The following is a 115,343-nucleotide window of genomic DNA, read 5'->3' as shown; positions in this document are numbered from 1 at the left end:
ATATCAGGAGCTGATAAGTCGCCGGCTTGAATTGGTAACTCTATGCCTTTGTGTAAAAACTTTAAGTATTTAACAGGCACGTACAAACGCACTTCTAAGTTATTAATATCGAGCAGGGTGACCAGTTCATCTGCGCGATTTATTTCGCGACCAGCGCGTTTAAAACGCTCGCTGATCACGCCATCAAATGGGGCGCGAATGGTTGCACGCGAAAGCTGATCGTCTATTACTTTTAATTCAACCTTAGCCAGTGCGATATCAGATAACGCAAGGTCATGCTTATTTTGCATATCATCGACTTGGCTTGCTGCAGCACTGCTGGCTTTGGCGAGTTTTTGTAAACGAGCGAGCTCTTGTTGATATAAGCGTAGGTTTATTTTGGCGCGATTGAGCATTTCTTGCTGGCGTGCTTTTTCAAGTTCAAGCGGTAAGGTGTCCATACGAACTAGGGTGTCGCCACTTTTAACCAGAGTACCTGGCTCAACAACATATAATAAACGCCCGCTAACGCCTGCTGTTAAGGTTACATCATCTTTGCCATACAAAGTGCCACTAACTTCAATTTCGCTTGTCAGCGGAGCTTGTGTGACGGTTTCTACCGTAACAGGTACGACTGCAAAGGCGTTAAATGCGATAAGACTGAATAGCGCACAAAAGCGAGCGGTTAATTTACGAAAAGGTGTGTTCATTGTTTTAATACTCATTGATTCGATACCAAGCTTAAAGGCGTTTTTTCTGGTTGCTGCTTGTTATTAACGGGCGGCAGCTGTCTGCCAAGTTGTAATAAACTTGGCATTAATATCAGGGTGAATAGGGCGCTAATGGCCATGCCGCCGACAATCACAGTGGCAAGGCCACGGTAAATTTCTGATCCTACCCCCGGCATTAGCATCAAAGGCAGCATGCCAAATAAGCTGGTTAAGGTACTTAAGTAAACGGGTCTTGCGCGCAGTAGCACAGCTTGACGAACGGCGTCTTCTCGACTGAGTCCTGCGGCCATTGCGACACGGGTTTGGTCAACCAATAAAATGGCATTATTTACCACCAGACCCAGCAAGATAATAAAGCCAATCATGGTCAGTAAGTCGAGCGATTGGAAGGTAAATAAGTTAAGTACGAATAGGGCCAGTACACCGCCTGCAATTGCCAATGGCATGACCAGTAAAACTAACGTGCTGTCTTTGGCTGACTTAAACAATGCGGTCATTAGCAAGAATAAAATAAACAGAGCCAAGATAAAGTTGATTGTCATTTCTTGCATGGCCGAATTCATCTTTTGTGCGTTACCCGCCAAAATCGCGCCAGAGCTGTCAGGCAAGCTTGCACGAACTTTTGGCATAACTTGCTCTGAGAGAATAGTTTGCGCTTGTTGCAAGCTCATGTCTGCTGGTGGCGTGACAACAATACTCACGGTACGGCGGCCATTAACACGCCTAAGCTGGGTTGGCCCTACGGTGCGCTCAATATTGGCAAGTTCGCCTAAAGTTTGAATACCTGATTGCGGGGTTACAATGGGTAGTGCTTTTAGCTCCTCAGGGGTTTGCCATGGAATACCGCGCAAAATCACGTTCATGCGTTCGTTGCCATCAAAGTATTCATTAACAAATAACCCACCTGTATAGGCTTGCACTGCTTGAGATACATCACGACGAGTCAGCCCTGCTTGGGTTATACGACGGTCATTGGGTGTGAGCCTAAGCTCTGGCTCTGCCATATCGAGTCGAGGTTGTGGCCTTGCAGTGGCATTCGGCATTGCTTCGGTGACAGCTTGCAGCGCCACATTAGCACCGGCTATTAGCTCGTCCATATTCGGGCCCGTTAAATCGATATTGATATTGCGACCATCACCGCCATTAGCAACTTGGATCATCGACCCTCTAAAGAAGAATACTTGGGTGTCGGGCAAATCAATGAAGATCTCTTCTCTGGCTACCTTCATTAGTTCTCCAACACGTTGTGGATCAGCAGAATAAATAAAGCCGCCAGCATTCGAACCAAAAGCATAAAAGTTAAAGTCTTTTATCCCTGGCTCTTTTTCACCTGTGTAATAAGGCATTAAGCGCTTTTTAATACGCATCAGCAGCTCTTCTTCCATAAACTGCACATTGCCGCCAGGCGGGGTATTCAAGTTAAAGAAAAAGCCATCGGTTGGTGCGCGCGGCATAAAATCAGTTTTCGGGAGCATGGTCATTGTCGCGACGAGTGAGCCACCTAATAACGACACTATCCATACTATTTGTTTTACGCGGGTATTGGTTAGCGCCATGATGAAGTTAGTCAGCTTCTGCCAATATTCACGATAAGGATCCGCTTTGAGCTCTTTGTCTGGCCAAAAGTGGTTAGCTAACGGGATTAGTGTAATTGCGCAAATCATAGAGGCAATAACTGCAATGGATAAGGTGAGCGCCAAGTCAGAGAATAACTGCCCTTCAATACCTGCCATAAATAAAATAGGCAAGAAGATAGCAACGCTGGTGGTGGTTGAGGCAAATAAAGCGCCAGTTACTTGGGCTGCGCCTTTTAGCGCGGCTTTTTTAGTATCAAAGCCTTCGCTTCTGAGCCTTGCGATGTTTTCTTGCACTATGATGGCGGCATCAAGTACTAAGCCAACAGCAAAGGCAAGGCCCGCCAATGAAATAACATTTAAGCTACGGTCAAAAATATTCAACGTTAAAAACGCGACTAACAAAGAGACAGGAATCGTCGCTGCAATCACAAACGTGGCCTTTAAGCCTCTAAAGAACAGCCACAAGATTAAACACGACAGCAGAACACCTAGGCCTAAGTTACTTTTAACCAACGACAAAGCATTACGAATATGCACTGAGGCATCAAAACTTAATTCAATCGATAAGCCATTTTCAGCCAGCGGCCCTTCGTTTAGTTCTTTTATGGCAAGGTTAATTTCGTCGAGTAGGGCAACGGTATTGGCTTCGTTAGCGCGCGAAATACGAATGTAATACGCGGGTTTACCATTTCGACCACTCATCCCTAAACGGTCAGAAAAAGTGCGCTCTACACTTGCGATATCGCCAAGGTAAATGGGTCTATCGCCTGAATAACCAACGCGCATTTGTGCCATGCTCGATAAATCATATTGCCCAGTAAAGCGTACGGTATATTGACGGCGGCCAACATTGGCAAGGCCACCAGAGGTATCGCGTGAGCTGGCTAATACGTTACTGATTTGGTCAAGGCTGACGCCAAGTGCGGCGGCTTTGTGAGGGTCAAAGGTAATACGTAATTCTTTTGGTCGTTCACTGGCTAAGTCAACGCGGGCAACACCAGGAATACGTGCCAAACGGGGCTCAACAAATTCATCGATTTGTTTTTGGAACTGCGCCATGTCTAAATCAAGGCTGTCGCTATTAAAATCTTTCGGGGTGACCAGTAACGTTGCTGCGGCTTCCCCATTATTACCGCCAGCAAATACCACAGGATCAAATGCATCTAACGGCAGAGGCGGCGCTTGGTTAAGGCTAGTTAAAACATCAAGCATGGCCTGTTGCATGTTTTGCCCAACAGCAAAAGTCAACGTGATAGAGCCATTGCCACGGTTAATGTAAGTATTAACCTCTAAGGCACCCGGGGTGTTTTTTACTGCGTTCTCGAGCGGCTCAATGATCACCGATTCAATCTCTTCAGGTGCAGCTTGGCGCCAGCCTGAGAAAATAGTGATCTGCGGTTGCTCAATATCTGGTGTGAGCTGAATCGGCAGCTTAAAAATACTCAGCATGCCAAACAACATAATCAACACCAAGATGACAATAACACTCGCAGGGTTTTTCAGCGAACTACGTGTCAGATTCATTGTGTGTGTTCCAAAATCAGTTTGTGTGCATTGTAGTGCGATGTAAAAAAAGTGCCAGTGAGGTAAATGAAATGTGTTTCAGAAGTAACGCTGAATAGCCGTAATTAAGCGATAAAGTGTGTATTTGAAATAAGATGTAACAATTTAGCTGAGGAGCTTTAAGTTTTAAGCATTAAGTAATAGCGCCTGAAACTAGTGAGTCGTATCTTTTCGGCTAAGGGAAGCCACATTTTGCTCAAACACACGTTTTACTTCTGCACTGTAGTGATTGTGGTCGTTAATGGTGATAAATGGGTTCGTAAAACTAACATCACAGAAAACCGTATAACACTGGATTTTAACTGCAACTCGATCTGGGGTTGCAAGGCCATCTAAGGTTGTTTGCAATGCTTCAAAAACATAATCTTTATTAACGTGCGATGTTAAAGCAACTTCAAGTGCTTTAACTTCTATGCGATGTGAATTCATATCAGTTACAAAAAATTCGTATAGGTAACTACGTGATACAAACAGCAAGATTGCCACAAGGTAGAATAACCCTGTGTAATAAAATAACTCCGTGTGGGTAAAACTCCGAAACGACTTAAACATTTTTACTATTATTTTTGTTTGTTTTTTATACTAAAACATATTTGCGGGTATATCTCAACAAACTAGCTAAAAATCACTGCATTACAGATAATAAAAAAGCGCGAAACTAGTTAGCATCGCGCTTCTTATCTCTAAAACTTAAAGCTCAGTTTTATTATTCATCAATGGAGCGAAGTAGGGCATTAATACCTACTTTTTCGCGAGTTTGCTGATCTACTTTTTTCACGATGATGGCAGCATATAGGCTGTGCGAACCATCTTTTGACGGTAAAGAACCTGGAACAACAACCGCACCGGCTGGTACTCGGCCGTAATGGATTTCGCCAGTTTCACGGTCATAGATACGTGTGCTTTGGCTGATGTAAACACCCATTGAGATAACAGCGCCTTCTTCAACTACAACGCCTTCAACAATTTCAGAACGTGCGCCAATAAAGCAGTTGTCTTCGATAATTGTTGGGTTAGCTTGTAGTGGCTCAAGCACACCACCAATGCCTACACCGCCCGACAAGTGAACATTTTTACCAATTTGTGCACATGAGCCAACCGTTGCCCATGTATCAACCATCGTACCTTCATCAACGTAGGCGCCAATGTTGACATAAGATGGCATTAACACCACGTTTTTACCTACGAAGCTGCCTTTACGTGCCACAGCATTAGGCACAACACGCATGCCGCCTTGTTGGAATTGCTCTGGTGTATAGTCGCTAAATTTAAGTGGTACTTTGTCGTAAAACTGATTAACACCATCGCTCATTGGTTGGTTATCACGAATACGGAAAGACAGTAGCACCGCTTTTTTTAACCATTGATGTACAACCCACTCACCACTGATTTTTTCAGCAACACGTGCAGCGCCGCTATCAAGTAATTCAAGCGCGTCGATAATAGCTTGTTTTACTTCACTTGATACCGTGCTTGGGCTGATGCTATCGCGGTTGTCCCAGGCGTTTTCGATCATGGTTTTTAAATCTGACATAAGATCCTCTTATTCGGTTTCTGCGTTGAGTTTTTTACGCAATGCTTGATGAATTTTAGCCTGTTCTTCGTCTGTTAATGCTTGGTATTCGTTATTTGATACCACGAAGAAATCTTCTGCACGTTCACCAACTGTGGTGATCCGTGCGGCATGAATATGTAATAAGTGCGCTTGAAATACTTCCGCAATTTTTGTTAATAGACCCGGAATATCCACCGCTTGGATTTCAATTAGGCTGCGGTCTTTACGGGCATGCGGTCTAAGCACAATTTTTGGTTTGATATTAAAGTCTTTGAAGCGCTGTGAGCGATTCTTTTTGAGGCGAATCTTCTTTTTCGGGTCGCTAATTGCAAGATCTAAAGCACGTTTAATGCCTTGCGAACGGTTACTGGCAATCGGGTCACCATTAACCTCTAAAATAACAAAGCTAAATAGCACGTAGCCATCTTTTGTGGTCAGTACCTGCGCATGTTGAATTTGTGCTTTTTTCGAACCAATCACACTAACTAAACGTGAGAATAAACTGCCTGAGTAAGGACTATAAGCAAATACTTGTGTACCACCATGCATTGCGGTGTTAGACACGGCAACGCTAGGCTGGCTTAAATCGTCACAGCTTAGTAGATGCTCTGTGTGCCACGAAATCTGTTGCTCGCTAAAAGCGGTAAAGTAATTGGCTTTAAAGCGACTCCAAATTAAGTCGATTTGATCTTCGTTACAACCGTGGTTCAGTAAGCGCTGTTTGGCTTGCTGTTTTTTATCACGTATTTGGTCACGTTGGTCCATTGGGTTTTCAAGCCCTAAACGAAGCGCGCGCTGGGTGTGTAAATACAGCTCACGTAGTAGGGTATTTTTCCAATCGTTCCATAGGTTATCGTTAGTTGCGCGAATATCGGCCAAGGTTAAGCAGTACAAGTAATCAAGCTGGCGCTCATTTTTCACTTTACTTGCAAAGTCTTTAATCACATCAGGGTCATTAATATCTTTGCGCTGCGCTGTAACCGACATAAGTAAGTGATTAGCCACTAACCACGAAATAAGCTTGCCATCTGAGGCTGGGAAGCGGTGTAGCTTAGCAAACGCGATTGCATCAACTGAGCCAAGTTCAGAGTGATCGCCACCTCGACCTTTAGCAATATCGTGGAAAATACCGGCTAAATAAAGTAACTCAGGCTTGTCCATACGAGTGACAATTTCACTACATAACGGAAATTCGCTGACTTTTGATTTATCAAAGTACTTATAAATATTGTTGATGAGTTTATGGGTATGTTCATCCACGGTGTAGGCATGGAATAAATCAAACTGCATTTGCCCAAAAATATTACGCCACTGTGGTAAGTAGGCAGCAATAATGCCGTGTTTGTGCATTAGCGTAAATGCGCGGCCCATACCGTTAGGATGTTTGATTAAACGCAAAAATGCTTCGCGACAGGCGGCGTAATCTTGTAAATCACCCAATAAACGACGGCGAACTTGGCGCATTGTACGTATGGTACTTGGGTAAATATGGGTGATCTCTGGGTTATCAGCAATATGCTCGAACAACACAAATAGCTGATCACGGCGGAAGAACACCGATGGATTCTTAACACGAATTTGATGGCCAATGCGCTCAAAGTTACGGTCAAGCTCTATCACAGGTAACTCACCGGCACCCGGTAAAATGCTTTGCTCAAAGTATGAAAGCAGCATTTGGTTAAGCTCACGTACGCGGCTCATGATCCTAAATAAGCGTTTCATCATGCGCTCGACTGAGGCTTTACCGTCACTACCAAAGCCAAGAATTTCAGCAGCGTTAGGCTGATGATCGAACAATAAGCGGTTTTCAGAGCGACCCGCAGCGATGTGCAGCGCAAAACGAATGTTCCATAGGTTTTCTAAACACTCAGAAAGTTCTTGGTATTCTTCGTGAGTAAGATAGCCGTGATTTATGAGTTCTTGTAATGTTTCGGCTCTAAAGTGTTTTTTAGCAACCCAAATAATGGTCTGTAAGTCGCGCAGGCCACCTGGGTTCTCTTTGATGTTAGGCTCAAGGTTATAAGCCGTACCATGGCATTTTTTATGGCGTAAACTTTGTTCTTGTACTTTTGCCAAAAAGAATTCGTCTGAGCGCCAAATAGGCGTATCAATTAAATGATTTTTTAATTTTTCGAATTCGATATGGTTACCGAAAATTAATCGGCTTTCGAGTAAGCTGGTGGCAAATGTCACATCTTCGCGTTTTTGTTCTAATGCTTGTTCTATAGTGCGAACGCTGTGACCAATTTCTAAATTAAGATCCCAAAGCATGGTAACGAACTGGCCAATTTTCTCGCACACGGCTTCACTTGGCTGCTCGCTTACTAGCAACATAAAGTCGATATCGGAATAGGGGTGTAGTTCGCCACGACCATAACCACCCACAGCAATTAGGGCTAAGTCACTTTCGTGAGCAAGGTCGTAATCGTGAAACAATTTAATTAATAGGCGGTCAATAAACTCAGCGCGGGCATTAATTAAGTTGCTAACGGGTTGTTTTGAGAATTCGTTCTGTAGCCATTTATAAAAATAACTAGAACAGTCGCGATAATCGCTAAGTTGCTCAGCTTGGCTGAGCAACTTTTTTACTTTATTGGGTAATGCCACTGGGGCTGGCTCCTAGTGTTCGATGATCCTGTCAATAGTATCATCTGATCGGAGCGTTAAAATTTCAACACCATTTTCAGTCACTAACAGTGTATGTTCCCACTGTGCAGACAGTGAACGGTCTTTTGTTACGACAGTCCAGTTGTCTTTAAGTAGCTTACATTGGCGTTTACCAGCATTAACCATAGGCTCGATTGTTAAGCACATACCTGCTTTTAATACTTCGCCAGTACCTGGTTTACCGTAGTGCATTACTTGAGGTTCTTCGTGGAACTCAGCACCAATACCGTGGCCACAGTATTCACGAACGATTGAATAGCTAAAGCCTTCTGCGTATTTTTGAATTGCAGCACCGATATCACCTAAACGTACGCCTGGTTTTACCATTTTAATTGCAAGGTAAAGGCTTTCTTGCGTGATATCAGCAAGACGCTTGCCTTGAATGTTAGGTGTACCAACGTGGAACATCTTCGATGTATCACCGTGATAGCCATCTTTGATCACAGTCACGTCGATATTTACGCTATCACCTTCTTTAAGCGGTTTGTCATTTGGAATACCGTGACAAATTACATGGTTCACTGAGGTGCAAATTGATTTTGGGAAACCGTGATAATTAAGCGGTGCTGGAACAGCATCTTGAACATTAACAATATAATCATGACAAATTGTATTTAGTTCATCTGTGGTTACACCTGGCACCACATGCGGTTCTATCATTTCTAGTACCTCGGCGGCTAAGCGCCCGGCAACACGCATTTTTTCGATTTCTTCAGGGGTCTTGATCACAGCACTCATTGAGGCTCCAAAGTTGTTTTTCAGGTCAGTTTTTAGTGCACAAATTTTGCACTAGACGTTGAGTTTTCAATTTTAATATGGTATAAAGCGCGCCGTCTTTTTACAAATAAATTCTTAACTGATTTTTTGTATTTAAGACAAACACAATTTTATTTTAACACACACACGTATCGTCACATACACTTGGGTGCACTTAAGTTACAAATTAACTGCGGTGTTGGTGCTATGGGATATGTGGAGGCCTAACCCTAAATTATAGAGGATTATACAAATGGCAAACGTTTCAATGCGCGATATGCTTCAAGCTGGTGTTCACTTTGGTCACCAGGCACGTTACTGGAACCCTAAGATGAAGCCTTTCATCTTCGGCGCTCGTAACCGTGTTCATATCATCAACCTAGAGCAAACTGTACCAATGTTCAACGAAGCACTTAAGTTCTTATCGAACGCAGCTTCTAACAAAGGTAAAGTACTTTTCGTTGGTACTAAGCGCGCAGCAAGCGAAGCAGTTAAAGAAGCAGCGATCCAAAGCGAGCAGTTCTACGTAAACCACCGTTGGTTAGGTGGTATGTTGACTAACTGGAAAACAGTTCGTCAATCAATCAAGCGTCTTAAAGACCTTGAAGCGCAAAGCCAAGACGGTACTTTCGAGAAATTAACTAAGAAAGAAGCGTTAATGCTTACTCGTGAAATGGAAAAGCTTGAAAAGAGCCTTGGTGGTATCAAAGACATGGGCGGTCTTCCTGACGCGCTTTTCGTTATCGATGCAGACCACGAGCACATCGCTATCCGTGAAGCTAACAACCTAGGTATTCCAGTTGTTGCTATCGTTGATACTAACTCTAACCCAGACGGTGTTGATTACATCGTACCTGGTAACGACGATGCGATCCGTGCTATCCAACTTTACACAGGCGCTGTATCAGCTGCGATCACTGAAGGTCGTGAGAACAACATCGTTGCTCAAGCTGAGAAAGACGACTTCGTAGAAGCTGAGTAATTAGCTGTCATCAAGTCTTCATCTAATTAAGATGAAGACTTGTTATTCTTGTTAAGCGGCCTATACCGCTTCCCTATAACAGAATTCAATTGAGGATATTCTAATGGCTGTAACTGCTGCCCTAGTTAAAGAATTACGCGAGCGTACTGGCGCTGGCATGATGGATTGTAAAAAAGCGTTAACTGAAACTAACGGTGACATCGAGTTAGCGATCGAAAACATGCGTAAGAGCGGTGCTGCAAAGGCTGCTAAAAAAGCTGGTAACATCGCTGCTGAAGGTACAATCTTAATCAAAGAAGGTAACGGTTTCGCTGCACTTCTTGAAGTTAACTGTCAAACTGACTTCGTTGCTAAAGACGCTAACTTCCTTGGTTTCGCTAACCAAGTTCTTGACGTTGCTGCAGAAACTAAAGCAGACATCGAAGCACTTAAAGCACAGTTCGAAGAAACTCGTGTTGCTCTAGTTGCTAAAATCGGTGAAAACATTAACGTTCGTCGCGTTGAGTACATCGACGGTGACAAGCTTTCTTCTTACCGCCACGGCGACCGTATCGGTGTTGTTGTAGTTGGTGACGCTGACGAAGAAACACTTAAGCAAGTTGCTATGCACGTAGCTGCGTCTAAGCCTGAGTACGTAAACCCAGAAGACGTACCAGCTGAGATCGTTGAAAAAGAAAAAGCAGTTCAAATCGATATCGCGATGAACGAAGGCAAGCCTGCTGAAATCGCTGAGAAAATGGTTATCGGTCGTATGAAGAAATTCACTGGTGAGATCTCTCTTACTGGTCAAGCTTTCATCATTGAACCTAAAAAATCAGTTGGCGAAATTCTTAAAGAGAAAGGCGCAACTGTTACTAACTTCATCCGTTTAGAAGTTGGTGAAGGTATCGAGCGTAAAGAAGAAGACTTCGCTGCTGAAGTAGCTGCTCAAATCGCTGCTGCAAAAGGCGAGTAATTTTCTAACTTAGTGACGTAGGGCAATAAGATGAAATTATTCTGCTATTAGCTTTTGCGTCACTGATGAAAATTCTTTAAAATAACCGCGTTTTATGTGTAACCATAGCGCGGTTATTTTTTATCTCATTACTAAGGCTGGCCCAAATATTATGACTATCAATCGTAAACCTATTTTTAGACGTGTTCTTCTTAAACTTAGCGGTGAAGCATTAATGGGAGACGAAGGCTTCGGCATCGACCCAAAAGTACTTGACCGTATGGCTCAAGAAATTAAAGAACTTGTAGAGCTCGACGTAGAAGTAGGTTTAGTTATCGGTGGCGGTAACTTCTTGCGTGGTGGTTCATTAGCAGAAGCGGGTATGAACCGCGTAGTTGGCGACCACATGGGTATGCTTGCGACTGTAATGAATGGTTTAGCAATGCGTGATGCACTGCACCGTGCATTTGTAAATTGTCGTTTAATGTCTGCAATCCCACTGAACGGTGTGTGTGATGCTTACAATTGGGCAGAAGCTATCAGCCTATTAAAATCTGGCCGCGTTGTAATTTTCTCAGCGGGTACAGGTAACCCATTCTTCACGACTGACTCAGCAGCGTGTTTACGTGGTATTGAAATTGAAGCAGATACTGTAATCAAAGCGACTAAAGTGGATGGTGTTTACTCTGATGACCCAGTGAAAAACCCAGACGCTACACTATATCGCCACTTAAGCTACAATGAAATCATTGATAAAGAGCTTAAGGTTATGGATTTAGCTGCATTTACGCTGGCGCGTGACCACAACATGCCATTAAGCGTATTTAACATGAATAAATCAGGCGCGCTTAAGCGTGTTATTATGGGCGAAGATGAAGGAACGCTTATCTCTTCACAAGCCTCAGATGAAACTAGCAAATAGATTAGGATTGAACCGTGATTAACGATATCAAAAAAGATGCGTCAGAACGTATGCAAAAAAGTGTTGCGGCACTAGGCAGTCAATTATCTAAAATTCGCACAGGCCGTGCGCACCCAGCATTACTTGACGGTATTCAAGTGTCTTACTACGGTGCTGACACGCCATTAAACCAAGTTGCTAACGTAACAATTGAAGATTCTCGTACACTTGCAATTAGCGTGTTTGATAAGTCACTAGCGCAAGCAGTAGAAAAAGCGATCATGGCTTCAGATTTAGGTTTAAACCCAATGTCTGCAGGTACTGTTATTCGTGTTCCACTTCCTCCGCTTACAGAAGAGCGTCGCAAAGACCTTATCAAAATCGTACGTGGCGAAGTTGAAAGCGGTCGTGTTGCTGTACGTAACATCCGTCGTGATGCAAATGGCGACATTAAGAGCTTATTGAAAGAAAAAGATATTTCTGAAGATGAAGCACGTCAAGCAGAAGACGAGATCCAAAAGCTTACTGATAAGTTCATCAAAGAGATGGACGCACAACTAGCTGCAAAAGAAGCTGAGTTAATGGAAATCTAATCGCTGCTGTTTATCTTTCAGACACTGATTCTGTAAGTAAACAGGCGTAACTAAATTTATTAGTTTTGAAACGCCGTCTAGGGTATACTAGACGGCGTTTTTTTATGGAATACTCGATATTTATGGTTCTTAACGCTGATAAAATTTCCCAGCAAAGTTTGCCTAAGCATGTCGCTATAATCATGGATGGCAACGGACGTTGGGCACAAGCGAAAAATCGTCCACGTGTTTATGGGCACAAAAAGGGCGTTGATGCGGTTCGTCAATCAGTGCAATTTTGTACTCGCTTAGGTATACAGTCGTTAACACTATTCGCATTTAGTAGCGAAAATTGGCGACGTCCAGAAGACGAAGTAAATACGCTCATGGAGCTATTTTTATTCGTACTGGGCAAAGAAGTTAAAAAACTTCATAAAAATAATGTAAAGCTAAACATAATTGGTGATTTATCACGCTTTTCAGAAGGTTTGCGCAATAAAGTTGATGCAGCCCATGAATTAACTCGTAATAATACGGGTCTACAGTTAAACGTGGCAGCTAATTATGGTGGACGTTGGGATATTACTAACGCCGCAACAACGCTTGCGAAAAAGGTCGCAGCCGGTGAAATGGCCGCAGAAGATATTACTGAAGAGCTAATGGCTGAACAAATGAGTATGGCCGACCAAGGTGAGCTTGATTTAATGATCCGCACCGGTGGAGATTTACGCATCAGTAACTTCCTTTTATGGCAAGCGGCTTATGCTGAGCTTTACTTTACCGATACGCTTTGGCCAGACTTCAATGAAGCTGCATTTGCTGACGCTATCGCATGTTACGTTGCCAGAGAGCGACGATTTGGTTGTACAGGCGAACAAATAAAACAATTACTCGCCGAGACCTAATTACTAGTTGAAGGTACACACATTGCTAAAACAACGAATTTTAACCTCGCTCGTGTTGGCACCACTTGCACTTATTTTGGTTTTTTATACCCCATTAACACTATTTAGTTATATCGCCGCCGGTATTGTTTTACTCGGTGCATGGGAGTGGTCTGCATTTATGGGCCTATGCGATAAAGTTAAACGTTTTGGATTTGTTGCAGCAACGGCTGCATTTTTGGCATTACTTAACTGGCATTGGCCCATTGAATCACTTTGGCAAAATGGTCAATTAGTGGGTGATGCAAACTACCTATTTACCTTGTCATTTGCATGGTGGATTGTGGCAACTTATTTAGTTTGGCGCTACCCAGCTATGGCAAAGGCTTGGAATGAAGGCATTGTAATGCGTGCCATTGCTGGCTTTTTAACGTTAGTGCCACTTTGGCTTGCACTAAATACACTACGTAGCGCAGGGTATGGAGAATCTACTCACTTTGGTTCAATGTTAATTTTAGTTGTACTTGGTATTGTGTGGAGCGCAGATATTGGTGCTTACTTTACTGGTAAAAACTTAGGTAAACGTAAACTAATGCCAAAGGTAAGTCCTAATAAAACGATTGAAGGTTTATTAGGTGGTGTAGTGGCTTCGGTTGTTTTTGTTTTAGCATTTTGCCACTTCACTAATGTTGATATGAGTGTTTGGCCAATCTATGCCGTGATGACTGCATTTATCGCGTTATTCTCAGCGGTAGGCGATTTACTCGAAAGTATGTTTAAACGTGAAGTTGGCTTGAAAGACAGCGGTTCATGTTTACCAGGCCACGGCGGTATTTTAGACCGTATCGATAGCTTAACTGCGGCTGCGCCAATCTTTGTACTATGCTACGCATGGACACTGAGTTTATGAGCAAAGTAGAGCAACTTGTCGTACTGGGCGCAACTGGTTCAATCGGTTTAAGCACCTTAGATGTTGTTTCTAGAAACCCGGAGCGCTTTGCGGTTTTTGCTTTAGCGGCGGGTAAAAATGCCGAGCAAATGGCTGAACTGTGTATCGCACATCAGCCTAAATTTGCTGTTATGGCTGATCAACAAGCCGCTAGTGCGCTATCGAATTTACTTGCAAATAGCTCGTGTAACACACAGGTGCTAGCAGGTGTTGAGGCGATGTGTGAGCTTGCTGCACACACAGATGTTGATGCAGTGATGTCGGCGATAGTAGGTGCAGCGGGTCTACTGCCGACTTTAAGTGCAGTTGAAGCTGGCAAAAAAGTGTTGCTAGCGAATAAAGAATCCTTGGTTATGTCGGGTCAGTTGTTTATTGATAAAGTAAAACAACATGGCGCCACTTTACTGCCTATCGATAGCGAACATAATGCGATTTTCCAATGTATGCCAGCATCATTACAAAGTGCATCTGGTCTACTTGCCGACAATGGCGTGAGCAAAATCTTGCTTACTGGTTCTGGCGGTCCTTTCTTAAAACGTGATTTAGCGACATTACCATCAGTGACTGTTGCAGAAGCAGTGGCACATCCAAACTGGTCAATGGGACAAAAGATTTCTGTTGATTCAGCAACAATGATGAATAAAGGCCTAGAGTTTATAGAAGCTAAGTGGCTGTTTAACTGCTGTGCCAGTGATATTGAAGTGGTGATCCACCCACAAAGTATTATTCACTCTATGGTGCAATATCAAGATGGCTCAGTGCTTGCGCAAATGGGTAATCCAGATATGCGCACACCAATTGCTCATGCTTTAGCTTTTCCTGAGCGTGTCGATGCGGGTGTAAAACCGCTCGATTTTTCACAAATGGCTGACTTTACCTTCACTAAGCCAGATTATGCTCGTTACCCTAATTTAAAACTTGCCATTGATGCGTGTGAAATGGGGCAAGGTGCAACCACCACAGTAAATGCGGCGAATGAAATAGCGGTTGCAGCATTTCTAAATGGTCAAATCGGCTTTACAGATATTTATCGAATTAACGCTGAAACGCTCAATGCAACACAAAATATCAACGTGCAGACCCTCGATGAGATTTTAGCTTGCGACCAAGCTGCACGTATAAAAGCGACTGAGTTTGTAAAAAGAGGCATCAACTAGCATGTTTGATTTTTTCTGGAATCTTGGCTCATTTATTCTTGCTCTGGGTATTTTAGTGACTGTGCATGAATATGGTCATTTTTGGGTTGCGCGAAAAGCCGGCGTGAAAGTGCTGCGTTTTTCAATTGGCTTTGGTAAGCCATTGATCAAGTGGTACGACAAACAGCAAACCGAATATGTGATTGCAGCAATCCCACTAGGTGGTTATGTCAAAATGCTTGATGAGCGTGTTGACGAAGTGCCGCCAGAGCAGCGACATTTATCATTTAATGCTAAATCAGTAAAAGCACGCATTGCGATTGTGGCAGCAGGCCCGATGGCAAACTTTTTATTCGCTATTTTTGCCCTTGCTGTGATGTATATGGTTGGTGTTCAGTCATTAAAACCTGTGGTGGGTGAGGTGACTCAAGGCAGTCGTGCCGCAGCTGCTAATATTCAGCCAAACCAGCAAATTATTAAAATTGGTGAAGACGATATCAATACTTGGCAAGATGCAACGTTTTCGCTAATGAGCCGCTTAGGTGAGCAAAGTGTTGTGGTAACGCTTCGCGATCAGAATTATCAAAAGCATGTACGTACTCTTAACTTAGATGGTTGGAAATTAGACCAACAAGACGTACCACCATTAACCTCGATTGGCATTATACCGTTTCGTCCTAAAGCACTTTTAGAAGTGGCCATGATCAGTAAAGGCTCGGCGGCAGAAGCTGCAGGCTTACAGGTTAACGACAAAATTCTTGCTGTAAATGGTGAAAATATCAGCAGTTGGACTCAGTTAGTTTCACTAATTCAGCAATCACCTAACAAATCCTTACAATTTAGTGTACAAAGGCAAGATAGTATAAAAGAGCTGTCAGTAACGCCACAAAGCAGAACTAATGATGCGGGGGTTGCTCAGGGCTTTTTAGGTGTGTCTCCGGTGGTTGAGCCATGGCCAGAAAACTATATTGAAACTAGACATTATGGCCCTGTCGATAGTATTGTGCTGGGCATACAAGAAACATGGCGTTTAATTACCCTTAGTTTTGACATGATTGGTAATTTAATTACCGGTCAGGTGTCGGTTAAAAATTTAAGTGGCCCGGTGGGCATTGCAGTTGGCGCGGGAACTAGCGTAAGCTATGGCTTGGTTGCATTTTTAAGCTTTTTAGCATTGATTAGTGTAAACCTTGGCGTATTTAACTTATTACCGCTGCCAGTGCTAGATGGTGGGCACTTAATGTATTACATAATTGAACTTTTTCGCAAAAAGCCGGTCTCTGAAAAGACGCAAGAATTTGGTTTTAAAGTGGGGGCCTTGCTGCTTCTGTTTTTAACATGTTTCGCTTTGTTCAATGATGTATCGCGTTTATAACAAGTAAGCGAAAAATTCCAATTTGAACACGATTGTAAAACACCGCAAAAGTTAAATTTATAAGGTGTTGAGCGGTAATACAGTTGTAAAGGATAAAGATAACAAAATGGCTATAAAAAAACATTTGGCAGTTTCAAGTTTATTAGGTGCTAGCTTTGCAGCCCTAGGCCAAAACTCCTTTATTGTAGATGATTTAAAAGTTGAAGGTTTACAGCGTGTTGCACTGGGTGCAGCGTTAACGCATATTCCGATCAACGTGGGCGATAATATTGATGAGTACACAATTTCTAGAACCATAAAGGCTCTCTATCGTTCAGGTCACTTTGACAATATTAAAGCATTACGTGATGGCAACAGTGTTATCTTCCGAGTGACTGAGCGCCCAACGATCAGCATGATCGAATTTGATGGCAATAAAGACATCAAAGATGAGCAACTTAATGAGTCGCTAGACCAGCAAGATATCCGTACTGGTGAGCCGCTTGATAAAACAGTCCTTGATAACATTGAAAAAGGCTTAGTTGAATTCTTCCACAGTATTGGTAAGTACAATGCAAAAGTGGATGTAAGCATTACTAAGTTACCGCGTAACCGTGTAAAACTTTTATTCACATTTGATGAAGGTGACGCAGCGTCAATTCGTCAAATCAACTTGGTTGGTAACGAGCTTTTCTCAGATGAAGAGCTACTTAAATTAGCTGAGTCTCAGCAAGATTTGCCTTGGTGGCAGTTCATGTCGAGCGACCGTTATCAAAAGCAAACTATCGAAGGCGATTTAGAGAAAATTCGTAGTTACTACTTAGACCGTGGTTACCTACGTTTTAATATCGATTCGACACAAGTATCAGTTAGCCCAGAGCGTGATTCTGTTTATGTAACAGCGAATATCACTGAAGGCGTTAAGTATAAAGTTAAAGGCTTTGACTTTATTGGTGACTTGTTAGGCCGTGAAGAGCTTATTAAGAGCGTTATCCCGCTAAAAACTGGCGAGCTTTATAACGGCTCTGTGGTGACATCATCAGAAGAGTTTATTAAAAGCTACTTAGCACGTTTTGGCTATGCCAATGCTGAAGTACGCACCATCCCTGAGATTGATGACGAAAACAAAGAAGTTCAATTAACGCTTTCTGTTAATCCGGGCAAACGTGTTTATGTTCGTCGTATCATTGTGGGCGGTAACCAAAATACTTCTGATGAAGTGGTTCGTCGTGAAATGACACAGCTTGAAGGTGCATGGTTATCAAACCAAAGCCTTGAGCGCTCTAAACTGCAAATCCAGCGTTTACCTTACATGGAAAGCGTTGATTTTAATGTTGTGCCAGTACCAGGTGTAGATGACCAAGTTGATGTAGACTTTACTGTTAAAGAACAATCTGCAGGTAGCTTTAACGCAGGCCTTGCTTATGGTTCTTACTTGGGTCTGCAATTTAACATTGGTGTGAGTGAATCAAACTTCTTAGGTACCGGTAACCAAATTGGTTTCAACATTAATACCTCACGTGGTTCTGAGCGTATTAGTGTGTCTTACACTGACCCTTACTTTACGCCAGATGGTGTATCGCAAGGTAGTAGCATCTTCTACAGTAACTATGATGCAAGTAAATTCAGCCTCATCGACTATAAATCGAAGAGTTACGGTATTGGTACTAACATTGGTTTCCCAATCGATGCAGTAAACCGTATTAACTTTGGTGTTCGTTGGGTGCAAGAAGAGCTGTCTGATATTGCAGAATATGAGCAAACACGTGTTATTCGTGAAACATTCTTAGACCCTGAAAATCCAGATGCAGGCTTTGACTTTACTAAGTACGAGTTAAGTGCGGGTTGGTCACGTGTTACTGTTAACCGTGGTCTATTCCCAACAGCAGGTTCGCGCCAATCTCTTAACTTAACTGCGACAACGCCAAACTCTGATTTACAGTACTTTAAACTAAATTATGACTCGCGTTTCTACTGGCCAATCAGTAATGACCACCGCTGGGTGTTCTCAACGCGTGCGGCACTTGGTTACGGTAATGGTTACGGTACAACCAATGGTTATGACCAAACACTGCCGTTCCAAGAGTTCTTCAGAATTACTGAAATGGAACTACGTGGCTTTGACCGTAATACGATCTTACCACGTGCTGTATCACGTGTTCCGCAAAGCATTCCTGGTACACCATTACCTGATGGTACAACAACAGGTAGCATTGGTGGTGCATCAGAGTTTGACCAACTTTACACAGCAGGCCGAATTGGTGGTAACGCCAAAGCGGTAGCAGGGATGGAGCTTATTGTTCCAACACCTTTCTTAGATGAAGAAAACACCAGCTCTGTACGTACTAGCTTCTTCGTAGATGCTGCAAACGTATGGGATACAGAGTTTAATATCGACCGTTATCAAAACCTTTCAACAGACGAGCGTGCAAAATTGGATGACTATGCAGATCCGATGCGCTTTAGGGTTTCAACTGGTCTTTCTCTACAATGGATCTCTCCGATGGGTCCAATGCTGATCAGTTTTGCGTATCCATTGCAAAAAGAAGAAGATGACGATACGAAGACCATCAGCTTTAACATTAGTAATACATTCTAAAGGAGTTTTTTCGTGAATAAATCAATCAAATCAACAGCTTTTGCACTACTTGCTACTTTATCTATGGGTCTATCTACTAACGCATTCGCGCACAAAGTAGGTATCGTTGATATGCAAGAAATCTACAAGCAAATCCCACAAATGGCGAAAGTAGAGCAAACTTTAGAAGCTGAATTCTCAGAGCGTCGTCAAGAACTAGAAAAACTTCAAGGTGATATCCGTTTTGAAGCTGAAAAGTTCAAGCGTGAAGCAACAACGATGAGCGACAAGCAAAAAGAAGAATTACGTACTAAGATCCAAGGTATGCAACAGCAACTTGCTGAAAAAGGTCGTCCTTTAGAGCAAGAAATCAAAATGCGTCAAAACCAAGAACTAGCTAAAGTTCAAAAGCTAATCTTAGATGCAATCGAAGAAGTAGCGAAAGCTGGCAAATTCGATGAAGTTAAAGTTAAAGAAACAACGATTTATGTTAACCCTAAAACTGTCGATGACTTATCAAGCAAAGTTGTTGAAAAAGTAAGTAAGCAATAGAAATCATATATGCAAAACTACACGCTTTCGCAGATAGCGGATCTTCTGGGCGCTGACCTTCAAGGTGACGGCGCCACAGAGATTAAAAAAATATCTACACTTGCAAATGCCCAACATGGGCATATTGCATTTTTAGCGAACAAGAAATATCGCTCGCAATTAGAAGATACTCAAGCAAGTGCGGTGATTTTATCACCAGCAGATGCTGAGTACTTTTCGGGTAATAAGCTCATTGTTGCTAATCCTTATGTTTGTTACGCCAAGCTTGCTCAGCTAATGGATACCACACCGCGCTCAGCAGTGACGGGTATTCACCCAAGTGCAGTCATTCACGATTCAGCCTCTATTGGCGATAATGTCGCGATCGCTGCCAATGTGGTGATCGAAGCGGGCGCTGTAATTGCAAACGATGTGCAGATTGGCCCAGGCTGTTTTATTGGTGAGCACGCAAAAATTGGCCAAGGCACTAAGCTTTGGGCAAATGTAAGCGTTTACCATGAAGTAGAGATTGGCAGCGACTGTTTATTCCAAGCGAATACGGTAGTGGGCAGTGATGGTTTTGGTTACGCTAACGAGCGTGGCGAATGGGTGAAAATACCGCAACTTGGCCGAGTAATCATCGGTGATAAGGTTGAGGTAGGCGCGTCTACTACGATTGACCGTGGTGCGCTAGACGATACTATCATCCATAGTAATGTAATTATCGATAATCAATGTCAAATAGCGCATAATGTCGAGATCGGTTCGGGTACAGCGGTTGCTGGTTGTACGGTATTTGCTGGCAGCACAGTGATCGGTAGGAATTGTCAGATTGGCGGTATGGTTGCAATTAATGGTCACATTAGCGTATGCGATGGTGCTATAATCACCGGCATGAGCATGGTGACTAAGGCAATCACAGAACCTGGAATTTACTCTTCAGGCTTGCCACATCTAACCAACAAAGAATGGCGACGTAGTATTGCCCATATCCGTAACCTTGGCGATATGAAAGACCGCATTAAAGCACTTGAGTCACTGACTAAGTCACTCAATATTGAAGACAAATAAGGATGCTATTTTGGCAAATGAATTAAATAGTCTTGATATCCAGGATATCTTGAGTTTACTTCCGCATCGTTACCCGATGCTACTTGTTGACCGTGTACTTGATTACACGCCAGGCGAGTCGTTACATGCTATTAAAAATGTAACAGTGAACGAACCTATTTTTACGGGTCATTTTCCTAATCAACCTATCTTTCCAGGTGTGTTGATTTTAGAAGCAATGGCTCAAGCAACTGGCTTACTTGGTTTTAAGACAGTTGAAAATCGTAGCGATAACGAACTATATTTATTCGCAGCGATCGACAATGCGCGATTCAAACAGCCGGTGTTACCTGGCGATACTATGCATTTGCATGTAGAGTTTGTAAAAGAGCGCCGCAATATATGGAAATTTGCAGCAGAAGCAAAAGTTGACGGCAAAGTAGTGTGTACTGCCGAAATCATGTGTGCGAGAAGAGAGTTTTAATAGTGATCCATCCTACGGCGATAATCGAACCAGGTGCAAAACTTGGAAATAACGTATCAGTTGGCCCTTACAGCTATATCGGTAACGATGTAACTATTGGTGATAACTGTATCATCGAATCTCATGTGGTTGTAAAAGGCCCATCGACGATTGGTTCTGGTAACCATATTTTCCAATTTGCTTCGGTCGGTGAAGCTTGCCAAGACAAAAAGTATGCGAATGAGCCAACGACTTTGATCATTGGTGACAACAACGTGATCCGTGAGTGTGCGACAATTCACCGTGGTACGATTCAAGACCAAGGTGTAACAAAAATTGGTAGCAACAACTTATTTATGGCTTACACACACGTTGCACATGATGCAGTTGTGGGCGATAACGTTATTTTTGCTAACAATGCCTCTGTTGCTGGCCACGTACACGTAGGTGACTGGGTGATCCTTGCAGGTAACTCAGGTGTTCACCAGTTCTGTAAAATTGGTTCACATGCCTTTGTTGGTATGTACTCAGGCGTTAATAAAGATGTACCGCCATTTGTAACTACAATTGGTACGCCGGCTGGCCCTGTAGCAATCAATACTGAAGGCATGAAACGTCGTGGCTTTGAAAGCGATGAAATCATGGCAACACGCCGTGCATATAAAACGCTTTATCGTAAGAGCTTAGGTGTTGAAGAAGCAATCGCTGAGCTAAGTGAAGATGCTGCGAAGTACCCAGCTGTTCAGCTGATGATAGACTTCGTGAAAAGCTCTGAGCGCGGAATTATTCGCTAATCATAAGCGAACTCCTGTAAAAGCCACCTTAAGGTGGCTTTTTTGTTTTTACAGTTCAGGTTTTGCTAAGTCAGTGCTTGCTATCTTCACGGCAAAAAAGGATCTACTAATATGAACAAACTCATCGTTTTTGCATTATTAAGCTTAATTATAAGTGGTTGTAGTAGTGTGCCTTCGGTATCTAAAGGAACAATAGAAAAAGGCAAAGCCAGTTATTACGCTGATAAATATCATGGCCGAACGACAGCAAGTGGTGAGGTGTTTAATCAACAGGCATTGAGCGCGGCTCATCAAACGCTTGGTTTTGGCAGCAGAGTAAAAGTTACTAATATTGCTAACAATAAAAGCGTGATTGTTACCATTAATGACCGCGGCCCATTTATCCGCGGTCGTATTATCGATTTATCAAAAAAGGCGTTTTCACAAATTGCCTCAGTCAAGCAAGGTGTGATTGACGTCACTGTTGAGCAGCTCGATTAAAAACGGGTAATAAGCTCTACGTAGTCGGCTTCATTAGCTATTAATTCAGCATGACTTGAAAGGGCTCTTACTTGTCCTTGCTCTAACCAAATAACCTTATCAACACGACTTAGCATTGCTGGGTCGTGGGTAATGGTCAACATGGTTTTCTCTGCCCATACTTTCTCAAGTGTAGTCAGCAAGTTTTGCTTTGTATTGTTATCTAGGCTCTCTGTTGGTTCATCAAGAATGATTAAATTACCTTGCCTTAATAGAGCTTGGGCAATGGCAATACGACGTGACTGACCATGAGAAAGCTTTCTGCCTGCGGTTCCTAAGCGGGTATTAAGGCCGGTTTTTAAGTTCTTAAGCCAAGAGCCAAGTTCAGCTTGTTCACAGGCCTCAATAAGCATCTTATCTGTTGCATCAGGAGCTGCATAGCGAAGATTTTCACGTAGCGTGCCATCAAAAATATGATGCTGCTGGGCAACTATCGTTAGCTGCTTAAAGCGTGTTGCAGTGCTCAAGCTTTCAAGTTCAAAGTTATCTTGCTTGGTGGTGAGCTTTAATGAGCCTGATTGCAGCGGCCAAAGGCCCGTCAGTAAGTTAACTAGAGTGGTTTTGCCACTGCCACTAGCACCGACTAGGGCAACTTTACTGCCGGGTGTAATCGCAAAATTGATATTGCTAAGGGCTTTACTTTTTGCCCCCAAGTATTGGTAATTGACCTCGCTTAGCTCAAGACCAAGCCCTGATTTGTCAGCTAATTGGTTTGCTAGCTGATCATCTAAGTTGTTTGGCTTTTCGGCTAAGCTGCTGTGTTTATCTTCAAGATCAAACAGTCGCTTTGCGGCACTTAAAGTAAGCGGCAACTCAATAAATGCCGTAGGCAGGGTGAGCACGGTTTCAAAGCTTGCTAATACAAATAACGCGAGCATCGCCAGTTCAACGTTTTTCATAGTCCCCATTGCAACCAGTGGAATTATCATAAATACACTGGCCAGCATGGTAAGTTGGATCACCAAAGTGCTTAAACCATTACTATTTGCCACGGCTTTGTGGCGATTATAGAGCTGGTTGTTGTATTGTTTACTGAGTGAGTCACAATGCGCTAATTGCGCCGCCTGTGCTTGATAGACAGCAAGCTCTCTGGCACCTGATAGTGTATCGGCAAGTTCAGCTCTTAACTCGGCTGAAAGTTGGGTTTCAGTATCCGCTTGTTGGTGAAGCTTATGGCTTAACAATGCGGGAAGCAGCACGCCAATAATCATCAGTGAAGTAAAGCAAACTAATGCAACCTCAGCGTTATACATGGCCATGAAGGCCATTACGATAGGAATGCTGATCAAGGCGACAATAATCGGCAGCAGCACATTGAGGTAGAATTTATCCAGCGCATCGACATCATTCTGTAGCCGGTTGAATAAATCGCTACTACGACTCATTGCTAAGTCAACGTTGTTCAGTTGGCTCAGAGTCTTGAACATGTTTACGCGTATTTCGCTCAGCAATAAAAAGGTAGCATTATGAGTTATCATCCGCTCACCGTAACGAGACGCTGTGCGCACGATAGCTAAAAAGCGGATCACTCCAGCTGGGGTAAAGTAATTCATCTGCACACCCGCAATGCCCGCCGCTGCCATGGCTGCTAAAAACCACCCAGATATAGCGAGCAAGCCCACATTAGCGAGTACAGTTAAGCTTGCTAAAAAAGCCCCTAAAAGCAGCATGCCAGCATGAGGTTTGCACAGTTTTAAAAGACGTATAAAGTTATGCATGGGCGTCACCTTGGCTCACCAGTTTAGCAAATAGGCCAGCTTGCTCAGTCAGTTGCTGGTACTGACCAGATTCAACAATGTGACCTTGTTGCATAACGTAAATATTATCGGCGTGTTTAACTGTATTCAGTCGGTGAGCAATAACCAGTACTAAATGGTCTTTTGCATAATCGCGGATCGCTTGGTTGATTAAATGCTCTGTTTGGCTGTCTAAGTGAGCGGTAGGCTCATCTAACATCAGCACTGGGGCATTCTTCAAAAATGCACGGGCAAGGGCTATGCGCTGCTTTTGCCCACCAGAGAGGCCTTCGCCTTGTTCACCTAGCAAGGTATCAAAGCCATCAGGTAATGCAGTAATAAACTCAAGTGCTCCAGCTTTACTTGCTGCTTCATCGAGCTCTGTTTGACTTGCATCGGGTTTAGCTAAACGCAGGTTCTCTGCAACGGTCCGATAAAATAACGTGGCTTGCTGTGGGATCCACGCCAGATTTGCTTGCCAATCAGCTAATGCAGTATCACTAAGTGGTTGCCCGTTAATGCTAATGGCACTATTGGCCCGATGATGAAAACCCAATAGGCAATCAAATAAGGTACTTTTACCCGAGCCACTTTCACCCACAAAGGCAATTAAGCCTGTGCTTGGCAGGGTTAAGTTGATATCAGTTACCCCTTCGTTTGTTTCAGGGTAGTGAAAGGTAAGCGCACTCAGCTGTATATCTTTTATCGGTAACTCAAGCTTAGATGACCCGACATGTTCATCAGCGTCGCTTTGATTGATTATGTCGACCATATCAGCAGCGGCACTGATCCCTTCGAGCTTCGCATGATAGTGAGTGCCCATTTGTCGAAGTGGTAAGTAAAACTCAGGAGCCAGTAGTAACACCACAAATCCAGTGGCAAAATCGAGCGTACCAAAAAACAATCTAAAGCCAATGATTACAGCAACAAGGGCAACACTAATGGTGGCTAAAAACTCAAGGGCGAAAGACGATAAAAAGGCGACTTTCAATACACCCATGGTTGCTCCACGGTAATCATCAGAAATCTGACTGATGCTATTTAGCTCACGCTTGGTTGCATTAAAGAGCTTGAGTTGAGTCAGGCCTTGTAAACGGTCAAAAAAGTAATTACCAAGTACTGCCAGTTGTTGCCAACGTTCTTGGTTTAATTGCTCAGCTTTATGGCCCACTAATATCATGAAAAAGGGGATAAGTGGCGCTGTTAAAAGGAAGATGAGGCCTGCTTTGTAATCGGTTGGAAAAATCACCACCAATATCGCTAATGGAATAAGCGCGCTGTAAGCCACACTCGGAATATAGTTGGCGTAATATTGATGCAGTGCTTCCACCCCATTATGTAAGGTGTTAAGTGTTGCGCCGTGACCTTTTTGTTCACTGTAGGCTGGCCCAAGTTTGCTGAGCCTTTCTAGCAGTGTATTACGCATCACGTTTTTTATCTTTAACGCGGCGAGGTTACTCACGCGTTCACTTAGCGCAACCAACAAAGCACGAACTAAAATTAGCCCAGCCAGCGGCCATAATAATGGGCTTACGGCTTGCAAGTTTGCTTGTGCAAACATGACTTGATGAGCCACGTTTGCAAGAAGATAACAAGAGGCAATCATTAATAGGGCGTTGAGTGTGCCCAGACTAATGCTTAATTTAAGAAGCCCTGAAGCGGACTGACTATACTGCTTTAAAAAAGCGCGCAGCGTTTGCTGCTGCGCGCGATTTGGTCGGGGTTTAGTTGTCATCGGTGTTTTTGAGTCTCGCGTACAGCTCTAGCTCATCATCAGCAATCGAATCTTTATGTTGGTGAAATTCGTACCACATTACGTTGATCACCCCAAGTGTACAGGCTAATAGAACACCTAAAATCCAGGCAAAATACCACATATTTAAATCTCCTTAATAGCTACCGTGAGTGTTGTTTTCAATTTCACTAATCGTTACTTTGCGCCACATCTTCACATAACACCATGTTGTGTAGATAAGAATAAGTGGTACAAAAATAACCGCAGCGATAAACATCACGTTAAGTGTCATATGGCTCGAAACCGCATCCCACATAGTTAAACTAATATTTGGGTTGTTGCTCGAAGGCATCACAAACGGGAACATTGACATACCTGCAGTTAAGATCACGCCTGCAAGCATTAAGCTTGACGCAGCCAATGCCATTGCTGGTTTTTGTAATTTAGATAACACAATCGCCAGTGCTGCCATCACGAATGCTAGGGCAGGGAACAGCATGGTTAATGGCATTTTTGTATAGTTATCAAGCCATGCACCCGGTGCCTGCGTGACTGTTTTAGCCAACGGGTTTGCAAAACCTTGAGTATCGCCCATGCTAACGATTTTATAACCGTCAATTTGCGATACCCACACACCTGCTAAAGCAAACAGTACAATAAACGCCATCAGTGCATATTGACCATATTGTGCTGAGCGTTTAGCAACCTCTGCATCAGTACGAAGTTGTAACCACATACCTGCGTGACCAACTAGCATTAGTACACTCACTAAGCCAACAACAATGGCAAATGGGTTTAATAACGCAAAGAATGAACCTTGATAACTTACGCGCAGTAGGTCGTCGATATGATAAGGCACGCCCAGTAATAAGTTACCAAATGCCACACCAAATACTAAAGCGGGAATAAAGCTGCCAGCAAATAGGCCCCAATCCCAGTTGTTTCGCCAGCGCGGTGAATCTATTTTTGAGCGATAATCAAAACCAAGCGGTCTGAAAAATAACGCAAATAACACCAGCATCATAGCAAAGTAGAAGCCTGAGAAAGCGGCCGCGTATACCATAGGCCAAGCCGCAAACAGCGCGCCCCCAGCGGTGATGAACCAAACTTGGTTACCATCCCAGTGAGCGCCAATGGTGTTAATTACAGTACGGCGTTCAACATCTGTTTTACCAACTAGGCGAAGCAAAATTGCCACACCCATATCCATACCATCGGTTACTGCAAAGCCAATTAGTAAGACACCAATTAACAGCCACCAGATTAGTTTTAGTGTTTCGTAATCAAAAATCATGACTGAGCTCCTTGGCTTGCAAGTGAATCCGCTTTAGCAAGTTCATGGTGATATTTACCGGTATGAAGTGAGCTTGGGCCTTGTTTAATAAAGCGCAGCATCAGCCAGCCTTCTACAGCAGCTAGACCTGTATAGAAAACTAAGAAACCAGTAATACTAATCAATAAGTCATTCACCGTGAGTGACGAGGTTGCCAAGAAGGTCGGTAAGATTTCCGAAATTGCCCACGGTTGGCGGCCGTATTCCGCAACAATCCAACCAAATTCAATGGCAATCCAAGGCAGAGGAATACTCCATACCGCAGCCCATAATAACCAGCGCTTTTGCTCAATAATGCGGTGTGCGTTGTAATAAAATGCGAGGACGAATACACCAAGCATGATCACGCCACAGCCAACCATGATTCTAAATGACCAGAACATAGGGCCGACTTGAGGGATTGAGTCTTTCACTGCTTTTTGAATGTGCTCTTCTGTTGCATCTACCACATTAGGGGTGTAGCGCTTAAGTAGCAAACCATAGCCAAGGTCGTCTTTTAAGGTATCGAACTTTGCAATGTTTTCTGGGGTGTCTTCACCGCCACGAAGCTTTTCTAAGTATTCGTATGCAATCATACCGTTACGAATACGTTCTTCGTGCTGCTTTTCAAGATCTTTAATACCCGTTACTTGCTCGTCAATAGAGCGAGTAGCAATGATGCCAAGTGCATAAGGGATTTTTACAGCGGCATGGGTGACTTGTTCTTCTGAGTCAGGAATACCAACCAAAGTAAATGCGGCAGGGGCTTCTTCGGTATGCCACTCAGCTTCAATAGTTGCGAGTTTGACTTTTTGCACTTCGCCAACTTCGTAGCCAGATTCATCACCAAGTAAAATAACACAAAGAATAGACGCTAAACCAAACCCTGAAGCAACCGAGAACGAACGCTTAGCAAAAGCAAGGTCGCGACCTTTTAAGATGTACCAGCTACTAATACCAAGTACAAACATAGATGCTGCAACATAACCTGCTGATACGGTATGAATAAACTTAACTTGTGCGACTGGGTTAAATACCAATTCAGCAAAGCTAGTCATTTCCATGCGCATGGTTTGGTAGTTAAATTCAGCACCTACTGGATTTTGCATCCAACCATTTGCTACTAAAATCCATAGCGCAGATAAGTTAGTCCCTAATGCCATTAAGAAGGTAGCACCTAGATGCTGACGTTTACTCAAACGCTCCCAGCCTAAAAAGAACATACCGACAAAGGTTGATTCTAAGAAGAAAGCCATTAAGCCTTCAATCGCTAGCGGTGCGCCAAATATATCGCCCACATAGTGAGAGTAATAAGACCAGTTGGTACCAAACTCAAACTCCATGGTTAGACCTGTCGCCACACCAATCGCAAAGTTAATACCAAACAACTTACCCCAGAACTTAGTCATATCACGATAAATTTCGCGACCTGTCATCACGTAAACGGATTCCATGATCACTAAAATCCACGTCATACCTAAGGTAAGGGGAACAAATAGGAAGTGAAATAGGGCAGTGATTGCAAATTGCAATCGCGATAGATCCACAAATGTTTCATCTATCATTATTTAGCTCCTTGTTAGCGGGTGCGGTAGACACGACAAATATTGATTATGAAGTTTCAGTAATTATTGAAACTTTGTGAATATTAAACCTGTATTCATTTTAGTCAATAGGAAAATACGAAATAAAGATGAATTAATCCTGCTCACCTTTTCTACAGATTAGAGATAAAGCTCTAAAGTTTCAAATATTTAATCGTTATAAAAAGCCGTTTTGCTATGGCTTATTTTATTCTTTTTTAAGCTCTTTTTAGATAGTAGCTAGTAAACCTGCAGGCTACACACGCAAATAAATGCTCAACCAATGAGCAAGTAGGCAGGCTAATTTCGATTTCTAGTATTTATTAACTCTGTGACATTTATCCGACTGCTAAAACACGGTAAACTCGTTTTTATTAGTGCCAAAAGTTGCGAATTATCAACGAATGAAAGAACAAACAAAGCCGTTACGTATTGCCTTGGTGGCAGGTGAGTTATCAGGTGATATTTTAGGTGAAGGGCTAGTAAAAGCACTTAAACGCCGTTTTCCGGATGCCATATTTGAAGGGATTGCAGGCCCGCGTATGCAAGCGGCTGGCTGTAAAACATTATTCGATATGGACGAATTATCTGTAATGGGCCTAGTTGAAGTACTTGGCCGATTACCGCGCCTACTAAAAATACGCAAACAATTGGTGCAGCATTTTATCGACAACCCACCAGATGTATTTATTGGTATTGATGCCCCTGACTTTAACTTACGTGTCGAAAAGCCGCTAAAAGAGGCGGGCATCAAAACAGTACAATATGTTAGCCCATCAGTGTGGGCGTGGCGCGAAAAACGTATTCATAAAATCAGTGCCGCCACTAATTTAGTGCTGGCACTTTTACCGTTCGAAAAAGCCTTTTACGATAAGCACGATGTACCTTGTACGTTTGTGGGTCATACTTTGGCTGATGATATTGCCCTTGAGCACGACCAAACCGAGGCTCGTAACCAACTAGGTTTAGCACAAACTGATAAAGTGCTTGCATTACTACCAGGTAGCCGAGGTTCTGAAGTAGGGCTTTTAAGCGAAACATACATTGAAACAGCGGCTAAACTGCAAGCGCAAAACCCTGAACTCAAAATTGTGGTGCCTTTAGTCAATGAAAAACGAAAAGCTCAGTTTTGTGAAATTTTAGAAAAAACAGCCCCTGAACTAAAACTGCAATTATTAGATGGTCAGTCAAATCTTGCAATGCAAGCCGCTGATGCCATTTTACTTGCCTCAGGAACCGCAACGCTTGAAGGTATGCTGTATAAAAAGCCGATGGTTGTGGGCTACAAAATTAAGCCGCTGAGTTACTGGATTTTCAAAACCTTATTCACTTTTAACATTAAGTATTTCTCGTTGCCTAATTTATTAGCCGATGAAGAACTCGTTCCAGAATACTTACAAACTGAATGTAATGTTGAAAACCTATCGGCTGCGCTAACACCAATGCTTAATACTGATAACAGCGAACTAAAAGCGCGCTTTTTAGCCATACATAAAGACATTAGATTAAATGCCAATGAACAAGCTGCAGCAGCAGTCGCGGAGTTACTAAATGCAAATTGAACGACCGAATGTTAATTATATTGCTGGTGTAGATGAAGTTGGCCGTGGTCCATTAGTGGGTGATGTTGTTACCGCTGCGGTAATATTGGACCCAAATAAGCCTATTGCAGGGTTAGCAGATTCTAAAAAGTTATCAGACAAAAAACGTCAATTATTAGCTGCAGAAATAAAAGAAAAAGCCCTGTGCTATGCTATTGGTCGTTGTAGTCCAAGCGAGATTGACGAGTTAAATATTTTGCACGCCACTATGCTCGCGATGAGCCGCGCGGTTGAAGGCTTAAGCGTAAAGCCTGAGTTTGTCTTTATTGATGGTAACCGTGTGCCTAGCCAATTAACTGTGCCAGCACAGGCGGTAGTAAAAGGCGATAGCCTAGTTGAAGAGATTTCAGCGGCATCTATTTTAGCGAAAGTTGCTCGTGATGATGAAATGATTGAGCTTGATAAGCGTTATCCTGACTATGGTTTTGCAGGCCATAAAGGTTACCCAACTAAGGCACACTTTGCTGCACTTGAACAATACGGTGCTATTGCAGAGCATCGTAAAAGCTTTAAACCTGTTCAGCGCATTTTGGCCTTAAAAGGAGAGCAACTGTAATGCCTGCGCCACAATTTGTTCACTTACGTGTTCACTCAGATTTCTCAATGGTGGATGGCCTAGCTAAAACTAAGCCAATTGTCGCTAAAGCAGAAGAGTTGCAAATGCCTGCGTTGGCTATCACCGATCAGATGAACTTATGTGGTTTGGTGCGTTTTTATGGCGCTGCCCATGGCGCTGGTATTAAGCCTATTGTTGGCGCAGACTTTTGGTTAAGAAGCCCTGAATTTGAAGATGAACCTAGCCGAATTACCATCTTAGCGAAAGATAACGAGGGTTATAAGAACCTCACCTTGTTGATCTCTAAAGCGTACCAGCGTGGACATCTATTTCACCGCCCTGTGGTTGACCGTGAATGGCTGGTGGAGCACAAAAATGGCCTAATTTTATTATCTGGCGCTAAAGATGGCGACTTAGGTAAAGCCCTATTAAAAGGTAACCCTGGGCTTATTGAATCGGTCGTTAGCTTTTATAAGCAACATTTTAGCGATCATTATTACATTGAGCTTATTCGTACGGAACGTGCTTTAGAAGAAGACTATTTACACCTAGCTGTTGAGCTTGCTACAAAAGAGCAGTTACCTGTAGTGGCAACTAACGAAGTGGTGTTTTTAAAACCAGAAAACTTTGAAGCCCATGAAATCCGCGTGGCAATCCATGACGGTTACACCTTAGAAGATAAACGTAGACCAAAACGTTTTTCTGAGCAGCAATATCTTAAAACAGCAGAGCAAATGGCTGAGCTATTTAGCGATATTCCTGAAGCGTTAGAAAACACCGTTGAAATTGCTAAGCGCTGTAATGTGACCGTGCAGCTAGGAACTTACTTCTTACCAGATTACCCAACCGGTTCACTGAAAATTGAAGACTTCTTGGTTAAGGTTTCTGAAGATGGCCTTGAAGAGCGTTTACAGTTTTTATTCCCAGATGAGCAAGAGCGTAAAGAGAAACGTGGCGAGTATGATGAGCGTCTGAAAATAGAGCTCGACGTAATCAACCAAATGGGTTTCCCAGGTTACTTCTTGATCGTAATGGAGTTCATTCAGTGGAGTAAAGATAACAATATTCCGGTAGGTCCAGGGCGTGGTTCGGGTGCCGGTTCATTGGTTGCGTATGCACTGAAGATCACCGACCTCGACCCACTCGAATTTGACTTATTATTCGAACGTTTCTTGAACCCAGAACGTATCTCAATGCCCGATTTCGACGTCGATTTCTGTATGGATAGGCGTGATGAGGTAATTGATCACGTAGCGGCGCTTTATGGCCGTGACGCGGTATCTCAGATCATTACCTTTGGTACCATGGCTGCAAAAGCGGTTATTCGTGACGTAGGCCGTGTACTTGGTCACCCTTACGGCTTTGTTGATCGTATTTCTAAACTAGTACCGGGCGATCCGGGTATGACCTTGGCTAAAGCGTTTGATGTTGAGCCTCGTTTACAAGAAGCCTACGACGGTGATGAAGAGGTCAAAGAGCTTATTGATATGTGTCGCATCCTCGAAGGCTGTACACGTAACGCCGGTAAACACGCTGGTGGTGTTGTAATATCACCAACCACTATCACTGACTTTGCTGCTCTTTATTGTGATGATGAGGGTAAATTCCCGGTAACGCAATTTGATAAAAACGACGTTGAGACGGCGGGTTTAGTTAAGTTTGACTTCTTAGGTCTAAGAACACTAACCATCTTGCAGTGGGCAATTGATATGACTAACGAGCGCTTAGCTCGTGAGGGTAAAAAGCCGGTTGATATCAACGCCATCCCACTTGATGATAAGCCAAGTATTGAGTTATTGCTACGCGCCGAAACCACCGCGGTATTCCAGTTAGAATCGCGTGGTATGAAAGACCTTATTCGTCGTCTAAAACCCGACTGCTTCGAAGATATGATCGCACTGGTAGCACTATTCCGCCCTGGTCCATTGCAATCAGGCATGGTAGATAACTTTATCGACCGTAAGCATGGCCGCGAAGAGTTATCTTATCCTGATGTGCAGTGGCAACACGATAGCTTGATACCCATTCTAGAACCGACTTACGGTATCATTCTTTATCAAGAACAGGTAATGCAGATTGCCCAGGTACTGGCTGGTTATACGCTAGGTGGCGCTGACATGCTGCGTCGTGCGATGGGTAAGAAAAAGCCAGAGGAGATGGCAAAGCAACGTTCAACCTTCGAAGAAGGAGCTGTTAATAACGGAGTTGATGGCGAACTTGCAATGAAAATCTTCGACTTGGTAGAGAAGTTCGCAGGTTATGGTTTTAACAAATCTCACTCAGCTGCTTATGCCTTAGTATCGTACCAAACGTTGTGGATGAAAACCCACTACCCAGCAGAGTTTATGGCTGCGGTAATGTCGGCGGATATGGATAACACCGATAAAATTGTTACCTTGGTAGATGAATGTGAAAACATGAAACTGACCTTGTTACCGCCGGATGTAAATGCCGGTGAGTACAAGTTTACGGTTAATCTACAAGGTGAAATTGTTTACGGTATCGGTGCCATTAAAGGGGTTGGTGAGGCGCCTGTTGAAGCTATTCTAGAAGCCCGTAGCGAAGGTGGCCCGTTTAAAGACTTATTTGATTTTTGTGCCCGTGTTGACTTAAAGCGCTTAAACAAGCGTGTTGTTGAAAAGCTTATTTATGCCGGAGCGCTCGATCAACTTGGCCCAGATAAAACCCAACCAGGCCGTGCAACCTTATTAGCAAGCTTAAAAGATGCTATGCGAGCGGCCGATCAGCATCATAAGGCTGAGTCATTAGGGCAGGCAGATTTATTTGGATTACTTGCCACAGAGCCAGATGAAGTTGAACAAGCATTTATCAAAGCCACAGATTTAACCGACAATGAGTGGCTAGATGGTGAGAAAGAAACTTTAGGTCTGTATTTAACTGGCCACCCAATTAATCAGTATCGTAAAGAGTTAAAGCATTATACATCAGGAAGGCTAGTCGATTTACAACCTACTAACCGCGATGTGCAGTCTACCGCCGCAGGCTTAGTGATTTCTGCCCGTACCTTGATAAACAAAAAGGGAAATCGATGGGGTCTTGTAACTTTAGATGACAAGAGTGCCCGTATTGATGTACGCTTGTTCCCTGAACAGTTTGAAATGTACCAAGATTTGCTGCAAGTAAACAATATCTTGGTAATATCTGGACAGGTCAGCTTTGATAACTTCTCTGGTGGCATTACAATGACCGCTAGAGACATATGCACCATCGCACAGGCGCGAGAAAAACGTATAAAAGCGATTAAAATGACCTTGAATATGGTGCAGATCGAGGCGAACTTCTTCGATAATTTACAAAAAGTACTGGAACCTTATAAGTTTGGTACTTGTCCTATTAAAGTATTCTATCAACGTCCGGATGCGTTGGCTGAGATTACCTTAGGAACCGAATGGTGTGTTACGCCGAGTGATGACTTGCTTCATAAGTTATCGCTGATGGCGGCGCAAGATGTAGAACTAGAATTTAATTAATTAGGTAGTTTAGAGCATGAGCCTCAATTATCTTGATTTTGAGCTTCCAATCGCAGAATTAGAAGCAAAAATTGAAGAATTACAAAATGTAAGCCGCGCTGGCGAATTAGACCTTGGATTAGAAGAGGAAGTCAGTCGATTAAAAGAGAAAAGTGCTGAAATGAAAGAGAAAATTTTCTCTGAATTAGGTGCTTGGCAGGTTTCTCAGTTAGCCCGTCATCCGTTGCGTCCTTATACTCGTGATTACATCGAGCGCATTTTCACGGAATTTGACGAACTAGCAGGCGACCGTACTTTTGCTAACGACCCAGCTATTTTAGGTGGTGTTGCACGTTTTGAAGGTCAACCAGTGATGGTTATCGGCCAACAAAAAGGGCGTGACACGGCTGAAAAAATTAAACGCAACTTTGGTATGCCAAAGCCAGAAGGTTACCGTAAAGCATTACGCCTAATGGAAATGGCTGAGCGTTTCAAAATGCCAATTATGACATTTATCGACACCCCAGGTGCATACCCAGGTGTTGGCGCTGAAGAGCGTGGTCAAAGTGAAGCAATTGCGCGTAACCTTAAAGTTATGGCCGCGTTAAAAGTACCAACTATCTGTACTGTTATCGGTGAAGGTGGTTCTGGTGGTGCATTAGCAATTGGTGTGGGCGACCGCGTTAACATGTTGCAATACAGCACTTACTCTGTAATTTCTCCAGAAGGTTGTGCATCAATTTTATGGAAAAGCGCAGACAAGGCACCATTAGCTGCAGAAGCAATGGGTGTAACAGCTGCACGTGTTAAAGAGCTTGATTTAATCAACAACGTAATTGATGAGCCACTTGGTGGCGCACATCGTAATTACGATGCGATGGCGCGTAACCTTAAAAACCAACTTAAGCGTGACCTAGCTGACTTACAAGGCCTTTCACTAGATGAAATGCTTGATCAGCGTTACAAACGTTTAATGTCGTTTGGCTATTGCTAAACACAGCTTAAAATTGAAAAAAGCCGCTTTTGCGGCTTTTTTTGTTTTATAATGCCGATAACACAGACGCTTGTATACTCATTGGTTTTTAATGCAAACATCAGACTTATACCACCATTTTTTAGCACAATTGCAGCCTTTGCTGAACGCTCAGCAAAGTTGCTTTAGCGTTGCCTTATCTGGCGGTGTTGATTCGGTTGTATTGTTACAGTTAATGAAGCAAGCTCAACAGCAGCACTCAGAACTTAAAATTGAAGCTGTGTATGTTAATCATGGCTTGAGCAAGTATGCCGATGAGTGGCAAGGGTTTTGCCAATCGCTATGTGAAGAGCTCGATGTCGCATTTAAAGCGGTGCACGTTGAAATTCATCAGTGCTCGCGTACATCACTTGAGGCACAAGCAAGAGAAGCAAGATACCAAGCACTCGACGAAAACTGTATATCAGGTAGTGTGATACTGCTTGGTCAGCACTTAAATGATCAACTTGAGACCTTCTTGCTTCGTCTAAAGCGCGGCTCAGGCTTGCAAGGCTTAGCATCGATGCCACAAACGCGATTGTTAGCGTCTGGGCGAGTATGTTTTAGACCGCTGATTAATATCACTCGTGAGCAAATTGAACAATTTGCCGATGAATTTGCTATTACCCATATCACCGATGATTCAAATGTTGATGAGCGCTTTGACCGCAATTTTTTACGTCATCAGGTTCTGCCTATTTTAACGGAGCGTTTTCAAGGGTTTGAAAAAAGTGCAGCGCGCAGTATTCGGCTGTTACAAAAGCAGCAATCACTGCTCGATGAATATACTCAAAGCGACCTTACACACTGCCAAAATAAGCAGGGTGGTTTAAGCTGCGAGGCAATTTCGGGGTTTAGTAAGCCCAGGCAAGCAAACCTTGTACGTGCGTGGCTGAACCAGTTTACCCATCAACTACCTTCTGAGAATCAGCTACAGCAAATTATTGAACAAGGCTTAACAGCAAAAGCCGATGCCCAGTTAAAAATTTGTTTGCAAAGCGGCGATGTTCGTCGGCATCAGCAGCATTGGTACTTTGTAAAAGAGCAGGCAATTCCTGAGGCGATGAATATTGCTTTACAGAGTTTTGAACTGATTGATGGCCGAAAACTAATAGTGAAAACGGGCAAGGGTATTAGAAAACCAAAGCCGGATGAGCAAGTAAGGGTTGAATTTAATAAGCCACAAGCGCGTATAAAACCTTTGCATAAACCCGGTTCAAATACTTTAAAGCATTGGTTTAAAGATGCCAAAGTAGCTCCTTGGTTACGTGCACAAACACCACTAATTTTTTATAACGATCAACTTGTGCAAGTCGTTGGCTACTTTATTAGTGAGCAGCACAGTGTTGAAGATGGAATTCTATGGGAGACAATCTATGAGTGAACAACCACATGTTGGTTTATCACTAGTTAATAAGGCACCACTTGGCTTTATGTTGTCGGTGCTAGTAGCTGTAGTTGCCGGTTTTGCTTATGCAGAGCTGACAATAAATACACTTTTTTATGCGCTAGCTGGCGGCTTAGTTTGCTCATTATTGCTGCTAGGTTACTGGTCAGGCAAAGGCGGTATTTTCTTTATTCTAGGCGTACTTACGCCGTTGGCTTTAGTGATGGTATCGCCCCTTACCACCATGGCTGCCTTGCTTTACTTATTAAGCGGCTTCTTCGCTGGTTTTTGGTTAGTATTACTTGGTTATAAATTTATAAACAAAAAAGCCTAGCGGGGGATGCTAGGCTTTTACTCAATTAGTAAGCTCTTGCACAGTTTCTTCCTGCTGCTTTTGCCTTATAAAGGCCTTTGTCAGCACGGGCAAACACTTCGTTTTCGCAGTCTTGGTTATTGGCGAGTGTATAACCAATGCTTGCTGTTACATCATATTGAGCCATCAACCCTGAGCTAGCAACCAAACTCATAATACGATCAGCAATTACCTTATTAGTGGTGAATTCAGGGTCGTCGATTAATAATGCAAATTCATCTCCACCAAAGCGGAAAATTGAGTCAGTGCCACGCACGCTAGTGCGTAATACATTAGCAAATTCTTGCAGTACATCATCGCCAATTTTATGACCAAAGTTATCGTTAACTTGTTTAAAGTTATCTAAATCAAGCAGCATTAAACTAAATGGACGATGCTGACGGCGACAACGTTCTAGCTTTTGTGCCAAGCTGTCATTAAATTGACTACGGTTGTTTAAGCCTGTTAGCGCATCTTTAGTCGCTAAACGTAATACGCGGGTATACATAAGCGCATTACGTAATGGGTAAACGAGTGCTGTATGAAGCTGCTTTAATTTTGCTTCAATCGCTTTACCCATAGGGAACTGGCTAAAATAAATTAACTGCCCTAAGCGTTCACTTTCGATATCTAAATCAAAAGAGTACGGTGTTTGACTGGTATCGCTGCCAGCACTTTGTGACACTCCGAGTGCAGATTGGAACTGTAATCCAGATAAATTGATCAGTTGTTTTGCGTGTTCGGCAAAAATTGTCAAAATTTCTTCGATTGATAACGTAGTTTGTAACCTTGCGACCAAATCATGTGGACTATTTGTTTCATTTATTCGGTAATGCTCTGCCGAAAACGGCAGAAACTCGCCTCGCGCAGACACCCGCTGCGTCAAAATATGGACATTTTCCATGATAATTCTCCCCCCGGAGTGTTTAGATACTCATACTTAGCGAGATTTGTGCCACATTTTTAAACTGGCTGAAAAACAGATGGTTGCTATATTTAAGGGAGGGTACAGCTTTATCATCAAGTAGAAGGGAGTTTATTGCTTGCAAAATGTGCTGATTCAAGTGTTTGGCTTGCTCGTCGCTGCCGTATTATTTGTTTGGTTCTTCAAACGAATTGGTTTACCACCTATTCTTGCTTATCTTGCTACGGGCGTGTTGGCGGGGAGTCATGGTATTGGCTGGATGGCGCAAAGCCACGAAATGCACTTTGTTGCCGAACTCGGCATTGTATTTTTACTGTTTAGTTTAGGGCTTGAGTTTTCATTGCCGCGTTTAATGGCGATGCGCAATATTGTTTTTGGCCTTGGCTCCTTACAGGTTGTGGTGACCAGCATTGTATTTATGCTGATTTTACTGCTGTTAGAGCACAGCCTTTTGAATAGTTTTACCATCGCCAGTTTAATGGCGCTGTCTTCAACGGCGGTGGTGGTTAAGTTACTTAAAGAGTCTGGAGATTTAAACCAGCGCCGCGGCCAGTTGGCAATAGGGGTGTTGCTATTTCAAGATATTGCTGTTGTCCCTCTACTCATAGTTTATCCTTTACTAGCACAAAGTGGCTCTGAAGAAATTGCAGGAGCATTGGCTTTTGCACTTACTAAAGGCGCTTTAGTGTGTATTTTATTGTTTGGCATAGGTAAATGGATTTTGCCTAAAGTGTTTAGCGAAATAGCGCTGGTAAGAACCGATGAGCTATTCATGCTAACGACTTTATTGGTTGCCTTGTTTGCCGCAGGCCTGACTTATCTATTTGGTTTATCGATGGCGTTAGGCGCCTTTTTAGCCGGCATGATGTTAGGAGAAAGCCATTATCGTCACCAACTAGAAGCCGATATTCGGCCGTTTCGCGATATATTGATGGGACTATTCTTTGTTACCGTCGGTATGCAGTTAGATGTGCTTTATGTACTTAATAGTTGGTACTGGATCATCGCGGTATTAATTGGCTTATTGCTATTCAAAATTGCGGTGCTTGCTATTTCTGCGCAAGTGATGGGTGAGCGTAAGCAAGATGCGGTATCGGCGGGTATTATGCTTTGGCAAATGGGGGAATTTGGCTTTGTGTTAATTGCACTTGCTTCGCAGCACTTGTTAATAAGCTCAGAGCAAGCTTCATTTTTAATAGCAGTTGGCGTACTTTCAATGGCGCTAACGCCTTACCTAATTGAAAAAACACCGCTAATCCTCGAAAAAATGGGCCTTTTAAGTCATGCAGGACAGTATTGGCAGCAGCCTGCGACAAGTAGCCCCTTGTATCAAAATCATATTGTGATCTGTGGCTTTTCTCGTGTTGGGCAAACCGTAGCACGCTTTTTAAAACCAGAAGCGATTGAATACGTAGCGGTTGAAAGTAACCCTATCTTATTGCAAGAAGCAAAAGCGGCAGGCGAGCCGGTTATATTTGGCCATGTGAACCAAAAAGATATTTTAAAATCGGCGGGCGTAGAGCGGGCAAGGCTAGTCATTATTACCTTTACCGATTTTGAGCAAACGCAAATTGTTGTTGATGCCATCAAACAAATAGCCCCTGACGTTAAGATACTGGTACGAATGCGCGATGATACCGAAATGGAAACGCTTAAAGAGCTCGGTGTTACTGAGGTTGTGCCTGAAACACTCGAAGCAAGCCTAATGCTAGTTTCGCATGTGCTTTATATGTCTGGCGTGCCGATGACACGGATCATACGCCGAGTAAGTAAAGAGCGGCGCAATCGTTATAAGTTTTTAAATGGCTTTTTCACTGGCGATAAACTCGATGGCGAAGAGGCAAGTTCAGATAGGCTTGAGTATTTACATGTTATAGCTCTGCCAGAACACGCTTATGCGGTTAATCAGAAAATTAGTGAGCTTAAACTTGAGCAGCGCCGTGTGTCGGTTAGAGCACTGCGCCGACAAGACCGAGAAATTGACGAACCTTCATCACAAACTATTTTATTGGCAGGCGACATTTTAGTGTTGCAAGGCAAACCTCGCCGAGTAGAGCGGGTAGAGAGGTTTTTACTCGACGGTATGGAGTAGCTATTAGCTACTCCAGCTCTAAGAATTTACGAATTTCAGGTAGCTTTTTAAGGCCATCTTGGTAGCCAATTTCAATGAGCTTTTGGGTATAACGTTTTTCAAACAGTAAGTAGCTCGTTAAACTCGATTGCGAACGTTTCTTCACACCTATCATGCGTAGTAACACTTTGATTGCCATGGGCATGTCATCATAAAACTGAGCTGCGATTGCATTAAAGTTTTGCGATGGGTTGATCACGCAAGTTTCGATTTGTTTTAACTCTTGGTGTTTGTCGCGGGCAGGTAACAGGCTTAGCGTGCGATTGATACGCTCTAAACGCTCTAAATCAGACTGTAGCGTGTCGGTAAATACGCTATCGAGTAAGTGACCTGCAATATTAGAAAGGCCCGGGTAATGAGGCTGGTAACCCGGCGGATGCAATTCTTTTGGCTCATCAACACCAATAATAAAGATTTTTTCTGCACCTAAGTGAATGGACGGACTCAGTGGCGAAAGTTGGTGAATAGAGCCGTCGCCAAAATAGTGGTTATAAACATTCACGCTTGGGAATACCATAGGAATAGCGCTCGATGCCATTAAGTGCTCAACATTAATGCGGGTTGCTTGCCCTTCACGCTTTGCTCTGCGCCACGGTTTTTGTGTAAGTGACTGAAAAAATGCGACAGAGTCACCAGTTGTGTAGCTCGAAGCTGTAATCGATACTGCATCTAGGTAGTTTTTATGTAGATTTCGTTCGATACGCGATAAATCGAGTATTTCGTGCAACAGTTTTCTCAGCGGTTTATTGTTCAGTAAACTCGCTGGTGGGTGATTAATATGTTCAGATTGAAAACTTGTGAGCATGTTGCGAGTAATATGCAAAAACACACTTAAAAAGTCGCTTTTATAAACCTGAGAGGTCGAAAAATTTTTCCACACCCATTCAAGTTTTTTACATGCTAAATGCGCACAGGATGCATAACATGCTAACGCTGCGGAATTAATTGCGCCAGCGGATGTCCCATTAATAATAGTAAAGGGCAGCGGTGCTGTACGAGGCATGCTTTGCGTTATCGCCTTAAGCACACCAACTTGATAAGCCGCTCGTGCGCCACCACCTGTTAGTAATAAAGCGATTTTAGAGTGTTGTGTTTTTTTTAACTTACTGCTCATGGTTGCATTTAAATAGTTGTGCGTCTTTACTTTATTTATCAACTGTAAGTCTTTAAGCTAGAAGAAGCAAAGATTAGCTCAAGGCTAAATGGTTTTTTCGTATTTTTATCTGTTTTATTTTTAAGGGAGTGTCTATGTCAGAGCATTCGTCAGAGCCTGAAGTACAAAAGGGTTCATCAAATAACAACCTGATTTTTGCGGTGGTTGTGCTTATCCTTGTTGCAGGTGTGGCAGCGTTTATTTTATTGAAGCCTGAAGATAAACCAGTGCAAGTTGTTGAAGATATTGTTGCAGAAGAAGCGCCAGTTGTTGAGTATCAAGAGCCTGAACCAGAACCTGAAGTAACAGAGCCTGAGCCAGAACCTGTTGTAGTGGATACTGCTCCAGAGCGCACTCCAGAGCCAGTTCCGGAAGTTGAGCCACTACCAACGTTAAATGAAAGCGATGAAGTCGTTGTTGCTCGCATGGATGAGTTACTAAGTGACCAAGTGATGAGCTTAATGGTGACCGATGACCTTATTCGTCGCGGGGTTGTGTATGTTGATAACATCGCAAAAGGTAAAGTGGCATTAAGCCATGCACCTGTAGAGCGCCCTAAAGAATCATTTAAAGTTATTGAGGGCGACATTTTAACAATCGACCCAAATAGCTATGAGCGCTACACGCCATACGTAAAACTATTTACCAGCCTTAGCGCTGCTCAAGTTATTCGTATGTACGATGAATACAAACCACTTATCAACGAAGCTTATGCAGAAATTGGCTACGAAGGTGATGCATTCACTGGCACGCTAGAAGAGGCTATTGACGTACTGCTTGATACGCCAGAGCCAAAAGGTGATATGCCACTTGTTCGCAACTCAGTTACGTATCAATATGCTTATTCTGAGTGGGAAAACCTACCTGATGCGCAAAAACAATTACTGCGTATGGGCCCAGAAAATATGAAAAAAGTAAAAGCTGCGCTGCGCAACATTAAAGCTGAACTTGAAAAGTAAGCGATAACCCCCTTAATTACAGTGCGATTGTATACCAAGTATGCAATCGCACTTTCTTTTTCGAATACCCCTTGAATAACAGGCTAAAAGTAGAGATAATCCCTCCCGCGCCAAACAAGGCCCTCAATGGTAGTCTTATTGGTCCTCTCGCAACACTAGCAGGTGAACCTGGTCAGGCCCGGAAGGGAGCAGCCACAGCGTGTGACGTGTGTGCCGAGATGCGGCTGGTAAGACTGCCACCCAAAATCTTCTTTGGGTGACTTTCTTCATTTAAATTCCATTTTAAAGCTTTCTTTAGAACTCTTTTTTATTCTGTATTAATTAAACTTAACTTTAAGTATGTTGTTTATTTTTAAGTTATCGAGACATCCACTTTAGAATTAATTAGACACCCACATTAAAAAAGAGTTACCTAGACACCCACATTAAAAATGTGAACTTCGTTTTTATGTACATGATTGATTTGAAGGAGACACTGTTAGTCAGGTACAGGCTATAAAAACTATTAAGACACCCACTATAGTAAATACTCTTAATAGCAAGCTCTAAAAGCGACTTGCTTAGTCATTCTAAATTAATCTACTCAATTGGTTTGTGCATAGAATGTTATGTTTTTATGATTCAGTAGTGATTGTCTGATTAGTGCCTGATTTCGGGCAAGCTTAGTCCAAATGCAGGCTACTTTAAACATTTTCGAGTTTCGGTTTAGGCAAATAGTGCACGACTAGTGCTAATAGAGCTTCTTCGTTTTCGTTTCATATGATTTGTATAAGCTGTGATTGCTTGTTCTTTACCTGCAGTATTTTTAAATGAGCGGGTAAAGGACGTGGTGAGTGTGAGCCAGTTGTCAGTACAAATACCTAGTCTTTCAAGTATTGGTAACGCATCTTCTGGGATTTTCCCTGGCTTATCTTGTCGTATTGAACGGCCTGTCCAATCTACAAGTTGCAGATATGTCTTGAGTTCAAATGGTAGTCCCTTAGGCATATGTTTTCGTGGTTTACCTGCAAAGCGCATAAGTGATTTCGGTTGCTTATTATTTTGAGCTGCATTAATTCTAGATTTAATACTGGTGTAGTCAGATTGCTCAGGTAAATCAGCCGCTTTTGCTCTTACAGGGTTCAAATCAACATATGCAAGGCAAGCGGCAAGTGCTGCTTCATCAAGTAAAGCTTGTGATTTAAAACGACCTTCCCAAAATCGTCCTTTACATTCATCCTCTAGATTCGCTTTTCGTGCAATACCCTCGTTAAGAACTCGCATAAACCAACTAATACTGCTGAGCCGTTCTCGGTATAAATTTACTCTGGTATTAACCGCAGCGAGTTCAGCTTGTGTTAGCAAATCGCCATTTAAGAATCGTTGGCAAAGAAATGTACTTTTGAATAATTTGTGCCATCTAATAAGAATTGCTTTATTATTTAGACGCTTAGCTTTTGCTATATCGATGTGCAGGACTAGATGAGTGTGATTACTCATAACAGCGTAGGCACAAATATCAATACAAAATATCCGGCCAAGTTGAAGTAGTTTGTTTTCAACCCAATCGCGCCGATGTTCATATGAACGACCCGTTAGTGGGTCTTGTCCACACAAATAAGCGCGACGAACGCAACGTGAAATGCAGTGATAGTAAGGTGTGTTTGAAACGCTAATTAAGTTTCTACGTGGGGTTGCCATGCTCTTCTCCTCCATGAGTTGAACAATTTAAGTTTAGTCATAATTTTGAGAAGTGAGAAATTTTAAGTTGGGTGTCTAGTTAGAGGTTGTTTTGTTTATAGGTTTACTCTGTGGAGTAATAGAAATTAAGATAATTAAGATGGGTGTCTTATATTTACACAATCGCGCCGATGTTCATATGAACGACCCGTTAGTGGGTCTTGTCCACACAAATAAGCGCGACGAACGCAACGTGAAATGCAGTGATAGTAAGGTGTGTTTGAAACGCTAATTAAGTTTCTACGTGGGGTTGCCATGCTCTTCTCCTCCATGAGTTGAACAATTTAAGTTTAGTCATAATTTTGAGAAGTGAGAAATTTTAAGTTGGGTGTCTAGTTAGAGGTTGTTTTGTTTATAGGTTTACTCTGTGGAGTAATAGAAATTAAGATAATTAAGATGGGTGTCTTATATTTACATTTATAGGTTTACTCTGTGGAGTAATAGAAATTAAGATGGGTGTCTTATATTTACAATTAAATGCATACGTATTCACAATGTGGTTACATAATCGATTAAATAGCAATAGTACGCTTAATTATAGTTGGATGGGGGCTAAATACTTAAATGATTAAATAGGGTGGGGAAATATGTAAAACGACAGCAAGAAAAAGCTAAGCTGTCGTTTAAATGTGCCGAGCTAGGCTGAAATCATAAAAGTAGATTTACTGGCATCCCAGCTGATCAGTTTTTTAATTTCTAGCTCTTTTATAATGGTTAGTAATTCAGAGTCACTTAGACAACAGCCTTGTTTTAATGTATCGAGTGATATCTCTTTATTACGGCTATGAAGCTTAGAGGCCAACATAATACGGTAGATTAATTTTGACTTACGGTTCATAACGCATCTCCTCCACATTTTGGTTGATAGCATTTTAGTTGCTACTTGGTTTTATAATTAGGTGTAATGTGTACTGATGATTTTTTCGACTATGAGGGATCTTTTTAGTTAAGTCAATCAAAATAGAACAAGATTTGTACAGCGCTATGGATGAGGGTGTTAGCAGAAAATTATAACTTCAACTAGTTGAAAATATTAAATAAATTTTTAAACTTGGTATATTCAAATAATTAAAAATCAGTGGGTTATTACTTTTTTACAATAACTTAATCCACCAGTTCGTCGCGGCTAACAGCAATAACATCATGCAGTGATTTAAATAGTAAATGCTTTTCAATGGGTTTGCCTACATGGCCACTAAAACCACAGTTCATGTATTCGATTATATTTTCTTTCATCACATTGGCAGTTAAAGCAATAACAGGCACCTCTTTATCAATACTACGAATATGTGAGCAGGCTTCTATCCCCCCCATAATTGGCATTTGTATATCCATTAAAACTAAAATGGGGCTGAGTTGTTTAAATAGCTCGACTGCTTCAGCGCCATCTTTTGCAAAATGAAGATCTGCGTTGGTTTCTGCAAGCATTGATTTGATGATCATAGTATTGAGTGGGTTATCTTCAGCAATCAATAGTGTTTTAGCCGATAAGTCAGGTGTGGTTACATCAGTAAAGCTATCATTTAAGTGTTGCTTTTCAGAGACTTTGAGCGGTAAATAAACCGTGAAATGAGTGCCTTTACCGAGCGCGCTGTCTACATCAATACGGCCGTTCATACGGTTAATGAGATTAGCGGTGATCGACATTCCTAATCCTGTCCCACCAAAACGCCGCGTTATGCTGTTATCGGCTTGCTGAAAACGGTTAAACAGATGCATTAAACCCTCTTTATTCATACCAATGCCGGTATCAATCACTTCTATCTCAACACCTTGTTTTTGGCTTTGCGAAGATTTACTAATTTTTACTTGCACGCCACCTTGCTCGGTAAATTTAACGGCGTTAGAAACCAGGTTTAAAATAATTTGTCGAACCCGAACTGGGTCTCCTATCCATAAATCTTCAACGTCATCGTCTATATCTATGTTTAGTTCGATTGCTTTTTCGTTACAAAGCGGCAGAAAATCAGAATTGATCGACTCAACAACCTTCGACATCGAAAAATCTACCTGTTCAATATAAAGCTCGTTCGCCTCCATTTTCGAAAAGTCTAAAATATCGTTGATAATGGTAAGGAGTGATCGACAAGAAAACAGTGCCTTAGAAACAACTTCTATATTTTTCGGTTTTTGAATGTTCGGCTGCAAAATTTGTAAAAGCCCCATAATGCCATTAAGTGGGGTGCGTATTTCATGACTCATATTAGCTAAAAATTCTGATTTTATTCTCGCTCCTTCTACCGCACGCTCAGTGAGCTCAATCTGTTGTTTATATGAGTTTGATAGCTTTCTAAAGTAAATAAGCAATATGCTGGTGAGCAATATGATTGTTAGCACATGCACGATGTAAGCAATTTGGAAATTTTCATCAATGGCGATGCTTTTATCTTTAAGCATAAAGTTTACATGTTGCTCGAACGCGGCAAGTGCCTTTAGTGCTGCTGTGTCATCTACCTTTACTTTAGTATCTATCTGCTCGCTTGTTGCGCCATTAGCTATCATTCTTATAACAATATCGAGTTTATCTTCATATTCAATAACCGTTTTTTTAACGTCAGTAAGTGCTGTTTTGTCGTACTCTTTTATTGCGCCAAGTTTGGCAAGAATCTCTTTTATTTCGATGAGTTCATTTTCAATGGGCGGAAGATACAGTTCTGTATTTTTTCTAAGCACTAGGTTTTTAAAATGGTGAATAAAGCCACCATAACCGAGTCTTTGTATTAGCTTGTCGTGAAATACATAAACGTTAGCGGCGGTTTTTGAATAGTCATGCCATTGTGAGTCGACATTTTTGTAAAAGAATAATGAGGTAACAGTAAGCGATGTTACTAATGCAATCACGATAATTGCATTCACTTTCAACTTGTTTTTAGTTTGCTGCAGTGCTTTTGTCATCAGTCTACGGCGCCTATCCTGTTGTTATTTTAAGCATAGCAGTATTTTTTTCGTTCACATAAGAAAGGGCTCAATTCAGAATGGCTTTTTGTGAGGATAAAAAACCTTAACAACTAAGGTAAAAATAACTTAAAGCGAATAATAAGCTCTTTATAAAAAGTTTGAAATCAATTGCTTTGTACTTTTTTCATACTTGTTGTATCTTAAGTTGGTACGCAATTTTTATGATTTAATTGAGTGTAAGCCACACTCATTTGTTAGGTGGAGTAAAGGATATGCACGCGCAAACAGTCAAAGAATCAATAGCAACTATTCAATCAGGTGTCGCAAAAGCGGATGGTAAGCTTTTAGTTACGGAACAAGAAATTGTTTTTGAACCGTTTAATAAAGAGTTAGGCTTAGGTCCATACACACTTTCACGTGCGCACATCAATAACGTTGATAAGTGTTCAGGAAAAGGCGCGGGTATTATACCAATTACAGCAGATGGAATTCGTATTACTTTAAATAACAACGATGTATTTGAGTTCATTTTAGCAAACCCTGATGAGTGGCTAAGCGTACTTGCTCACTAAGCAAATCTTCAAAAAGACGGCATATTATTATAGCAACCTGCCATAATGTGCCGTGTTAGCTTTTCATTAATTAACTTCCTTTCTTCGCAACACATTGATCTCAAACAATACTAAGGTAAAGTTCTTAGGGTATTTTACCCATCTAAACTATTAAATTGCTCGTTGCTTATTAACGGAGGCTCTTGGGCAAATGATCAACTTAGATGAACAACGCCTAGTTTCGCTTGAACGCGGTTTTCATATTCCACCAAAACCTGAACTATTGAGCCAAATTGCTGATGAAATGCAAAAGTCGGATGCAAGCTTAGATAAAATAGCTCAGCTAATATCAAGAGACATCAGTCTTTCAGCTTTATTATTAAAAACAATAAACAGCCCGGTGTTTGGCTTACAACGCACCATTAGTGATATACGCCAAGCGGCGATGTTTTTAGGGTTAGATCAGCTTAACCAGTTAGTAACTTTGGCGCTGCTTAAGCAAAATTTTAAAGGCAATGCCTGCATTAGCCTAGAGCGCTTTTGGGATGAGTCGGTTGAAGTTGCGAATGCCTGTGTGCAGCTTGGTAACAGCTATAAGTCATTAATGCCAGTGGACGAGCTTTATTCATTAGGGCTTTTTCATAATGTCGGTATTGCGGCTATGGCATTAAAATTTAAAGATTATGTTGAGGTTCTTAAGCAAGCAAATTTAGCTAAAGAGTATGCGATTACCGACCTAGAACAGGCTCGTTATCAGTGCGATCATGCGGTGATTGGCTATTTTATCTCGGTATCTTGGCACCTACCTAAGCCACTTTGTCACGTTATTTTAAATCATCATAACACGCACTTTTTAGAGCAAAACAATGATGAACAACAACGTATGGCGTACGCGATCTTAAAATGTGCAGAAAGTGCTGTGGACTATGCCCGTCACCAACAATATTCAAGTGAGTGGTTCAAAATTAAAGAGCTGTGCTTTGCTGAGCTAGGTATTGTTGATCAAGACTTTGCAGATATGGTCGAAGATTACGTCGACAATGCGATGGCAAGTTAAAGCCGATTAGTTTTTATTTCCTATCATCTTAACTTCGATGAGTTTGCGAGTGGTGAGTTATCATCACTCGCTTTTTTATCTTGACCTTAAAGTGAGCTTTAAAGTTAGAGTTTTTGTATCTTAATGACTAACGAGGTGCAAAATGACAACTATCAAAAACCTAATCTTATTGCTTGCATTACTAACAACAAGTTACGTAGAAAGCGCTACTAAAACAATTGAGCTGGCAGGCGAAAAAGTGCCTGTTGTTAAAGGTGGTTTGTATGACCAATATCGCTCTAACCCCCCATTATCAGTGATAGCTGAGCAGGCTCCCGATGTTGATTTGTCATGGTTTAAAACCATAAAAAAGCAAAAAGTAGACATGGGCTTTGAGTCTTACTCACCAAATTTTTACTATAAAAACAGTAAAATTACCGCTGTATTTAGCGCTGATCTCGATATGTTAACCTCATTGATCCCAGCCAGTGTTTTAGAGCATGTTGAGCCAATAAGTTTATGGCCAGGGCGAGGGTTGGTTGCAATAACGGCTTATGCTTATCATTACTGCGATAACGATACATACAATGAGCTAGCCATTTCAGTGATCACCACCAAGCCAGATTCGTGGAATTTAGGCGTTATTTCATTACTTAATAACCAATGGAATGATGACTTTTGGGGTGTTGTTTTAAAGCTACCCGTTGATACGGAGCTTGCGAGAGTGCGTGGTGTAGTGGGCTATAATCTACCTAAATGGACCACTAAAATTAGCTATAAAAATACTCCTAAGACACTGACGTTTTCATTATTTGATAATGCCACCAATCAGCCTGATGTGATCATCACAGGTAAAAAGCTAAGCGATGAATCAACCGATGAGAAATTTGTTCGAAATAGTTTTATGAATCACAATCAACAAGGGCAGTTAACAACGGGCTATGCGGATAATCGATATTTACACTATGCATCAAGTACATCTGATGAAGATGTAAGCCTTGAGCTGCATCAGGGAGAATTATCACAGTTTATTCGCTCACTTGATTTAGGCAGTATGATCAAATATGAGTACGTACCTGATTTTCAAAGTGCGTTATATGCACCAACATACTTTAAAGCTAAACCCTAGACAGGAGTTACACAATGAAAATAGGTGAGCTTGCAAAACGAACGGGTCTCAGCGCATCTAAAATTCGTTTTTATGAGGATATTGGCTTACTTAAAATGGTTGAGCGTAAAGCAAATGGCTATCGCTCGTACCCTAAGGAAGCCGAAGTCGCTTTAAACTTGATAGTTAGTGGGCAACAAGCCGGTTTTAGCTTAGATGAATTAAAAGCGCTATTACCGGCGGATTTATCTGGTTGGCAGCATGCTCAACTTATTGATGCATTGAAACAAAAAGTGATGGATATCGAGCAATTACAAGCCAAGTTAGCCGAAAATAAACAGCGCTTAACTGAGATCCTCACAGAAATAGATGCAAAACCAGATGATATGGATTGTGCAGACAATGCTAAACGAGTTTTGTCGCAAATGGGGTTAAAAAATGACAAATAGCTATTGACCTTAAAGTTTACTTTAAGCTTATAGTTTTGACATTCCCAACTATGGAGACTGTTATGACCTTATTTTCTGAGCTTAAATTACCGAATGGTTCTGTTATTCCAAATCGTGTTGCAAAAGCAGCGATGGAAGAAAACTTAGCTGATGCAAATTTACTACCGTCAACTCAGCTTTTTAACTTGTATAAAGCCTGGGCTGACGGTGGTGTAGGGCTTATTATTTCGGGCAATGTTATGGTTGATAGTAAAGCGATGACAGGCCCAGGTGGAGTGGTATTAGAAAATGATAAACACCTAGCTGTATTTCAGCAGTGGGCAAAAATAGGGCAGGCAAATGGTGGGCAGTTCTGGCTGCAAATCAATCATCCTGGCCGACAAATGCCAGCAAGTTTGCAGCAGCAAACATGGGCGCCTTCAGCAGTGGAAATGGACATGGGTAAAATGTCGAGTTACTTCACGGCCCCTAAAGCGATGGATGAAGCCAAAATTCAAGACATCATCACACGGTTTGTAAATACAGCGACATTAGCCGAAAAGGCTGGTTTCTCTGGTGTTGAAGTGCACGCGGCACATGGCTATTTATTAAGCCAGTTTTTATCTCCTTTAACTAACAAGCGAAGTGACCAATGGGGTGGTAGCCTTGCAAATCGTGCCCGATTGTTAATTGAAATTGTTAAGCAAATTAAAGCCGCAACAAGCGAGCATTTTGCGGTTGCGGTAAAACTAAATTCAGCTGATTTTCAACGCGGCGGCTTCAGTCTTGAGGATGCTAAGCAAGTGGTTGCTATGCTGGGTGAGTTAAATGTTGATTTAGTAGAGCTTTCCGGTGGTAGTTATGAAGCGCCAGCAATGCAAGGTAGTGCAAGGGATGGCAGAACGTTGGCTCGCGAAGCGTACTTTTTAGAGTTTGCAAAAGAAATTCGTCAAATTGCGAAAATGCCGATTATGATCACAGGTGGCATTAAACGTAAATCAGTGGCTGATCAGGTAATGGCAGAAGGCGTCGATATGGTCGGTATTGCTACGGCTCTTGCAATTGAGCCAGCATTAGTTAATAAGTGGCGAAATGGCTCACATGTTACACCAGAACTTGCAGCGATAACTTGGAAGAATAAACCACTTGCCTCGCTTGCTAATATGGCAATGGTAAAGTATCAATTAACGCGTTTAAGTATGAACAAACAGGCAAACCCTAACGTTTGGCCAATCTGGGCGTTCATAAAGCAACAAATTAACGATGTATTTAGAGTAAAGAGGTACCTAAAATTTATCCGCGGTAACGGCTGAACTGAGTGTACATTTTTGCTCAGGCAAGGCATCATAGCTTTTTCTGGGGAGAGGTTATGATGCTTAAATCTTTGTTACCGCTGGTTTTATGTACCAGCTCTGCAATGGCTGCAACAAGTCTGCCGGATAATCGCCATATTGTTGTTAAAGGTGAGGCTGTTGTGCGTACCGCCCCCGACAGGGCTGATATCACGTTAGAATTTGAAGTTGTAAAAAGCGAAAGCATGCAGGCTAAGCAGCAAGTCGATGCGCAAGTTAATGAACTCCTGGCGGGCTTAAATAATTTCTCTATAGACGAAAAAAGTATCTCTGCGGGGCGGATATTTGTAGAGCCCAATATGCGCTATGACGAAAACGATAACCAAGTTAAAGATGGTTTTCGAGCCACGCGTAAGGTTAAAGTCAGCCTTAAACAACTCTCTCTATTGGACCGATTTTTAAATTTTGCGCTTAAAGTGGGTGTCAATCAAATTGAGCAAATTCAACTTTTATCAACCAAAGCCTCAGATTACGAGCAAGCCGCACTTGATAAAGCAGTAGCGAATGCCAAACAGCAGGGAAGTAGCCTTGCTAGCGCATTCGAAGCGAAACTTGGTCGGGTGTATAGTATTCAATCGCAAGAGGTAGGTAGTCACTTTGGCTATGGTAGCAACACAAATATTGAACGAATCATGGTAACGGGCTCACGTATTAATACTGTACCAGAAGGTAAGTATTTACAAGAATCGATTACCTTCAGAGCAAGTGTCAATGTTGTGTTTGATTTGGTAGTAGAGTAATTGATGAAATTTTTAAAGCACAGCGTTTATCTATTCATTTTGTTGATGGCATTCAGTAGTTTTGCCGCAACAAAACACATAAAAATTGTCAAACCTGTGGTTGCGGCGTTTAAGAAGGGTGATAAAGCTGCCATTGCCAAGCGAGTGCATTATCCACTGCAGCGTAAAGAGCCGCTGCAAGCAATTGAAAATGAGCAAATGCTTATAGAAAACTTTGAGCAAATTTTTGATAAAGAGTTTGTCGAAAAAATCGTGAACTCAAATATTCGCCATGATTGGGAAATGATGGGTTGGCGCGGCATTATGTTTGATTCAGGCAAATTGTGGTTAGACTTTGATGGCTCTATTTGGGCTGTGCCTTATGAATCAGAGGCAGAAAAAGCACGACGCGAAGCACTGATTGACAAGCAAAAACAAGCATTACACAAAAGCCTTCGTGAATTTACAAAGCAGATACTAACGTGGCAAACAAAACAGCATTTAATTCGTATCGATGAACTGGCTGATAATCAGTACCGCTATGCTGCATGGGGGATTGATCAATCTATGCAAAATGAGCCAAGCCTTGTGATCACCGGCGGTACGTTAAGTTTTGATGGCAGTGGGGGCAATCATTTTTATACCTTTACTAACAACGGTTATCGTTATGTCTGTCATGTGACAGTGCTTGGTACTGAACAGTCACCGCCGGGGCTTTTAGAGGTATTCAAAAATAATGTACAAATATTGTCTGAGCCTGCTTTAAGTTTTTAAGGTGTTTTCATTATTTTGAACTACACTTATCCTTTCTAAGGAGCCTCGTATAAAGGAGTAAGTTGTGGTTACAAAATTTTGGATACTAAGAACCACTAAAGTTTTTACGCTGGTGGCTATTTTATTATTTATGGTGGAAATTCTAAAAGGTCACGAGACAATGAGCGCATTAGGCTTTGCGCTACTTTGGTCTTTTATTGCAACGGCCATTTTTATCGCAACCCGTTTATATCATTCATCAAAAGGGCGCCAATGTGCACTTTGTAATGACACCCCTGATGATAAAAAAGCGAGTTAGCTTAGGTTATTAACAAACACGCCGCCCCATACCAATGCACAAATCGTTAGAGCAATCAGGACGGCTGCGGATCCTAAGTCTTTAGCTAGGCCTGATAATGGATGAATTTCAAGGCCTATTCGGTCTATGGCGGCTTCAATTGCCGTATTGACGACTTCAGCAAACATCACAAATAGCACTGATACAAGCAGCATAATTTTCTCATACAGGCTAATCTGCCATACAAAAACCACTGCTATGGCAAGCACCAACAGTATCAGCTCTTGTTTAAAAGCAGACTCATGCTTTGCTAACCACGTGAATGCTCGTTGGGAGTTTTTGAATGCAAGGCGAATACGTTTAATGCCAATGGGTTTATTAGTGCTGTCAAATTGCATAGTATGAAATCTCTATTTCGTTAGCTTTGTGTTGAGCAAGCATTAAAGATATCTTGCTCTGGGTGATATTCAGTGCTTTGTACATGGGTTAAGCCAAGTAGGGTGTCAAAAATGTTATCGTGCGAAAAAGCATGGTTACGCTGCTGTTCGATACATTGATTAAAGCGGGTATAGGCTAGTTTATTACTCCAAAACAGCATAGGTACTTGGGTTTGCTCTTTAGGCGCTAACGCATACGGGAAGCCATGTAAGTACAAACCTTTTTCACCTAGTGATTCACCGTGATCAGAAACATACAGTAGGGCTTTGTCATCCGCCTGACTGTTTTGCAGTAAATTAATAAGTTTACTCAGCACTAGGTCGGTATAAGCAATGGTATTATCATAGGTATTGGTAAGTTGCTCACTGCTACAGTTTTGGATATCGCTACGTGGGCAATCAGGCAAAAATTTACTGTCTTTTTCTGGATAGCGGCGATAATAGGTTGGCCCATGTGAACCAATCATATGTAACACCACTAGTTGGTGTTTCGCATCACTTTTGGCAAGCTTTGCAGCTAACTCTTCAACCAGTACTTCATCAAAACAATAGCGTCCGTCACAAAGTGGGTTGCTCTTTGTTGGTTCTACTGTTTTTGAGTTTACCCGCACACAAACCCCTTTACAGCTGCTATTGTTATCAATCCACGTTACTTCGACACCACTTCGTTGAATGATATCTAGGGCATTTTCTTGGCTTTGCGCGATGCGTGAATCATAGTGATTGCGATCTAAGCGCGAGAACATACAAGGTACAGAAATGGCCGTTGCGGTGCCACATGAACTAACATCACTGAAATATTTAACGCCAAGTTTAGGGGTATATTGATTAGTTGGCTTGTCGTAACCTTGCAGTGAGAAATTTGCTGCACGCGCTGTTTCACCTACCACCATAATCGTCAGTGAACTTTGTTGCTTAGCTAATAGGTGCGGTGTTTTATCTAAGACTTTAAAAGGTAAAGGTGGATAAAAATAATTATCGCGCAGGTACTTATAGCCCGCAGTGTAAAATGCAAAGGGGGTAATGTAGCTGGTTAATTGGCGATTATTACGCCCTACAGAGGCGTAATCTTTATAAAAAGGAACGGCAATAACAGCTACAGCAATAAACGCTGTAACGTTAAGAAGCGCAAAGCTTTTAAGACGAACACGAAAGTTTCCGACAATTTTAAAGCGAGAAAACAAGTAAGCAGGCAGTACGCCTAGCGCAGTAATAAAAGCGATAACTTGTACATTAAGGTATGAAAACGCCTCACCTGAATTCGTCTCTAAGATATTTTGCAGCATGCTTTTATCAAAGATAACACCGTAATTTAAGGTTGCATAAAACAACAACGATGAAACCACGACGCTTGTTAAAAGCACGGGTTTAACAAAGGTGATTAGCGATAACCAACTCAACACCATTGCCGTCAGTGCTAATAATAAAAACGGTACGCTTGCTATAAATAACCAATTGATATGTTCAGGTTTGCTGGCTGCTTCAAGCATGTTAAATAAAAACAGGCCATTAAATGCAATAACTAAGTACAACGACACCAGCCAGACAAATTGGCTGTAGCTAACGTGCCATTTTTTAGTAAGGAGTTGTTTAATTTGCATGCTCATAATCATTCCTCATCGCTACGATTTATTTGGTAAGCGATACAACTGTTCGGTATAAGCTAAATTGCTAAATAAGACGTGTGCTAAGGCTTTTTTGGCAAGTTCAACGCTGCTATCTGTGTTATCGATGGCAACTTGCGTTTTACTTGTAGGGTCATAGCGCCAATAGCTCACTTTTTGGTTTGGCATCAGGATCACGGCTTCACCATTTTCTACGTAAGCAAAGTTGTCGTAGTACTGCATCATGGCGCGCTCAACAGGGTATTGTTGGGTTAAATCATAACCAAGCATGGGGGTTGCTTGCTCAACACCTAATAACGACAATAAAGTAACAGGTAAATCAATTTGGCTGACTAAGCGAGTATCGCGCTTTGCATCCATATCACTATTTAGGATCACAGCAGGGATGTGAAAAGATTTAAGCGGCACAGGCTCTGAACCAAACACGCGTACATCATGGTCCGCAACCACTAAAAAGACGGTGTCTTGCCAGTAATCTTGCGTTTTTGCTTTTGCGATGAATTTACCAAGAGCATAATCTGCATATTTGATTGCTAGATCGCGTTTGTAGTTTTCTGGGTCGTGGCCTTCAGGCAGTGTTACTTTACCTTCTGGAATATCGAATGGGTCGTGGTTACTTGAGGTAAACACAAGGCTGAAAAATGGTTTGCCTGATTTATTTAGCTCACTTAGCTCTATATCAGCTTGATTGAACAAGTCTTCGTCGCTTGCTCCCCATGACGAAATAAACTCAGGGTTTTGTATGTCATTAATATCGACAATATCGCTAAAGCCATTCCCTAAGAAAAAGCTTTTCATATTATCGAAATGACTTTCACCGCCATAAATAAACTGGGTGGTATAGCCTGCGCGGCTTAATACATCAGCAAGTGAGAAAAAGTTACGCTGAGATTTAGAAAGTTTGACCACCGAGCGAGAAGGAGAAGGGGTAAACCCGGTTGTTACCGCTTCGATACCGCGAACTGAGCGTGTGCCAGTGGCGTATAAGTTATCAAACCCCCAGCCTTGTTGATAAAGCTTATCGAGCTCAGGAGTCACACCAATGCCACTTAGTTCACCAACAAAGCGTGCGCCTAAGCTTTCTTCTAAAATAATCACTAAATTTTTTTGTTTGCCTGTGTTAAAAGGTGTGTTGTTGGCAAGGGTAGGGATACTCTCAGTGATAAACTGTTGCTTAAAGGCTGCTTGCTTTACTGTTTGTAAAATCTCATCACGTGGCATGGTACCGTATAAACTACTGGCATTTTTTTCATTGCTCATATTCTTAATAGCAAAGGCAACACTGTAAGTTGAATTAAGGGCCAAGGAGTTAACTAGTGAGTCACTTGAAAAGTACACTAATGCAGGGTTTAACGGGCGATGGCTTACAGTGCCTCTTGCGCTAATTAAGCAAACTAATAAAGTCGTAACGAGTATCACCACTTGGCTAACCGTTTTAGCATTTTGCTGCTTGCTAAATGCTGCACTTATAAAACGATACGCAAACACACAACTAAGCGTTGCAATAATTAAGGTGCTTATCATGGCAAATAGGTGGCCATGTAATAGCATAGAAAAGACTTCTTGAGGGTAGTCTAGGTATTCGACAAATAAACGATTTGGTCGCACATCGTACTGTGTAATAAACGCGGGGGTCGAAGCCTCAACAACCACGATTAAAGTCACAACTATACTGCTATAAAAAGTAAAAACATGCTGAAATAAAGCGGTTTTGCTGCGCAAAAGCACATCAAAGAGTAACATTAAAACAGCCAAGGCTGACAAGTAGCCTAAGCTGCTTAAGTCGACTCTTAAGCCGCCAAATAAAACGGCTAGGCTATCGCCATCAGCTAACCTTTGGTGTTGCCATACAAGCAAGGCAATTCTCGACAGTATAAATACTGACATTAAAATTAATGAAAAACGGAACAAAGGTTTTAAAACAGAAAGTTTTGCTGTCATAGTCGTACTTACTTAATCGAAACTACGGCAATACTAGGAATCGAAACTTAAGAAATCCTTATGGTAATCTTAATATTTTCTAAACTAGAAAAACTTCAGTAAATCTTAAGTGAACCTTAAGATTCAAAGCGTAAGCTGATGACGCTAAAGCGGTTTTTACCTAAATGAGTAACATATGAAATTGTTGATTATAGAAGATTCGGTGTCATTAAGACGTAGTCTACGAATTGGCCTTGAGAATCTTGGTTTTACTATTGATGAAACCGGCGATGGCGCTGAAGGGTTGAGTATGGCAATGACAGGTGAGTACGAATTAATCATACTCGACATTATGTTACCCAGTATTGATGGCATTACGTTATTACAAACCATAAGAGCAAAGCAGCTCGACGTGCGTGTGCTTATTTTATCTGCCAAACAAGAACCAGAAGACAGAGTGAAAGGGCTACTCACCGGGGCCGATGATTACCTGACCAAACCGTTTTCGTTTGATGAGCTGCATGCAAGGTTGTTAAATTTAATGCGTCGCGGCGGCCTGAAAACAATCAGTGATGTGATCCGCATCGATAACTTGGCTTTAAACTTACAATTAAAACTTTTGCAAGTTAACGACACCGTTATCGATTTAACCCCTAACGAATATAAAATAGTCGAGTGCTTGTTTAGTAATCAAAACAAAGTGATCACAGCTGAAAAGTTAAGTACCTATATTGCTGGGCAATATGACTTAGTTTCAAAAAACTCCATTGAAGCGCACCTATCATCAGCGCGTAAAAAGGTGAGGGCCGCAGGTGGCAAGTTACCTATTCAAACAAAGCGTGGTTTTGGTTATATCATTCAAGGAAAATAATGAAATCAATTCGCAGTAAGTTAGTAACCACATTATCGATTACTATAACTGGGCTTGTGCTGAGTATTTTAGTTGCTACCGATATCGCCGTTGATAGTTGGATTGATAACGAATTTAATCGTGGTTTGAAATCAAAAGCCGGCATGCTTATGTCATTGATTGATATTGACGAAGAAGAAATTGATTTTGATTTTTCAGGGCAATTCATGCCTGAGTTCTCTGGCAGTGCAGAAACTGAGTATTTTCAAATTTGGTCGCAGTCTGGGGTTTTTGCGCGTTCAGAAAGCTTGTATCTTTTCTCACAAAAGAACCTACCTCTAGAGAAAATAAAGCTTGGCGAGACAAAAATTATCAATACTGAGTTACCTGATGGTCGCAATGGCCGGGTTATTTATACTCGCTTTATACCGCCTTTAGACCTAGACGATGATGAAGACTTTATTGAGGGCGTTAACACCTCTTTGCAACAACCCATAACCTTAGCTTATGCGGTTTCATCAGAAGAAGTTGACTTTGTTTTATGGCTCATCGACGTTATTTTTGTTGTTTCTACTGTGTCAGTAATCGTATTTATTCGTCTATTTGTGCGTAAATCGGTCGACAGCTCTTTAGCGCCGCTGAATAAACTAAACCGGGATATTAGCCGGCTCAGTATCGCTGATAAAAATGCCGTGATTACAATAAAAGAGCCTGTTAAAGAGCTGCAACCCATTGTTGATAGCTTAAATGCTTTTATACAAGAAAACCGCCAGCTTTATTTTCGTGAAAAACGCTTAACCTCAGATATTGCTCATGAGTTAAAAACGCCGATTGCTGAGCTTATTAATATGGCTGAAGTGGCCATTCGTTTTCCAAATGAAAAAGAGTTTGAGGCAGACTTTAAACCCGAAGTGCTAAAAATTAGCCAGCGCTTAAAGAGTATTGTGTCGAACTTATTATTACTGCATAAGTACAGTGATGAAGCACTTCCAAAGCAAGATGCATGTGATTTAAACCAGGTTATTTTACGTATCTTAGAAAAATATGATTTAGAGCGAATTAAGTTTGAGTTTCAAGATGATATTCCTGCCATTGTCAGTAATTTATTTGCCCTTGAATCAATCATCACCAACCTTGTAAATAACGCCAAGCAATATAGCCCCGACAAGAGTGATATAACTATAAGCACGCTATTGAATAAAGAGAATAAGTTGCAATTCTCTGTAATGAATGAGTTACAAGTACCCTTAACAGAAGAAGATATAAGCCAGTTATTTGATCCGCTTTGGCAAAAAGACAGCGCCAGAACATCTAATGATAACTTTGGTTTAGGCTTATCTATAGCCAAAGCGTTAAGTAAAGCAATTGACGCTAAACTTCAGGTGTCGTTAAGTGGGCAAAACATAACCTTTAGTTTGATTATTTCTTAAGGCTTTGCAGGCGTTTAATATGTGTGCAACACTGAGGTTATCAAAAAGAAATTAATAAAAATAAGGAACAACACGATGGGAAAAATTATAGGTATTGCTTTAATCGTTATTGGTGTGGCGCTAGCCGTATGGGGATATAACGTGTATGACTCTGCAAGTGCGCAAATCAGCCGCACTTTTAGTGGTGATACACCAATTGAAGCTTGGCTCGGTATGGTCGGGGGCGCAATTTGCGCAATTGTGGGTATTTTAAAAGTTAAATAACCGCAAACATTGAAATCAATTAGCTAATACCTGATACTGTATTTATATACAGTGTCGGGTTTGGTTATGAAAACACAACTACCAGCAAAATATTATTTAAGTCACTTCTTTGAGCTTGCTGAATTTATTCAATCTCAGTGCAGGCATCTGCTTTTAGAAGAGCAGCAGTTATTTCTTGAAAAACTCCTTCAGCTTGATGAGCAAAGCTTATGTACTTTGCTGCGTATTTATTCTCGAAAGCCAAAAATCATCGCGTTGTCATCATTAAATTATGAAGAGATCCCTAATCTGCACGGTGCTATTTTTAAGCTAAAGCAGCAAGGGCTGGTGGCACATCCTAGCAGCGATGAATTAGATCTATTGCTTGAGCATTTAACCAAACCAACCCTGTTAACCTTATTAGCAAATGATGAGTTGATGGCAACTCAACCTGATTACAAAAAGTCAGCCAGTAAACAGCGCTTAACCCAACTGTGTAAAGAGCATATTGATCGCAACCACAGTGAATTAGAGTCGTTGTTTAGTCAGTTCGTGGTCAATAGCCGAAGTCAGTATTATGAATACTTTGAGTTTTTACATAGCGGTCGGCTAAGTGGCGGTGATATCAATCATCAAAATCGTTTTGTGATGCGTGATTTAGGAATTGCAAAAGTGCGTGGTGATGTTAGTGAAAGCATATCGCGTTTTCAAACACTAGCCGAAGCACAAACGCATTATCAATTAAATAAGCTGCGAATGCAGTTCAAAGAAAGCGAGTCACACACAGAGTATCAAAACTTAGCCCATACGCTTTTAACCACTAGCTGCGAAGATGAATTAGCCCAGAGTATCAAAAACAAATTACTGATCCGCTTATATAAGCAGCTTAAAGATCATGACTTAGCGTTTGCATTTGAATTACTTGAACACTGTGAAGGCAGTAGTGAAGCACAAGAGTTGGCAATTCGCCAGCGTTACAAACAAGGTGATAAAAACTGGGTTGAAAAAAAGCTTGAGCAAGTTATTCAAGACCCGCTAGATGATGGCATTTTGTATTTTGCAGAAGACTTTTTACAGCGTAAATATAACAAGCAACAACGCTCACGTTTAACACAAATGCTCATTGATACAGAGCATCAATTAGAGGTTGATGATATTTACCGTGGCGATGTAGAGCAAGGAGTGTGTGAGCATTATCAACAGCTTGGTAATACGGCATTTTTTACTGAGAATAATCTTTGGTTGAGTTTCTTTACCTTAACGTTTTGGCAAGAACTCTTTATAGAGACCCCGCATCCGCCGTGTAATGAATTTGATCTATATCCAAAGGTGTTGCTGGCTGATTGTTTTTACACAGTGCAACAAACACAAATAGAACAAAAGCTTGCAAAATTCACTAGCAATGAAGCCTTATATAAATATGTTTGCAAAAACGTAGGGCAGTTTTATGAAGCCCCCAATAGCGTGTTTGTGTGGCACAGCGATATGTTAGAGCCGCTAGAGGTATTAATAAAACACAGCCCGCTTGCAAATTTAAAAGCGCATTTACTGCAAATGACAAAAACCTTTAAGCAGCTCAAAGATGGCTACCCAGACTTGATGGTGCTTAAAGGGGATAAGCTCACCTTTGAAGAAGTGAAAGCCCCTGGTGACAAACTAAGACGCAACCAACTTGTCAGTATTGAGGTGTTAAAACAACATGGCTTTGCAGTGAATATCGTTGCGGTAAATTGGTTTAATGATCCGAATCGTATTTATAGTGTGGTGGATATAGAAACCACCGGCGGCGTACAAGGTAATAATAAAATTACCGAAATTGCGGTTGTGCAGTTACAAGCGGGCGAAGTAATTAAACAATGGGCGAGTTTAATCAATCCCGAGCGCAGTATACCTGCTTTTATCACCAAGTTGACGGGAATAAACGCCGCTATGGTTCGTGATGCGCCACGCTTTGAAGAGGTTGCCGATACACTGCGCTCACTATTAAAAGGCAGCGTATTTGTTGCCCATAATGTAAATTTTGATTACGGCTTTATTCGCAAAGAATACGCTGCACTTGGGCAAGGATTTAAAATGCCAAAGTTATGTACTGTAGTCGAATCACGCAAAGCATTTCCAAAGCTTAAGTCATATTCGCTCGGTAACTTAGCAGCACATTTTGAATTGAATTTAACGAATCATCATAGAGCGTTAGCTGATGCAACTGCCACAGCTGAACTGTTAAATCTGATTCAACAAACACAATCAAAAAAGGCGAGTTAAACTCGCCTATTAAACTTAACCTGTCCCATTCTAAAAAAGGTTATTCGTATTCGATAGGGTCAGTAACGTTATTTAAAGCAAAGGCTTCTAAGCGCTCTTGGCAGGCGCCACATTTACCACAGGCTTTATCGCGGCCGTTGTAACAGGTCCATGTTTGGCTGTAATCAAGACCCATTTTTAAACCGTCTGTCAAAATGTCGATTTTGGTATTGTTTAAGTACGGGCTGAAAATTTCAACAGCGTCGTAATTGGCAATACGGCAAACATCATCCATTTTTTGTACGAACTCAGGGCGACAGTCTGGGTAAATTGCATGATCACCTGAATGGGCACCGTAATAAACTTTACTAGCTTTTAAAGACACCGCATAACCCACAGCAAGTGATAGTAAAATCATGTTGCGGTTAGGCACAATTGTGCTTTTCATGCTTTCTTCTTCGTAGTGACCTTCTGGTACTTCGATATCATCAGTTAGTGATGAGCCACCGATTAACTGGTTGATCGCTGAAATATCAACAATCTTGTGAGAAACACCTAAGTTTTCACATACTTGAGCAGCTACTTTAAGCTCTTTAACATGACGCTGGCCGTAGTCGAACGACAGGGCATATACTTCATGGCCTTGTTGCAGGGCTTTATTTAATACGGTAAATGAATCCATACCGCCGGAATAAATCACAACTACTTTTTGCGTCATATCTGTTTTGCTCTTACTTTTGATAGAGGTTTACTTCAGGGCGCGATATACTACACGGCTCGGGCCTAAATAACAATTTTTGCGCGTGTTTTTGGTTTTTTTGATGGTATGTATTTTATACCGTTGCGTCGTAAGTGAGATGTCTTTTGTACAAAATTAACGAAGTGTTTGAAACAATTCAAGGTGAAGCGAGTTTTACGGGTACACCTTCAATCTTTTTACGTTTACAAGGCTGCCCTGTGGGTTGTGCTTGGTGTGATACAAAACAAACATGGGACGTTGATAACGTATATAAAGTGTCACTTGATGATACCGTTGAGAAAAAAGCAGACTCAGATCATTGGGCAGAAGCAACAGCGGAGCAAGTGTTAGCGCTATTTAAAGACCGTGGCTACAACGCAAAGCATGTGGTGATCACTGGTGGTGAGCCTTGCATGTACGACCTAAATCCAGTGTGTGAATTATTACACGCAAATGGCTATTCGACTCAAATTGAAACCAGCGGTACATTTGAAATTTTAGTCCCTGAGCAGACATGGGTGACTGTATCACCAAAAATTAATATGCGTGGTGGCTATAAAGTATTACGCAGTGCAATGCAACGCGCTGATGAAATTAAACACCCAGTGGCAATGCAAAAGCATGTGGAAGAGCTCGAAGATTTATTCTTAAAAACAGGTGTGAATCCACGTCTGGTCTATTTGCAACCAATTAGCCAAAAGACCTCAGCAACCAAACTTGCCATTGAAACCTGTATTGCAAAGAACTGGCGTTTATCGGTTCAAGTACATAAGTATTTAGGAATTAGCTAGTTTATCTGGCTAGTTCTTAGTATCAGTTTTTTACTTTTAAAACTCTGATTGCTCGAGCGATGAAAGTGCCAGATAAAATGCCGTAAAAAGCGGCAAGTGATAACACGAGAGTAGCATTTGCAAAAAGCTCTGGCTTAATACTTGTTAAAACACCCACCGCATATTTAGTAAAGAAGATAGCCATGATGAATATCATTGGCCACCAACTGCCAGGTACTTTGAAAGACGCGCTTTGAGCTTGATAACTTGCTGATGAAGCAGAAAACAGCAATAAGCCAATGATCGTAGAGCTCAAAACGCCAGCTAGCCACAGCAACATAATCGTTAAGCTATAACCAAAGCTTGAAGTCGCACCAAAAAATGATAAAGCAAGCATACCCAGCGGCAGTATCAATAACGTGGGCTGCTTTACGTAGCGCTCGCGAGTTTGTTGCCAGCCAACAAAAATAAGGCCAACAAACAGACCATAAACCCAAAGTGGTGTGTGAGTTAAAATTTCAATAATCATCTTACATCCTTGTTTTTATTATTTTTAGGAAGTTATTTAATCGTGTCGTTTAAAACGCAGCGCGTGTTCCTATTTTATCTGCTATTTATAAAAGTTTGTCAATTGAGTCATTGGCCTTTAAAAACAAAAAAGCGTTGCACCATGGCAACGCTTTTTTACTATGTTCTCGTAACTCGTAACTCGTAACTCGTAACTCGTAACTCGTAACTCGTAACTACATCCTAACCGACAAAGAAAGTTGATCCAGTGCAAACAAAAATTCCAAGAAAAAATAATATTAATCTCAATATATTGTTTTCAGGCACAGAAGGGATCTTCTGACCTGTATAAGGGGCATATATTATTTTATTAAGAATAAAAGCATATATATATCTATAAAAGTATACAAAGATGCCTAGGCATATTAAAAATTTTTCAATTGGCTCGAAACCGATAACAAAGATCACTCCTAATGAGAACCAAATAACACCCAATAAAATAACTAACTTTTCTTTTAATAGCATAGTTAACGCTCTCTTATTTCGGTAAGCCCTATACTTTTGGGCTCTTGAAAGCACTGCATAAAGGGTTCTAGTTAGGTAACTTGTAGATGAACAATATACTTGTTTTAAACCTAAATTTATTCCTATTTTATCTGCTATTTATATAAGTTTGTCAATTGAGTCAGTGGCCTTAAAAACAAAAAAGCGTTGCACCATGGCAACGCTTTTTTACTATGTTCTTGTAACTCCATCCTAACCAACAAAGAAAGTTGATCCAGTGCAAGAAAAAATTCCAAGAAAAAATAATACTAATCTCAATATTTTGTTTTCAGGCACAGGAGGGATCTCCTGACCTGTGTGAGGGGCATATATGCTTTTATTAAGAATAAAAGCATATATATATCTATAAAAGTATATAAAGAAGCCTAGGCATATTAACAATTTTTCAATTGGCTCGAAACCGATAACGAAGATCACTCCTAATGAGAACCAAATAACACCCAATAAAATAACTAACTTTTCTTTTAATAGCATAGTTAACGATCTCTTTTTCGGTAAGCCCTATACTTTGTGCTCTTGAAGGCACTACTTAAAGCTCTTAGTTAGGTAACTTTTAGATGAAAAATATAATTGTTTTAAACCTAAATTTATTCCTGTTTTACTGCTATTTATATAAGTATGTCAATTGAGTCAGTGGCCTTAAAAACAAAAAAGCGTTGCACCATGGCAACGCTTTTTTACTATGTTCTCGTAACTCGTAACTCGTAACTCGTAACTCGTAACTATCAATTCTGCGCTAAATAGTCCAACACCACCTGATGATGGTCTTTGGTTTTGAACTTATCAAACACATGTTTGATTTTGCCGTCTTGGCCTACAAGGAAGCTTATACGATGAATTCCTTCGTATTCTTTACCCATAAACTTTTTATAGCCCCAAATACCAAAGGCATCAGCAATCGCGTGATCTTCGTCGGCTAATAAATCAAAGTTAAGCTCTTTTTTGGTTTCAAAGTTCTTTAAACGCTTGATTGGATCTGGGCTGATCCCCACAACACGCGTATTTAATTTAGCAAGCTCAGCTTTTTCATCACGTAAGTTCTCTGCTTGTACAGTACAACCTGGTGTTGACGCTTTAGGGTAGAAATAAACCAGTACTTGCTGCTCTTTTAAAAGATCAGCGAGCACGATAGTTTCGTCATTCTGATTTTGTAAGCTAAAAGCAGGGGCTGTATCGCCTGCTTGTAATGGATTAATTGTTTTCATGCTTTGCTCCTTAGCGAATGCGTCTGAAAATATAATCTACGTTCAAACTACGAGAAAGATCTTCAAAGCTCACTTTAAAGTTATCAATATCGACTTCAACAGGAATATTAAACTCTAGTTCGCAGCGCATTTTAAGTTCGTCATCTTCATCGTAAGTGTCTGACTTAAGAGAACAAATGCTGATGTTGTTATCTGCAAAAAAGCGCGTAACTTTACTTAATGTTCCTGGCGTATCAATACCTGTGTATTCGAGGGTGTAACCGGCACAAAATTCACATGCAACATGGCTTGCTGTGCGTTTCATCATGGTTAAAAGACCAAGTTCCATACCTTTAGTTGGCAATGTATGTTCAATACGGCTAATTGCCGACATATCACCTGCTAATAGCATGATAAAGGTAAATTCGTTGCCCAAAATAGCAATGCGACTGTCAATTATATTGCAATGGCAATCACTCACTAACTGAGTTAATTCGCTAACGATACCGGGTCTATCTTCGCCAATCGCAGTGAGCACTATCTGATGATTTGTAAAAGCAGTCATGGAATTTTAAATACCTAGTAAATAACAATACCAATGGATATAAGCTTAAATAAGCTTTGATTTCACGTGAGTTTAATACCGCACGGCGGCGAAGTTTAACATAATTTGCTCCGTTAACGATAGCGGCGATTAATTAAGCCGTGAATAAAGTGCGCTCTTTCTTGTTTTTAGGGGCATCAGAAAGTACCATAGTTAAAATTTTGCAAGGCGATAAGCAATCAAATACGTTACGCTAGCCCAATCTATTCGGGTTTTTTGCATAAAAACAATAAATGTAAAGTTAAAAGTGATTTTACAGTGAACCAAATCGGCATTACCCACTCATATATTTGTTAAAAAAATTAAGGGTTTGCTAAGGAGAAATATCTGTGCAGTATTGGATCTCAAAGGCGCTTGCTGTAAGCGTAATGGTAAGTTTAACAGGGTGCGGTGTTTTTACCGATGAAGCGCACCACAAACGCAATTATCGTGCTAACGAAGCGGTAAAAGCTCCAGCAGGATTAGCGCAACCAGCTCAAGATCCAACTTATAAAATGGATGTTGCGCAATACGACAACAATCCTGAAGCTAAAAACTATCGTCCGCCAGCGCAAGTAATTACCATTGCTCAAGGTACTTGGGTTGAAGAAGGTGACACAGAAGCACGTGTCTATTTTGATAAAAACGATGGTATCGAAGATTTAGATGTATTTATCTGGGACTCTATTAAAGCCGTTCTAGCAGAAAAAAATACCGCCGCTTTAAAAGAAGACAAAGCCTCAAATTCAATTGAAACAGGTTGGTATGCCATTATTAAACCTGAAGAAGGTTGGTTCTGGGAAACTGAAACTGAAGTATCACAACAGCGCTTTATCTTCACAATTGAAGAAAAGTCGCATCAGCGTACAGCTTCGTTAACATCTAAGCTTGCTGATTATAAAAGTGACTCAGTACCGTTAACACCATTACTACAACAACAGCTTGAAGTTCGTGCGTTAAACCAAGTGATCGCAGAGTTTGATTACCGTTACCGTCAACTTGAAGTTGATATGCGTAAACAACAAGGCATTATTTCATTAGAAATGGGCTTTGATAACAAAGGTAATGCGGCACTGGTTACAGAGCAAGATTACAACATGGTGTTTGATCGTTTCTCAGGTTTCTTAGAACGCTTATCTTTCACTATCGTAGAGATTGACCAAGAGCGTGGTTTGATCACGGCTGATTACAAAAAGCCTGAGTCAAGCGTATGGGATTCAATTTGGGGCGAAGAATTATCTGAACTTCCAATTGAAGATGGCCAATACCAAATTCTTGTTAGCCGCACCAATGATGGCGGCACAAGTTTAACTTGGATGGACTCTGAAGGTTCGACATTAGAGCCTGGTACAATGAATGACCTCCAGCAAGCATTAGAAAATGCACTGCGTCAGCGCGGTATCAATATTTAATAATTAAAAAAGTCAAAACCACCACAAAAAGAGCTTAGCCGCTCTTTTTGTGGTTTTTACAGGTTGAAAATATGTCTAACTTAAACACAGCAAATCGCAGTGACTTGCGAACCTTGTTTACCTTTTTCGTTCCTTCACTTATAGGTGTCTTCTTGTTTATGACGCCGGTACCCATAGGTGAAGCAATGACCATTCCGATTGCTGTTATGGCAAAAGCAGTGCAAGAGTGGATTGGCCCATTTGCACTGGGTTTAATTACCAGCATTGTTTGTATCACCGGTATTTTATCTTTAGTGATAAAGTTGTTTAAACCGCAGCCATTACTTAAGTTCTTTATAATTAAACATTTATTTGATGTTAGTTGGCTTTGGTTGAGTGTTCGATTACTGGGTATGGTGTTTATCGTTCTGACCTACACCAAACAAGGGCCAGAAATGATTATTTCCGGTAATACCGGTGCACTGGTGTTAAACGACTTGTTGCCAGTATTGTTTTCTGTGTTTGTTTTAGCGGGCTTACTATTACCATTATTATTAAACTTCGGCTTGTTAGAGCTAGTTGGTACCTTATTAACTAAAGTTATGCGCCCACTTTTTGGTGTGCCAGGCCGAAGTGCGGTTAACTGTGTGGCATCATGGTTAGGTGACGGCAGTGTGGGTATTTTGATGACCGCTCGTCAGTATGAAGACAAACATTATACACAACGCGAAGCGGCTATTATTGGTACGACTTTCTCAGCTGTATCAATTACCTTTTGTTTAGTTGTGATTGGCCAAGTAAAGCTTGAGCACCTTTTCGCACCGTTTTACTTAACAGTGTGTTTAGCAGGTTTAGCCGCAGCGCTAATTGTGCCTCGTTTACCACCGCTACGCTTTAAAAAAGACCTCTATGTAGATGGAACTGAGCCTGATAAAGACGCAGAATCAGTGCCTGAAGGTAAAACACTGGTTTCTCACTCACTTGATGTGGCCCTTGCTAAAGCACGCACTGCACCAGGCTTTGCTGGTACAGTAAAAGAAGGCTTACATAACGCATTTGATATGGTATTTGCAGTATTACCTGTGGTTATGGCTGTGGGCACATTTGCCTTGATTATTGCTGAATATACGCCAATTTTTGAGTATATGGGCAAACCGTTTGTACCATTCTTAGAGCTGTTACAAGTACCAGAAGCTGAAGCTGCCGCACAAACAATTATGGTTGGCTTTGCTGATATGTTTATTCCGTCGATTCTTGCCGCTGGTAGTATCGAAAGTGATGTAACACGCTTTATCGTTGCTGCAATGAGTGTGACGCAATTGATTTATATGTCGGAAGTAGGTGCACTGCTTTTAGGTAGCAAAATCCCAGTTAATATTATCGAATTGTTCTTTATCTTTATTTTAAGAACTTTAGTAACATTACCGGTGATTGTCTTAATGGCACATTGGTTAGTGTAAACTAAGCTGAAATCTTAAATAGAAAAGCCCTGATTATTCATCAGGGCTTTTTTTATCTTCATTATCATCGCTTTTAGGCACTTTGAAGTCCATTTTTGCTGCATGTTTTAGCAACATAAGGTTACCAATTACTACACCAAATACGGCAACAACAATGGCGATAATTTGCCAAGTTTCCATCTTGAAATCCTGCCGATATACACAGCGATATAGTAGCACTTAAAATCGTCTTGCATAAGACAGTGAAATAAAATCAAGGCCAGGGTTAGGGCTTTTGAACCCCGCATTTGAGTAATGTAAATACCTAAGAGCTAAGGTTGAGTCGTCACCTAGGTCTGCAACTAGGCCCAACCTATCCTCAAACTGATAGTGAGTACTAACGTTTTTACCTGCAAAATGGGTGTCATCCAACAGTGAAACGCCAATCCCAAACTCCACATAAACAGGCATGTTTTTCACATTAAATACAGGGTATTGGATCACCGGAGACATAGCTAACACGATATTCGTTTGATGTTTATTGTCTTTGCCATACTGCCAAATATTAAAACTAGACTCGAAGTACAAACGGGCGTGTTGAAAGGGCAGCTTTTCATTGGGGATATGGTATTGGTAGGCCAGCTTTAAGCCTTTTACATCACCTTCACCTTGAATGTAATCAACGGCATAGCCATGGTTTGAAGCAGCATAAGTCGGTGTTGCTAGTAGGGCGGCTACACCTAACATAAGTGCTTTTAGTGGGTGTTTTAGTTTCATCTCGGTACTTCTCATTATGACTGTGAGCAAGTAGATAAGGGCGGGGGTAAGAACTTTTCAATGTGTGTAAAAACACAGAAGCTGTGCACATTCTCATATTTTTTAGCAATTAACTGAAAACTATGGGAAAAATCGATTGGTGCTTAATTGGCATTAAAACGGTGTCGGATTGTTTCTTTTTTTATGGATTTAATATCGGTATATTAGCGAAAATTTTCGTTGAGAGGTGAACACGATGACCAAACTAGTTAACTCATTTTTGCTTATAGCTGCGCTTTTTACTGCAACTGCTTTTGCCAGTGAAGACCGCTCGCCTAAGCAACTATTAGAATCAGTCACAGCAGATTTATTTGTTGATATCGCAAATGTAAATGCAAAAGGCGATGCAAGCTCAGAAGCAATGGCGAACATTGTAGAAAAACGCTTATTGCCGCACATGGATATTAAGTTTGTATCGTATAAGCTTTTAGGTAAGCACATTAAAGGCCTACGCCGTGAGCAAGCCGTTGATTTTATTGCTGCGGTTGAGCATTACTTAACAGTAACTTATGCCGGCGCACTAATGAAATACACAGGCCAAAAAGTTATTTTTGATCAGTCACAACTCATCGACGATGGTTATGCAACCGTTAAAACGCAAATTGTTGATGACAATGCGCCAGCCATCGATTTGCACTTTAAATTACGTCAAGGCAAAGATAAGCAGTGGAAAGTATACGATATCGTTGCTGAAGGTATTTCACTGTTGAGCGCGAAGCAAAAAGAAGTTTTACAACGCATCAGCCAAGTTGGCATTGATGAAGTGACACACGAATTAGCAAGTAAGTAAGTTAGCTTAAAGCTCGATTACCTTCACCTCATCGAGCATTTTAGCTACTTTCAGTCTCCAACCAAGCAGTGAGTACCGTCCATGTGCCGCTGCTTTTCTATTTTCTTTAAAAATCACCTACTTTGCGCTAGCACCTGTAACCCTCTGTGGTAGAATCATGCTACTTTTCTTGTTTACCAAAGTATCTGTTCAGATACTGTGTTATTGGTCGCAATATTAAGCAAACTGTCAGTTAAATTTTGCTATAACTAGTTGCTTAATAAGACATCGAATAATGTGCAGCGGAGTTGTGTTTTTTTAATGGAAAATGTACTGATTTGGCCAAAGGAATACCCGTTACTAATCAAAGGATTAGCTGAGCAAAACGGGGCCTATATTTTAGATGCTTTAGAAGCTTGGCCGGCATGTCGTTCTACTAATGAAGATGACGGTGTGTGTACGACGGTTCTTCCGCCTATTTACTACCTTACTTGGTTGACTCCTCTTGAACCGTTTGAAGAGTGTTATTTCCAACATATTTCTGAGTTTGATGAAGCTGCGTTGCATTATATTAATGCTATGAAAACGCATTTCTTAGAAAACGACTACACCCCTGAAAGTCTTGTTTTAATGTTATGCCAGCGCTTAGAGAAGTATGCTAGCGCATTTGCTCAATCGGCCGTTAAAACCCCTATAACTCTCATCCACCAGTTATTTAATCGTCGCTATTTTACAGTGATTGAACATGTTCTTAATCACGGTGCAAAAATGTCTGCGGACGATGTATTAGAACTGTGGACCGAAGTTGACTTTAGAGAGCGTTTTAGTGGTTTTATTCCAGAATCTGTGGCTGATCTTGAACCATTAACAGCGCTTGCGGCTGAAAAAGTTGCTCACGGTGAAGATTACTTCACCTTACTAAAACTTGTATCACCTGATGTTGATTCAGCATCGTTACTTGAACAAGCTTTACTTGCCCACTTAAGCCACGAAAATGCTAAACAAACCATGGCAAAGCGTTTCATTGAGCAAGGCGCAACAGGTGCTTTAGCTGACGAAAACGGTAAAACAGCATTTATGTGGGCTACTGAAAAAGGCTATGTGAATGTTGTTGAGACAATACTTGAACATCAAGATAAAAAAGCCCAAGACAATAAAGGTAATACAGCATTACATTACGCTGTATTAGCCGAGAATGGACCTTTACTGGTGTTGCTTCTAAAAGCGGGCTATGACTTTAGAGTTCGTAACAACGATGGTCTGAGTTGCTATCGACTAGCAGTTAGCATTAAAGCGGATAACTTAGTGAAGTGCCTTGAGCATGACTTTGGCATTAAGGAGCTTTCGCCAGAAGGGCAGTTTGATCGCGTTAAAAAAGTGCACTTACTCCATGCGATTGTAACTGTGTTACTTCCTGTGCAGTTATTTTTCTTTTTTGACGATAGCATTGCTATTAAAAGTGAGTTAACGCTGAGCTTTACGCTGGTTTCGATCTTATGCTTTTTCTTTGCCACAAGCTTGAAACGCTGTGCGCTTTACCCGCATATTCGCCATCCATGGGGGCTGTTTATTTTAAGGTTGTTCTCATTATTTAGCTTAATTGGCCAAGTGGGTCTGGCAAGTATTGTAGCGCTAGCCACCTTAGCAGAGTTGGTGTGAACGCATAAAAACCAAATAAACTGAAATAAAAAACGGCAACCTAGGTTGCCGTTTTTTGTTTCATTTTTGATAAACGAATCGGTATTATTTGTCGTGCTCATGAGCGGCTTTTTCTTCGGCCAGCTCTTCTTTTAATTTGCGTATCTTAAGGCCAAGCTCTTGTCCGCGATGGCGAGCATAATAGGTGCAGCCAATAAACATCAGACTAGCAAAGGTTAACTCAAGTAATACCCAAATCAGCTGTTCTTGTGCGACCCATAGTAATGTAAATCCATGAATAAAATAGAACATCACGATAAAGTTTGCCCACGCGTAGGTGTAAGGTTTATCTTGAATGATGCCCTTAAGTGGTAACAGCAGAGGCAGTATATAAACAACAAAGATAAAGGCGTTACTGTGTCCTTCTCTTGGGGCAATTAAAAACAGCCAAATTGGCATTAAAACTAATAAGCCGATATAGCCAATCAGCGCAAAACGTTGGAATCGTTTTGTAATTGGTTTTTTGGCAACAGGCTGATTTAGCTTAGGTTCCAAGCTCATTGTAATTTACTCGCAATTAGTGCCAAGCGCTTTCCAACACTTTGGCAAATTTTAATTTCGTCTTTACTTAACACATTGCTGTTATTGCTACCGGCCACATGAGTCGCACCGTATGGCGTACCGCCGGTTTCAGTTGCTAATAACTCAGGTACCTCATAAGGCACGCCAAGCAACATCATGCCGTGATGTAACAACGGCAGTGATAGATTCAACAAGGTAGCTTCGTTACCACCGTGCATACTGCTTGATGACGAAAAAACGCAAGCAGGTTTATCTATCAACTGACCTTTAAGCCATAGATCACTGGTGGTTTCCCAAAAGCTCTTAGCTTGTGAAGCCATCATGCCAAATCGGGTAGGAGTGCCAAAGGCTAAGCCATCACAATTAATTAGATCATCTTTACTGATCACAATATCGTGTGGCTGACGTTTAACAAACGTGCGCAATAAGGCAGTTGCACCTTGTTGCTCAATCGACTCGGCTATCTCATGTGCCATTGCTTCTACAGAGCCATGGCTTGAGTGGTATAGCACAACAATGTTTATAGCCATTAAAGTACGCTTAATACGTTTTCTGGTGGACGACCTAGAGCAGCTTTGCCGTTATTTTCAACAATTGGGCGCTCGATTAGTTTTGGATTGGCAGCCATTGCAGCAATTAATTTGTCTTCGTTTTGTTCGTTTTTAAGCTCAAGCTCTTTGTAGATGTCTTCTTTAGTACGCATTAATTCACGCGCTGAAGTAAAACCCAGTTGGCTAATTAAAGTCGAGATTTGTTGTTCATTAAGCGGTGTTTTTAGGTATTCAACAACACTTGGTTGTACGTTATTGCTTTCTAATAGGGCAAGTGTTTCACGCGATTTTGAACAACGTGGATTATGATAAATAGTCACAGACATAGTGTGTTCTCACATTTAATAATTTGGCTTATTTTAGGGCAAGCGCCGCGAGACTTAAAGTCTCGCAAGCTCTTTTTGTAATTGGCGGTATTGTGTAAGTAGGGCTTTTAAACGTTGTTGTTTAACTAGCTCTTCAGGCTCAACAAAGTTTAGTGCTTTTTGAATTTCATCAGCAGCTTTTAAATAAGCGCCATATTGGGCAAGCACATCGGCATGCGCTTCATGGTAGGAAGCCATATTTTCTTGCTTTTTATAGACATCAGCAATGAGCTCTTTGGCAAGATTGTTCTCAGGTTTTGCTAATAAATAAGATTTTAAAATACGTTCAGCAAGCTCAAATTGTTTAGCTTCAATAGCGGCATTTGCATAGTTTAAGGCAATCACCTGATTGTTAGGTCTATCGATATCTAACTTAGCTAAAAACTCTACTGCTTCATTCGCTTTACCTTGCGCAATGAGTAAGTCAGTGTGGGTATCAATATAAAATAAATTCTTTGGATCTTGCTCAAGCAATGGATTCAAAATGCTGGCTGCTTCATCAAGCTTTTTTTGGTCCAACAAGCTAATACCCAAACCATATTTAAGTGCAGTGTCGTTATGAACGGTATTTTCACGCATTAGTTTACGAAATAAATCTTCTGCGGCTTTTGACTTTTGCTGATAGCGAGCAATAACACGGCTTTTAGCTAAATTAAACTCTAGGCTGTCGGAGTAGTGTCTTTTTGGATACTGCTCGGCACGTAATCGCACATCAGAGACACGGCTTTCAGGCAATGGGTGAGTGAGCAAAAAGGCGGGCGGCTTATATTTGTAGCGAATTTGTGCGGCAAGTTTAGTTAAAAACTCGCTTGATTGGCGAGGATCAAACCCTGCATTGTTTAAGGTCTGCATACCAATACGGTCTGCCTCTTGTTCAGCAGCACGGCTATGAGTTAATTGACTAAATGCCGCTTGTGTTTGGTTTGCTGAGATAATGGCTATGCCGGCATCAGGTGCAACGACAGTAGCTAAAATACCCGCAATCATACCTGCTATAGTTAACGCGCTGTTATCTTGCTGCTGTTGAATACGACGGGCTAAATGGCGCTGCGTTACGTGAGCAATTTCGTGGCCAAGTACTGAGGCAAATTGGCTTTCGTTATCGGCTTGTGCGATAAGACCCGTATGCACACCTACGTGGCCACCATAAAAGGCAAAAGCATTAATTTCAGCGTTGTTTAACCAGAAAAATGAAAATGGAAAACGCACATCGTTGGCGTTTGCGACTAAACGACGGCCCAAAGTGGTCAGGTACTCATCAAGAACAGGATCACTTACAACGGGTGATGAGCCACGAATTTGCATCATCATCACTTCACCGATCGCTTGCTCTTTTTCAATCGGCAAAGCTTGTAAAGCTGAGGTCCCTAAATCGGGCAGCTTAAAGTTTGTTTGTGCCTTCAACGGCTCACTATGCAGTATTGAAAACGTCAGTAATGCACTGCACAGTGTAATAAAGGCTGATTTTAGTCGCATCTTATTCCTTGTTGATTTGCTCACCTAACATGACTTTTGCTAAGTCTATTTCGTCGCTGCATGCTCGGCTGTCTTTTTCGCACAATTGATAGAAATCTTTTATTGTGACTCCATCTAGCTTAACAACGTTCAACTCTCGTTGTAAAAAAGTTATGATTTTATGCGCTACTTTATGGGCATGAAGAATTAAAGCTTTGTCAGCTTTATCGCCTCTTTCAAAGTAAAAAGCGATGAATTTATGAAGCTGGTTAAAGCGAATAAGGTTTTTCATGGTGTGCGGGTCCCACACCTTAAATTCCATAAAGCGATTGTCTTTGATGTATTGGTCTACCATAACATCTTTAGCATAAGGGTAGGCCCATAATTCGAAACCTCGGTCCGTAAAGCTTTGATGCAAAGCAATTCGCGGTTTTTGCTCACAGACAATTTCGCCCATGTCAGTCTCATGACCACCTAATAAATCAAGGTTCCAATTGCGTGGATCAATTAATTGTTTAACGGCATTATCAAAACCGTGGTCTAAAATCCCTTCAGATTCGCTAACCGATGATGCCACCATATGATAAAAAGGCGGTAGCTCGCCCCAGTTTATTTGTTTTTTATACCAGTTTATCTCTTTAAGAGTTGGATTCGCAGGTAATTGCGCTTTATTATGCGAGCCAGGCATGGAGTTTCCTTTACTACCAGTTATAGATTAAGGATAAACTATTGTTTTGCGTGTTTTAAGAAAAAAATGAGTTGTTTCTCATTATAAAGACTTATTTTCGCAAACGGCCTACACCTTATACTTATTATTCATATTAATAACGCAGTTGATTCGCTATGTTAACGGTTGATTTAAGAGGCTATAAGTGCCCTCAACAATTTATTCAGTTTAAATTAGGGTTGAATAAGGCAACATCAATTAAACAACCCGTGACTTTTACATTTAATGCTGCTGAGGCAACGGACGATATGCAGCGATTTTTAGAAAAACATCATTACCATTTTAAAATTGACCTAGAATTAGGTGTACTAACTGTGGAGTCCATTCGTGTTTGAGTATGTAAAAGCCTGGTACGAAAATAAATTTTCTGATCCCCATTCAGTAACCTTGTTGTTACTGCTTATTGCAACCTTTGCATTTTTCTACTTTTTTGGTTCGTTAATCGTGCCAGTTTTAGTTGCCTTGGTGATTGCCTATTTACTTGATTGGCCTGTTGCTCACTTAGAAAAGCTGGGTTTAAAACGCTTTACCGCAACGATTCTTGTTATGTTGGTATTCAGTGGCTTGATGATCATGATTATTGTCGGCATGGGGCCTGTGCTTTGGCAGCAAACCAGCAACCTAGTTCAAGAAACCCCTTACATGATTGAAAAAGGTAAAGCGCTGCTTTTACATCTTCCTGAAGATTACCCAAGTTTGATTACTGAAGATCAGGTTAAATCAATTGTTACCAGTGTAGAGACCAAAGCTATTGAGTTTGGTCAGTTGGTGCTATCGGTGTCATTAACTTCGATAAAAGATGTGGCAGCTTGGCTGATTTATCTGATCTTAGTGCCGCTCCTGGTGTTCTTTATGCTTAAAGATAAATTAGAGCTCACACAAAGTGCCGAACGCTTATTGCCTAAGCAGCGCCGCTTGATCATTCAGGTTTGGCAAGAAATGAATCAGCAAATCATGAATTATATCCGCGGTAAGGTATTTGAGATTTTAATTGTTGGTACTGCATCTTTTATTGCTTTTGCTGTGCTTGATCTTCGCTATGCGGCTTTACTAAGCGTGTTGGTTGGTTTATCTGTGCTTATTCCATTTGTAGGGGCGGCATTGGTGACCATTCCTGTCGCTGCGGTGGCGTTATTCCAGTTTGGTTTAGAAACTCAGTTTTGGACTATTTTAATCATCTATGGCGTGATCCAAGCACTTGATGGCAATGTGTTAGTGCCGTTACTGTTCTCTGAAGCGGTCGATTTAAACCCAGTGTTTATCATCGTTGCAGTATTGTTTTTTGGCGGTTTATGGGGCTTTTGGGGGGTGTTCTTCGCAATACCGCTGGCTTCATTAGTAAAAGCGCTTATAAATGCCTGGTCTTCTAAGCAGGTTGAGCTAATAGAAAGTTAGCTTAGTCTTAAAAAGTATAGAAAACGCACTTTACTGACTAATTGATTATTATAATTTAGCCGTGAAAAATGTAAAATAGGTTATAAGATATATCTTTTAGTAATATGGTGCGTTTTACATGGCAAATTTTTACCTTCCTGACGATGCTAATCAGCAAATTTATTTAGATGCGAATGCAACGACTCCTGTACTTCCTGAAATTGCCGATGTGGTTTCGCACACGATGCAAGTCTGTTTTGGTAATCCATCAAGCTCTCATATTACGGGTATTCAAGCAAAACACCTATTAGAACAAACGCGTAACAAAGCACGTGAAGTCATTGGCGCTACCGACGGCGATATTTTATTTACCTCAGGTGCAACAGAAGGTATTCAAACGGCGGTTGTTTCTACGCTTATTGCTGCAAAAAGTCATCAAATCGAGAATCCGGTATTACTTTATGGGGCAACAGAACATAAAGCGGTGCCAAATACCCTAAAACATTGGAACAGCGTGCTTGATATCAACGCACAGGTATTAGCTATTCCAGTAGATAAGAACGGTATTTTAGACCATGAGTTTATTCGTAAACATGCTGCAAATGCACTGATGATCTGTACCATGGCAGTAAATAACGAAACCGGTGTATTCCAAGATTTAAGCGCTATTGAGCAAGTCATTCGTAGTGAAAACACCCATGTGGCTTGGATGGTTGACTGCGTGCAGGCATTAGGTAAAACCAACTTAGCGCTAAGCCAAACTACCATTGATTACGCCCCATTTTCTGGCCATAAATTGTATGCCCCTAAAGGTATTGGCGTACTTTATATTCGTAAAGGCAGTGCGTATACACCATTTATTGCTGGCGGCGGTCAAGAAAGCGGTATGCGTTCAGGCACCGAAAACTTACCAGGCATTGCCGGTTTAAATAAGCTGTTCTCGTTATTACTTGATAAACAAAATCAAACATTCAAGCCAATTGAGCAGCTACATGCTTTTCGCGAGCAATTATTAGCTGCATTAACAGACACCTTTGGCAGCATCACGTTTAATCACAGTTTTGAGCATTCAGTGCCAACAACATTAAACTTTGCTGTAAACGAATTAACCAGTAAAGAAGTGATGGATTTATTTGATGCGGCGGGTATCCGTGTTAGTGGAGGCTCTGCATGTAGCTCAGGCGCAAACCGTAGCTTTGTTTTAGATGCGATGGGAGCCAGTGATTGGCAAAGTGAAAACGCGATACGTATGTCGTTTGGCCCTGCTGTGAATCAGCAAGAGATTGATTTTGCTTGCGATAAAATTCGTTCATTAAAACCGATTCTAGAGGCAAATTGTCTTGTTGTGTCTGATAGTACATCGCCTCAACACGAAGTTTGTGCGATTGGCTTAACACAGCTACGTCATCAAGCTGCGTGCTGTTGGCTATATGTAGACAGCGATAAAAACGCAGTGGTGATTGATCCTATTATTGAGCTTATTCCGCGTATGGCGAAAATTGTCGCGACACAAGGTCTAACAGTAAAAGCGATTTTAGACACCCATAATCACCAAGAGCGTTTATCGGCTCGTTGTTTATTATCAAAAGAGCTCGCAGAACGTTTTGTTGCTAATGAAATAGATGAACTTGGCTGGCCAAAAGATTCAGCAAATATCGAATTAAGCGATGCACGCTTAACTAAAGTAGCGACACCGGGTCATAGTGACGATAGTGTTAGCTATTTATTGTCAGATACACAAAGCGGTGATATCAGCTATTGCTTCTGTGGTGATTTAATCCTACCAGGTGGCTTAGGTAACACAGCAATTAGCGGTGGCGATGCTGCGAAAATGGCTCAGTCATTAAAACAGCTTGCTATGGCAGTGCAAGATTCTACGGTAATTTGTTCAGGGCATGATTATCAGCAATGTTTTGCTATGGATTGGCATGCACAAAAGGCAACGACACCATTATTAGCAAAACTATTAAGTGAACAAGTATCAGATGATGAGTTTGTTGAATTAAAGCAACAAGCGGATGAGCAAAAGCATACTGTAAGTCATTCTTTATGTGGCTATGTTGAAACACTTGAAAGTGCGCCAATGAAACAGCTTGCTGCAAGTGATGCTAAATTAATGTTAAATGATAAAGCCACTTACTTAATTGATACTCGCGAACCGTATGAGCATGGTGCGAATAATTTGGCAGAAATATTCACAGTTGCTGATAGCAAAGTGATCAATATTCCACTCAGTCGTATGGCAAACGCTATCGTGCTAGGGCAGCTTGAGAAAGACCATATTTATATTTTGGTTTGCCGAAGTGGTAATCGTTCTAAACAAGCTGCAAACAATTTGTCGCAGTTAGGGTTTGAAAACGTTTATAACTTAAATGGCGGTTTAGCATTGCTTTAATGGTTAGTAATTAGATATAAATCAGTCATTAAAAAAGCCGCTATAGAGCGGCTTTTTCGTACCTTGAATAAGTTAAGCTGAGGTTGGGCCTGAGCTTTCCCGTACTACTAATGAAGGGGTAAAGGTCGTGATGATGTCTTTATCTTGATTACGTGCACCACGGGTTTTTCTAAACAGTAAACGCGCTGCATGCTGCGAAATCACATCATTCGCCTGATGAGCTGTAGTGAGTTTAGGCCAAGTCTGACGCGAGAACGGAGAGTCCTCGAAGCCGGTAATTGATAACTGCTGTGGAATTTCGATACCCATTAAACGTGAGGCGAATAACGCGCCTGCTGCCATTTCATCGTTACCGCCAAGAAGGGCAGTGATGTTATTCGGGTTATTCTCACCCAGCAATGCTTTTGCACCTTCTACACCTGATTCGAAAGAATACTGGCCTTCGTAGATCAGCTTATCATTCATCGTGATGCTGTGATCTTTTAATGCGGCCTGATAACCCTCTAAGCGTTCAGTTGTAGATTTATGTTCTTTGTCACCACATAAAAAACCAATATTTTTATGGCCAAGGGAGAGTAGGTGAGAAGTAATTTCGTACGCAGCGGCGTAGTCGTTCACATAGATACAAGTGTCTTGGTCATCTTCTGTAGGGCGACCAGAGAGTACGCGTACATAATGAATGCCCATTTCATCAAGCATATCGATAATGCTATTTTGCTCTGACAGCGGTGGCGTTAATACAAGGCCTGCTAAGCGAGAGCGCTTGATCATGGTTTTAAAGTCTTCTTCCATGTTGCCATCAAGGTAATTACATGGATGAATCACCAGCTCATAGCCTTCTTCTTTACAGCGCGACAACACACCGTTTTGCATATCGATGACATAATACGCATTCGGGTTGTCATAAACTAAACCAACAGTAAAAGACGATGTGCCTGCTAGGTTACGAGCTGCAAGGTTTGGTTGATAGTTCAACGTGTTAACAGCGTCCATCACTATGTCGTACGTTTTTTTTCTGACCGATGGCTCTTTATTAATTACTCGCGAAACGGTTTTCATTGAAACACCAGCGAGCTTGGCTACATCATTTATGGTTACTTTCATACTGTTACTTTATAGTTAGTTATATTTGTATTATAATAATATCGAAAAGTGTTCACCAGAGCGCTTTTTCTTAATAGGTACATTAATATTTAATATAAGTTAGTTAGTGTATCTAATGTTCTACCAAATTAGCAGTAAAATAATTGAGATAATTTTTATGATACCGGTGTCAAAAGAGAAAAATTGCGCTATTATCTCGACTATAAAATGTAAAAGTAGAACATTGACAGCGTTGTCATTTTAACTTAGTGTTAATTTTCATCGTATTTTTAATTGCTGTCTTTATTCAACATTAATAAAAAGATAGTTAAAAATCAGTTTGTTGCAAGTTTTGAGGGGATTATATATATGAGCAGCCGTTCGCAATTAGCTAGTTGGCAAGCACTATCTGAAAGTGCCAAGAAGATGAAACAAATTCATCTTAAAGATTTATTTGCCAAAGATAGCACGCGTTTCGAGCAATTCTCTGCTCAGATCCCAGGTGTATTATTCGATTACTCAAAACAACAAATTGATAAGACTGTTTTTGAACAATTAATTGCTTTAGCGAAAGAGTGCGATATCAGCGCATGGCGCGACAAGATGTTCAGTGGTGAGAAAATTAACATTACTGAAGACCGTGCTGTACTTCATACTGCTTTACGTAACCGCGCTAACACAGCTGTGATGGTTGATGGCGAAAACGTAACAGACGCTGTTAACGCTGAGCTTGCTAAAATGAAAGCCTTTGTTGGCAAAGTACGCAGTGGCGAGTGGTTAGGCTACACAGGTAAAGCTGTAAAAGATGTTGTTGCTATTGGTGTAGGTGGTTCAAACCTTGGTCCGCAAATGGCAACCGAAGCACTTGCTGCTTATGCTGACGACACATTAAATGTTCACTATGTATCAAATGTTGATGGTGTTCAAATTGCGTCTGTTTTACAGGGTTTAGATGTTGAGACAACATTATTTGTTATCTCATCTAAAACATTTACAACCTCAGAAACCATGACTAACGCTAAATCGGCTGTTGAGTGGTTTTTACAAACAGCACAAGCGCAAGAACATATTGCTAAGCACTTTGTAGCTGTAAGCACCAATTTAGAAAAAACAGCGGCCTTTGGTATCGCTGATGAAAACGTATTCACAATGTGGGATTGGGTAGGCGGTCGCTTTTCTTTATGGAGTGCGATAGGATTACCAATCGCCCTGTACTTAGGCTTCGACGCGTTCGAAGAGATCCTAGAAGGTGCGTTTGAAATTGATGAGCATTTTAAAAATGCTGAATTTGAAAATAACGTACCATTGTTAATGGCGCTTTTAAGTGTTTGGAACACTAGCTTTTTAGGTTATACGGCACAAGCTATTTTACCGTATGACCAAGCACTACACATGTTACCTGCGTATTTACAGCAAGGTGAGATGGAAAGTAACGGTAAACACGTTACTTTTGCTGGTGAAACGGTTCCTTACACGACGGTTCCAATTATTTGGGGTATGACAGGTATTAATGGTCAACATGCTTTTTACCAATGTCTGCACCAAGGTAATGTAATTGTACCTGCTGACTTTATTGCCTCAATTGAGCCGCAAGTAAATGTTGGTAAGCACCATGATATTTTATTATCAAACTTCTTTGCACAAACCGAAGCGATGATGGCCGGTGTTGATGCAGAGCAAGTAACTGCAGATTTAACCGCAAAAGGTAAATCTGAAGCAGAAATTGCAGAATTATTGAATCATAAGATTCACCAAGGCAATCGCCCAACAACGTCAATGTTGTTAGATAAAGTTGATGCGAAAACGGTAGGACGTTTAATTGCGCTTTATGAGCACAAGATCTTCTGCCAAGGCATTATCTTAGAAATCTGTTCATTTGACCAATGGGGTGTAGAGCTAGGTAAGGGACTTGCCTCTAAAATTGAAGCTGAATTATTTGATGACGCAGTCAGTCATCCACACGATAGCTCAACCAACGGACTGATCGCTTACTATAAAACACATCGTAAGCAGTAATAGATTCGCAGCAACAGCTGCAAACCGAATACCTTTGAACGGGTAGCGCTGGAGTTCTTAGGGCCTGTATTTTTGTGAGAGGATTTACAGAGCCCCTAAGACTCATTTACTTCAGCCAACATAAGAATAATGAGTAAACTACTTACAACAAATTCAACAGGCTTTGTTAAAGGGATCATCTAACACAGCCAATCAACCAGATAACAACACGCACTGCCATACTGCATGAGTCGATTAACATGGCATTGCCAATGTAGAGAGTGATATATGTTAAATCCATTTGATATCGTAATTTTTGGGGGCGGCGGTGATCTTGCGTTACGTAAGTTACTTCCTGCAATGTATCGCGCTTATCAAGAGGGCAACCTTCCTCAAGGTTCTCGTATCCTTCCTACGGTACGTGAAGAAAGCAAACGTAAAGAATACATCGAAACAGCACATAAAGCGTTACAAGACTTTTTAGGTAAAGGTGAGTACAACGCAAAAGATTGGAAAGCATTTTCAGCTTATCTTGTGCCAGTTGTAACGAATGTAACTGAAGCCGATGACGACTGGGATAAACTAAAAGATATCCTTGATGAACACGATGCTGATAAGTCTCGTGTTTTTTACCTTTCATTACCACCTGCAGTGTACGGTAGCTGTTGTGAAATCTTATCTAAGAAAGGTCTGATCACAGAAACGTCACGCGTTGTTGTTGAAAAACCGATTGGTTACTGTGGTGAGTCTGCTGAAGCAATCAATGCAAAAATTGCTGAATACTTCAAAGAAGAGCAAGTATTCCGTATTGACCATTACTTAGGTAAAGAAACAGTACAAAACTTAATGGCACTGCGTTTTTCAAACTCACTGTTTGAAAACCTGTGGGATGCAAAATCAATCGATAACATCCAAATCAGCTTATCAGAAACCGTAGGTCTAGAAAGCCGCGCTGGTTTCTACGATAAAGCGGGTGCATTACGCGATATGGTACAAAACCACTTGTTGCAATTACTTTGCTTAGTGGCAATGGAATCACCAAACAAATTAAACGCGAACAGCATCCGTACTGAAAAATTAAAAGTACTTGAGTCTTTACGACCGTTAGTGGCTGAAGATGTTGATGCAAACATTGTACGTGGTCAGTATGTACCAGGTAACTTAGACGGTAAAATCGTCCCAGGTTACTTAGAAGAATTAAACGAAGGTGCGAGCAAAACAGAAACTTTTGTTGCTATTCGTGCGCACATCGATAACTGGCGTTGGGCTGGTGTTCCTTTCTATCTTCGTACTGGTAAACGTATGAAAAAGCGTTGTGCTGAAATCGTTGTGGAATACAAAAAAGTATCTCACAACGTTTATACCGACAACGTAGGTAACATTGAGCCAAATCGTCTTGTTATTCGTCTGCAACCAGAAGAAACAATTCAATTAACACTGATGTCTAAGCGCCTTGATAACCTTGAGATGCAATTAGAACCAGTAACTATGAACATTGAGTTATCGCAAGCGTACAGTAATGGTTTCCATTCAGATGCTTACAAGCGCTTAATGTTAGATGCCGCAGCAAATAACCCATCACTGTTTATTCACCGTGATGAAGTGCGTCAAGCATGGAAATGGATTGACCCAATCATTGAGCGTTGGCAAGAAAAAGGTGCACCATCATTATACCGTGCTGGTACATGGGGCCCTGAAGATGCAGATGAGCTTTTAGAAGAAAACAACCACGTTTGGTTTAACACAGGCGATAAGGCGTAATTAAGATGGCAACAATTGTTGAAAAATTCTTTGCAAACAAAGACGAATTAACAGCTGAGCTTTCTTCAAGCCTTGAACAAAACCTTGTCGCTGGTATTAAAGAAGATGGTCGTGCGGTACTAATGGTATCGGGTGGCTCATCGCCAGCACCTGCTTATAAGCACTTATCGAACCTTGAACTTGATTGGGCAAACATTGATGTTGCTATGGTTGATGAGCGTTGGGTTGATGCTGATCATGAAAAAAGTAATGAAGCATTTATCAAAAGCACGTTATTACAAAACCATGGCGCTGCGGCTAATTTCGTAACAATGAAAAATGACGCATTAACGGCACAAAATGGTGTTGCTGAATGTGAAGCTGCATACAAAGCATTAAAGCGTCCTTTTGATGTGACGATTTTAGGCATGGGTCCAGATGGTCATACGGCTTCTCTTTTCCCTCATGCTGAAGGTTTAGAACACGGTCTTGCGACAGATGATTTAGTATGTGCAATTAATGCTATTGAAAGCGATGTAACAGGTAAAATCACTGAGCGTATGACGTTAACTTTAGCTGCGATTGCAGACTCTAAAGTAGTGAAGCTTTTAATTAGCGGTGAAGAAAAGCTCGCTGTTTACAAGCAAGCGAAAGAGGGCGGTGCAGTTGCTGACATGCCTTTACGTGCTGTATTGAATCACCCGCATATCAATATTGAAGTTTATTGGGCGCCTTAATCGCCTGATTAAAGTCAATGTCAAAAGCGAGCTATTATGCTCGCTTTTTTGTTTTTAAATTCTCATCTTTAACAAACGATTTTGCATAAATACGCTTTCTTTAAATAGCCCGATAAAGTGTTAGACAAGTACAAAAGGGCTCTATATAATTAAAAATGACAACGCTGTCATTGTTATTGGTTATTATTCTCAATATTCCCTTTAACTCATTCTGCCCAGAAAAAGTTAAAATAATTTGCACATGACAGCGTGCTTTTAGGAATAGGTTACTTTTTTAAGCTAATTTATTGTTAGATAACGGGTTTTATATAACTTTTAGTTATGGTTAATAAACGTCCAATGGAAACTAAAGCTTACAAAAACACATGTAATTTTCAGCAAATTTCAAAAACTCATCCTTTTGGTCTTTTCATCTGCAATATCACTCATGCTATATTTGCGCCGTTTATTTGTAACAATTCTTAAAAACTCAATATTAAATATTAGTTATATCAATAACTTGATTATTTCGTTGTAAATTTTTTGCACAAATTAACCAAAAAGATGTAGCACAAATGTAATTTAGAGTGTATGGTTTGTTACTAGATGACAGCGTTGTCATCATCACTGGGCAGAAGTGATATAAAAAACCAACAAAATGATTCAAGGGGAATCCTGTGTTAGCTAAAAATTTTAAGAAAAGCTTATTAGCAGTTAATATCGGCCTCGTAATGAGTGCTGGGTTCACTGGCGCTGCATACGCAGCAGAAGAAACTAAAGTTCAAGAAGATGTTGAAGTAATTGAAGTTCGCGGTATTCGCCGTTCACTTGAAGCTTCAATGAATACTAAGCGCTTTGCTGACAGCGTTGTCGATGCTGTTTCTGCAGAAGACATCGGTAAGTTTCCTGATGGCGATGTAGGTGAAGCACTTGGTCGTATTTCAGGTGTTGCTGTTAACCGTCAATTCGGTCAAGGTCAGCAAGTGTCTATTCGTGGTGCTTCAAGCCAATTAACACGCACACTTTTAAACGGTCAAACTGTTGCATCAACAGGTTGGTATGACCAACAATCAATCGACCGTAGCTTCAACTACACGCTTTTACCACCTGAATTAGTTGGTGAAATCCAAGTTTATAAATCTTCTCAAGCTGACGTTGTAGAAGGTGGTGTTGGTGGTACTGTTATTGTTAACACTCGTAAGCCACTTGATCTTGACGCTGGTACGACTTTCTTAAGTGTAAAAGGCGATTACGGCACAATCTCTGAAGAAACAGACCCTCAAGTTTCTGGTTTATTTAGCTGGAAAAATGACGAAGAAACATTCGGTCTACTAGGTTCTGTTTCTTGGGCTGAAACAAACTACCAACGTAACGGTATCGAATCACTGATCGGTTGGGGTGATATTGTTCCTACTACGTTCCAACAAGAGCGTGAGCGTACAGCATTAAATGCAACTTTTCAGTATCGTCCTACAGAAAACCTAGAGCTAGGTTTAAACATTATGAGCCTTGAGTTAGATGCAAACAATGCAAATACCTCAAACTTCGTAATGTTCCCTGACGACAAAGAAGCAGCTTGTGAGCAAACAAATGCATCAGGTACATGTACTTTCTACCGTCGTACTGGTGAAGGTGTGAATCCAGGTTGGACTCAAACTTGGGCACGTATTGCAAGCATGACATCTGACACAGCAGATTTCAGCCTTAAATACGAAGCTGACTACTTCACACTAACAGGTCGTTTCGGTACAACTGAATCAGAAGGTGGTACAGACCTAACTGCAAACTACGGTAACTTCATTGGTGTTCCATCTGATTACGCAGGTACTTATGATGCTACTGGTGATGTGATCAAAATTGACATCAATAACAAATACTTTGAACCATCAGACTTTGCAGGTCCGTTATCTCCAGCTGGTTGGGCACTTAAAAAGCAACCTAACACAGATGAAGAAACTTACGCACAGTTAGACCTTTCATTCCCTGTTGATTTTGGTGCTATCACAGCAATCAAAACAGGTTTCCGTTGGGCTGATCATGAAGTAAAACAAGAGACTTACTCAACTACTTTAGTTGATACATTACCAAGTGGTGATGGTGAGACTTACTACTCAGGTACAATGTCATCAGGTGCAGGTTTCACTTTACCTGAGCCAGATTTTGACAAAATGGTATCTGATGCACGTGCTGCAATTGCAAGCTTCGATAATGATTCAGCTGTATACCGCTCAGGTTACGGTACAATCGAAGAAGAAAACTTCGCAGTTTACGCAATGGCTGAGTTCTCTGCAGAATCTATCCGCGGTAACTTCGGTTTACGTTATATCTCTACAGATGCAGAATCAGATTACTACGGTTTTGCAAATGGTGAGTACGAAAGTTCACTAAGCACAGATAAAGCGAGCTACAACGACGTATTACCTAGCATCAATATCGCATTCGATTTAGCTGAAGATGTAATTTTACGTACCTCTGCTGCACAAGTTATTGCACGTCCTAACTACACAGATATGTTCTCTGCATCATCCTTTGCAGGTTACGCTGATGGTACAGCAAATAACGAAGTACTAACTAAAGGTAACGTAGGCCTTAACCCATTCAAAGCAACTCAAGCTGATTTAGGTATCGAGTGGTACTTTGATGGTGACGGTATGGTAAGTGCAACTTACTTCTTCAAAGACATCACATCATTTGTTACTTCAAGCCAAATCTTGAATCAACAAATCGGTGTTGTAGACCCAGATACTCAAGGTGATAACTGGACGCTATCTACTAAGCTTAATGCAAGTGGTGGCCAAATCGAAGGTATCGAGCTACAAATTCAAGATGGCTTTGACAGTGGCTTTGGTTACTCAGCAAACTACACATTCGTAGATGCACCATCAGAAGCTGAAAACTACCCAGATATGATCCCATTATTCTCAGATTCGTCTAAGCATACTGTGAACTTAGTGGGTTACTATGAAACAGATACTTACTCAGCACGTTTAGCTTATAACTGGCGTTCAGAGTACATGATCCGTGAGCTACCTGGTTTCTACGGTAACCGTGAGCATCAATCATACGGTACTCTTGATTTCAGTGCTAACTACAGTGTAACTGATAACATTGACGTAACGTTTGAAGCTGTTAACTTAACTGAAGAAGACAGCGTACAAATCGGTGTTGCTCCTTCTGATGCAGAAGTCGTTCCTGAGCTTCGTAACGGCTACCCAGCATGGAGCTTTGAAGGTGAAGCACGCTACAAGCTAGGTGTATCACTACGTTTCTAATTTGATTTAGATAACGAAATTAAGAAAGCCCAGCTCGCACTGGGCTTTTTTGTGAGTAAAAAGTGGGCGAGTAAAAATGATAAAAAAAATCGCAATTGTTGGTGGCGGAACAGCAGGTTGGTTAGCCGCTAACCATTTGGGTCACGCGCTTTTGCAAAGTGGCATTGAGATCACATTAATCGAGTCTCCTAATATTGCCAGCATAGGTGTCGGTGAAGGTACTGTTCCTTCGATGCGCAACTCTTTGCAAAAGTTTGGTATCAGTGAAAGTGACTTTATCAACGAATGTGATGTTACTTTTAAGCAGTCAATCAAGTTTGTAAATTGGCTAGATAAACACAAACATGGTGCTAACTTTTACCATCATTTATTTGATCACCCACATATATTCGGTGAGGAGTTAACGCAGCAGTGGCTTGCTGAGGGTAACGGTAATGATTACGCAGACTTTGTTTCTAAGCAACATGCGTGTTGTGAAAATAACCTAGCACCTAAAACAATTGCGACACCGCAATATGCAGGTATCAATGGCTATGCCTATCATTTTGATGCTAAAAAGTTTGCTGCATTCTTAGGAAGCCATGCCACGCAACATTTTGCTGTAAAACACTTGTTTGCAGAAATTAAAGATGTCAGCTGTGATGAGCAAGGTTTTATTACATACCTAATCGACTCAGAAGGTAACGCCTTAGAATTTGACTTTATTATTGATTGCTCCGGTTTTTCGGCTGCCTTTATTGGGCAAAAACTAGGGGTGGGCTTTGTTGATAAGTCAGATAGTTTATTAACTGATACTGCAATCACATTGCAAGTACCGACACAAAACGATGATGAAATACCGCCTTACACTATTGCTACGGCACACCAAGCTGGTTGGATCTGGGATATTGCGCTCACAGAGCGAAGAGGAGTGGGGTTTGTTTATTCATCTAAGCATATGAGCGATGAGCAAGCACACGCTAAATTGCATCATTATTTAGGTAATAAATTTGAGCACTTAACGCCAAGAAAGATCCCGATGAAAGTAGGGCATCGAGAAAAAATGTGGCACAAAAACTGTGTCGCTATAGGGTTGTCACAAGGGTTTGTTGAGCCACTTGAAGCAACTGCCATCTTAATTGCAGACTTTTCTGCGGGGTTATTAGCAAAGCGTTTTCCGCGTACCCGAGATGACATTAACTTAGTTGCTGGTGATTACAATCAGCAGGTGAATTATGTATGGCAACAAACGTTTGATTTTATAAAAATGCATTACTGTATTTCGGATAGAACTGATTCAGCCTTTTGGCGTGATAACAAAAAAGCCGACCAGTTATCAGAAAAACTAAAAAATAACCTAGCACGCTGGCAGCGCTTTACACCAGTACGCGAAGACTTTGCCAGTAAGTTCGATTTATTCGACTTAGAAAACTACTTATATGTATTGTTTGGTATGCATTATGTACCTGCCAAACAGCAATATAAGCAGAGCGACAATCAACAAGTTGCTAAATTTAAACAGCAGCGCGTCAAGCAGTTATTAAATGAGCTACCTAAGCACAGAGAGCTGTTAAATAAAATAAAGAAATTTGGCTTACAGAAAAACTAACTTTATTAACTGAGCTGGCTAAAAAAGTATTAGCCAGCTTAGCTAATTCTAAAAAACGAAGAGATAGATAAACGGCTGTTGCTTAGATCATTGCTGTACTTTTTGTGATTAAAAAGAGCTGCGCTATGCAATAGGTTGCTCTTATAAATTACGAGCCTATTTACCTTCGCTTCAATATCCACCACTTTTTCAAAAAGCTCTGTTGTTTCATTTAAATAGCCTTGATGAGTTGCGCTGTGTTTTTCAGTATCAGCAACCATGTTATGCACGCTATTTTGGTTATCAGCTGTCACTTTAATAATATTCTCAGGCAGGTATTTGTATATACCTGTGCCGCCCCAGTCTTTGGGAGACAAATAATGCACTGCTGCAAATGTTTTATCATCCGTTGAATCAATATGTGGCATACGCTGCAAGGTATTTAATTTATCCGCATTTTGAGTAACTAATGAAAGCTTACAGCGGTGAAGATATAAATTATTTTCACCGCTTGTAATGATCCCTTGCTCTAAAAGCTCGTTAAGTAGCCGCTCAAAAGCTCGATAATAAGGCGCAGGCATTTCATCTCGTTTGCCTGGGTAGAGTGTGCCATCGCTGCCAAAAGGCTGGAAATAGGCCGTATCTGTGGCAAATTGATAAATAGGCTCAAGGCTGTGTAAAAAGTCATCAATAATAATGACGGCCTCATTAATTTCAGCAATGAAAACGCTGCTTACTTTATAGTCTTTATTTAATTGATAGCTTTCCATTGTTTGCCCCCGTCTCCCTATAATTGTTGAATATACTAACAAAAATAGTGGCTTATGCGTGATAATATTTACTTGCTTATAGCTTGTTTTTTCATCATTTGGGGTTGATTGGTAATGTAGGTAAATTTGTTAATTTATAATGTACAAACTGCCACAAAATTTTCACTTCCTTTTTGTTGCCAAAACCTATAGGCTTTGGGCACTAACAGCAAAAACATATTATAAAATTAATGGAGCAGTATCATGGCGGAGCAACAAGTACAGCCTTTACATAACGAAAAACATGCCAACACTAAAATTCAAAATGGCATCAACATTGAGTTCATGAAAACTCAGCACTTAGTACCTGTGGTTGCACACGAATTTGCACGCATCGCAAATGAATTCCCAATGGCATTTGTTAAAAACAACGAATCAGGTCAATTCCAAGCAGTTGCTTTATTTGGTCTAGAGCCAGGCGAGAACCTTTTCATTCAAGACGACAAATGGACAGCTGCATTTGCACCTATGTCTATGACTCGTTACCCACTTGGTCTTGTTAAGCACCCAGAAGCTGACCAATTTGGTATCGTAATCGACGAAGCAAGCCCACTTGTAAGCGAAGAAACAGGTAATGCACTTTTCGAAAACGGTGAAGAAACTGAGTACCTTAAGCGTCGTAAAGAAGCACTTGTTTCTTTCATCGAGTTCTCTCAGGTAACTGAAGCATTCACTAAGTACCTTGCAGACAAAGAACTACTAGTAGCACAAACGCTAACGGTAGAAATCAAAGGTGAGAAAAAAGACATCAACGGTATCTACCTTGTTGATGAGAAAAAACTTAACTCACTAAGCGATGAAGAGTTCTTAGACCTTCGTAAGCGTGGCTACTTAGCACCTATCTACTCTTTCTTAACGTCTACTCACCAAGTAGCACGTTTAGCGCGTTTAAAAGCAGCTCAAGATTAATTTTAAGCTGCTGAAAAAAAGCGCCGTTAGGCGCTTTTTTTGTTTCTTTCGTCGGTTAAAGCTTGAAAACCGGCGCCGAATTATTCACATTGGGCTTACAAACTAAAATAAATATAAGTGCCCCTATGTTAAAAACATTACTCACCTCTGCCATTGCGTTTAGCGCATTATCATTTAGTACTTTAAGCCACAGTAGTGATCAACCTTTTGCTATCGCCATTCATGGTGGTGCAGGAACGATTGAAAAGAGCCGCTTCACGCCAGAGCAAGAAAAAGCCTATCGTGCAAAACTAAAAGAAGCTGTTGAAACAGGCTATGCGGTGCTCGAAAAGGGCGGCGAGAGCCTAGATGCCATCACTGCGGCAATTAATGTGATGGAGAACTCGCCGTATTTCAACGCTGGTCGCGGTGCTGTATATACTTATGACGGTGCACATGAACTTGATGCATCGATTATGGATGGTCGCACACGCCAAGCAGGTGCTGTTGCAGGGGTTAAACATATTGAAAACCCAATTAACCTAGCGCGCTTAGTGATGGAAAAATCAGTGCATGTTATGCTCAGCGGTCAAGGTGCTGAAGAGTTTGCAAAAACTCAAGGTATGCCGCTGGTTGAAAACAACCTATTTGATACTGAGCACCGTTATAAAGCCTTATTAAAAGCAAAAGAAAAGCTCGATAAACAAAAAGTAACTAGCAAAGACTACCAAGCTGCACACAAAGCCCTGCCTGTTAATTACAAAATGGGTACTGTCGGTGCAGTTGCACTTGATAAAAACGGTAATATCGCCGCAGGTACCTCTACAGGTGGCATGACAGCAAAACGTTTTGGCCGTGTGGGCGATTCACCAGTGATTGGTGCGGGGACCTTTGCTGAAAACGAATCATGTGCAGTATCTGCGACAGGCCATGGCGAGTACTTTATTCGTTACAATGTGGCAGCTGATATTTGTGCTCGCGTAAAATACCAAGGTAAAACCATTGTGGAAGCGGGGAACGAAGTGATCCACGATGTATTAATGCCTATAGGTGGCACAGGCGGTGTGATCATTATTGATGCTAAAGGTAACATCAGCTTGCCGTTTAACACCGCTGGTATGTACCGTGCGAGTAAATCAAATACATCACCAACGTATGTGGGTATTTTTAAAGACGAGTAATTACCTGTAACGAATCTTCAGACAATAAAAAACCGAGTTCACAACTCGGTTTTTTATTGTCACCAAAGTTATTGGCGATTAATTTTTACCTTGAAGGGTGTTTCATCTTGATTCGTTGAGCGATAAGGGTTGATATCTAAACCACCACGGCGTGTATAACGGGCATACACTTCTAACTCTTCGAGGTTTAACTGCTGCATTAAATCGCAGTAAATACGCTCTACACATTGCTCATGAAATTCGTTGTGAGTTCGAAATGAAATTAAATATTTTAATAAGGCTTCATGGCAAATCGCTTGGCCTTTATAACGAATAATCACACTCGCCCAATCAGGCTGTGAGGTGATCAAACAGTTCGATTTTAGTAAGTGACTGTGTAGGGTTTCTGAGACAATCTCATCACCATTATGGCGAAGTGAGCTTGCATCAATATCATAGCTGGTGATTTCGATATCCAGATCATCAATACATTCGCCCGGTAACGCTGAAAATGGCAAACAATTGAAATCATCTGCTTGGTATAAAGTAACGACCACCGGTGCATTAACTGCATCTGACAAGTCTTTGCTAAGCGCTTGATGTACGCCATCTAGCGTCTCAAAACGTGTTTGATTAAAGCTATTTAGGTACAGTTTGAATGACTTAGACTCAATGATATGGCTGCTCTGACAAGGAAATACAAACGTTGCCACAGCGACCATTGGCTTACCCTTGCTATTTAGCCACGATAATTCATAGCCAGTCCAAATATCTTGGCCTTTAAACGGTAAGCTATCTTCGCTAACACCTAATGCATCACGGTTTAATTTACGGGCAATAGGAAACAGTAAACTTGGTGTGTAGGTATCTACATACTCTGTGCTTTTACCAAGAACACTGTTTTTCAGTTCGGGTGAGTTGCTGTAATCTGTCATCTTTACACTTTTGTAGTTACAATGGCGGCATTATACCTAAAGCCAATGAGTTTCGCAGTATGTCTGTTTCTACAAAACTAGATAAGTTACATCAAGCATTTAGTGAAAAATGCCTAGAACGCACAGGAAAGCTTCCTGTTATTGAACATGATACAGCATGGCCAAGTCCATGTGAGCAGGGCGAAGTCGATGAGCAGGGGCTTATTCAGTGGTGTGCAGTTCCACAACAACCTGCTGGCAGTTTAGAAGACTTAGCCAAGGCGCTAGAGCTATCGTTTCCTGAAGATTTAAGCCCATTGTTTGGTCATGTCTATGCAGGTAATTTGTTATTGAGTATTGATGATCATCACATTGAACTGCTACAAGCATGGAATGAAGATGATTTTAGTCGCTTACAGCAAAATATTACCGGTCACGTGTTAATGAAGCGCAAGCTAAAGCAGCCAGAAACCGTATTTATTGGTCTTACAGAGCAAGATGATCTGCTGATCACTGTATTAGTAGAAAGCGGTGAGGTTTGCTTAGAGTATGTGGGTAAAAAACCACATCATGTGCTAGCGAATAGCATAAGTGAGTTTTTAGACAAAGTAACGGTATAAACTTAAAAAGTAAAAAGGGGCGGTTGCCCCTTTCGTGTATTTGGTTATTACCTTTATTAGGTTATTGCCTTTTTTAATTTATTGAAAATCCCACGAGATATTCGAAACAATGCCACAGGGCTCGCAACGAAAATCAAATAAGCCAAACCATGGCTCTGGTAATTTCCACTCGCCATCGCAGCTTGGGCAGCGACGTTTAAGTTCTGACTCTTTATCAACGCCGCCTACACGGTATAAATAGTAATAAACCGGCTTCTTGGTTAGAAAACTAATGCGTTTAGTGATATCACGACCACGGCGGTATAAGTCACTCTTGATGCTCGTTAGCTCTTCAAGCGCAGGAAATTCACAACGGGTTGCACCATTGATCTGAATTTGATCGCACGCTTGCCAGTCTTCTTGCCATTTAATGAGTGTTTTGTAATCGCCATTGGCAATTGCTGGAATGCGAAATAACGGCACAGGCAAAAAGTCATCACCACAATAAAGCGGGCTACAGGTGTGCACATACGTGGTATACAAAATATAGCACGACGGATCATGACACATGTCTGCGCCATTTGAGTGAATGTCTTGGCCGACCACTTTAACTTTTGGTGCCAGTAAGCCTGCAGTGTTTAATTGCTCAATGCTATGTTTTACAAACGGGCTATGGTTGAGCGGATGCATCGCATCTTCGGTAGGGCACATTACGCGAGTAATGAAAAATCCATCTTTTAAAACTGTTGGAAATTCATCACCAATAATTTGGCCGTTAAAACGAAGCGCATTCACTAGGCGGTTTATCGCCTGCTCAGCAAGCTCTAGGGTAGTATCTTGGTAGCAATCAAAAGTCAGATCGACAACAAACATTATTTTTTCTCAAGCAGTGCTAATAACCTATCTAATTTAGCTTCAATACGATCCAATTGACTTTCTTTTGGTGTACTCAGTTGTTCATTTGACGGGTTATTGATGAAATTATTAATTGAATCCGGATTGTTTTTATATTGGCTAACCGCTGCGATGATCACAGGCATCGGCATTGGTTGGGCTAGCTTACTTTTAGTTAAGGCAACTGTCGGGGTTTTACCTTCATCAAGAAGGGTTTTAATTGCATCAAATACAACGGCATTCATTTTTGTATAAACTCTTTTATAAAGACTAAAAAGCACCGCAGTATATGGGCTGCAGTGCGCGCGTATGGTAGCAATAATAGATGTGGAGTGAAATTACTTTCCTAATTAACGAGCTAAAAGAATGTTATTTAAGCTCGTAAATTAGGTCGCAGGCGTTACTGGCGTAACCTTGCGTCTAATTCATCAATCACCTCGCTCCAAGCACCATCTTCTGCAAGTGATTCTGCTAAAAAGTGTTGCTGAGCTTCATCCCAAAAAGGCGCTTCCTGCAATAGGGTTGTATCAGACAGTTGATGGGATGCTATAAAAGCATCTATTTCACTTTCTTTGCTCGGTAAACCAAGTTGTGCAAATAGGGTTGAAATATCATGTTTTGTCGTATCCATAGTTCTGCTCCTTGTGTATGGCGATAATTATTACTGCTTGAACTTAATGATGATGAACCGCAGTTTAACTTACGCTGAATTTGTCTTTAATCGCTGTTGGGTATATACCTTATAGTCTAGTACGAAAATAATAAAACAAATAAAAGGATGAGTATTTTGACAGTTGCTGAACCCGAAACCTTAAGTGTGCAATACCTTAGTGCTGAAGATATTAGCACTGCCGCAAGCCTTATTTATCAAGCCTATCATGATGATCCCGTTCTTCAGAATGTATTAGGTTTTCAACAAGATAACCCAAGTAAATATGAAACTAAATTACGTGCTTTAGTACGTGAAGAGCTAGCAAGTTTCTGGCAAGAAAAGCAGCCTCTAATAGGTCTTTACTCACAAAGTAGATTAAAAGCCATTGCCTGTGTATTTGATTCGGCAAGTGAACTGCAAGCTGAACGATACTGGCATTGGCGCTTAAAACTGATGCTTAGTGCGGGTTACTTGCAAACCAATCAGCTTATAGAAAAAGAGCGCACTATTCGTGAAGCGCTCTCGAGTAAAGGCCATTATCTGTTTTTAGCCTTTATAGCCGTTGACCCACATTTTCAGGGGCAAGGTTTAGGCAGATATCTGCTACGAGGGCTTGATGATTTAGTTGAGTCAAGCAATCGAGCAAGTGGTTTAGCCGTATTTGTTACTCGCTCTGAACAGCGCGAATTCTTTAGCTCTGAAGGGTTTGAAGTGTTCAAAGCATTAAGCTTTAACCAAGTTGAAGGTGACTTGATGTTCAAAGCAGCAAATTGACAAAAGGACGTTTTGGAAATAGCAATGTGAGATAAATCTCACATTGCTGTGCGTTTTATCAGTTTAATGCCTTTAAATTTGTACCCATAATTGCTTATTGTAATGATTTTAAAGGATTTATTGTTTTTGTCATTTTTGTGACTTAGAAAAAATTACTTTTTATGCCTACCAAGATATCCGCATTTCTCTAAACTTAATCATGTCAAGAAGACGCAGGTTCAATGATTGAACTGATGCCAAGGATTAGGATTATGGCAACAAAGCAAGATGCTTAGCAGGAAGCAAAGGGACAAGAGCTAGGGAAGCAAGGAAGAACGAGGACGCTGCCAGGATGCAGTACAATCGCGGAGCGATTGAAAAGGACTGACCAAAGGATGATTTTAGCAGGAAGCTAAAGGAGCGTTTGGAAAACGAAGTGGATAGCCATTGACGGCAAGAGGACGGCACTAGGATGTGTTAAATGTTACATGAAGTAGCATGGTGGGTGTATCGGATGTATACCCGTTCAGGGGAAAGATAAAAAGGCAGCTTCGGCATAAGTAAGGATACTTAATCATGGAAGTAGCAAGATTGGGGCGTGGCTATTAGCTACGCCTTAGTTCTTTCTGGAGGTTGCACTTCTCAAACAGGCAATTATTTTGTAAAACTCGCAACTCGCAACTCGCAACTCGCAACTCGCAACTCGCAACTCGCAACTTAAATCTTGTGCGGCGGTATTACTACGCTTTTAAGTAGTTCGTTTTCCATGATCAAAACGCCTTGATACACGTTTTGCCCATCACTTGAAAACTCAAAAATAAATTCGCTTTTTATACCAGGTTTGCCGCTTTTTAAAATGCCAAGTCGGCGCTTATTGCAAGCAACACTCATCAATTGCACATTTAACTGCTCAATTTGTCTTTGTGCATGAAGGTTAGCTGCTTCGGCCACTTTTCTGTTTAACCAAAAAAAGTAGATGATGCTGCCAATGATGATGAGTGTCCACAAGCCTGCCATTTACGAAAATAACCTTCCAATTGCTCGAGCGAGTGTTTCGCTACGATTTTCTTTTCTTAATAAACCTAGTAGGTGAGGGCGAATACTAGGAATTGCAACTAAATCGGTGAAAATACTCACAAACAGTTGTTCAATTTCAGTGTGGTGTGCACAGCAATCCATAAACACGTGTAAGCGTTCTGGGTCTTCTAGTGTGCTAAAACAGCGCCCCGCAATCGTTAATAGTACATCTGACTGGGTGTTCATATCAGAGCGTAATACAGCATCAACAAGTTGCGCAGTTAAACCTTGCGCTGGTGTTTTTGATAGGCTTCTAAGAGCTGCAACAAGGGCGATGTCGTCTTTATGCTCTATGGCGTTTAAACCATAGGCTAACAATTGCTCTGCAAACACGGGTTCGATTGCAACATGTTCAAGCATTGCACTTAGCGGCTGTAATACTTCGACTGGTAATTGCCCCCAAGCGGCTTGTAGATTTGCTAAATTGTTGTCGTTATCTAAACGCATCGCAAAATCAGCAATACCTTGTATTGCAACACTTTGCCAATTATCAAAACCGAGTTTGCCTGAAAAATACAGCTGGGCATATTCGTAATACTGTGAAGCACTTTGTTTAAGCAAACATTTAACCTGTGCATTAAATGCCGCTAGCTTGTTGGCGTTTGGCGTAAATACATACGGGTTGTTGTCTAATTTGCCTTCGGCATTTTCACCGGTAATTTCTGTACCAAGCGCTTCAATTACCATATTTGCGAAGTGATCGCGGCTTGCGCTTACAAGACGGCTTTGCTCATCTAGTGGGAATTTTAAAAACCATACATAAGGTTCTTTAGACGCTTTTACATCCCAAAATTGAATAGCAAGCCAAGCATGACCTGCAAGCGGGTATGGGTAAGGGATTTTTGTTTCTTCAATGGCAAGAAATTGTTTTTTGTCTAATTTAGTGATGTGTCTGCCAATATCGAAGGCACGCCAAGTGGTGCCTGCTGCATCCAGAAGTTGCCCTAATGTGGCGATCTGCTCAGTCATAAAATCTCAATTACCGTTTTTAATCTATATCAGCCGCGAATTATACGCCATACCATGGCGCCTTGGAACAGGGTATACTAAGCACAAAGGTATTAAGAGTTTTACAATGCATCAACAGACTTTGGCGCTGCTGCGCGAATTAGAATCCACATTACAACGCCATTCACTTTGGCAAACAACACCGATTGACCCAAGTGCACTCAATTCTAGTGTACCGTTTTGTCATGACACCATGGCTTTTGAGCAATGGCTGCAATTTGTTTTTCTTGAAAAAATGCATACCCTGATTGCACATGCCCAGCCTTTACCCCGTAACTTTGCAATTGCGCCTATGGCTGAAATGATGCTGGCACAACACAGCGGCGGTAATGATGTGATTAACGTTTTACAAAAACTCGATCAATTTTTGAGTGATGACTAAGATGCAAGAGAGTGTTAAGCCACAATTTGATGAGTTAACGATTCTGTACCGCGATGAAAATTATATTGCGATTGATAAACCATCCGGTTTATTGGTTCACCGTTCGTTTTTAGACAAACACGAAACCCAATTTGCGATGCAAATGCTGCGTGACCAAATTGGTCAACACGTGTTTCCTGTTCACCGTTTAGATAGACCAACCTCAGGCGTATTACTGTTTGCGTTAAGTTCAGAAGCAGCCCGTGATATGAATCAGTTATTTATTAATGGGCAAATTGAAAAGCGTTATTTAGCATTAGTTAGAGGCTTTTTAAACGAATCAATCTTCTTAGATAAACCTTTAAAAGAAGAGCTTGATAAAATCGCTGACAAGTTTGCTGATCAAAATAAAGCACCGCAAGAAGCACAAACGCAATTTCATTGCTTGCACCAAGCAACCTTGCCTATTCCAATTGGTAAATACCCAACAGTTCGTTACTCGCTGGTGGAGTGTTTTCCAAAAACTGGCCGCAAACATCAAATACGCCGTCATTTAAAACATTTATCATTGCCAATTATTGGTGATGTAAATCATGGTGATAATCAGCATAATCAATTTTTTAGAGAACATTTTAAACTTCGTCGGTTAATGTTATTTGCCTCTGAATTAAAGTTTGTGCACCCTTATAGCAAGCAACCAATAACAATTAGAGCGCCTTTAGGCGATGCAATGTTAACGATTTGCCAGCAACTTGGCTGGCCAACAGAAGAAAAGGATTATTATGGCAACCATTAGTATTTTTGTCGGCAGTGTTTACGGCGGTGCTGAGCGTTTAAGCGAACAAGTTATTGAAGTCATTGAAAAGTCTGAGCATCAAGCGCAATTAGTTGAAAATGGCACGGTTGATGACATGCTGGCTGCGTCACATATTTTAGTGATCACTTCAACGACGGGTCAGGGCGATATTCCTGACAATTTAATCGCTTTATATAGCCAATTAAATGATCAATTCCCACTGTTAACAGGTAAGCAATACGGCATTATTGCTATGGGCGACCGCAGCTATGGCGATACGTTTTGTGGTGCAGGTCGCAGTTTTGATGAGCTGTTTCGCGATTTACAGGCAAAACCTGTTGGTCATCGTTTAGAAATTGATGCCTGTGAAGATTTTGAACCTTGGCCTGTAACTGAGCCATGGTTAAATGAGTGGCTGACGAAAATTAGTTAATGCCTCTTATCAGCTAGTGTCTCTTAAAAGTGCTGATTGAATAAGCAATTGGCACTTTCCCCTTGGTTTTTCGAGTACAGAATCTGTGACCTTGGTGATATACTAAAACATCATTTAATGAGGCTGTTATGATTTCAAAAAACCAACTGAAACTAATTCGTGCATTAGGTCAAAAGAAATACCGTAAGCAATATAACCAGTACCTTGTTCAAGGCGAAAAAAATGTACTTGAATTACTAAACAGTGGTTTAAGTATTGCTCATATATTTGCGACTCCTGCATTTATTGCTGCGCACCAATCAGCACTTGCAGCCCATCAAGTCATTGAAGCAGATGAAGACAGCCTTACCAAAGCTAGTACGCTTGTTAGTAACAACGCCGCAATTGCTGTTGTTGATATGCCAAGTGAGCAAGCATTACCAACATCGGGACTCATTTTAGCCCTTGATGGCGTGTCGGATCCGGGGAATTTAGGAACGATTATTCGTGTTGCTGATTGGTATGGTATTAAGCATATTGTTACCAGCAAAGACAGTGCGGATGCTTATAACCCGAAAACTATTAGCGCCACAATGGGTTCATTTGCTCGCGTGTGTGTCTCACAAACTGATTTAACCAGTTACTTACCAAGCCTAAACCTCCCAGTGTATGGTGCATTTTTAGAAGGTGAGAACATCCACAAAACTGCTCTTAAACAAGATGCCGTATTACTAATGGGCAGTGAATCTCATGGTATACGTACTGATTGCGAAAGCTTAGTTACTGATAAAATCACTATTCCGGCTTATGGCCAAGCAGAATCGCTCAATGTAGCGATGGCAACGGGTATTATTTTAGATAATTTTAAGCGCCACGCTTAACCTTTTACCCTAAAATGGGTTAAATTGAAGAATAACAATAAAAATCGGTAAAACAATTAGATGCGCTTAAGCACCATAAAATTAGCGGGTTTCAAATCGTTTGTTGAACCCACTAAGATCCCATTTCCTGATCAGATGACGTGTGTTGTCGGCCCAAACGGCTGTGGCAAATCAAATGTCATCGATGCAGTGCGTTGGGTGCTAGGTGAAAGCTCAGCTAAAAACTTACGTGGCGATGCCATGACCGATGTTATTTTTAACGGCTCAACTAATCGAAAACCTATTTCACAAGCCTCTGTTGAGTTGGTGTTTGATAACACCAGTGGCCATTTACCGAATACCTTTGCTGATCGAAACCAAGTGGCGATCAAACGCTTAGTGACTCGAGATGGCCAGTCAATTTATTTTCTAAATGGCAGCAAGTGCCGTAAGCGTGATATTACCGACATCTTTTTAGGCACAGGTCTTGGCCCGCGCAGCTATGCGATAATTGAGCAGGGCATGATCTCGCGTTTAATTGAGAGCAAACCGGCTGATTTACGTGTTTTTTTAGAAGAAGCAGCGGGGGTTTCAAAATACAAAGAGCGTCGTCGTGAAACCCAAACCCGCATTAAAAGCACCCGCGAAAACCTTGAGCGACTGCTTGATGTAAGGCAGGAGTTGCAAACACAGCTCGATAAACTTGCAGTGCAATCAGTCGATGCAAAAAAATACCGAGAGCTAAAAGCCACTGAGCGCACCTTAAAAGGGCAAATTGCGGTTTTGAAGTGGCAGAAGTTACACCAACAACAAATTGATAAAGCTGAGCAAATTAATAAACTTAAAGAGCAAATCCAGTTCTTTAAAGAAGCGCATTCTGGCCACGATGATGTTTTAGCAAGCCTTGAAAATCAGGTGCAGCTTGAGCAGCAAAAACTGCAAGACGCACAGCAGGCTCAGCATCAAACACACACTGATTTGACGCGTAAAGAGCAGCAACAGATCAGCTTAAAGCAGCAACAGCAAACACTTACCCAAAACCTTATTAAACAGCAACAACTGCAGTTACAAAACAATGAGCTGCAAGAAGAGCAACACGCCTCAGCCGCCATTTTACAAGAGCAGCTACAAGACGCGATTGAGCAAAGTTTACTGTGCGCCGAACAAGTTGCAGAGGTTGAAGAACAAGTCGCTCAGCAACAGCAACAAACGCAAAGTGCCAATGAGCAATATCAAAGCACCTTACAGAAAAGCCAAGCTCATAGCAGTGATATTAATGTTGCAAAGAGTCAACAGGCTAACTTTGCCCAGACTGTTGCGCAACTTGAGTCTCAGCAGGCACAACTTGCCGCTGAAATTAGTGAACTTGAAGCGACTCCAGTTGCAGCGCAAATTGCTGAGCAACAACAGCAAATTCAATCACTGACGAAAGAGCTTGCACAGCAACAAAGTGCGCTGAATAAGCTCACTCAAAATCTAGAACAAGCGGATAAAGAGCAACAGCACTTAGAGCAGGACTTAAAGCGGGTTCAGCAGCACAGCAATGAAAATAGAGCCAGCATAGCGGCGCTTAACTCTTTGTTATCAGAACAAACCGGCAACGAAAGTGTCTCTTTATTAGCGCAGTTAAAGGTGGCTTCTGGCTTTGAACCGCTAATTGAACAAGCCCTACTTGGCCTTGAGCATTTAAAGGTCAGTCAACATAAAGAGCCTAACAGTGTTTGGCCTGCATCTGATGATGAGTTACCAAAAGAGTCATTAGCTAATTATATCGAATCAGGTGCTTACCCTGACTTATTAGCACGGTTTGCATTTCAACCTTGTTTTGATGACGCTATTTTGGCGGATCAATATTGGCTGGCAGTGATTGATGAAGAGGGCTGTATGCATGGTCGTAACTTTCATACCGATGCTAATAAAGACGCCGACAATTCTTTGCTTTTAAAGCATGCTCAGCTAAGTGATGCCCAGCAGTTAGCTGAAGAACTCAACGAGCAATTAGAAACTAAGCAGCAATTGCTAAATGAGCATCTAGCTCACAAGAAAACGCTCATCGCCGATAAAGAGCAATACAGAGAGCGAATTCACCAAGCAGCTCAGCAGATTGCATCGGCCAGCACTCGACGCGATATGCTATTAGAGCAGCAAACCCAGTGGCAAAACCAGCTTATTAAGTTGCAACAGCGTCAAACCTTACTGGCTGAGCAAAAGCAAAATGCTGATGAACAGCAACAAACTCAGCAGTGTTTACTAGAACAACTGTTAGAGCAGCAATTAGAACTTGAAACTGAGTTAGAGCAAGCAAAACACCTACAAGCTGAGGCAAATAACCGCTACCGCCAAGTGGCTTCTATGCTTGAGCAATATAAAACGCAAGCACATCAAGCAAATTTGGCCGAACAAAAAGCACGCAGTGAATGTCAACTTAGCGAAACCAAACTACAGCATGCTAATGCCGCCCAAAGTGCTGCCAGTGAAGCTGTATTAGAGCTCAACGAGCAACTAGAAGAATTAGTGATCCCGCTTGAAGAAGTAGCAGAGCAAATTATGCTATTGCTTGAAAAGCATCAACAAAGTGACGTTGAGCTGAAAAACTTGCAAGCGGCCTTGAGTCAAGCTAAAAAGGAGCTTGCTGATAAGCAAACAGCGTTGAAATCATCGCAATCTGAGTTGGTGACGTTACAAGAGCAGTTGCAAGCATTAGCGCTGGATGAGCAAAGTTTAATCGTTAAGGCGCAAGCTGCGTTAGAGCCACTTGAAGAATTGGAACAAAATTTAAAAACAGTACTTGAAGAACTGCCTGAAAATGCCAATTTAAATAGCTTGCAAACGAGGCTTGCAAGAACAACGCAAGCTTTAAATGAACTTGGCGCGGTGAACTTAGCGGCAATAGATGAGTTTGAGCAGGCTAAACAGCGCAGCGATTATTTAAATCAGCAGCTTGATGACTTAACACAAGCATTAAATACCCTTGAAGGGGCGATTCAAAAAATCGACCGAGAAACAAAAAATCGTTTCAAGGCAACCTTTGAACAAGTAAACACAGACTTTGGGGAGTTATTCCCAAAAGTGTTTGGTGGCGGTAGTGCTTACCTTGAATTGACCAGTGATGATCTACTTGAAAGTGGGGTGAGCATCATGGCAAGGCCACCAGGCAAGAAAAATTCGACAATTCACCTGCTTAGTGGTGGAGAAAAAGCGCTGACCGCATTATCATTGGTGTTTTCAATATTCAGGCTCAATCCAGCTCCATTCTGTATGCTAGATGAAGTGGATGCGCCATTGGATGATGCGAACGTGGGTCGTTTTTGCCGTTTGGTAGAAGAGATGTCACAATCAGTACAATTTATTTATATCAGTCATAACAAGATTGCTATGGAAATGGCAGGCAGATTGACCGGTGTAACTATGGCGGAACCAGGTGTATCACGTATGGTCGCTGTAGATATAGAACAAGCTGTGCAAATGGCACATGCATAAAATTTAGGCATATCAAATAATAAAGGTGAGGGGATGGCCGAAGAATTAAGATGGGCTTTAATCGTAATCAGTGTATTTGTCATTGGTGGTTTATTAATTCACGGCTTATGGTCGGTGCGTAAAAAGGACAGCCCAGATACGCCTTCAGTAGAGCGGGTTGAACCGAACGAAACAACCAATGAGGTTCAAGAGCCTGCAACTGCAAAACCGCAAGAGCGTGATGAGCCAGAGTTTGGTGATTTAAGCTTTTCAGCAGAAAGTCACGACGAGCCGGCTGTTTCAGAACAGGTTGTTGAAGAGCCAGAAGCAGAAACTCAGCAACAAGAAGTTGAAGAAGAGCCAGCAGATGCACAAGTTCCTACCGATTTCATTATTGTGCATTTACAAATGCCAGAGGGTTTAACAATGGATGGCAGTCAATTATTGCCAGCCGTTAATATGTTAGGCTTTAAGTACTCTGAAGAAGGTTTCTTTAACCGTCACTTAGACCCAGCAGGCACAGGCCCGGTGTTATTCCGCTTAGTGAATATGTACAACCCAGGTACGTTCGATATTGATAATATGGAACAGTTTAGCACGGCAGGTGTTAGCTTATTTATGACCTTACCATGTGATGGCGATGGTCTAAGTGCATTCAATATGTTGCACAGTGCAGCTAAAAAGCTAGCCGATGAATTTGGTGCAACGATTTTAGATAGCAACCGTGAAGAAATGACGGTTGAAAGCGTTCGTGAGTATGTTGAGAAAGTTCGAAGCTTTTCAGCTTAAACGTTCGTATAAATGATAAGTGTTAGGCCACTTGGCGTTAAGTCGTCTAAGTGGCTTTTTTATGTAGATTTTTGAGGTTTTCATGTCCAGCCCTATCTTTGAGCAAATTAGCCAACTTCGTGCCCAGTTAGAAGAGCATAACCATAATTACTATGTGCTGGATGCACCAAGCATTCCTGATGCTGAATATGACCGTTTAATGCGCGAATTAAGCGCCCTTGAGCAAGCTAACCCTGAGTTTCAGAGCCCTGACTCACCAAGTCAAAAAGTTGGTGGCGCTGCACTTGATAAGTTTGAGCAAGTTACTCACCAAGTGCCGATGCTGTCACTTGATAATGCCTTTTCAGAAGAGGAGTTTGCCGCCTTTAACCGCCGTATCAAAGAACGAGTAATGGATAACAAGGAGCTGACTTTTTGTTGTGAACCAAAGCTTGATGGTTTAGCGGTATCGATTATTTATCGTGATGGTGTTTTAGTTCAAGCAGCCACCCGTGGCGATGGTATGGTAGGTGAAAACATCACCCAAAACGTGAAAACAATTCGTAATGTGCCGCTTAAGTTACGTGGCGATGACTTCCCGGCAGAGCTTGAAGTGCGCGGTGAAGTATTTATGGATAGTGCCGGTTTTGCCAAACTAAACAGTGAAGCCGAAAAGCGTGGCGACAAAGTTTTCGTTAACCCGCGTAATGCCGCTGCCGGTAGCTTACGTCAGCTTGACTCTAAAGTAACAGCAAAACGTCCACTGATGTTTTATGCCTACAGCACTGGACTTGTTGCCGATGGACAGTTACCAGAAGACCATTACCAACAGCTTGCTAAACTTACCGATTGGGGTTTACCACTTTGCCCAGAAACAAAGCTCGTTGAAGGTCAGCAAGCTGCACTTGATTATTATCAAGATATCTTGACGCGTCGAAGTAGCCTTGCCTACGAAATTGACGGTGTGGTTATTAAAGTAAACGACAAAAAACTACAAGAGCGTTTAGGCTTTGTGGCACGTGCACCGCGCTGGGCAATTGCTTTTAAATTCCCAGCACAAGAAGAAATCACCCAATTACTTGATGTTGAATTCCAGGTAGGGCGCACAGGTGCAATAACCCCTGTAGCACGATTAGAGCCGGTATTTGTAGGTGGCGTAACGGTATCTAACGCAACGCTTCATAATGGCGATGAAATTGCCCGTTTAGGCGTTAAAATTGGCGATACCGTGATTATTCGCCGTGCAGGTGATGTTATTCCGCAAATTACCCAAGTTGTCCTTGAACGTCGTCCAGATGATGCTAAAGACATTGAATTTCCTGCGACTTGCCCAATTTGTGACTCACATGTGGAGCGCATTGAAGGTGAAGCGGTTGCCCGTTGTACTGGTGGTTTAGTGTGCCAAGCGCAGCGTAAGCAAGCAATTAAACATTTTGCGTCACGTAAAGCCCTTGATGTAGATGGCTTGGGTGACAAAATTGTTGATCAACTTGTTGATCGTGAGCTTATCAAAACGCCTGCTGATTTATTTATCCTTAAACAAGGGCATTTTGAATCCTTAGAGCGAATGGGCCCTAAATCTGCTAAGAACTTAGTTAATGCACTACAAGATGCTAAACAAACAACCTTAGCTAAATTCCTATATTCGTTAGGTATTCGTGAAGTGGGTGAAGCAACCGCGCAAAACTTAGCAAACCATTTTTTAACCCTTGAAAAAATCACTCAAGCAAGCGTTGATGCGTTAACTGAAGTAAGTGACGTAGGTGAGATCGTTGCCAAGCATGTACGTGGCTTCTTTAGCGAAGAGCACAATATGGCAGTTGTAAATGCGTTAGTTGAGCAAGGTATCCACTGGCCAGAATTAACAGCGCCGAGCGCCGATGCGCAGCCATTAGCGGGCTTAACTTACGTGCTGACCGGCACATTGAGTGAGCTTAATCGTAATGATGCAAAAGCACGTTTACAAGCGTTAGGTGCAAAAGTGTCGGGTAGTGTATCGGCGAAAACAGATGCGCTGATTGCAGGTGAAAAAGCAGGCTCAAAATTAACCAAAGCACAAGACTTAGGCATTGATGTGTTAACTGAGGCTGACCTCATTGCACTTTTAAGTGAGCACAATGGATAGTCTATTGCAGGCATTGTCGTCAGTTGCTTTAACAATTGGCAGCTGGCTGCAACCACACCTTTACAATATTTCATTATTGCTGGTGGTGTGTTTTATATCCTTGTATGCAAACGATATTATTAAAGTGACCAAGCGCTTTGTCGTGCGTCGTCACTTTATTATTCGCGTGCTTTGCTTTGTGTTGGTCACAGGGTTTGGCATGGGCTTACTTGTGGTGTTTGTAACTCCATTTTTAAGTAAGTTGCTACTGCTACTCGGTGTTAAATGGCTGGCGCTTACACTTACAGCTGCGTTTTTTGTACTTGGCATCATTGCCGATAAGAAGAACCAAATATGAATCGCTACGGTCCAGAATACTGGGATAAACACGGCGCTTATCGAACCCCAGTAGCGTTTCATTTAACTTTGTTAGTGTTGTTACGCAGTTACTTTATATGGATTATGGCGGCGCTGAGTCGTCGCCCTGATTTAGATATCATGTCGCTGTTTTTTAAATCGAAAAGCGATTTCTTTACAGCCATTGCCATAGCTGCAATCGCCTTATTACCGGCGGTGATCTTTTGTTTACGCCGACCTCAAGAAAACGCTGAAAGTGCGAAACGTCTCGCGTCTATATGGCGTTTTATGCGCTGGCCATTAATTTTGTGTGCAATCACAGATTTAAGTTGGTTAATCTATCAGGCTGCGCACAGTCACTATCAGTTTTCGTTTTTCTTAGCCTGTCAAATGGTGCTAGTGTTATGGGTACTGTTATATTTATTAAAAAGCAGATATCTGTCGGTCTTTTTTAATGATTGGCCAGATCCAATCGAAAAGAAATAGGGCTGCAATATGTTGGCAATTAATAAGCTTTTAGCAAAAATTTCACTCACTATCGCGCTGGTATTAATTGCTTTGTGGGTATTTACGCCACTTTGGCACAGTGCTGCATTTTCGTTGTTTGTGATGTTATGGGGCTTTATTACTTTATCAAGCCTTTATCGGGTAACTCCGTTATTTGTAGCGCGTAATCCCATTACTGATTTACTAAAGCGTGATGTAAATCAGCTAGCGCTGATAAGTCTGGCTGGTTTATTCGATTTTAAACGCAAAGCTGAGTTTGTATTAATTGGCCAAATTAAGCAGATTGAAATCGGCGAAGGGGTAATCCATGTAACTGATGTCAATGACCAGCTGATAACAGCCGTATTAAGTGTTAACAGCAGCCAAATAAATAGTCATTTAGCACAGCTACTTTCTGAGCGTGAACGTGCACAAATAGATATCAGGTTACAAACACAGTAATTACTAGACGCACGTTGCTTGCCCTTCGTAGTGCTTGTGATGTACTGTGCAACTGTTGTATTCAACCCTGAGGGAGCATTATGTTAACTTGGCAAGATATTTTAGAGTTTGCCCATAACGGTAACCCAACACCTTCACGTCGAGTCGAAAAATCGCCATCTGAATGGCAAGCTGAGCTCGAACAAGATGCATTCTATGTAACCCGTTTAAAAGGCACCGAACGTCCGCACAGCTCTGATTCATGTACGATATTTGAACCAGGTCAATATGCGTGTGTATGTTGTGACAACTTACTTTTTGATGGCGATGAAAAGTTCGATAGTGGCACAGGCTGGCCGTCATTTACTCAGCCTAGCAGTGTTGAAAGCATTGCCTATATCGCGGACTCTAGCCATGGTATGCAGCGCATTGAAGCCGTATGTAATGTTTGCGATGCACATTTAGGACATGTATTTCCTGATGGTCCACCGCCAAGTGGCTTACGCTATTGCATGAATGCTATAGCGATGAAAAAACGCGACTAATGCGTGTCTAATCTCTACCTAATCTAAGTATTGAGCAATGATGAAAATAAGGTGCTCACGGTGAATTGGCTTACTGATTATGTAGTCTGTCAAAATACTGGATTGCGCCTTATCATCTTTTAATACCGATGCTGTAACCGCAATGATTGGAATATGCTTGAAGCGATCATCACTGCGAATTAACTGACTTGCTTCTAATCCGCCCATCACCGGCATTTTTAAATCCATAATAATTAAATCAGGCTGATGCTGCTCAATTTTTTTAAGGGCATCTTCACCATTGATAGCCGTGTCTACGGTAAAGCTCCAGCGCGATAAGAAGGACTCTAAATAGTCACGGTTGTAGGGAATATCATCAACAATCAAAATTCGAGCAGGATTAAAGTGGTAGCTCGAAATAGCGGGGTAGTTACGATGTTTCACTTCATTTTTAGATTCAGCTAATTCAACATTTGGTAAAGACACAATAAACTCACTGCCTTTATCTTTATCGCTGATCACCGATAACTCACCACCCATTAGCTTGATAAAACGCAGTGAAATCGCAAGACCTAATCCCGTTCCACCAAACTCCGAACTACGTTGGCCTTGTACTTGTTCAAAATCATTAAAAATAAGATCTTGTTGATCTTTAGGAATACCTTTACCTGTGTCTGTGACATGAATTTTGATATCAATATTGCTGTTGTCATCGTGGGCTTTAAAATCAAAATACACTTTAACGCTGCCTTGTGCAGTGAACTTAATGGCATTACTGATTAAGTTGGTTAGTACTTGGCGCACTTTATTGCTATCAAGTAACACTGGGGTTGTTAACTCAGGATGAGAGCTTATTTGTAAGTCGAGATCCTTTTGTGCACTGAGTTGTAAAAACATCATATTAAGCTCATGGCACATTTTAGGGATTTCTACACGCTCAATATCGAGTTGCATTTTACCAGCATCGATTTTTGATAAATCGAGAATGTCATTTAATACATTAAGCAGTGAATTACCAGAGATTGATATTGCTTCTAAGTAACGACGCTTATTTTTATCTGTTTCGCTATCTTGTAGTAATTGGCTAAAACCTAGCACTGCATTGAGCGGAGTTCTTAACTCATGCGACATATTAGCTAAAAAGCGACTTTTGGCCTGATTTGATTGCTCAGCTTGTTCTTTAGCATCAAGGTACTCTTGAGTGCGCTTTGCAACTGTGTCTTCAAGCAAACTATGTTGTTCATGCATGCTGTTGATCTGCTGTCTAACCGCAGCGCGCATCATTTTAAAGCCACTGGCGAGAGTACCTATTTCATCTTGGCTTTTTATATTTATAGGGCAGTTTAAATCACCTGTGGTCACAGCATGAGAAAACTCCACGAGCTGATCAATTGGCTGCAAAATAATTCTGCGAATAATGATATAGGCGATGATAAGTGCGGTTAACAGGTAAATAGCAAACAGCGAAACCGCATTACTAATAATCGATTTAGTCTTTAACGCTAAGTCTTTATCTGAAAAACTCACCATAACGTAACCGATGTTTTCCCCCTGAAAGTTGCTAATTGGCACAGCAACAACATATTGCTGCTCCATGGCTACAATGACATTATGCTTAGGATTGAGCTGTTTTAGCAGTTCTTGGTTAGTTTCTAGGGTATCGACTTTACTGTTATCCGGGTGGGCGGCGATAAAGTTATTTTGGTCGATAAAGTAAATCGTCTTTAAATCATCAAAGGTATTATTTTTTAAAATGTTCTTTAATGTAATGCCCTGAATTTTAAGCACCCAACTTCCCACGGTATTGTCTTGTGTGAGGCTGTTTATTTCTGACAACATGGGCGAGACAATCGCATCGGCTTTTTCACTCATGTTCAAAAGTGTTTGCTCTTTAAGCTCCATTACATGCAACGACGTACTTGCCCCTAAAATAAGGGTAATGGTAAAGCCAATGATCATTAAAATTTTGTGGGCAATACTAATTCTCATTGCTCAATATTGCTCCGTACTTTTAATGCTTGCATATTAGCGTTAATTTTTGCGTCTGTGCTTTTGATTGATTGTTTTATATCTGCACCATAGAAAATTTGGCTAAAGGTTTGCGAAATAATTTCGCCAATAACAGGAAACTCGACCATGCCAGCCTGAAGGCGATCAGGCGTTGCATGCTCAAACACCCATAACATGGCTTTGTTAAAGCCAGGTTTGTTTACTAGAGTAAACAGCTTCTCGTGCCACACTTTTTGTCTAGGCGGTGAGCCACCTGTACTAAGTAGTGCGGCGGTCTGCTCACTGGTTGCCCATTGAATAAATAACCATGCAGCATCTTTGTTAGTTGATTTGCTATTAATTGCAAATGCCCATGCCCAAGGAGATGTTTCTCTGGCGATTGGACCTGCAGGTAAGGGGGCAGCTTCCCATTTATTCCAAATATCTGACTCTTCGGCGGTATCTATTTCATTATAAAAATGAGAAGCCAAAAAGGCCGAGGCAAGGCGGCCTTCTTTAAACAGGCGACGAATTTCATAAAAATGCAGTAAGCGGCTGTTATCTGGATTGCCGAACCCTGTTACTAGGCCGCGATACACTTGAAGGCTTTGTGCCGTTTCAGGGCTATTAAAAACTGACCGGCCCTGCGCGTCGATAACTTCAGCGCCATAAGCACGCATAACAGGTAATACAGTCCAAGTGTTTAATCCTGCACCGGGCAACGTACGTGAGGCAAATGCATGCATTCCATTTAAAGAAGGTGTGCGGTCGATTTCCCGTTGTAACTTAACTTTGGTTGCTTGTAGTTGCTCGTAGGTATCGGGAACAGCTAAGTTAAAACGTTCGAAAAGATCTTTGCGATAAAAATAAATCGGCGCAGAAAAATCAAATGGTAACGAATATAGTGTGTTATCAATTTTACAAAGCGCTAGGCTACGTTCACTAATGTCTTCTAACTGATACCAAGTTTTGTCTGTCAGTTTTTGGTTATCAATGTAAGGCTGCAAGGGCTCAATCCAGCCTTGGCTTTGCGCTTCACCTAAAAAGGTAATCCCCATCGGCAGTACATCGTAAAGCCCTGAAGCCTCGCTTAAATCTTGATGGCGACGAACACGCATTTGTGATTGTTCTAAAGCATGAAAGCCAACAGAAATCCCTGTTAGCTGCTCAAATAAAGGAATGTAGGGTTTTAACGCCATAAATGCAGGCTGCTCATCAGCCAAAATGTTGATATGGCTACCTGCTTTACTTTGCCAATTGATACTGGCTTGTTGCCAATGTTGTAATGTTGCTGAGGCAAAGCTGTATTGGCAAAAGAATAAAAGCGCAACGCTTAGGAGGGGCTTTTTAAATTTAAACAAAGAAGATGCCATACGCGATCACTCAGCAAGCTTAATTTTTAACTTTGCAGCCAGGGCTTTAATTTTTTCAAAGCGGATTGCTTGTTCATCTTCTAATGTTTGTGCATCTAGCAAGGCAAAACATTTTTTCGCCAGCGCTAAATTAAATGATTGGCCTTGGTTATTTGTATCGAATAAACATTGTAATAAGTTTAAAGCGATGCTGGCATTTTTTGGCATGATCCTAAATGCTTGGGTGAAGGCTTCAAGCGCCGTATTGAGCTGACCTTTATTAAACTGTGTTACAGCGTGATTATTGAGCTCTTTAGGACCGAGCTTGATATCTCGTCGTTCAGTTTGTTGTTGTTGAATATAACGTAAATACACCGGATCGCTAACTGATGGGTGGCGTTCACAGTGAGTTATTATTTGGTTAAACAGCATCTGCGCTTTGTTGTGAAAACCAAGCTCATGAAATGCTTTCGCTTTATCTAGCGCACCATCTACTGAACGAATTTGAGTGTCGCTTTCATCAAGTTGATTGATAAGTGCTTTAGCCTTTTGATGTTCATCCTTTAAATAATGCAAACGCGCATTGAGAACATCAATTTGTGTTTGATTATTACTATTCGGAAACTGCTTTTTTAAATCACTTAAGTACTGGTTTGTCTGCCTTGAAATACGATTAACTTGATCGGTTTGATCCGTTGTTAAAGCAAAATCAATCCCTGCGCGCGCCGCATTTAAATATATATCAGGGTTATCGTGAATTGAGTGCTTTGCGTAACTGGCAATATCTTTTTGAGTTAAATAGTTCTTTTCATAATCATGATTAAGTAATGATACATGACTCAAGGCTTTTTGACGGTCAATGTTACGTGGGGCAATCTCAACAGCTTTACTAAAAAAATCCTGAGCTTCATCAAACTTATTGAGTTTTATTTCTAATCGACCCAGTAAATCAAGAGCAACTAGTCTCGTTTCACTACGCTGCAACATCGTCTTAAGCATGCGGTGTGCTAGGGTATGTTCATTATTAGCAATAAGCGCTTCGACTAAACCAACTTTTGCCCAAGTAAATTTTTGAATATCGAGCACTGATTTAAAAAATGTTTTGGCATCTTCAAAGCGCTTAAGGCGAAGTAGGGTGTCGCCTTTTAATCTCAATAGAATGGCGCTGTAACTATTACCTTTGTTTTGCAGCAAGGTATCAATTTGTTTAATTGCTTTGGAGTCATTCCCATCATCAATAAGTTGATAAATTTGATGTAGGTTACTTTTGCGCAATAACACCTTTTCAATACGATTTTTTAATTCGTTAATTGTAAAGGGTTTAACTAAGAAATCATCTGGTTGTAGCTCGAGTACACTGTGAACTAACGAGCCGCTTGTTTCAGCTGAAATAAAAATAAAGCCGGTAGAGTTTTTTATAAGACGTTTAGTTTTCAGCTCTTCATAAAGCTGATAACCATCTTGATGTTTACTAAGGTTAAATGAACAAACGATGAGATCAAATTGCTCAATTTGACATTGTTCTTTTGCTGCAATTGCATGCTCTGCAAAACGCAACTGACGAAACCCCAATCCCTCTAAGGACTGTTTCATATAGCTTTGAGCAAGTGGCTGCTCTTCAACTATTAAAATTTTGGCTTTCGAAAAAATCTTTGCAGGCATTGGACTTGCGACTAAGTGACATTAACGATGACTATAATAAACAGTCTAGCCGCTGACAAGGCAAATTACAGCTTTTGCAATGATTTAAAGTTTCGCTTTGGGTTATATCAATAAAGGGAGTAGTGAGTGATAGATATTAGAAGTTAGATATTAGAAGTTAGATATTAGAAGTTAGATTTTAGAAGTGATTGTTATATGTGGTGGGTCGTACTGGACTTGAACCATCGAGCCTGTGTTTTGTAAAGAATGGCGATGCATTTTAAAACTAGAGATAAAATAATGAAGCTTTAAAGAAAGTATTTAATGAAGTGTTTATATGTGGTGGGTCGTACTGGACTTGAACCAGTGACCCTCGCCTTGTAAGGGCGATGCTCTCCCAACTGAGCTAACGACCCACATATAAATTTTTTAAGATTAAATGGTTGGTCTTACTGAACTTAACCACCGAGCCTTTTCGTTGTAAAGAGTTGCGATGCTCTTTGCTTCAAAAAGTAATGGTGGGTCGTACTGGACTTGAACCATCGAGCCTGTGTTTTGTAAAGAGTGGCGATGCTTTTTTAATTTAGAAACAAAACAAGGAAGTATTAGATGAAATGCTATATGTGGTGGGTCGTACTGGATTTGAATCATCGAGCCTGTGTTTTGTAAAGGGTGGCGATGCTTTTTAAAACTAGAGATAAAATAATGAAGCTTTAAAGAAAGTATTTAATGAAGTGTTTATATGTGGTGGGTCGTACTGGACTTGAACCAGTGACCCTCGCCTTGTAAGGGCGATGCTCTCCCAACTGAGCTAACGACCCA

Annotated in this window: 101 protein-coding genes, 2 tRNA genes, 1 other RNA gene and 3 pseudogenes (1 of these 107 running past the window's edge); 62 read left to right on the top strand and 45 right to left on the bottom strand. The window is 41.3% G+C overall.

All coding sequences use genetic code 11. The annotated features are described in order from the left end of the window. The 6 genes from MTF66_RS28330 to map form a co-directional block, all read right to left on the bottom strand. Window positions 1-704: the 5' portion of an efflux RND transporter periplasmic adaptor subunit gene (locus MTF66_RS28330; RefSeq protein WP_374237597.1), read on the bottom strand. 388 nt of this gene lie to the left of the window's left edge; 704 of the gene's 1,092 nt are visible here — the first part of the coding sequence; it begins with the start codon at window positions 702-704; the stop codon falls past the left edge of the window. Beyond that, on the bottom strand, window positions 701-3,811 hold the full coding sequence (locus MTF66_RS28325; RefSeq protein ID WP_248529348.1) for an efflux RND transporter permease subunit: 3,111 nt from the start codon (window positions 3,809-3,811) through the stop codon (window positions 701-703). The genes MTF66_RS28330 and MTF66_RS28325 overlap by 4 nt, the downstream gene beginning before the upstream one ends. 192 nt (window positions 3,812-4,003) lie before the next feature. Next, the gene (locus MTF66_RS28320; RefSeq protein ID WP_248529347.1) at window positions 4,004-4,279 is read right to left on the bottom strand and encodes a hypothetical protein; all 276 of its coding nucleotides are present in this window, start codon (window positions 4,277-4,279) and stop codon (window positions 4,004-4,006) included. A 277-nt stretch (window positions 4,280-4,556) separates the two neighbouring features. Continuing rightward, complete coding sequence (dapD, locus tag MTF66_RS28315) at window positions 4,557-5,384, bottom strand: 2,3,4,5-tetrahydropyridine-2,6-dicarboxylate N-succinyltransferase (RefSeq protein WP_054553126.1); 828 nt, start codon at window positions 5,382-5,384, stop codon at window positions 4,557-4,559. A 9-nt stretch (window positions 5,385-5,393) separates the two neighbouring features. Continuing rightward, entirely contained in the window at window positions 5,394-8,012 is a 2,619-nt protein-coding gene (gene glnD, locus MTF66_RS28310) for a [protein-PII] uridylyltransferase (protein WP_054553125.1), read from the bottom strand. A 12-nt stretch (window positions 8,013-8,024) separates the two neighbouring features. Beyond that, entirely contained in the window at window positions 8,025-8,834 is an 810-nt protein-coding gene (map, locus tag MTF66_RS28305; protein WP_268801438.1) for a type I methionyl aminopeptidase, read from the bottom strand. Window positions 8,835-9,081: 247 nt separating this feature from the next. Here map and rpsB point away from each other — a divergent pair, with 247 nt between their 5' ends. The 14 genes from rpsB (at window position 9,082) to MTF66_RS28235 (ending at window position 22,436) form a co-directional block, all read left to right on the top strand. Then, complete coding sequence (gene rpsB, locus MTF66_RS28300; protein ID WP_054562046.1) at window positions 9,082-9,810, top strand: 30S ribosomal protein S2; 729 nt, start codon at window positions 9,082-9,084, stop codon at window positions 9,808-9,810. A 103-nt stretch (window positions 9,811-9,913) separates the two neighbouring features. Beyond that, the gene (gene tsf, locus MTF66_RS28295; protein ID WP_248529346.1) at window positions 9,914-10,765 is read left to right on the top strand and encodes a translation elongation factor Ts; all 852 of its coding nucleotides are present in this window, start codon (window positions 9,914-9,916) and stop codon (window positions 10,763-10,765) included. Between the two features lie 151 nt (window positions 10,766-10,916). Continuing rightward, entirely contained in the window at window positions 10,917-11,666 is a 750-nt protein-coding gene (pyrH, locus tag MTF66_RS28290) for a UMP kinase (RefSeq protein ID WP_054553317.1), read from the top strand. 14 nt (window positions 11,667-11,680) lie between these two features. Further along, entirely contained in the window at window positions 11,681-12,238 is a 558-nt protein-coding gene (gene frr, locus MTF66_RS28285) for a ribosome recycling factor (protein ID WP_054553121.1), read from the top strand. Between the two features lie 104 nt (window positions 12,239-12,342). After that, on the top strand, window positions 12,343-13,122 hold the full coding sequence (locus MTF66_RS28280) for an isoprenyl transferase (RefSeq protein WP_054553120.1): 780 nt from the start codon (window positions 12,343-12,345) through the stop codon (window positions 13,120-13,122). Between the two features lie 22 nt (window positions 13,123-13,144). Further along, a complete protein-coding gene (locus MTF66_RS28275) occupies window positions 13,145-14,011 on the top strand; it encodes a phosphatidate cytidylyltransferase (protein WP_054553119.1) in 867 nt (288 codons plus the stop codon). Further along, entirely contained in the window at window positions 14,008-15,207 is a 1,200-nt protein-coding gene (gene ispC / locus MTF66_RS28270) for a 1-deoxy-D-xylulose-5-phosphate reductoisomerase (protein WP_248529345.1), read from the top strand. The genes MTF66_RS28275 and ispC overlap by 4 nt, the downstream gene beginning before the upstream one ends. Before the next feature lies 1 nt (window position 15,208). Then, on the top strand, window positions 15,209-16,561 hold the full coding sequence (gene rseP / locus MTF66_RS28265) for a sigma E protease regulator RseP (RefSeq protein WP_248529344.1): 1,353 nt from the start codon (window positions 15,209-15,211) through the stop codon (window positions 16,559-16,561). A gap of 106 nt (window positions 16,562-16,667) precedes the next feature. Continuing rightward, window positions 16,668-19,139: an outer membrane protein assembly factor BamA gene (gene bamA / locus MTF66_RS28260; RefSeq protein ID WP_248529343.1), complete on the top strand. Its 2,472-nt coding sequence runs from the start codon at window positions 16,668-16,670 to the stop codon at window positions 19,137-19,139. A gap of 12 nt (window positions 19,140-19,151) precedes the next feature. Beyond that, complete coding sequence (locus MTF66_RS28255) at window positions 19,152-19,670, top strand: OmpH family outer membrane protein (RefSeq protein ID WP_054553115.1); 519 nt, start codon at window positions 19,152-19,154, stop codon at window positions 19,668-19,670. A 9-nt stretch (window positions 19,671-19,679) separates the two neighbouring features. Beyond that, complete coding sequence (lpxD, locus tag MTF66_RS28250; protein ID WP_054562041.1) at window positions 19,680-20,720, top strand: UDP-3-O-(3-hydroxymyristoyl)glucosamine N-acyltransferase; 1,041 nt, start codon at window positions 19,680-19,682, stop codon at window positions 20,718-20,720. A 10-nt stretch (window positions 20,721-20,730) separates the two neighbouring features. Further along, window positions 20,731-21,183 carry a 3-hydroxyacyl-ACP dehydratase FabZ gene (fabZ, locus tag MTF66_RS28245; protein ID WP_054562040.1) on the top strand — a complete coding sequence of 151 codons (453 nt, stop codon included), beginning with the start codon at window positions 20,731-20,733 and terminating at the stop codon, window positions 21,181-21,183. 2 nt (window positions 21,184-21,185) lie between these two features. After that, window positions 21,186-21,956: an acyl-ACP--UDP-N-acetylglucosamine O-acyltransferase gene (gene lpxA, locus MTF66_RS28240; RefSeq protein ID WP_054553112.1), complete on the top strand. Its 771-nt coding sequence runs from the start codon at window positions 21,186-21,188 to the stop codon at window positions 21,954-21,956. Window positions 21,957-22,067: 111 nt separating this feature from the next. Beyond that, on the top strand, window positions 22,068-22,436 hold the full coding sequence (locus MTF66_RS28235) for a septal ring lytic transglycosylase RlpA family protein (protein WP_248529342.1): 369 nt from the start codon (window positions 22,068-22,070) through the stop codon (window positions 22,434-22,436). Here the strand turns inward: MTF66_RS28235 and cydC are convergent. The 5 genes from cydC to MTF66_RS28210 are packed head-to-tail and all read right to left on the bottom strand — an operon-like array spanning window position 22,433 to window position 28,823. Continuing rightward, window positions 22,433-24,193 carry a thiol reductant ABC exporter subunit CydC gene (cydC, locus tag MTF66_RS28230; RefSeq protein WP_248529341.1) on the bottom strand — a complete coding sequence of 587 codons (1,761 nt, stop codon included), beginning with the start codon at window positions 24,191-24,193 and terminating at the stop codon, window positions 22,433-22,435. The genes MTF66_RS28235 and cydC overlap by 4 nt on opposite strands. Next, on the bottom strand, window positions 24,186-25,946 hold the full coding sequence (gene cydD, locus MTF66_RS28225; protein ID WP_248529340.1) for a thiol reductant ABC exporter subunit CydD: 1,761 nt from the start codon (window positions 25,944-25,946) through the stop codon (window positions 24,186-24,188). Before cydD ends, cydC begins: the two co-directional genes overlap by 8 nt. Then, the gene (cydX, locus tag MTF66_RS28220) at window positions 25,936-26,088 is read right to left on the bottom strand and encodes a cytochrome bd-I oxidase subunit CydX (protein WP_054553108.1); all 153 of its coding nucleotides are present in this window, start codon (window positions 26,086-26,088) and stop codon (window positions 25,936-25,938) included. Before cydX ends, cydD begins: the two co-directional genes overlap by 11 nt. A gap of 12 nt (window positions 26,089-26,100) precedes the next feature. Further along, a complete protein-coding gene (gene cydB / locus MTF66_RS28215; protein WP_055021939.1) occupies window positions 26,101-27,240 on the bottom strand; it encodes a cytochrome d ubiquinol oxidase subunit II in 1,140 nt (379 codons plus the stop codon). After that, window positions 27,237-28,823, bottom strand: a complete 1,587-nt coding sequence (locus MTF66_RS28210) for a cytochrome ubiquinol oxidase subunit I (RefSeq protein WP_058586269.1) — start codon at window positions 28,821-28,823, stop codon at window positions 27,237-27,239. The genes cydB and MTF66_RS28210 overlap by 4 nt, the downstream gene beginning before the upstream one ends. A 422-nt stretch (window positions 28,824-29,245) precedes the next feature. On the opposite strand from MTF66_RS28210, the gene lpxB reads away from it, so the two are divergent. From lpxB to MTF66_RS28180, 6 genes are all read left to right on the top strand, one after another. Next, window positions 29,246-30,403, top strand: a complete 1,158-nt coding sequence (lpxB, locus tag MTF66_RS28205) for a lipid-A-disaccharide synthase (RefSeq protein WP_248529339.1) — start codon at window positions 29,246-29,248, stop codon at window positions 30,401-30,403. After that, window positions 30,393-30,998 carry a ribonuclease HII gene (gene rnhB / locus MTF66_RS28200; protein ID WP_055021941.1) on the top strand — a complete coding sequence of 202 codons (606 nt, stop codon included), beginning with the start codon at window positions 30,393-30,395 and terminating at the stop codon, window positions 30,996-30,998. Before lpxB ends, rnhB begins: the two co-directional genes overlap by 11 nt. Then, window positions 30,998-34,489, top strand: a complete 3,492-nt coding sequence (gene dnaE, locus MTF66_RS28195; protein WP_248529338.1) for a DNA polymerase III subunit alpha — start codon at window positions 30,998-31,000, stop codon at window positions 34,487-34,489. The genes rnhB and dnaE overlap by 1 nt, the downstream gene beginning before the upstream one ends. Before the next feature lie 16 nt (window positions 34,490-34,505). Further along, window positions 34,506-35,462 (top strand): acetyl-CoA carboxylase carboxyl transferase subunit alpha, encoded by a 957-nt coding sequence (gene accA / locus MTF66_RS28190; protein WP_054553102.1) that lies wholly within the window; start codon window positions 34,506-34,508, stop codon window positions 35,460-35,462. Window positions 35,463-35,553: 91 nt separating this feature from the next. Further along, a complete protein-coding gene (tilS, locus tag MTF66_RS28185; RefSeq protein WP_248529337.1) occupies window positions 35,554-36,864 on the top strand; it encodes a tRNA lysidine(34) synthetase TilS in 1,311 nt (436 codons plus the stop codon). Continuing rightward, complete coding sequence (locus tag MTF66_RS28180) at window positions 36,857-37,201, top strand: hypothetical protein (RefSeq protein ID WP_248529336.1); 345 nt, start codon at window positions 36,857-36,859, stop codon at window positions 37,199-37,201. Before tilS ends, MTF66_RS28180 begins: the two co-directional genes overlap by 8 nt. 25 nt (window positions 37,202-37,226) lie before the next feature. Here the strand turns inward: MTF66_RS28180 and MTF66_RS28175 are convergent, their stop codons facing one another. Continuing rightward, window positions 37,227-38,123 carry a GGDEF domain-containing protein gene (locus MTF66_RS28175; protein WP_248529335.1) on the bottom strand — a complete coding sequence of 299 codons (897 nt, stop codon included), beginning with the start codon at window positions 38,121-38,123 and terminating at the stop codon, window positions 37,227-37,229. A 139-nt stretch (window positions 38,124-38,262) separates the two neighbouring features. Between MTF66_RS28175 and MTF66_RS28170 the strand changes: the two genes are divergently transcribed. Continuing rightward, entirely contained in the window at window positions 38,263-40,236 is a 1,974-nt protein-coding gene (locus MTF66_RS28170; RefSeq protein ID WP_248529334.1) for a monovalent cation:proton antiporter family protein, read from the top strand. A 7-nt stretch (window positions 40,237-40,243) separates the two neighbouring features. Here the strand turns inward: MTF66_RS28170 and MTF66_RS28165 are convergent, their stop codons facing one another. Further along, complete coding sequence (locus MTF66_RS28165) at window positions 40,244-41,389, bottom strand: patatin-like phospholipase family protein (RefSeq protein WP_248529333.1); 1,146 nt, start codon at window positions 41,387-41,389, stop codon at window positions 40,244-40,246. 134 nt (window positions 41,390-41,523) lie between these two features. Here MTF66_RS28165 and MTF66_RS28160 point away from each other — a divergent pair, with 134 nt between their 5' ends. Next, window positions 41,524-42,387: a DUF3014 domain-containing protein gene (locus MTF66_RS28160; RefSeq protein WP_248529332.1), complete on the top strand. Its 864-nt coding sequence runs from the start codon at window positions 41,524-41,526 to the stop codon at window positions 42,385-42,387. Window positions 42,388-42,523: 136 nt separating this feature from the next. Further along, window positions 42,524-42,620, top strand: an RNA gene (gene ffs, locus MTF66_RS28155) — signal recognition particle sRNA small type. A 472-nt stretch (window positions 42,621-43,092) separates the two neighbouring features. On the opposite strand, the gene MTF66_RS28150 is transcribed toward ffs, so the two are convergent. The 4 genes and pseudogenes from MTF66_RS28150 to MTF66_RS28135 form a co-directional block, all read right to left on the bottom strand. Beyond that, complete coding sequence (locus tag MTF66_RS28150) at window positions 43,093-44,067, bottom strand: transposase (protein ID WP_248529331.1); 975 nt, start codon at window positions 44,065-44,067, stop codon at window positions 43,093-43,095. Between the two features lie 155 nt (window positions 44,068-44,222). Beyond that, a pseudogene (locus tag MTF66_RS28145) lies at window positions 44,223-44,363 on the bottom strand (transposase); the annotation flags it as partial. A gap of 380 nt (window positions 44,364-44,743) precedes the next feature. Further along, on the bottom strand, window positions 44,744-44,944 hold the full coding sequence (locus MTF66_RS28140) for a hypothetical protein (protein WP_058586260.1): 201 nt from the start codon (window positions 44,942-44,944) through the stop codon (window positions 44,744-44,746). A 266-nt stretch (window positions 44,945-45,210) separates the two neighbouring features. Beyond that, window positions 45,211-47,001, bottom strand: coding sequence for an ATP-binding protein (locus MTF66_RS28135; RefSeq protein ID WP_248529330.1), 1,791 nt, complete (start codon window positions 46,999-47,001; stop codon window positions 45,211-45,213). Between the two features lie 275 nt (window positions 47,002-47,276). Here MTF66_RS28135 and MTF66_RS28130 point away from each other — a divergent pair, with 275 nt between their 5' ends. From MTF66_RS28130 to MTF66_RS28095, 8 genes are all read left to right on the top strand, one after another. Beyond that, window positions 47,277-47,576 carry a hypothetical protein gene (locus MTF66_RS28130; protein ID WP_248529329.1) on the top strand — a complete coding sequence of 100 codons (300 nt, stop codon included), beginning with the start codon at window positions 47,277-47,279 and terminating at the stop codon, window positions 47,574-47,576. Window positions 47,577-47,766: 190 nt separating this feature from the next. After that, window positions 47,767-48,612: an HDOD domain-containing protein gene (locus MTF66_RS28125; protein ID WP_058586257.1), complete on the top strand. Its 846-nt coding sequence runs from the start codon at window positions 47,767-47,769 to the stop codon at window positions 48,610-48,612. A gap of 142 nt (window positions 48,613-48,754) precedes the next feature. After that, window positions 48,755-49,720, top strand: a complete 966-nt coding sequence (locus MTF66_RS28120) for a hypothetical protein (RefSeq protein WP_248529328.1) — start codon at window positions 48,755-48,757, stop codon at window positions 49,718-49,720. Window positions 49,721-49,734: 14 nt separating this feature from the next. Then, on the top strand, window positions 49,735-50,148 hold the full coding sequence (locus tag MTF66_RS28115; protein WP_248529327.1) for a MerR family DNA-binding transcriptional regulator: 414 nt from the start codon (window positions 49,735-49,737) through the stop codon (window positions 50,146-50,148). Window positions 50,149-50,210: 62 nt separating this feature from the next. Beyond that, window positions 50,211-51,440: an NADH:flavin oxidoreductase/NADH oxidase family protein gene (locus MTF66_RS28110; protein WP_248529326.1), complete on the top strand. Its 1,230-nt coding sequence runs from the start codon at window positions 50,211-50,213 to the stop codon at window positions 51,438-51,440. Window positions 51,441-51,496: 56 nt separating this feature from the next. Further along, complete coding sequence (locus MTF66_RS28105) at window positions 51,497-52,219, top strand: SIMPL domain-containing protein (RefSeq protein WP_248529325.1); 723 nt, start codon at window positions 51,497-51,499, stop codon at window positions 52,217-52,219. 3 nt (window positions 52,220-52,222) lie between these two features. Next, window positions 52,223-52,972 carry a hypothetical protein gene (locus MTF66_RS28100; protein ID WP_248529324.1) on the top strand — a complete coding sequence of 250 codons (750 nt, stop codon included), beginning with the start codon at window positions 52,223-52,225 and terminating at the stop codon, window positions 52,970-52,972. 64 nt (window positions 52,973-53,036) lie between these two features. Further along, complete coding sequence (locus MTF66_RS28095) at window positions 53,037-53,270, top strand: hypothetical protein (protein ID WP_248529323.1); 234 nt, start codon at window positions 53,037-53,039, stop codon at window positions 53,268-53,270. On the opposite strand, the gene MTF66_RS28090 is transcribed toward MTF66_RS28095, so the two are convergent. Genes MTF66_RS28090 through MTF66_RS28080 form a run of 3 tightly spaced genes read right to left on the bottom strand, consistent with a single transcriptional unit; the run spans window position 53,267 to window position 57,252 of the window. Then, a complete protein-coding gene (locus tag MTF66_RS28090) occupies window positions 53,267-53,647 on the bottom strand; it encodes a diacylglycerol kinase (protein ID WP_058586251.1) in 381 nt (126 codons plus the stop codon). The two genes, MTF66_RS28095 and MTF66_RS28090, sit on opposite strands and share 4 nt — an antisense overlap. Before the next feature lie 20 nt (window positions 53,648-53,667). Next, window positions 53,668-55,293, bottom strand: a complete 1,626-nt coding sequence (locus MTF66_RS28085; protein WP_248529322.1) for a phosphoethanolamine transferase — start codon at window positions 55,291-55,293, stop codon at window positions 53,668-53,670. Window positions 55,294-55,308: 15 nt separating this feature from the next. Continuing rightward, a complete protein-coding gene (locus MTF66_RS28080) occupies window positions 55,309-57,252 on the bottom strand; it encodes an LTA synthase family protein (RefSeq protein ID WP_248529321.1) in 1,944 nt (647 codons plus the stop codon). 175 nt (window positions 57,253-57,427) lie between these two features. Between MTF66_RS28080 and MTF66_RS28075 the strand changes: the two genes are divergently transcribed. The 4 genes from MTF66_RS28075 (at window position 57,428) to MTF66_RS28060 (ending at window position 62,016) form a co-directional block, all read left to right on the top strand. After that, window positions 57,428-58,102, top strand: coding sequence for a response regulator transcription factor (locus tag MTF66_RS28075; RefSeq protein WP_248529320.1), 675 nt, complete (start codon window positions 57,428-57,430; stop codon window positions 58,100-58,102). Further along, window positions 58,102-59,511, top strand: a complete 1,410-nt coding sequence (locus MTF66_RS28070; RefSeq protein ID WP_248529319.1) for a cell wall metabolism sensor histidine kinase WalK — start codon at window positions 58,102-58,104, stop codon at window positions 59,509-59,511. Before MTF66_RS28075 ends, MTF66_RS28070 begins: the two co-directional genes overlap by 1 nt. Window positions 59,512-59,586: 75 nt before the next feature. Beyond that, complete coding sequence (locus MTF66_RS28065) at window positions 59,587-59,775, top strand: DUF3185 family protein (RefSeq protein WP_054553751.1); 189 nt, start codon at window positions 59,587-59,589, stop codon at window positions 59,773-59,775. A 66-nt stretch (window positions 59,776-59,841) separates the two neighbouring features. Continuing rightward, on the top strand, window positions 59,842-62,016 hold the full coding sequence (locus MTF66_RS28060) for an exonuclease domain-containing protein (protein WP_248529318.1): 2,175 nt from the start codon (window positions 59,842-59,844) through the stop codon (window positions 62,014-62,016). 40 nt (window positions 62,017-62,056) lie between these two features. On the opposite strand, the gene queC is transcribed toward MTF66_RS28060, so the two are convergent. Further along, window positions 62,057-62,737: a 7-cyano-7-deazaguanine synthase QueC gene (queC, locus tag MTF66_RS28055; protein ID WP_228074481.1), complete on the bottom strand. Its 681-nt coding sequence runs from the start codon at window positions 62,735-62,737 to the stop codon at window positions 62,057-62,059. Window positions 62,738-62,859: 122 nt separating this feature from the next. On the opposite strand from queC, the gene queE reads away from it, so the two are divergent. Beyond that, the gene (queE, locus tag MTF66_RS28050; protein WP_062566933.1) at window positions 62,860-63,525 is read left to right on the top strand and encodes a 7-carboxy-7-deazaguanine synthase QueE; all 666 of its coding nucleotides are present in this window, start codon (window positions 62,860-62,862) and stop codon (window positions 63,523-63,525) included. Between the two features lie 22 nt (window positions 63,526-63,547). On the opposite strand, the gene MTF66_RS28045 is transcribed toward queE, so the two are convergent. The 3 genes from MTF66_RS28045 to MTF66_RS28035 all read right to left on the bottom strand — a co-directional run bounded on the left by MTF66_RS28045 (window position 63,548) and on the right by MTF66_RS28035 (window position 66,324). After that, complete coding sequence (locus tag MTF66_RS28045; protein WP_248529317.1) at window positions 63,548-64,033, bottom strand: DUF6622 family protein; 486 nt, start codon at window positions 64,031-64,033, stop codon at window positions 63,548-63,550. A 1,267-nt stretch (window positions 64,034-65,300) separates the two neighbouring features. Then, complete coding sequence (bcp, locus tag MTF66_RS28040) at window positions 65,301-65,780, bottom strand: thioredoxin-dependent thiol peroxidase (protein WP_055199277.1); 480 nt, start codon at window positions 65,778-65,780, stop codon at window positions 65,301-65,303. Window positions 65,781-65,790: 10 nt separating this feature from the next. Further along, window positions 65,791-66,324 (bottom strand): glycine cleavage system protein R, encoded by a 534-nt coding sequence (locus MTF66_RS28035; RefSeq protein WP_054553746.1) that lies wholly within the window; start codon window positions 66,322-66,324, stop codon window positions 65,791-65,793. A 368-nt stretch (window positions 66,325-66,692) separates the two neighbouring features. On the opposite strand from MTF66_RS28035, the gene bamC reads away from it, so the two are divergent. Further along, the gene (bamC, locus tag MTF66_RS28030; protein WP_058586243.1) at window positions 66,693-67,754 is read left to right on the top strand and encodes an outer membrane protein assembly factor BamC; all 1,062 of its coding nucleotides are present in this window, start codon (window positions 66,693-66,695) and stop codon (window positions 67,752-67,754) included. Window positions 67,755-67,825: 71 nt separating this feature from the next. Further along, complete coding sequence (locus MTF66_RS28025; protein WP_054563596.1) at window positions 67,826-69,193, top strand: YjiH family protein; 1,368 nt, start codon at window positions 67,826-67,828, stop codon at window positions 69,191-69,193. Window positions 69,194-69,226: 33 nt separating this feature from the next. On the opposite strand, the gene MTF66_RS28020 is transcribed toward MTF66_RS28025, so the two are convergent. Together MTF66_RS28020 and MTF66_RS28015 are read right to left on the bottom strand one after the other, a co-directional pair. Further along, window positions 69,227-69,373 (bottom strand): DUF2897 family protein, encoded by a 147-nt coding sequence (locus MTF66_RS28020; RefSeq protein WP_082389286.1) that lies wholly within the window; start codon window positions 69,371-69,373, stop codon window positions 69,227-69,229. Between the two features lie 39 nt (window positions 69,374-69,412). Then, window positions 69,413-69,949, bottom strand: coding sequence for an acyloxyacyl hydrolase (locus tag MTF66_RS28015; RefSeq protein ID WP_058586242.1), 537 nt, complete (start codon window positions 69,947-69,949; stop codon window positions 69,413-69,415). A 235-nt stretch (window positions 69,950-70,184) separates the two neighbouring features. Here MTF66_RS28015 and MTF66_RS28010 point away from each other — a divergent pair, with 235 nt between their 5' ends. Both MTF66_RS28010 and MTF66_RS28005 read left to right on the top strand, forming a co-directional pair. Beyond that, window positions 70,185-70,778 carry a phospholipid-binding protein MlaC gene (locus MTF66_RS28010; RefSeq protein WP_248529316.1) on the top strand — a complete coding sequence of 198 codons (594 nt, stop codon included), beginning with the start codon at window positions 70,185-70,187 and terminating at the stop codon, window positions 70,776-70,778. Window positions 70,779-71,078: 300 nt separating this feature from the next. Next, the gene (locus MTF66_RS28005) at window positions 71,079-72,416 is read left to right on the top strand and encodes an ankyrin repeat domain-containing protein (RefSeq protein ID WP_248529315.1); all 1,338 of its coding nucleotides are present in this window, start codon (window positions 71,079-71,081) and stop codon (window positions 72,414-72,416) included. Between the two features lie 84 nt (window positions 72,417-72,500). Here the strand turns inward: MTF66_RS28005 and MTF66_RS28000 are convergent, their stop codons facing one another. The 5 genes from MTF66_RS28000 to MTF66_RS27980 are packed head-to-tail and all read right to left on the bottom strand — an operon-like array spanning window position 72,501 to window position 76,036. Further along, entirely contained in the window at window positions 72,501-72,956 is a 456-nt protein-coding gene (locus tag MTF66_RS28000) for a DUF2069 domain-containing protein (RefSeq protein WP_248529314.1), read from the bottom strand. After that, on the bottom strand, window positions 72,953-73,507 hold the full coding sequence (wrbA, locus tag MTF66_RS27995) for an NAD(P)H:quinone oxidoreductase (protein ID WP_063528399.1): 555 nt from the start codon (window positions 73,505-73,507) through the stop codon (window positions 72,953-72,955). Before wrbA ends, MTF66_RS28000 begins: the two co-directional genes overlap by 4 nt. Further along, window positions 73,507-73,854 carry an arsenate reductase (glutaredoxin) gene (arsC, locus tag MTF66_RS27990; protein ID WP_054563602.1) on the bottom strand — a complete coding sequence of 116 codons (348 nt, stop codon included), beginning with the start codon at window positions 73,852-73,854 and terminating at the stop codon, window positions 73,507-73,509. Before arsC ends, wrbA begins: the two co-directional genes overlap by 1 nt. Before the next feature lie 54 nt (window positions 73,855-73,908). Further along, window positions 73,909-75,369: a M48 family metalloprotease gene (locus tag MTF66_RS27985; protein ID WP_175082796.1), complete on the bottom strand. Its 1,461-nt coding sequence runs from the start codon at window positions 75,367-75,369 to the stop codon at window positions 73,909-73,911. A 1-nt stretch (window position 75,370) separates the two neighbouring features. Continuing rightward, window positions 75,371-76,036, bottom strand: coding sequence for a hypothetical protein (locus tag MTF66_RS27980; protein ID WP_058586236.1), 666 nt, complete (start codon window positions 76,034-76,036; stop codon window positions 75,371-75,373). Between the two features lie 366 nt (window positions 76,037-76,402). Here MTF66_RS27980 and MTF66_RS27975 point away from each other — a divergent pair, with 366 nt between their 5' ends. Together MTF66_RS27975 and MTF66_RS27970 are read left to right on the top strand one after the other, a co-directional pair. Continuing rightward, window positions 76,403-77,470 (top strand): AI-2E family transporter, encoded by a 1,068-nt coding sequence (locus MTF66_RS27975; RefSeq protein WP_058586235.1) that lies wholly within the window; start codon window positions 76,403-76,405, stop codon window positions 77,468-77,470. Window positions 77,471-77,588: 118 nt separating this feature from the next. Next, window positions 77,589-79,844: an aminotransferase class V-fold PLP-dependent enzyme gene (locus MTF66_RS27970; RefSeq protein ID WP_248529313.1), complete on the top strand. Its 2,256-nt coding sequence runs from the start codon at window positions 77,589-77,591 to the stop codon at window positions 79,842-79,844. A 72-nt stretch (window positions 79,845-79,916) separates the two neighbouring features. On the opposite strand, the gene MTF66_RS27965 is transcribed toward MTF66_RS27970, so the two are convergent. Further along, the gene (locus MTF66_RS27965; RefSeq protein ID WP_248529312.1) at window positions 79,917-80,948 is read right to left on the bottom strand and encodes a LacI family DNA-binding transcriptional regulator; all 1,032 of its coding nucleotides are present in this window, start codon (window positions 80,946-80,948) and stop codon (window positions 79,917-79,919) included. A 348-nt stretch (window positions 80,949-81,296) separates the two neighbouring features. On the opposite strand from MTF66_RS27965, the gene pgi reads away from it, so the two are divergent. The 5 genes from pgi (at window position 81,297) to MTF66_RS27940 (ending at window position 90,238) form a co-directional block, all read left to right on the top strand. After that, entirely contained in the window at window positions 81,297-82,943 is a 1,647-nt protein-coding gene (gene pgi / locus MTF66_RS27960; RefSeq protein ID WP_058586232.1) for a glucose-6-phosphate isomerase, read from the top strand. Between the two features lie 267 nt (window positions 82,944-83,210). Then, window positions 83,211-84,683 carry a glucose-6-phosphate dehydrogenase gene (gene zwf / locus MTF66_RS27955; protein ID WP_054563610.1) on the top strand — a complete coding sequence of 491 codons (1,473 nt, stop codon included), beginning with the start codon at window positions 83,211-83,213 and terminating at the stop codon, window positions 84,681-84,683. A gap of 5 nt (window positions 84,684-84,688) precedes the next feature. After that, window positions 84,689-85,399 carry a 6-phosphogluconolactonase gene (gene pgl / locus MTF66_RS27950; protein WP_248529311.1) on the top strand — a complete coding sequence of 237 codons (711 nt, stop codon included), beginning with the start codon at window positions 84,689-84,691 and terminating at the stop codon, window positions 85,397-85,399. A gap of 710 nt (window positions 85,400-86,109) precedes the next feature. Next, window positions 86,110-88,650: a TonB-dependent receptor gene (locus MTF66_RS27945; RefSeq protein WP_058586356.1), complete on the top strand. Its 2,541-nt coding sequence runs from the start codon at window positions 86,110-86,112 to the stop codon at window positions 88,648-88,650. A 76-nt stretch (window positions 88,651-88,726) separates the two neighbouring features. Continuing rightward, the gene (locus tag MTF66_RS27940) at window positions 88,727-90,238 is read left to right on the top strand and encodes a tryptophan halogenase family protein (protein WP_248529310.1); all 1,512 of its coding nucleotides are present in this window, start codon (window positions 88,727-88,729) and stop codon (window positions 90,236-90,238) included. 38 nt (window positions 90,239-90,276) lie between these two features. Here the strand turns inward: MTF66_RS27940 and MTF66_RS27935 are convergent, their stop codons facing one another. Continuing rightward, window positions 90,277-90,987 (bottom strand): DUF6445 family protein, encoded by a 711-nt coding sequence (locus MTF66_RS27935; RefSeq protein ID WP_248529309.1) that lies wholly within the window; start codon window positions 90,985-90,987, stop codon window positions 90,277-90,279. A 243-nt stretch (window positions 90,988-91,230) separates the two neighbouring features. Here MTF66_RS27935 and MTF66_RS27930 point away from each other — a divergent pair, with 243 nt between their 5' ends. Both MTF66_RS27930 and MTF66_RS27925 read left to right on the top strand, forming a co-directional pair. After that, window positions 91,231-91,935, top strand: a complete 705-nt coding sequence (locus tag MTF66_RS27930; protein WP_248529308.1) for a SapC family protein — start codon at window positions 91,231-91,233, stop codon at window positions 91,933-91,935. Window positions 91,936-92,060: 125 nt separating this feature from the next. Beyond that, entirely contained in the window at window positions 92,061-93,095 is a 1,035-nt protein-coding gene (locus MTF66_RS27925; RefSeq protein ID WP_248529307.1) for an isoaspartyl peptidase/L-asparaginase family protein, read from the top strand. Between the two features lie 68 nt (window positions 93,096-93,163). Here MTF66_RS27925 and queF read toward each other — a convergent pair whose 3' ends face one another. Further along, complete coding sequence (gene queF / locus MTF66_RS27920; RefSeq protein WP_248529306.1) at window positions 93,164-94,009, bottom strand: NADPH-dependent 7-cyano-7-deazaguanine reductase QueF; 846 nt, start codon at window positions 94,007-94,009, stop codon at window positions 93,164-93,166. 59 nt (window positions 94,010-94,068) lie between these two features. Between queF and syd the strand changes: the two genes are divergently transcribed. Beyond that, complete coding sequence (syd, locus tag MTF66_RS27915) at window positions 94,069-94,608, top strand: SecY-interacting protein (protein ID WP_054563617.1); 540 nt, start codon at window positions 94,069-94,071, stop codon at window positions 94,606-94,608. Window positions 94,609-94,686: 78 nt separating this feature from the next. Here syd and MTF66_RS27910 read toward each other — a convergent pair whose 3' ends face one another. The 3 genes from MTF66_RS27910 to MTF66_RS27900 all read right to left on the bottom strand — a co-directional run bounded on the left by MTF66_RS27910 (window position 94,687) and on the right by MTF66_RS27900 (window position 96,112). Continuing rightward, window positions 94,687-95,460 carry a Zn-ribbon-containing protein gene (locus tag MTF66_RS27910; protein ID WP_054553724.1) on the bottom strand — a complete coding sequence of 258 codons (774 nt, stop codon included), beginning with the start codon at window positions 95,458-95,460 and terminating at the stop codon, window positions 94,687-94,689. After that, the gene (locus MTF66_RS27905; RefSeq protein ID WP_055021916.1) at window positions 95,460-95,726 is read right to left on the bottom strand and encodes a hypothetical protein; all 267 of its coding nucleotides are present in this window, start codon (window positions 95,724-95,726) and stop codon (window positions 95,460-95,462) included. The genes MTF66_RS27910 and MTF66_RS27905 overlap by 1 nt, the downstream gene beginning before the upstream one ends. 155 nt (window positions 95,727-95,881) lie before the next feature. Beyond that, the gene (locus MTF66_RS27900) at window positions 95,882-96,112 is read right to left on the bottom strand and encodes a DUF2789 domain-containing protein (RefSeq protein WP_036969581.1); all 231 of its coding nucleotides are present in this window, start codon (window positions 96,110-96,112) and stop codon (window positions 95,882-95,884) included. A 147-nt stretch (window positions 96,113-96,259) separates the two neighbouring features. On the opposite strand from MTF66_RS27900, the gene MTF66_RS27895 reads away from it, so the two are divergent. Further along, window positions 96,260-96,907 (top strand): GNAT family N-acetyltransferase, encoded by a 648-nt coding sequence (locus tag MTF66_RS27895; RefSeq protein WP_248529305.1) that lies wholly within the window; start codon window positions 96,260-96,262, stop codon window positions 96,905-96,907. Window positions 96,908-97,603: 696 nt separating this feature from the next. Here the strand turns inward: MTF66_RS27895 and MTF66_RS27890 are convergent. Beyond that, window positions 97,604-97,903, bottom strand: coding sequence for a DUF3301 domain-containing protein (locus tag MTF66_RS27890; protein ID WP_054553721.1), 300 nt, complete (start codon window positions 97,901-97,903; stop codon window positions 97,604-97,606). Next, a complete protein-coding gene (locus MTF66_RS27885) occupies window positions 97,904-98,932 on the bottom strand; it encodes a DUF3549 family protein (protein WP_248529304.1) in 1,029 nt (342 codons plus the stop codon). A gap of 106 nt (window positions 98,933-99,038) precedes the next feature. Between MTF66_RS27885 and MTF66_RS27880 the strand changes: the two genes are divergently transcribed. The 10 genes from MTF66_RS27880 (at window position 99,039) to MTF66_RS27835 (ending at window position 109,036) form a co-directional block, all read left to right on the top strand. Continuing rightward, window positions 99,039-99,353: a YqcC family protein gene (locus MTF66_RS27880; RefSeq protein ID WP_248529303.1), complete on the top strand. Its 315-nt coding sequence runs from the start codon at window positions 99,039-99,041 to the stop codon at window positions 99,351-99,353. Window position 99,354: 1 nt separating this feature from the next. Then, the gene (truC, locus tag MTF66_RS27875; protein WP_248529302.1) at window positions 99,355-100,128 is read left to right on the top strand and encodes a tRNA pseudouridine(65) synthase TruC; all 774 of its coding nucleotides are present in this window, start codon (window positions 99,355-99,357) and stop codon (window positions 100,126-100,128) included. Then, on the top strand, window positions 100,115-100,561 hold the full coding sequence (locus MTF66_RS27870) for a flavodoxin (RefSeq protein WP_105175164.1): 447 nt from the start codon (window positions 100,115-100,117) through the stop codon (window positions 100,559-100,561). Before truC ends, MTF66_RS27870 begins: the two co-directional genes overlap by 14 nt. Before the next feature lie 128 nt (window positions 100,562-100,689). Continuing rightward, window positions 100,690-101,421 (top strand): RNA methyltransferase, encoded by a 732-nt coding sequence (locus MTF66_RS27865; RefSeq protein WP_058586223.1) that lies wholly within the window; start codon window positions 100,690-100,692, stop codon window positions 101,419-101,421. Between the two features lie 60 nt (window positions 101,422-101,481). After that, window positions 101,482-104,880, top strand: a complete 3,399-nt coding sequence (locus MTF66_RS27860) for a chromosome segregation SMC family protein (RefSeq protein WP_248529301.1) — start codon at window positions 101,482-101,484, stop codon at window positions 104,878-104,880. Window positions 104,881-104,913: 33 nt separating this feature from the next. Continuing rightward, window positions 104,914-105,648, top strand: a complete 735-nt coding sequence (zipA, locus tag MTF66_RS27855) for a cell division protein ZipA (RefSeq protein ID WP_058586221.1) — start codon at window positions 104,914-104,916, stop codon at window positions 105,646-105,648. An 82-nt stretch (window positions 105,649-105,730) separates the two neighbouring features. Beyond that, the gene (gene ligA / locus MTF66_RS27850; protein ID WP_062566962.1) at window positions 105,731-107,752 is read left to right on the top strand and encodes an NAD-dependent DNA ligase LigA; all 2,022 of its coding nucleotides are present in this window, start codon (window positions 105,731-105,733) and stop codon (window positions 107,750-107,752) included. Further along, window positions 107,745-108,089, top strand: coding sequence for a DUF3392 family protein (locus MTF66_RS27845; protein WP_248529300.1), 345 nt, complete (start codon window positions 107,745-107,747; stop codon window positions 108,087-108,089). Before ligA ends, MTF66_RS27845 begins: the two co-directional genes overlap by 8 nt. Further along, window positions 108,086-108,574, top strand: a complete 489-nt coding sequence (locus MTF66_RS27840; RefSeq protein WP_248529299.1) for a DUF2919 domain-containing protein — start codon at window positions 108,086-108,088, stop codon at window positions 108,572-108,574. The genes MTF66_RS27845 and MTF66_RS27840 overlap by 4 nt, the downstream gene beginning before the upstream one ends. Before the next feature lie 9 nt (window positions 108,575-108,583). After that, window positions 108,584-109,036: a hypothetical protein gene (locus MTF66_RS27835; protein WP_248529298.1), complete on the top strand. Its 453-nt coding sequence runs from the start codon at window positions 108,584-108,586 to the stop codon at window positions 109,034-109,036. A 61-nt stretch (window positions 109,037-109,097) separates the two neighbouring features. On the opposite strand, the pseudogene MTF66_RS38665 reads toward MTF66_RS27835, so the two are convergent. Further along, window positions 109,098-109,184, bottom strand: a pseudogene (locus MTF66_RS38665) (hypothetical protein); the annotation flags it as partial. A gap of 13 nt (window positions 109,185-109,197) precedes the next feature. On the opposite strand from MTF66_RS38665, the pseudogene msrB reads away from it, so the two are divergent. Next, a pseudogene (gene msrB / locus MTF66_RS27830) lies at window positions 109,198-109,560 on the top strand (peptide-methionine (R)-S-oxide reductase MsrB); the annotation flags it as partial. Window positions 109,561-109,578: 18 nt separating this feature from the next. Here the strand turns inward: msrB and MTF66_RS27825 are convergent. The 5 genes from MTF66_RS27825 to MTF66_RS27805 all read right to left on the bottom strand — a co-directional run bounded on the left by MTF66_RS27825 (window position 109,579) and on the right by MTF66_RS27805 (window position 115,342). After that, window positions 109,579-111,528, bottom strand: coding sequence for an ATP-binding protein (locus tag MTF66_RS27825; RefSeq protein WP_248529297.1), 1,950 nt, complete (start codon window positions 111,526-111,528; stop codon window positions 109,579-109,581). Then, window positions 111,525-112,901 carry an extracellular solute-binding protein gene (locus MTF66_RS27820; RefSeq protein ID WP_248529296.1) on the bottom strand — a complete coding sequence of 459 codons (1,377 nt, stop codon included), beginning with the start codon at window positions 112,899-112,901 and terminating at the stop codon, window positions 111,525-111,527. Before MTF66_RS27820 ends, MTF66_RS27825 begins: the two co-directional genes overlap by 4 nt. Window positions 112,902-112,907: 6 nt before the next feature. Continuing rightward, window positions 112,908-114,542: a response regulator gene (locus MTF66_RS27815; protein ID WP_248529295.1), complete on the bottom strand. Its 1,635-nt coding sequence runs from the start codon at window positions 114,540-114,542 to the stop codon at window positions 112,908-112,910. 319 nt (window positions 114,543-114,861) lie between these two features. Next, window positions 114,862-114,937 (bottom strand) — tRNA-Val (locus tag MTF66_RS27810). Between the two features lie 329 nt (window positions 114,938-115,266). Next, window positions 115,267-115,342, bottom strand: a tRNA-Val gene (locus MTF66_RS27805). Between the last annotated feature and the right edge of the window lies 1 nt (window position 115,343).

The organism is Pseudoalteromonas sp. 2CM39R (genome assembly GCF_023161845.1).
The sequence above is the reverse complement of the archived record's forward strand: the minus strand, read 5'-3'. Positions and strand labels throughout refer to the sequence as shown.

Coding starts and splice junctions, on each gene's coding strand:
- MTF66_RS28065 (WP_054553751.1), top strand. CDS start 59,587: ATGGGAAAAATTATAGGTATTGCTTTAATCGTTATTGGTGTGGCGCTA.
- MTF66_RS27885 (WP_248529304.1), bottom strand. CDS start 98,932: ATGACTGAGCAGATCGCCACATTAGGGCAACTTCTGGATGCAGCAGGC.
- MTF66_RS28035 (WP_054553746.1), bottom strand. CDS start 66,324: ATGACTGCTTTTACAAATCATCAGATAGTGCTCACTGCGATTGGCGAA.
- MTF66_RS27910 (WP_054553724.1), bottom strand. CDS start 95,460: ATGTTTGTTGTCGATCTGACTTTTGATTGCTACCAAGATACTACCCTA.
- MTF66_RS28130 (WP_248529329.1), top strand. CDS start 47,277: ATGCACGCGCAAACAGTCAAAGAATCAATAGCAACTATTCAATCAGGT.
- cydD (WP_248529340.1), bottom strand. CDS start 25,946: ATGACAACTAAACCCCGACCAAATCGCGCGCAGCAGCAAACGCTGCGC.
- MTF66_RS28100 (WP_248529324.1), top strand. CDS start 52,223: ATGAAATTTTTAAAGCACAGCGTTTATCTATTCATTTTGTTGATGGCA.
- MTF66_RS28080 (WP_248529321.1), bottom strand. CDS start 57,252: ATGACAGCAAAACTTTCTGTTTTAAAACCTTTGTTCCGTTTTTCATTA.
- MTF66_RS28070 (WP_248529319.1), top strand. CDS start 58,102: ATGAAATCAATTCGCAGTAAGTTAGTAACCACATTATCGATTACTATA.
- MTF66_RS27865 (WP_058586223.1), top strand. CDS start 100,690: ATGATTTCAAAAAACCAACTGAAACTAATTCGTGCATTAGGTCAAAAG.
- MTF66_RS28235 (WP_248529342.1), top strand. CDS start 22,068: ATGAACAAACTCATCGTTTTTGCATTATTAAGCTTAATTATAAGTGGT.
- cydB (WP_055021939.1), bottom strand. CDS start 27,240: ATGATTTTTGATTACGAAACACTAAAACTAATCTGGTGGCTGTTAATT.
- MTF66_RS28125 (WP_058586257.1), top strand. CDS start 47,767: ATGATCAACTTAGATGAACAACGCCTAGTTTCGCTTGAACGCGGTTTT.
- MTF66_RS28280 (WP_054553120.1), top strand. CDS start 12,343: ATGGAATACTCGATATTTATGGTTCTTAACGCTGATAAAATTTCCCAG.
- MTF66_RS27815 (WP_248529295.1), bottom strand. CDS start 114,542: ATGCCTGCAAAGATTTTTTCGAAAGCCAAAATTTTAATAGTTGAAGAG.
- MTF66_RS27965 (WP_248529312.1), bottom strand. CDS start 80,948: ATGAAAGTAACCATAAATGATGTAGCCAAGCTCGCTGGTGTTTCAATG.
- accA (WP_054553102.1), top strand. CDS start 34,506: ATGAGCCTCAATTATCTTGATTTTGAGCTTCCAATCGCAGAATTAGAA.
- MTF66_RS28175 (WP_248529335.1), bottom strand. CDS start 38,123: ATGGAAAATGTCCATATTTTGACGCAGCGGGTGTCTGCGCGAGGCGAG.
- MTF66_RS27860 (WP_248529301.1), top strand. CDS start 101,482: ATGCGCTTAAGCACCATAAAATTAGCGGGTTTCAAATCGTTTGTTGAA.
- MTF66_RS27970 (WP_248529313.1), top strand. CDS start 77,589: ATGGCAAATTTTTACCTTCCTGACGATGCTAATCAGCAAATTTATTTA.
- MTF66_RS27835 (WP_248529298.1), top strand. CDS start 108,584: ATGTTGGCAATTAATAAGCTTTTAGCAAAAATTTCACTCACTATCGCG.
- MTF66_RS27895 (WP_248529305.1), top strand. CDS start 96,260: ATGAGTATTTTGACAGTTGCTGAACCCGAAACCTTAAGTGTGCAATAC.
- MTF66_RS28060 (WP_248529318.1), top strand. CDS start 59,842: ATGAAAACACAACTACCAGCAAAATATTATTTAAGTCACTTCTTTGAG.
- zipA (WP_058586221.1), top strand. CDS start 104,914: ATGGCCGAAGAATTAAGATGGGCTTTAATCGTAATCAGTGTATTTGTC.
- MTF66_RS28110 (WP_248529326.1), top strand. CDS start 50,211: ATGACCTTATTTTCTGAGCTTAAATTACCGAATGGTTCTGTTATTCCA.
- rpsB (WP_054562046.1), top strand. CDS start 9,082: ATGGCAAACGTTTCAATGCGCGATATGCTTCAAGCTGGTGTTCACTTT.
- MTF66_RS28005 (WP_248529315.1), top strand. CDS start 71,079: ATGGAAAATGTACTGATTTGGCCAAAGGAATACCCGTTACTAATCAAA.
- lpxD (WP_054562041.1), top strand. CDS start 19,680: ATGCAAAACTACACGCTTTCGCAGATAGCGGATCTTCTGGGCGCTGAC.
- MTF66_RS28160 (WP_248529332.1), top strand. CDS start 41,524: ATGTCAGAGCATTCGTCAGAGCCTGAAGTACAAAAGGGTTCATCAAAT.
- MTF66_RS27985 (WP_175082796.1), bottom strand. CDS start 75,369: ATGCGACTAAAATCAGCCTTTATTACACTGTGCAGTGCATTACTGACG.
- bcp (WP_055199277.1), bottom strand. CDS start 65,780: ATGAAAACAATTAATCCATTACAAGCAGGCGATACAGCCCCTGCTTTT.
- MTF66_RS28325 (WP_248529348.1), bottom strand. CDS start 3,811: ATGAATCTGACACGTAGTTCGCTGAAAAACCCTGCGAGTGTTATTGTC.
- MTF66_RS28115 (WP_248529327.1), top strand. CDS start 49,735: ATGAAAATAGGTGAGCTTGCAAAACGAACGGGTCTCAGCGCATCTAAA.
- MTF66_RS27820 (WP_248529296.1), bottom strand. CDS start 112,901: ATGGCATCTTCTTTGTTTAAATTTAAAAAGCCCCTCCTAAGCGTTGCG.
- MTF66_RS27930 (WP_248529308.1), top strand. CDS start 91,231: ATGGCGGAGCAACAAGTACAGCCTTTACATAACGAAAAACATGCCAAC.
- MTF66_RS28045 (WP_248529317.1), bottom strand. CDS start 64,033: ATGATTATTGAAATTTTAACTCACACACCACTTTGGGTTTATGGTCTG.
- tsf (WP_248529346.1), top strand. CDS start 9,914: ATGGCTGTAACTGCTGCCCTAGTTAAAGAATTACGCGAGCGTACTGGC.
- MTF66_RS28085 (WP_248529322.1), bottom strand. CDS start 55,293: ATGAGCATGCAAATTAAACAACTCCTTACTAAAAAATGGCACGTTAGC.
- MTF66_RS28025 (WP_054563596.1), top strand. CDS start 67,826: ATGTCTAACTTAAACACAGCAAATCGCAGTGACTTGCGAACCTTGTTT.
- MTF66_RS28135 (WP_248529330.1), bottom strand. CDS start 47,001: ATGACAAAAGCACTGCAGCAAACTAAAAACAAGTTGAAAGTGAATGCA.
- MTF66_RS27935 (WP_248529309.1), bottom strand. CDS start 90,987: ATGGAAAGCTATCAATTAAATAAAGACTATAAAGTAAGCAGCGTTTTC.
- pgi (WP_058586232.1), top strand. CDS start 81,297: ATGAGCAGCCGTTCGCAATTAGCTAGTTGGCAAGCACTATCTGAAAGT.
- MTF66_RS27880 (WP_248529303.1), top strand. CDS start 99,039: ATGCATCAACAGACTTTGGCGCTGCTGCGCGAATTAGAATCCACATTA.
- MTF66_RS28090 (WP_058586251.1), bottom strand. CDS start 53,647: ATGCAATTTGACAGCACTAATAAACCCATTGGCATTAAACGTATTCGC.
- MTF66_RS27825 (WP_248529297.1), bottom strand. CDS start 111,528: ATGAGAATTAGTATTGCCCACAAAATTTTAATGATCATTGGCTTTACC.
- ligA (WP_062566962.1), top strand. CDS start 105,731: ATGTCCAGCCCTATCTTTGAGCAAATTAGCCAACTTCGTGCCCAGTTA.
- wrbA (WP_063528399.1), bottom strand. CDS start 73,507: ATGGCTATAAACATTGTTGTGCTATACCACTCAAGCCATGGCTCTGTA.
- bamA (WP_248529343.1), top strand. CDS start 16,668: ATGGCTATAAAAAAACATTTGGCAGTTTCAAGTTTATTAGGTGCTAGC.
- rseP (WP_248529344.1), top strand. CDS start 15,209: ATGTTTGATTTTTTCTGGAATCTTGGCTCATTTATTCTTGCTCTGGGT.
- MTF66_RS28075 (WP_248529320.1), top strand. CDS start 57,428: ATGAAATTGTTGATTATAGAAGATTCGGTGTCATTAAGACGTAGTCTA.
- queF (WP_248529306.1), bottom strand. CDS start 94,009: ATGACAGATTACAGCAACTCACCCGAACTGAAAAACAGTGTTCTTGGT.
- pyrH (WP_054553317.1), top strand. CDS start 10,917: ATGACTATCAATCGTAAACCTATTTTTAGACGTGTTCTTCTTAAACTT.
- MTF66_RS28210 (WP_058586269.1), bottom strand. CDS start 28,823: ATGATAGATGAAACATTTGTGGATCTATCGCGATTGCAATTTGCAATC.
- syd (WP_054563617.1), top strand. CDS start 94,069: ATGTCTGTTTCTACAAAACTAGATAAGTTACATCAAGCATTTAGTGAA.
- MTF66_RS28320 (WP_248529347.1), bottom strand. CDS start 4,279: ATGAATTCACATCGCATAGAAGTTAAAGCACTTGAAGTTGCTTTAACA.
- cydX (WP_054553108.1), bottom strand. CDS start 26,088: ATGTGGTATTTTGCCTGGATTTTAGGTGTTCTATTAGCCTGTACACTT.
- MTF66_RS28020 (WP_082389286.1), bottom strand. CDS start 69,373: ATGGAAACTTGGCAAATTATCGCCATTGTTGTTGCCGTATTTGGTGTA.
- rnhB (WP_055021941.1), top strand. CDS start 30,393: ATGCAAATTGAACGACCGAATGTTAATTATATTGCTGGTGTAGATGAA.
- lpxB (WP_248529339.1), top strand. CDS start 29,246: ATGAAAGAACAAACAAAGCCGTTACGTATTGCCTTGGTGGCAGGTGAG.
- MTF66_RS27925 (WP_248529307.1), top strand. CDS start 92,061: ATGTTAAAAACATTACTCACCTCTGCCATTGCGTTTAGCGCATTATCA.
- MTF66_RS28000 (WP_248529314.1), bottom strand. CDS start 72,956: ATGAGCTTGGAACCTAAGCTAAATCAGCCTGTTGCCAAAAAACCAATT.
- MTF66_RS27845 (WP_248529300.1), top strand. CDS start 107,745: ATGGATAGTCTATTGCAGGCATTGTCGTCAGTTGCTTTAACAATTGGC.
- ispC (WP_248529345.1), top strand. CDS start 14,008: ATGAGCAAAGTAGAGCAACTTGTCGTACTGGGCGCAACTGGTTCAATC.
- dapD (WP_054553126.1), bottom strand. CDS start 5,384: ATGTCAGATTTAAAAACCATGATCGAAAACGCCTGGGACAACCGCGAT.
- MTF66_RS27980 (WP_058586236.1), bottom strand. CDS start 76,036: ATGCCTGGCTCGCATAATAAAGCGCAATTACCTGCGAATCCAACTCTT.
- MTF66_RS27840 (WP_248529299.1), top strand. CDS start 108,086: ATGAATCGCTACGGTCCAGAATACTGGGATAAACACGGCGCTTATCGA.
- MTF66_RS28180 (WP_248529336.1), top strand. CDS start 36,857: ATGAGTGAACAACCACATGTTGGTTTATCACTAGTTAATAAGGCACCA.
- MTF66_RS27890 (WP_054553721.1), bottom strand. CDS start 97,903: ATGGCAGGCTTGTGGACACTCATCATCATTGGCAGCATCATCTACTTT.
- cydC (WP_248529341.1), bottom strand. CDS start 24,193: ATGCATAACTTTATACGTCTTTTAAAACTGTGCAAACCTCATGCTGGC.
- truC (WP_248529302.1), top strand. CDS start 99,355: ATGCAAGAGAGTGTTAAGCCACAATTTGATGAGTTAACGATTCTGTAC.
- MTF66_RS27905 (WP_055021916.1), bottom strand. CDS start 95,726: ATGAATGCCGTTGTATTTGATGCAATTAAAACCCTTCTTGATGAAGGT.
- zwf (WP_054563610.1), top strand. CDS start 83,211: ATGTTAAATCCATTTGATATCGTAATTTTTGGGGGCGGCGGTGATCTT.
- MTF66_RS27940 (WP_248529310.1), top strand. CDS start 88,727: ATGATAAAAAAAATCGCAATTGTTGGTGGCGGAACAGCAGGTTGGTTA.
- pgl (WP_248529311.1), top strand. CDS start 84,689: ATGGCAACAATTGTTGAAAAATTCTTTGCAAACAAAGACGAATTAACA.
- MTF66_RS28010 (WP_248529316.1), top strand. CDS start 70,185: ATGACCAAACTAGTTAACTCATTTTTGCTTATAGCTGCGCTTTTTACT.
- MTF66_RS27870 (WP_105175164.1), top strand. CDS start 100,115: ATGGCAACCATTAGTATTTTTGTCGGCAGTGTTTACGGCGGTGCTGAG.
- arsC (WP_054563602.1), bottom strand. CDS start 73,854: ATGTCTGTGACTATTTATCATAATCCACGTTGTTCAAAATCGCGTGAA.
- MTF66_RS28120 (WP_248529328.1), top strand. CDS start 48,755: ATGACAACTATCAAAAACCTAATCTTATTGCTTGCATTACTAACAACA.
- MTF66_RS28150 (WP_248529331.1), bottom strand. CDS start 44,067: ATGGCAACCCCACGTAGAAACTTAATTAGCGTTTCAAACACACCTTAC.
- MTF66_RS28140 (WP_058586260.1), bottom strand. CDS start 44,944: ATGAACCGTAAGTCAAAATTAATCTACCGTATTATGTTGGCCTCTAAG.
- MTF66_RS27900 (WP_036969581.1), bottom strand. CDS start 96,112: ATGGATACGACAAAACATGATATTTCAACCCTATTTGCACAACTTGGT.
- MTF66_RS27945 (WP_058586356.1), top strand. CDS start 86,110: ATGAGTGCTGGGTTCACTGGCGCTGCATACGCAGCAGAAGAAACTAAA.
- tilS (WP_248529337.1), top strand. CDS start 35,554: ATGCAAACATCAGACTTATACCACCATTTTTTAGCACAATTGCAGCCT.
- MTF66_RS28165 (WP_248529333.1), bottom strand. CDS start 41,389: ATGAGCAGTAAGTTAAAAAAAACACAACACTCTAAAATCGCTTTATTA.
- MTF66_RS28015 (WP_058586242.1), bottom strand. CDS start 69,949: ATGAAACTAAAACACCCACTAAAAGCACTTATGTTAGGTGTAGCCGCC.
- dnaE (WP_248529338.1), top strand. CDS start 30,998: ATGCCTGCGCCACAATTTGTTCACTTACGTGTTCACTCAGATTTCTCA.
- MTF66_RS28105 (WP_248529325.1), top strand. CDS start 51,497: ATGATGCTTAAATCTTTGTTACCGCTGGTTTTATGTACCAGCTCTGCA.